Here is a 113,036-nt window from a genome sequence, read left to right as displayed (position 1 = left end):
CCTGGCCGAGGCCGAGGTACCGTTCGAGGCCCTGCAGGATCCCTATGGCATCGCCTTCTGGCCCAATTTCAAGGGCCGCGACGGCTGCCGTACACCCATGCCGTGGACCGATGCGCCGCTGGCCGGCTTCACCACCGGGCAGCCCTGGCTGCCGATCCCGGCCGAGCACCGGGCGGCGGCGGTGGCCGTGCAGGAGCGCGACCCGCACTCGGTATTGGCGGCTTTCCGTGCGTTCCTGGCCTGGCGGCGTAACCAGCCAGCCCTCCTGCATGGCAACATCAGATTCATTGAAAGCGCCGAGCCGGTGCTGCTGTTCGAGCGTATGCTTGCAGATGAAACCCTCCTGCTGGCCTTCAACCTGTCGGCCGAGGCGGTGAGCCATCCGCTGCCGCCTGGCAACTGGCAGCAGGTGGCGGTACCGGGCCCGGATGCGGGCATGGTGCAGGGCAATGAACTCCAGCTGCCGCCACGCGCGGTGTATTGCGCCCGGCGCAGCTGACCGTTTTCTCCGGTGGCGGTACTTGCGGGGACGGGGCCGACGCGCCCCGTCCCTTTTTTGTGGGCGGCATGGCCGGGCGCCGGTCGGTGGCCTGCCGGTGACCGGGCGAAAGAAAACCCGCTGCCTGCGCAGCGGGTTTCCGGTCCTGCTCCCTGGCTTCCGTCGCCGGGCATGGCCCGGCGCTACCGATGGGGTGGTTGCCGGCCAACGGCCGGCACGACCCGGTGGTGGTCAGAACTTGTAGTTGACGCCCAGCATGTAGGTGCGGCCCCACTCGATGTACTCCAGCGGGCGGTCCTTGCTGCCGGCATAGGTGCGGTACGGCTCATTGGTCAGGTTGCTGCCCTGCAGCAGCAGGGTCAGGCCGCGCAGGGCACTGCTGTCGCTGAAGGTGTAGCTGACCTGTGCATCGGTCACGTTCTCGCCCACCACGTAACGCAGGCTGCGGTTGCCGTTGAAATTGCCGATCTCGCCGATGAAGTCCGAACGGCGGCGCTGGCTCACGCGGGCCTCGAAGCCATTGCGCTCGAAGTAGGCGGTGAAGTTGTAGACGCGGTCGGACAGGCCGGGCAGGCTGATCGGATCGGTGCCGACGCTGGAGGCGCTTTCCGGGTCGAGGATCTTGATGTCACTCTTGTTGAACGTCGCGCTGGCCTGCACGCCGAAGCCACGCAGGCTGTCGGTCAGCATGTCCAGCGGGAACGACGCGGTCAGTTCCAGGCCTTTCAGCGTGCCGCCCTTGCCGTTCTGCGGAGCCGAGAAAGTACCGGTGGTGAGCACGGGCGTGGTCATGCCCGGCGGTGGCACGTAGCTGCCCAGCAGTTCGGTGAAGTCGTAGTCGTCTACCGACTGGGTATAGACGTAGCTCTTCAGGTCCTTGTAGAAGATCGCCGCGGCCACATAGGCCTTCTCGCCGAAGTACTTTTCGTAGGACAGGTCCAGTGCGGTCGCGCGCCAGGGATCCAGCAGGGGATTGCCGCCGCTGCCGCCGGGGCGGCCGGTGCTGGTGTCCACGCCGAACTCCAGGCCCGCGCGCATCTGGTCCACGCGCGGGCGCGCGACCTGCTTGGCGGCGGCAAAGCGCAGCGTCTGCTGGTGCGGGAACAGGAAGGCCAGGTTCAGGCTTGGCAGCCAGTCATTGTAGGTCCGGCCGTTCGAATAGGGCTGGATGTTGTTTCCGGCGGCCTGCGAGCTGTCCCAGTAACGCGAGTCCGAGCTCTGGTCGGTGTGCTGCATCTGCACGCCGATGTTGCCGCGCACGCCGACCACGCCGATGTCGGTATTGATGTTCAGGCGCGCCCAGGCCGTGGTGATCTTTTCCTGCACGGTCCACGACTTGGGAATCAGATAGTCCAGGTTGTCGACCGGATTGAAGGTCATGTAGCGCGCCACGGCGGCAGGCACGTTCCAGGCCGGAATGGTGCCGAGCCCGGCGAAGCCGAGGTTGACCGGATCGTACTGCAGGTCCGGGGCGATATTGGCATCGCCCTGTGCACCGAGCAGGATGTTGCCTTCGGACTGGGTTTTCACCTTGCGGCGATCTGCGTAGTTCACGCCGATGTCCAGGTCCGGTGCCCACGATGCCATCGCTTCAGGCAGCGCGATGGTCGCGGCCAGCTTGGCCCCCTTCAGCCGATCCTCCACCTTCGGCACCTTGCCGTAGCCGGAGCCGTAGATGGTGTTGGTCAGGAACAGCGCGTCAGGGTTGGAGTAGTCCAGACCCGGGCTGATCTGCGAGAAGCCGTCCTGCCGGATCGCCACGCCGATCGTATCCAGCTGCGGCATGGGAGTAAGTTGCAGGTTGTTCTCCAGGTTCAGCTCGTCACGCGTGGCCTTGGAGTAGTTCAGGTCGGCGACCAGTTTCACCCCGGCGAAGTTGAACTCGTTGTTCCAGCCGAAGGCGTCGATCTTGTCCTTGCGCTTGTTGTACATGCCGCGCACCAGCGGGTAGACGCCGCTGGCGGTGCCACCGGTGAAGGAGCCGTTGGCATTGATCTGCGGGTTGCTGATCAGCAGGCCAGGCATATAGCCGCCGTTGTAGTTGCTCAGGTTGAGTTCGAACTGGTTGGCGGTGTCGATCTGCTCGGCTTCGGTGTGGAACGCGTCGAAGGTGCTGGTCCAGCTGTTGTTCGGCCGGAACTGGATCGTGGCCATCACGCCGTCGCGCTTGTTGTTGCCGGTACGGCGCAGTGCCTTGATGCCATCGGAGAAGTAGGTGCCGGCACCCACGCCCGGGCGGTCGCCCTTGTCGGTATGCTCGGTGGTCCACGGCTCGTACAGGCCGACCTGGTTTTCCTGGATCGGCATGTCGCTGTGCGCATAGCCGATGGCGATGCCCAGGGTCTTGTCAAGGAACTGGTCGATGTAGCTGGCACTGAAGCGGTTGCCGAACTCATCGACGTTGGCGGCCTCGCCCAGCGAGCTCTTCTGCAGGCGGCCGCTGACCGCGATGACGCGGTCGGGGAAGCTCAACGGGCGCGCAGTCTGCATGTCGATGGTGCCGGAGAGGCCCTGGCCGACCAGTGCCGCATCAGGCGTCTTGTACACGGTCACGCCATTGACCAGCTCGGACGGGTACTGGTCGAACTCGACGCTGCGATTGTCGCCGGTACTGACCACTTCGCGGCCGTTGAGCAGGGTGGTGGCGAAGTCCGGCGACAGGCCGCGCACGCTGATCACCTGCGCACGGCCGGCCACGCGCTGCGCGGCCAGGCCGGGCAGGCGCGAGATCGATTCGGCGATGCTGACGTCGGGCAGCTTGCCGATGTCTTCGGCGGAGATCGCCTCGACCACCGAAGTGGCGTCCTGCTTGACCGCGATCGCGCTCTCGATGCCGCGACGGATGCCGGTGACCTGCACGGTGTCCAGGTTGGTGGCGGCGGTGCCGGCTGGCGGCGTGGTGTTCTGCGTGGATTGAGCCGAGGCCAGCGACGGCGCCAGCACAACGGCCAGCGCCAGACTCAGCGCGCTGCGCTTGTGGTTCAACATTTTCCCCTCCCAGGCAATGTTGCAGATCGATTTGTGAGCGTTCCGGCGGGGCCGTGAACGTGCGACGCGGTGGCCGCTGTCGTCGCCGCTATGGTAGGCAGCGCATACTTCGCGGGAATCACCCTGCATACGTATTCAATGGCGGATGCAGGGATGTAATCGCTTTCAGGTGTCTCGTTCTGTAGAGCCGAGCCCACGCTCGGCTGCGTTCTGGTGCTGCGCACCGCCGCCCGAGCGTGGGCTCGGGCGCTACAGGGACGCGCAGGCCCGAAAACGTTCAGTGAACAGGCGTGAAGCGGATGGCCTGGCCGCCGCCCGGTGCCAGCACCAGCGTCAACGCGTCGGTACTGGTGACCTCGCGGGTTTCGCGGGCGAACGCAAACGGGTTGCTGCGGAAGTCAGCATCCTCGCCATCACGGTAGACCTCGGCGCGATAGCGCACCCCCGGTTCCAGGAAGCCCAGCGAGACCGGCAGCACACGGCCATGCTCGTCGGTGATGCTGCCCAGGAACCAGTCGCGGCTGTGGCGGTCGCGGCGCACGATCGTCACGTAGTCGCCCACTTCGCCATCGAGCACGTGGCTCTGTTCCCAGTCCACCGCCACGTCCTCGATGAAGCGGAACGCTTCGCGGTGCTGCAGGTAGTGCTCGGGCAGGTCGGCGGCCATCTGGATCGGGCTGTACAGCACCACGTACAGCGCCAGCTGCCGCGCCAGCGTGCTGGGGATGGCCTGGCCGTGGCGGCCCTTCAGGCTGAGGATGCCGGGGGTGTAGTCCATCGGCCCGGCCAGCATGCGGGTGAACACCAGGTTGACCTCATGCTCGGGCGGATTCGGCGGCTGGCCCCAGGCGTTGTACTCCATGCCGCGTGCGCCTTCGCGCGAAATCCAGTTGGGGTAGGTACGACGCAGGCCGGTGTCCTTGATCGGCTCATGCGCGTTCACCGACAGCTGCCGGCGCGCGGCTTCCTGCACCACCTTCAGGTGATGGCGGGCCATGAACTGCCCGTCATGCCACTCGCGCCACAGCGGCCCACCGGCCGGGTTGCGACGGTCCACCTGGCCGTCGTCGCAGACGTAGCCGGTCTTGAACTGGTCCACGCCGAGCCGCGCATACAGGTCCAGCGCAGCGCCCAGCTGGTCCTCGTAGTGCTCGATGGCGCAGCCGGTTTCATGATGGCCGATCAGGTGCACGCCCTTCTTCAAGCCATACGCCGACAGCGCTTCGATATCGAAGTCCGGCGTGGCGCGGGTGAAATCGAAGTCGTAGCCGTTGCCCACCCACATGCCGTCCCAGCCCGGGTTCCAGCCTTCCACCAGCACGCCACGGAAGCCGTGTGCGGCGGCGAAGTCGATCACCTTCTTCGTCTGGGCGGTGGTGGCCGCATGCTTCGGCCCGGTCGCCCAGCTTTCATTGTCCAGGTGCATCGACCACCACACGCCCAGGTACTTGGCCGGCTTCACCCAACTCACATCGCCCAGTGCGTTGGGTTCGTTGAGGTTGAGGACCAGGTCCGATTCGACCAGGCCGCCGGCGCGGTCGGCGATCTGCAGCGTGCGCCACGGCGTGGCGAAGGGCAGGGCGCGGCGCACCTTCCACCCTTCGGCCGAGGGCGAGAGCTGCGCACGCAGGCGCTGGCCCTCGGTGCGGCGCAGCCACATGCCGGCGTAGTCCACCAGCGCGGCCTCGTGGATGGCCACGTGCAGGCCATCGCGGCTGCGCAGGGTCATCGGCGTATGCACCAGCGGCACCTCGCGCAGCGGCGTGCGCTGGTACAGGTATTCGTAGTGGATCGGCTCGCCGGCGGGAATCCACCAGGCAGTGGACTCTGGCGCGATGGCGAACTCGGTCAGTTCGTCGTCGATGATCGCCTCGCGCAGGTTCGGCTGTTCGGGGAACACGTAGCGGAAGCCGAGCCCGTCGTCGTAGACCCGGAACACCACATCCAGCCGGCGCTTGCCACCCGTGGTTTCGGCCAGCTGAACGGTCAGTTCGTTGAAATGGTTGCGGGTGACCCGGCGCTCGCCCCAAGGCTGCTCCCAGGTGTCATCGATGCTGCGCCGCTGCTGGCCCAGCAGGGCGAAATCGCGATCCAGGCGGCCGTCGCGCAGTGCGAAGCCGAGCTTCGAATCCTCCACCACGGTGTCGCCGAGGCGCTCGACACGGTAACGCGCGGTGCCGCCGTCCAGCACCAGGCTGACCTTGAGCACCTTGCCCGGTGATTCGACACTGGCGACCTGCGGGGCCGCGTATGCCAGCGAGGCCGCGCCCAGCAGGGCCAGGCCGAACAGGTGCGCGAACACCGTGCGTACAGCAATGGGTGACATCGGCATGGCCCCTCCCAAGGCACCGTTGGCCGATCCGGACCATAAGCCAGCGAGGCAGGCGTGCTGCCGCGCGATGCCATGAATACGTATGCAACTGGACGCAGCCGACAGCCCCGCGTCTACCATGGGACCAAGGCACCTTGAGGGAGGGGCCGCGCCCGCCGACCGGCAACGGTGTTGCGGACCTACAACGCGTGCAGAGAGGGAGGGAGGCCGACGGGCGCAAGCCGGTCCGCCGCTTCGATGCTGAAGATCATTTGCCTGACCGCTGCCCTGGGGGCAGCGCTGGAGTCGACCGCGCAGGCGGCCGACCTGCAATTCGACGGCCGCCATGCGCGTGCCGAAGCCGCTGCCAAGGGCAGCTTCGTGCTGCATGCGCGCACACCGGAAGGGCGCGGCGAGGTGCGCATCGCGCCCATGCCGATGCGCAGCCAGACCGGCAGCGTGATGTTCGATGCGTTGTTCGCGCTGGCCCAGCAGGAGCTGGACCAGGACCGCGTGGATGCGATCCGCGATCCGGCGTTCGACGAGGGCCGGCCGGTGCCGTGCGAATGCTTCCAGACCGGTGCGCGCTGGCCCTATGTCTGGACCCGCGATGTCAGCTTCGCCGCCGATCTGGCGCTGGCGCGGCTGGATCGGCAGCGCACCCGGCAATCGTTGCAGTTCAAGCTGTCGGCGGCCCGCGATGGGCATACCTCCGGCCTGTTCGTCGCACAGGACACCGGTTCCGGCGGCAGCTGGCCGATCAGCAGCGACCGCGTGGTGTGGTTCCTGGCCGCACGCCATCTGCTGGACGATCGCTCATTTGCCGATCAGGTCTGGCAGGCGCTGCAGGGCACGCTGGCACAGGACCGCGCGATGGTATTCGACATGCAGATGGGCCTGTACCGTGGCGAGACCTCGTTCCTGGACTGGCGCGAGCAGACCTATCCGGACTGGACCCGCGAGGATGTGCGCTTCATCGGTGATTCCTACGCGCTGTCCACCAACGTGCTGCACTACCAGGCGCTGCGCCTGGCCGAACGCCTGGCGGACCAGCGCGGGGATGCCCGCGCGGCCGAGTACAAGGCATGGGCCGATGCGTTGGCACGGCAGATCGATGCGCGCTTCTGGCGCGAGGATACCGGCCAGTACATGAGCTACATCGGCGAAGCCGCACACCCGGTGCCGTACGCCAAGATCGATTTGCTCGGCCTGTCGCTGGGCATCCTGGCTGAAGTGCTGCCGCCCGAGCGCGCGCGTCGCGCGCTGGCCGCCTACCCGATGGGGCCGGCCGGCAGCCCGGTGGTCTGGCCACAGGAAGCGCAGCAGCCGATCTACCACAACCGCGCCATCTGGCCGTTTGTCAGCGCCTACTCGCTGCGTGCGGCGCGGCAACTGGATGATGCGCCGCGCATCGCTGCCGAAATCCGCTCGCTGATGCGCGGTGCCGCGCTGGCCGGCTCCAACATGGAGAACTACGAGCTGGTGACCCAGGCGGTGCACGTGGACGAAGGGGCGCTCAGCGGCCCGGTGGTCAATTCCGAACGCCAGTTGTGGTCGGTGGCCGGTTACCTGTCGATGGTGATCGAGGGAGTGTTCGGCGTGCAGGACGATGGTCGCGTGCAGCCCAAGCTGCCGGCCGTGCTGGTGCCCGAATTGTTCGGCAAGCAACGCCGCATCTCCCTGGAGGCCAACGGCAAGCGTTATGTGCTGGAGCGGCCGAAGCAGGTGGGTGATGGCCTGCTGGTGGCGGGCAAGGTCACCACGCGCGGTGCCACCACCACCGTGCAGCTGGTGCCTGCCGCAGCAGCCACGCGCAGTGACACGACCACCGCCGATGCCAACGCGCGTGCACCTGCTGCACCGGCCGCGCCGCAGGCACGCCGCAATGGCAAGGGCTGGACCGTCGCGGTCGCTGCCGGCCAGGTGCTGTGGCAGGACGGTCGGGCGGTCACGGCCGACAACGGACTGGCACGCATCGGCGACGATGGCCTGCAGCATTGCCTCAGCCTGACCGCCCGCGAAGGGTCGCTGGAGTCGCTGCACAGCCCGATGCTCTGCATCGGTCCGCAGCAGCAGCTGAAGGGTGCAAAGCGCTGGCAGTTCACCTCGGCCAAGGCCGGGCAGGTGCGCTTGCGCCTGCAGTACCGCAACCCGAACGGGCCGATCAACACCGGCGTTACCGCTGCGGTGAAGCAGCTCGTGCTGCAGTGCCCGGGCCAGCCGTTGCAGCGGCATACGGTTACCTTGCCGCACAGCGTGGCCGTGCAGGATTCGACCTCGGCCACGTTCGCCGTACCCAGGGGCCGCTGCACGGCCACGCTTGAAGAAGGGTTCAACATGAGCGCGCTGCAGCACTTCGCGCACTACACTGGTGGCAAGGGCGGGCGCGAGGGCGTGCTGAACCAGGCCCAGGTGCAGGCGCTGAAACTGGCACCCGTTGCAGCCGCAGAGGTCGCACGATGAATCGCCCGGCCAAGCCGCAGCTGTCGTTCTGGCAGATCTGGAACATGTGTTTTGGTTTCCTCGGCATCCAGTTCGGCTTCGCCCTGCAGAACGCCAACGCCAGCCGCATCTTCGAGACGCTGGGCGCGGATATGGATGCGGTGCCGGGGCTGTGGATCGCGGCGCCGCTGACCGGCCTGCTGGTGCAGCCGGTGATCGGCTACCTCTCCGATCGCACCTGGACGCGCTGGGGCCGCCGCCGACCGTTCTTCATGATCGGCGCGGTGCTCACCACGCTGGCGCTGCTGGTGATGCCAAATTCGCCGACGCTGTGGATCGCTGCCGGTACGCTGTGGGTGCTGGACGCGTCGATCAACGTGTCGATGGAGCCATTCCGCGCCTTCGTCGGCGACCAGCTGGCGCCACGGCAGCGTCCGGCCGGCTACGCGATGCAGAGCTTCTTCATCGGCGTGGGTGCCATCGTCGCCAGCTTCCTGCCCTTCATCCTGGCCCACTTCGGCGTTGCCAACACCGCAGCCGCCGGGGAAGTGCCCGACACCGTGCGCTATGCGTTCTATTTCGGTGCGGTGGTGCTGCTGGCAGCGATCACCTGGACGGTGGTCAGCACCCGCGAATACTCGCCGGCAGAGCTGGCCGGTTTCGACGACGCCGAGCCTCCGGTACACCATGCAGCGGCTGCGATCAGCGGCCCGGCGCCGTGGACCCAGGTGCTGGCGTGGCTGGGGCTGGGCGTGCTGCTGGCCCTGCTGATCGCCTGGCGGCAGGGCGACAGGATGCTGTACGTGCTGGCGGGCCTGTGTGCCGGCTACGGACTGCTGCTGGCACTCGCACGCGCGTTGCCGGCCACCCACATGCTGGCCGCCATTGTAGGCGACCTGCGCGCGATGCCGGTGACCATGCGTCGCCTGGCCTGGGTGCAGTTCTTCTCGTGGTTCGCGCTGTTCGCCATGTGGATCTACACCACTGCCGCGGTGGCCGGTACCCATTTCGGTTCGACCGATCCGCAGTCGGCGGCCTACAACGAAGGTGCCAACTGGGTAGGCGTGCTGTTTGGTGCCTACAACGGCTTCGCCGCGTTGGCGGCGGTGCTGATCCCGCCGATGGTGCGGGCGATCGGCCTGCGCTGGAGCCACCTGGTCAATCTGTGGCTGGGTGGTGCGGGCCTGGTCTCGCTGATGTTCATCCACGATCCGCACTGGCTGCTGCTGTCGATGGTCGGCGTCGGCTTCGCCTGGGCGTCCATTCTCTCGCTGCCGTATGCGCTGCTGTCCGACAGCGTGCCGGCATCGAAGATGGGCGTGTACATGGGCATCTTCAATTTCTTCATCGTGATCCCGCAGCTGGTGGCGGCCAGTGCGCTCGGCTTTGCCCTGCGCGCCTGGCTGGGCGGCCAGCCGATGCAGGTGCTGGTGCTGGGCGGCTGCAGCCTGCTCGTCGCCGGGCTGTGCGTGCTGCGGGTTCCGTCCCGTCCGGAGGTGGTGTGATGCGTGGTGCGCTGTCTGTTGCTGTTTCCCTGGTGCTGCTGGCCGGCCATGCGGCGGCCGCGCCGCGCCCGGACTATGTCGGTACCACCGAGCCGTTCGCCAGCGATGCGGTGTACTTCGTGGTCACCGACCGTTTCGTCAACGGTGATCCGTCCAATGACCACCGTGACCAGGGCGGGCAGCATCGCACCTTCGATATTCCCGTGCCGTGCCCGGACAAGGTGGACGGCAACATCGGCTACCTCGGTGGCGACTTCCGCGGTGTGCTCGACAATGCGCAGTACATCCGCAGCCTCGGCTTCGGCGCGGTGTGGATCACCCCCATCGTCGACAATCCTGACGAAGCCTTTACCGGCAGCAAGCCGATCAGCTGCACCAGCACGCTGACCGACCGCGGCAAGACCGGCTACCACGGTTACTGGGGCATCAATTTCTACGAGCTCGACGAGCACCTGCCCAGCCGCGACCTGGACTTTGCCGGGCTGACCAAAGGCCTGCACGGCGCCGGCCTGAAGGTGGTGCTGGACATCGTCGGCAACCATGGCTCGCCAGCCTGGACCATGCCGACGCGGCAGCCGCAGTTCGGGCAGCTTTTCGACAAGGACGAAAAGCTGGTTGCCGACCACCAGAACCTGCCGCCGCAGGAACTGGATCCGAAGCACAACCCGCTGCATGCGTTCTACAACAACATCGGCCCGGTCGACGGCAAGGATGGTTCGATCTTCGACGGCAATCTGGCCGAGCTGTCCGACTTCAACCAGGACAATCCGGCGGTGATGGACTACCTGGTCGGCGCCTACCTGCAGTGGACCGCGCAGGGCGTGGACGCGCTGCGCATCGACACCATCGGCTGGCTGCCGCATCCGTGGTGGCATGCCTTCGTCAAGCGCATCCGTGCCGAGCACCCGGGCATGTTCATGTTCGGCGAGGCTTTCGACTACGATGCCGCGCGCATCGCCGAGCACACCTGGCCGGCCAACGCCAACGTCAGCGTGCTCGACTTCCCGTTGCGCGGCGCACTGGAGCAGGCCTTCGGCACCGCCGGCATGGGCTTCGAGACCCTGGCTGAGCCGCTGCACCTGAGTGGTGGTCCGTACGCCAATCCGTATGAGCTGATGAGCTTCTACGACAACCACGACATGCCGCGCCTGCAGGCCAGCGACAACGGCTTCATCGACGCGCACAACTGGCTGTTCACCGCGCGCGGCATTCCGGTGGTCTATTACGGCTCGGAGACCGGCTTCATGCGTGGCCGCGCAGAGCACGCCGGCAACCGGGCCTACTTCGGCCAAGCGCGCGTGGACGCCGCGCCGCAGAGCCCGATCTTCGCACCGCTTCAGCGCGTCGCCCGGCTGCGTGCAGCGACTCCGGCACTGCAGCGTGGCCTGCAGGTGAACGAGCGCCTGCAGGGCGACGAGGCGGTGCTCTTCCGCGTGCTGCAGCACGGTGGCGTGGCCCAGACCGCGCTGGTACTGCTGAACAAGGGCGACCAGGCCCGGACCTTCACGGTGGCGCGTTACGTCCAGGCGGGCCGCTGGCGCGATGCGCTGGACGGCGGTTCGGTGCGGGTGGACGGCGCGCTGAAGGTGGACGTGCCGGCGCACGGGGTGAAGGTCTATGTGCTGGATGCCGCCGTGCAGCAGCCTGCGCTGCAGGCCGAACTGGACAAGGCGATGGCCGACCAGCGGGCGCGGGACCAGCGTCTGGGGCGTTGATGGGCCTGGGCCGGGCGGCTGTAGTGCCGAGCCAATGCTCGGCCGCGCTTCTACGGAACGCAGATAGGGGCAGCCGAGCGTCGGCTCGGCTCTACAATAGGCCCCCTACCTCCCCGCCGTACCGCCATGACCGACCTCGCCCCGCAGACCCCGATCGAAACCCTGCTGAAGGCTGCGATGGACGGCGCGGTACCGATCCGCGGCTTCATGGAGGCCTTCGTTGCCTCCGAGGTGGTGCTGCTGACTGGCAGCCTGGTTACCCCCGACGGCAGCGGCTTCGATCCGCTGCTGTTCGACAAGCAGGGCACCCTCCATGTGTCGGTGTTCACCGATCCGTCGCGGGTGGGCATCTACAGCCAGCAGGCAGCGCACCAGATCCGCTGGCGGATGCTGGACGTGCTGCGCCGCGTGCCGGGCGGCTACGGCGTGGTGATCAACCCGGGCACGCCGCTGGGCTTCGAGATCTCGCCCAGCGGCATCGGCGAGATCCTCAAGGACTTCGCCCAGGGCTGATTGTCCTGTAGAGCCGAGCCCATGCTCGGCTGCCGTTCGCGCAATGCCGGATCGGTCGAGCACGGCTCGAAGCTACAGAACGCTTCCCTTCGGGTGCCGTACGCGATCCCCTTTGGATGACACCAGGATCGAGGCTCTGCCATGGAATTGAGGGAATTACCTGCCGGCTCACCGGCACGATCACGCCATTCCCGCTCCGCACTGATCTTCCTGATCGCAGCCATCGTCGCCGCGCTGGTGTCCGTGCCCCTGCTGCGCGCGGTGGGCATGGTGCAGTGGCCGGCATTCGTCATTGCCTGGCTGATCAACCTGGGCGCGGCTTGGCATCTGGCCCAGTGGGCGCACCAGCAGGGCCGTTCGGCGTGGGCATTCGGGTTGCCGGCGGCGCTCGGTACCGTCGCTTCGATCGTGGTCTATGTGCTGTTGGCGTTGCTGGGGCCGAAGGCCGGGGCACGCTGAACCTGCGCGCCTGTCGCGGGTAGTTTGCCGAGCACGGCTCGGCACTGGCACTAGGGTACGACCAAGCCAAACAACGCGGGCGAGGCCAAGAGCGATGCCGGCCCAGCGGCGCCTACCCGCGCAGCGACGATTCCCGCACCACCAGCTTCACCGGGATGCTCTGGCTGTCCACCGGCTGCCGGCCGATCAGCGCCAGAAGGCGTTCCACCAGCAGCTGTCCGGCCTGCTTGGTGTCCTGCTGCACGGTGGTCAGCGCCGGCGACACCGAGGCCGCCAGCGGGATGTCGTCGAAGCCGGTGACCGCCACGTCCTGCGGCACCCGCAGGCCGGCCTCGCGCAGGGCCCGCATCGCGCCGATGGCGATCAGGTCACTGGCCGCGCAGATCGCATCGACCGGCGTTCCGCGTGCCAGCAGTGCCTGGCAGGCGTCCTGGCCGGAAGCTTCGGTGGTGATCGCGTCGTGCTGCAGCCCCGGCTCGGCGCTCAGGCCGTGTTCCTGCAGGGCGGCGACATGGCCACGGTAGCGTTCCTGGAATTCGGGGTAGTGGCTGGAGGCATGGCCAAGGAAGGCAATGCGGCGGCAGCCCTGCCGCAGCAGGTGGGTGGTGATGTCATGCCCGCCCTGGAAGTTGTCGCTGCCGATCGAGACACCGGGCTGGCCGGGCAGGGCAGCGCCCCAGCGCACGAAGTGCGTGCCCTGTTCGACCAGCCGCTGCAGGCGGTCACGCGACTCATGGTAGTCGCCGTAGCCGAGCAGGATGATGCCGTCGGCCTTGTTGCTGTCTTCGTAATCGGCCTGCCAGTCGGTGGACAACTGCTGGAACGAGACCAGCAGGTCCTGCCCGTGCAGGGCGCAGGCGCGGGTGATCGAGCCCAGCATCGAATGGAAGAACGGGTTGATCAGCGAGTCGTCGTTGGTCGGGTCCTCGAAGAACAGCAGGGCCAGCGTGCCGGCATTGCGCAGGCGCAGGCTGGAGGCGTTCTTGTCGACCTTGTAGTTCAGCTCGCGGGCGATGCGCAGGATGCGCTCGCGGGTCTCGGCGTTGACCATCGGGCTGCCGCGCAGGGCCCGCGACACCGTGGGCTGGGAGACCCCGGCCAGGTGGGCGATGTCCAGGGAGGTGGCTTTGCCTTTGATGGTCATGGGCACGTAAAGGGGAGCAGGGGGCGATGCCGGGGCATGATGCCATGGGCAGAGGCGAATGCCCTCCGGTCCCCCGCGGGAGCGAGGGTAAGTCTTTGCCGGACAAGGAAATCGGTTCAATCCGTCGGTGTGGGCGGGGTCTTCTGACCGGGCAGAAGATGGCGGCAATGCTAAGATGCATCGTTCTTGCATTCCCCCAATTTCAACAGGGGCGGCCCAGCGTACTGCACCCCCGGCCGGGGACGTGCTATCACTGGCGGCCTGCCCCTGGACAACGGACGAAGGTACCTATGGCGCGCGGCATCAACAAAGTCATCCTGGTCGGCAATCTCGGCAACGACCCGGACGTGAAGTACACCCAGAGCGGCATGGCGATCACCCGCATCAGCCTGGCCACCACCAGCGTCCGCAAGGACAAGGATGGCAACCAGCAGGAACGTACCGAATGGCACCGCGTGGTGTTCTTCGGCAAGCTGGGCGAGATTGCTGGCGAGTACCTGCGCAAGGGCAGCTCGGTCTACGTCGAAGGCAGCCTGCGCTACGACAAGTACACCGGCCAGGACGGCGTGGAGAAGTACTCCACCGACATCGTTGCCGATGAAATGCAGATGCTGGGCGGCCGTGGTGAAGGCGGTGGTGGCAACTACGGCGGCGAGCGCCCGCAGCGCCAGCAGGCGCCGCGCCAGGAGTACGGTGGTGGTGGCGGCCAGCGTGGCGGCCAGGGCGGTGGCTATGGCAACCAGGGCGGCAACCAGGGCGGCGGTTACGGCAACCAGGGTGGCAACCAGCGCCCGCAGCCGCAGCAGGCTCCGCCGATGGACGACTTCGCTGACGACGATATTCCGTTCTGATCGAACGCCCGTTCGCAGCAGAAAAAGAAGGCCCCGCTCATGCGGGGCCTTTCTTTTTTCCTCGTCTCCTGCGGCGTTGTGCCGCGCAACATCCGTTTTCGTGCACCGCGACTTGCAAAGGATCAATTTCCTCCTCTATGGTGCAATCGATTGCATTGCAGCGAATCGTTGGCGTTCGACACCGGTTGGGAGGCCGGAAGGTAGATGTCCATCCGCTCGATCAGACCGGCCCCGCCCCCGGGCCTCACGCGGCGCGATGCGCTGCGCATGGCCGTCGCCAGCAGCGTGGCCCTGTGTACTGCGGGGGCGATGCCCGCATTGGCCGCCACTGCGCCGCTCAAGGGCAATCTGAAGCACGCCGTCGCACGCTGGACCTTCCCGCAGCTGCCCGTCGCCCAGCTCTGCGCGACGGTGAAGGACATTGGTTTTGCCGCCATCGATCTGGTCGGCCCCGAAGACTGGTCCACGCTGAAGGCTCACGGCGTCTACAGTTCGATGTGCAACGGCGCGGAGCTGGGCTTGACCAAGGGCTTTGCCGGCCGTGAGTTCCACGATGAGCTGGTGGAGCGCTACACGCGGCACATCGACCTGGTCGCCGACGCCGGCTACCGCAATCTCATCTGTTTCTCCGGCAACCGCAATGGCATGGATCCCAACGAAGGCATGGCCAATGCCGAAGCCGGGCTCAAGCGCATCCTCGGACACGCCGAGAAACGCGGCGTGGTGCTGGTGATGGAACTGCTGAATTCCAGGGTCGACCACCGCGATTACCTGTGCGACCACTCGGCCTGGGGCGTGGAGCTCTGCCAACGGCTCGGCTCGGACAACTTCGGCCTGCTCTACGACATCTACCACATGCAGATCATGGAAGGCGACATCATCGCCACCATCGGGAAACACCATGCCTGCTTCAAGCATTACCACACTGCAGGCGTGCCTGGCCGGCATGAGATCGGAGACCAGCAGGAGCTGAACTATCCAGCCATCTGCCGCGCGATCTGCGACACCGGTTTCGAGGGGTATCTGGCGCAGGAGTTCATGCCTGCAGCGCCCGATCCCGTTGGTTCATTGCGCGAGGCGATCCGCCTCTGCGACGTCTGAAACGATATCCACCCAGGTGAGAAACCCATGGCAGATAATCACTACGACGCCATTGTTGTTGGCTCGGGAATCAGCGGCGGTTGGGCGGCGAAGGAGCTGACCGAAAAGGGCCTGAAGGTCCTGATGCTGGAACGTGGCCGCAACATCGAGCACGTCAAGGACTACGTCAACGCGATGAAGGAGGCGTGGGACTTCCCGCACCGCAACCGTCCGACGCAGGCGATGAAGGCAAGGTTCCCGGTGCTGATGCGCGACTACGGGCTGGCCGAGAACCTGGAAGGGATGTGGGCGAACGAACAGGAGTCGCCCTACATCGAGACCCAGCGCTTCGATTGGTTCCGTGGCTACCACGTCGGTGGCCGCTCGCTGTTGTGGGGCCGGCAGAGCTATCGCTTCTCCGACCTGGACTTCGAAGCGAACCTCAAGGAGGGCCTCGCCACCGACTGGCCAATCCGCTATGCCGACATTGCGCCGTGGTACGACTACGTGGAGAAGTTCGCCGGCATCGCCGGTACGCGCGAAGGGCTGGACGTGCTGCCCGATGGCGAGTTCCTGCCACCGATCCCGCTGAACATCGTCGAGAAGGACGTGGCCGCGCGGATCAAGAAGGCTTTTGGCGGAACGCGGCACATGATCCACTCCCGCACTGCCAACATTACCCAGCCGATGCCCGAGCAGGGCCGTGTCAACTGCCAGTACCGCAACAAGTGCATCCTGGGCTGTCCCTTCGGTGCCTACTTCTCCACGCAGTCGGCGACGCTGCCGGCGGCGATGAAGACCGGAAACCTGACGCTGCGGCCGTTCTCGATCGTCAAGGAAGTGCTCTACGACAAGGACCGCAAGCGTGCGCGTGGTGTGGAGGTCATCGACGCCGAAACCGGCCTGACCTACCAGTACACGGCCAAGGTCATCTTCCTCAATGCATCCTCCTTCAACTCGACCTGGCTGCTGATGAACTCGGCCACCGATGTGTGGGACGGCGGGTTGGGCTCCTCGTCGGGGGAGCTCGGGCACAACGTGATGGACCACCATTTCGGTGCGGGTGCCTCGGGCCGGGTCGAGGGCTACGAAGACAAGTACTACTTCGGCCGTCGTCCCTGCGGTTTCTACATTCCGCGGTTCCGCAACGTCGCCGCCGACAAGCGCAGCTACCTGCGCGGATTCGGCTACCAGGGCGGTGCCAGCCGTACCGGCTGGTCGCGCGAGATCGCCGAACTGAACATCGGTGCCGACCTGAAGGAAGCGCTGACCATGCCGGGTGACTGGCGCATCGGCATGACCGGGTTCGGTGAGATGCTGCCGCACCACGACAACACGATCCGCCTGGACCGCGACCGCAAGGACAAGTGGGGGCTGCCGGTGCTGGCGATGGACGTGTCCATGCGCGCCAACGAACTGGCGATGCGCAAGGACATGGCCGCCGATGCCGCCGAAATGCTGGAGGCCGCCGGCGTCAAGGACGTGAAGATGCACGACAATGACTATGCCCCAGGCAAGGGCATCCATGAAATGGGAACCGCGCGCATGGGACGTGACCGCAAGAGCTCCGTACTGAACGCACACAACCAGGTCTGGGATGCGCCCAACGTCTATGTGACCGATGGAGCCTGCATGACCTCCAGCGCCTGCGTGAATCCCTCGCTGACCTACATGGCATTGACGGCCCGTGCCGCCGACCATGCGGTGCGCGAGCTGAAAGCGGGGAACCTGTGATGGATCGCCGCGAACTGCTGAAGATGATCGTCGCCGCCACCGGCGCGGCCATGGTCGGCCTGCCGGCGCTGGTGCAAGGGCAGGTGCCGGCCGCGGGCGCGATGCCCGCGTTCTCCGATGCCGATATCGGCATGCTGGACGAGATCGCCGAGACCATCCTGCCAAGGACCCGGACGCCAGGCGCGAAGGATGCCGGTGCCGGCCTGTTCATGGCGACGTTCGTCAGCGACTGCTACACCGCCCGCCAGCAGTCGGTATTCCGTGCCGGCCTGGCCGACATCGACAAGCGCGCAGGTGGCCGCTTCGTGTCGCTCACGCCGGAAGCGCGCACCGGGTTGCTGCGTACACTGGATGCCGAAGCCAAGGCGCGCAATGCAGACGTGACCGAAACCGGAACGCCCGAAGAGGGCGAGGCGATGCCGCATTACTTCACGATGATCAAGCAGCTGGCCATCTTCGGCTTCTTCACCTCCAAGGTCGGTGCGACCGGGGTGCTGCAATACGTCGCCGTGCCGGGCCGTTACGACGGCGACCTTGCCTACGTTCCCGGTACGCCTGCGTGGGGGACCAGCTGATGGACGACACCAGGATGCCCCGCGTTCTGCTGGCCACCGCGGGCCTGCTGGCTGCTGCGGCGGCAGTCGCGCAGGACGGTGCTGATGCTGCGCGTGACCCAAAGCAGACCGAAGTGTGGACCCCCGTACCTGCGGTCGTGGCGGCACCAGCGGGCAGGGCGCCGTCCGACGCCATCGTGCTGTTCGACGGCAAGGACGTCTCGGCATGGGAGGGGGAGCAGGGAGGACGTGTGCCCTGGAAGGTCGCCGATGGCGCCATGACCGTCGTACCGGGCAGCAAGGGTATCCGCACCCGGCAACGCTTCTGCGATATCCAGCTGCATGTCGAATGGCGTACCCCCACCGAAACGAAGGGCTTCGACGGCCAGAACCGGGGCAACAGCGGGATCTTCCTGCAGGAGCTGTACGAGCTGCAGGTGCTCGACAGCTACAACAACCCGACCTACGCCAACGGCCAGGCCGGCTCGATCTACAAGCAGGCGATGCCGCGGGTGAACGCCTCGCGCGCACCGGGTGAGTGGCAGGCCTATGACATCGTCTGGAAGGCGCCGCGCTTCTCGCCGGGCGGCGGGCTGACCTCGCCGGCGCGCATCACCGTGCTGCACAACGGTGTGCTGGTGCAGGACGACACGGTGGTGGCGGGCAGGACCGAGTACATCGGTCCCCCCTCCTATTCGCCGCACGGGTGTGCGCCGCTCTACCTGCAGGAGCATGATTCGAAGGTCAGCTACCGCAACATCTGGGTGCGCGAGCTGTAACGCCGTTGCCGGCTATTTCGCCAGGTAACTGGCGAGGTCGTCGATCTCCTGCTGCGACAGCTGGGCAAAGGGGGGCATCAGTCCCCCCCCTTTCCTGATCTTGTCCTTGACCTGGGCGGGCTGCAGCCGCTTGCCGACGTCGGTGAGCGCCGGGAACGTCGGCGGTACGCCGGCGCGTTCCGCGCCGTGGCAGGCAGTGCAGTGCTGGGCGTAGAGTTTCGCGCCGGCGGCGGGATCGTCCTTGGCCCAGGCTGCCGCTGCATGGCTCACGCCGCCCAGGGCTACGGCCACTGCCAGGATCATCTTCATGGGGAACTCCTTCATGCGTCAGTGCCGTGCACGGGCGGGCACGTTGGGCAGGTGTTCACGCAGGTAGTCCGCGCCGGCCTGGATGACCTTGGCCGGGTCGCGTGGCTGGTCGTGCTCGAGGATGTACCACTGCACGTTGGCGGCCGCTGCGGCGGGCAGGATCGCGTTCCAGTCCAGCACGCCCTGGCCGACCGCAGCGAAGCCACCTTCGTCTTCGGCCTGGCCCTTGGGCGCATTGTCCTTGGCGTGTACCGCAAATACGTGGCCGCGGAACTTTCCCAGCATCACGGCCGGGTCCAGGCCCGCGCGCGCGACCCAGGCCAGGTCCAGTTCGGTCTTCAGGTCGGGGCCGGCGGCGGCGAACAGCAGTTCCAGTCCGGTGCGGCCATCGAAGTCGACCAGCTCGAAGTCGTGGTTGTGGTAGGCCAGCTGCATGCCCTTGCCGCGCACCTGCCTGGCAATCCGGCCCAGCTCCCGGCCCAATGCGGTCCAGCCGGCGGCATCGCGCGGGCGGTCCTTCTGGTCCAGGTAGGGCACGACCAGCATGGTGTTGCCGATCGCGCGGTTGAAGGCCACCACGCCATCAAGGTTGTTGCGCAGCTCGGCCAGCTGCACGTGCGACGAAACCGCCCTGATCGAGTACCGGTCCAGCAGCTGCTTCAGTTCCGCGGCGCTGGTGTTCTGCGTGCCGACGGTTTCCACCGCATGCACGCCCGCGCTGCGGACGATCTCCAGCTGCTGCTCGAGCGAGCCGGCATTGCGCAGTGTATACATCTGCACCGCGATGGGTTGCTGCACGCCGGTGGCTTCATGTGCGAAGGCGGGCAGAGCGGCCATCAGCAGCAGCATGAGGGTTGCGGTCCTGCGGACAGGGGTTTTCATCAATGGATCCTCCCGGGGTCAGGCGATGGTGGTCCAGGCACGTGTCCTGGCCGATGCAATGACGCGATCGACGATCCGCGCCGAGCGCGCGCCGTCTTCGAACGTGGGCAGGCCGTCCGGTCGCTCGCCCTCGATGGCGTGATAGGTGTCGGCGACAAACGCCTCGAAGCACTGGCCATAGCCCTGCGCATGCCCCGCTGGCAACACCGACAACCGGCGCTGCTCGGCGCTGCCGGCACCGGGGCCGCGCACGAAGATCTCCTCGCGCTGCTCGGGCCGGCCGATCCACAGCCGTTCTGCATCCTCCTGGTTGAAGGCCACGCTCGCGTTGGCGCCATCGATCTCGAACCAGAGCCGGTTGTGGCGCCCGGCCGAGACCTGGCTGACCGTCAACGACGCCAGCGTGCCTGCGCCGGTCCTGAACATCGCCGTGGCCACGTCCTCGCTTGCGACCGCCTGCATCGCGCCACCCGCCGCCGGGGTGCTGAAACTCTGCGCGCTGACGGCGCCGCGCTCGGCAATCACGGTAGCGAACGCCGCGCTGACCTCGGCCAGGCGCTCGCCGCTGACCCATTCCACCAGGTCGCACCAGTGCGAGCCGATGTCGGCGAACACGCGCGATGTGCCCCCCAGTGTCGGGTCTACCCGCCAGTTGTTGCTGGCCGGGTCCAGCAGCCAGTCCTGCAGGTAGCTGCCATGGATCAGGTGCAGCGGCCCCAGATCGCCCTGCGCGATGCGCGCACGCGCCTCGCGGACCACCGGGTGGTAGCGGTAGACGAAGGGGACGGTGGCGACCAGTCCGGTCGAGGCGGCCAGCGCCGCCAGCGCCTGCGCATCGTCCAGCGTCGTCGCCAGCGGTTTCTCGCAGATCACGTGCTTGCCGGCTTCCAGCGCGGCCTGCGCCATCGCGCGGTGCAGGTGGTTGGGCGTGCAGATGTGCACGACCTGTACCTGCGGATCAGCGACGACGTCCTCGATATCGCGATAGGCGCGCGGGACATTCCACGCGTGCGCCACCTCGCGCGCGCGCTGCGGCGACGAGGCGGCCACGCCGCGCACCTCGGCGCCAGCCAGCAGTGCCGCGCGGCGATGCACCGCGCCGATCATGCCGGTACCAATGATGGCGATTCCAAGCTGGGGCATCGGCCGGTCTCCTCAGGGTGTGGACGACGCGGCCGCAGCCACCGGGCGGTCGCGGAACAGCAGCAGGAAGGCGATCAGCACCACCAGTGCGACGCCGGCCGGGAACAACCAGATCTGCTGCCAGTCCGGGCCCGCTGCAGTGGTGAAGTGCTCCACCACGGCACCGGACAGGAAGGTACCGATCAACATGCCCACGCCATAGGTGGCCAGGGTGATGAAACCCTGCGCACTGCTGCGCGCGGCGGGGCCGGCGTGTGCGTCGGTGTAGATCTGGCCGGTAACGAAGAAGAAGTCGTAGCAGATGCCGTGCAGCACGATGCCGATCACCAGCAGCGGGAAGCCACTGCCCGCATCGCCGAAGGCGAACAGGGCGTAGCGGAGCACCCACGCCGCCATGCCGACCGCCAGCATGGTCTTCACCCCCAGCCGCACGAACAGCAACGGCATGGCCAGCATCAGCAGCACTTCGGACACCTGGCCCAGCGACTGCAGGCCCGCGGCGCCGCGTACGCCCAGATCATTGAGGTAGGGGTTGGTGAAGTTGTAGTAGAACGCCAACGGAATGCAGATGGCGATGGAGGCCAGGAAGAACACCAGGTAGGCGCGTGACTTCAGCAGCCGGAGCGAATCCAGGCCCAGGATCTGCCCAAGCCCGGCATCGCGCTGCTGCGCCAGCGGCGGCGTGTGCGGCAGGGTGAAGGCGTACAGGCCCAGCACCAGCGCCGCCAGCGCTGCCATACGGAAGGTGAGTTCGAGACGATGCGCCTGTTCCCAGCCCAGCCAGCCGATCAGCACGCCTGCGACGATCCAGCCGACGCTGCCGGCCACGCGTACCAGCGGGAACTGCTTTTCAGGCGACTGCATGTGGCGCATGGCCACGCTGTTGGCCAGCGCCAGCGTCGGCATGAACAGCAGCATGTAGCCCATGATGCAGGCAGAGAACAGGTTGAAGCTGGTTGCCGTGGAGGCCAGCCACAACAGCACCGCCCCGGCCAGGTGCAGCACCGCGAGGATGCGCTGCGCCGCGAAGTAGCGGTCTGCGATCAGGCCGACCAGGAACGGCGCCACGATGGCGCCGATGGACTGGCTGAGGAACGCGGTAGCCACCTGGCTCGCGCTGGCCTGCAACGGGCCCTGCACCAGGTAGGTTCCCAGGGTGACGAACCATGCCCCCCAGACGAAGAACTGCAGAAACATCATCGCGCCCAGGCGCGACATTGCGTGCGACATGGCTTGCCCTCCCGGGGCGGTAATGGTTCAGATTCCCAGCATGCGGTGCAGTGATTCCGGATCGGTGCCGCTCCCGGCGAAATCGTCGAAGGCGCGTCCGGTTACATGGATGATGTGGTCGCGGATGAAGGCCGCCCCCTCCCGCGCACCGTCTTCCGGGTGCTTCAGGCAGCACTCCCATTCCAGTACCGCCCACCCCGGGAAGTCGTACTGCGCGAACTTCGAGAAGATCGCCTTGAAGTCGATCTGGCCATCACCAAGGGAACGGAACCGGCCCGGGCGATCGATCCAGTCCTGGTAGCCGCCATACACGCCGCTGCTCGCGCTGGGGCGATACTCCGCGTCCTTGACGTGGAAGACGCCGATGCGGTCGTGATAACGGTCGATGAAGCCGAGGTAGTCCATCTGCTGCAGCAGCAGGTGGCTGGGGTCGTACAGGATCTTCGCGCGCGGGTGGTGATCCACCACGTCGAGGAAGCGCTCGAAGGTCGCACCATCGTGCAGGTCCTCGCCCGGATGGAGCTCGAAGCACAGGTCCACGCCACAGGCGTCGAAAGTGTCCAGGATCGGTCGCCAGCGACGGCCAAGTTCGGCGAAGGCTTCTTCCACCAGGCCGGGCGGGCGCTGTGGCCAGGGGTAGAAGTAAGGCCAGGCCAGCGCGCCGGAGAACGTGGCGTGCGCGGCCAGCCCCAGGCGCTGGCTGGCCTGCGCCGCCAGCCGCAGCTGCTCCATCGCCCAGGCCTGGCGCGCGGCCGGGTTGCCGCGCACGTCTGCGGGTGCGAATCCGTCGAAAAGGCTGTCGTAGGCAGGATGGACCGCGACCAGCTGCCCCTGCAGGTGGGTGGACAGCTCGCTGATCTGCAGGCCGTAACCGGCCAGCATGCCGGCAACATCGTCGCAGTAGGTCTGGCTGCGTGCCGCCTCGGCCAGATCGAACAGGTGGGGCGCGGAGGTGGGCACTTGTACGCCAGAATAGCCGAGACCCGCGGCCCACCCGGCCAGCGTGTCCAGCCGATCAAAAGGAGCCGTGTCGCCGATGAACTGCGCCAGGAACAGCGCTGGACCCTTGAGCGTCTTCAACGTGATTCGCCCTCGATGCAATCGATTGCATTATCCTAGCAGGGGCGCACGCAGGACCTGTTGTGCACTGCACAGCGGACAGGAGAACTAACGCCATGGCCACCATCTACGACATCGCAAGGCACGTCGGGGTCTCCGCCGGCACGGTGTCGCGGGCACTGTCCCGGCCCGACAAAGTCCTGCCGGCCACCCGCGCGCGCATCGAGCAGGCCGCCGCCGCATTGGGCTATGTCCCCAACACCGTGGCCCGCACCCTCAAGACCCACCGCAGCGGCAAGATCCTGGTCACCGTCCCGGACATCGCCAATCCATTCTTCGCCCGGATCCTGCAGGGCGCGGAAGACGCTGCGCAGGCGGTGGGCTATGCCGTTCTGCTGGGCGATACCCAGCATCAACCCGATCGCGAGGAACGCTACGCGCAGATGCTCCGGCGCAACGAGGCCGACGGCATGATCGTACTGGGGCATCGCCTGCCGCCCACGGCGCGCGAAATCGTCGAGCAGCGCGGCGCGGCCGCGCCGGTGGTCAATGGATGCGAGTTCGATCCCGCACTGGGTATCCCCAGTGTCCACATCGACAACGCGGCCGCGGCGCGCACCGTGATGGAACACCTGTACGGACTGGGACATGAGCGGATCGCCGTGGTCGGCGGTCCGACCGACAATCCCCTGCACCAGCAACGACTGGAAGGGGTGCGGGCCGCCGGCAGGGCACGCGGCCGCCTGCGCCAGCTGAGCATCGTGCCCGGCGATTTTTCCGTGGAATCCGGCCATGCGGCCGCGATGGCGCTGTTGACCCGCGCGCCCGCAGTGACCGCGATCTTCTGCTTCAGCGACCAGATGGCGTTGGGTGCCCTGGCCGCCTGCCGCGACCTTGGTATCCGCGTGCCGGAGGACCTGTCCATCGTCGGCTTCGACGACCTGGCGTCCTCCCGGTACCTCACGCCCCCATTGACGACCATCAGGCAACCCATGCGCGAGATCGGTGAGCGCGCAGTAAACCTGCTGCTGGCCATCATCGAGCATGTTGACGTGCCGCTTCAGCAGACGCTGGATTTCAGCTTGATGCTGCGGGGGTCGACAGCGTCGCCCAAGGGCAGGTGATCGGCGATCCAGACCGCCCGCGCCGCCGGTCGCCAGGTGCAGCGATCGGCCGGTTCCCGGGACGGCCCGCAGTGCGGTGCCTCCGCGCTGCGATGGGCGGCAACCGGCCTTGATCCGCCATTGACGCAGGGATGGCAGACTTGCCGCAGGCGTCCGCCTGCGTGGGGGGAATGTGCGATCGCTCAAGGGAGCCGGCCATGCCGTTCTTCACTGACCCGGCGGACGGAGCGGTCGAAGGCGTGGGCGCAGCCCGGCGCATCGGCTGGATGCGTTTCGTCGGCAACGGGCTGGGGGCAATACCCATCGCCTCGATCATTCTCGAGCGCCACGACGGTGCACTGGCCTGGACACTGCTGCTGCTCAACGCCTTGGCGTGGCCAGCGTTGGCGCTGCGCTTGACCCGGCGCGCCGGCCAACCGGCGCGGGTGCAGTTCCGTTGCATGGTGGCCGATTCCTTTTTTGGCGGTGGCTGGATCGCCTTCATGGCGCTGAGTGCGGTGCCCAGCGCGCTGTTCGCGGCGCTGCTGATGGCTGACAAGATCGCCGCCGGCGGCGTGCGGCTGGCGCTGCGGGCGACGCTGGCGCTGGTGGCGGGGTTCACACTCACCTGGTGGGGGTTGGGCTTCCCCTACCAGCCCGTTTCATCTCAGCGCACGATCGTGCTGAGCGTGCCGTTCCTGTTTGTGTATGGCATCGGCCTCAGCATCCTCAGCTGGCAGCTGGCGCGCCGGGTCAAGTCGCAGAACCGCCAGCTGCAACGTCTGAGCCGGATGGACCCGCTGGTCGAACTGGCCAATCGCGGCTTCCTGATCGCGCGTGCACAGCAGGCGCTCGACAGGGCGCAGGCGACGGGGAGTTGTGATTGCCTGCTGATGCTTGATGTCGACGACTTCAAGCACCTCAATGATTCATATGGGCATCGCACCGGCGATGAGGTGTTGCGGCGGATCGCCTCGACCCTGCGTACCATCGCCCGGCCCGGCGACATGCCGGCGCGGCTGGGCGGTGACGAATTCGTGGTGCTGCTGCGTGGCTGCACGGCAGCGGAGGCGATGCTCGTCGCCGAGCGGATCCGGTTGCGCCTGCGCGAGTCGGCGGAGCAGGCGACGCCCGGCGTTGAATTCAGCGTCAGCATCGGCATCGCCGCGACGCCACGCGACGGAAATGTGGAGGACTGGCTGGCACTCGCCGACCGGGCGCTCTATCACGCCAAGCGGCAGGGCAAGAACACGGCCAGCTGCGGCGAATGACGAGCCGCGACCGGTCGTGGCCCGCCTGCAGTGCCGGCCGGAACCGGATCATGGCCAAGAGGTGGAGCGGGCCGGCCGCGCTCGTAGCTCCAGCACGCTGTAGCTGGATCGTCGCTGCCGATCCTCTACCATGGGCCACCCCGTCCGGACGCGCTCCCATGCAAGACACCGTCGTAGCCCAGTCCAAGCCCCCCGTTCCGAGGATCGCGGCCTGGCTGATGATGCTGCTGGGCATGTGGCTGGCGCTGAAGCTGGGCCTGGTGGTGACCCTGCTGTCGGGCCTGCTGGTGTTCCAGCTGACCCATCTGCTGGCCTCTACCGTCGAGGGCCGGTTGCCACCGGGGCGCGCGCGGGCGGTCGCGGTAATCGTGCTGTCGGCGGTCATCATCAGCGCGCTGGTGCTGGCCGGTATCGGCGTGGCTTCATTTTTCCGCAACGAGACCGGTGGACCGGATGCGCTGCTGGCGCGGTTGATGGACATCCTCAACACATCGCGGCACCAGGTGCCCGCCATGCTGCAGCCCTACATCCCCGAGGACATGCCGGCATTGCGCGCAGCGCTCAATGAGTGGGCGGCCGAGCACCAGCGCCAGCTGGGCGTGGCCGGTACGTCGGTGGTGCAGGTGGGCGTGCGCGTGCTGATCGGCATGGTACTGGGCGCGATGATCGCGCTGTATGACGAACTGCCGCTGCCGACGATGGGGCCGCTGGCACAGGAACTGATCGGCCGCACCGGCCGCCTGGCCACCGCGTTCCGCCAGGTAGTGTTCGCGCAGGTGAAGATCTCGCTGCTCAACACCGTGTTCACCGCCATCTTCCTGCTGGGCGTATTGCCGCTGTTCGGCGTGCACCTGCCGTTGTCCAAGACCCTGGTGCTGATCACCTTCGTTGCCGGCCTGCTGCCGGTAGTGGGCAACATCATCTCCAACACCATCATCACCATCGTCGCGCTGTCGGTCTCGTTCTACGTGGCAGTGGCGGCATTGTTGTACCTGATCGTGATCCACAAGCTGGAGTACTTCCTCAATGCGCGCATTGTCGGCGGCGAGATCCAGGCCCGTGCCTGGGAGCTGCTGCTGGCGATGCTGGTGATGGAGGCGGCGTTCGGCCTGCCGGGCCTGGTGGCGGCACCGGTGTTCTATGCCTATGTGAAGCGCGAGCTTGTGGATCAGCGCTGGATCTAGCGTGGTAGACGTTGAAGTCATCCCGGCCGGTCGTGTTCCCTGCGCAGGACCCGTCCGATCATGTGACGTGCCACGGGCCTGGGAATCGGCAGGCCGCGCCAGCGCATCGTGCCGACCCGGAACGTCGCGCTGGCGGTGGCCAGCAGGCGACCGCTGGGCGAGGTCAGCCGTCCACGGGTGAAGATGATGCTGCCCTTGCTGTGCTCGATCTGCCCCTGGCCGAGGATGCGCCCGGGGCGGGCCGGGCTCACGAAGCTGGTCTTCGATTCGACCGTCACCGCCAGCCGGTTGGGCGGCAGCATCGCGTAGATCGCCGGCCCCATGCAGTCGTCCAGCATGGCTGACAGGAACCCACCCTGGATGTTGCCCATCGGGTTGGTCAGGGCACTGCTGGCATCGAACTCGACATTGATCTGGTCCTGTTCGGGATCGTGGCTGATGAAGCGCCATCCGAGCAGCAGGCCGGCCTTGGACGGAGGAAGGTCGCCGTTGATCACGCTGTACAGCAGGGACTGGGGATTCATGCGGGGAAACCTCGATAGGGGGAGGTCAGGCGGGTTGCAGCAGTGACAGCAGGGACAGCAGGAAACCGATGCAGCACAGCGCGACCACCACGGCACCGGCCGATACCGGTGTCCTGGCACCGGTACGCCGGCGCACGCCGGCCGCCACCGCGACCGGCGGCAACGTGGCCAGCAGGCAGAACCCCTGGAAGGCGATCAGCTGCGGCAGCGCGAAATGGCCACCGAGGAAGATCAGCAGGGCCAGCATCACTCCGGCGCCGGCCAGCGCGATCCAGCCTGCGCCGACCACCTTGATCAGTGCCATCAGCAGCACCTGCATGCGTGGCTGGATGCCGGCCCATGCCAGGCCGACCGCTTCACCGTGGTAAGGCATGAATTCCGAGCGTTTCAGATAGGCGGTCGCGAACAGCGCCACGACGAAAAAGGCCAGCAGATAGCTGCTGAACGCGAGCCAGGCGAACAGGTTCATGAGCTGCCATCCATGCGGGTGCGGGGAGGGAACCGACGGCCAGGGGAGATACCCCTGGCGGTCGACCGTGAGGCAATTCTTGAACGGTGCTCTGTTAGCCGTGCGTGGTGTGGACCGTCGCCTTTCCTGCATCAGGCGTTAACGAGCAAGGGGAGTTGCAGGATGCATCACAATGGCGATGTGACTGGTTTCGCGGCTTCTGGCGTGGGGAAGCCTTCCAGCTCCAGTCGCATGTGATCGAAATCGAGCGTCCAGGACGGGAATGCAGCCAGCACGTCCCAGCCGAGAACGCCCTGGTTGCGCACGCTGACGTCGGCCGGGTCCTGCAAGGTCACCGCCAGTGTCGGCAGCACCGCACGCTGCGCGGCGATCTGTACCGCAGCCTGCGGCCACTGCGCGACCGCGCGCTCGCTGCTGCCGCCGGCACCGGCCATCCGCTGGCGCGTGACCGGCAGGTCCTTCACTACCTGCGGGTGGGCGCGAGCGAAATGCGCCGACAGGTTCGAACGGCTGGCGCCGCTGTCCAGATGCAACGGCACCGCGATACCGTCGATGCGTGCAGCGACGTACAGGTCGCTGCCTGCCAGCGCGAGGTTGCGGGGCAGATCGGCTGTACCGGCACCCGGTTGCGGCAGCAGCGTGCCATCGCGGCCGAAACGGATGCGCCCCATCGCGCGCAGCACCGGAAAGCCGATGATTGCGTCGATGCGGTAACCACCGGGCACCGGCATGTCCAGTTGCGCATCGTCCAGAACCAGGAACACCACATTGCGGAGGTCCAGCCCGGCCAGCTGCAGGCGGTCGGCGACGGCGACGCGAGTGGCGACGGCGCGCCGGCTGGAACTGCCGACCGTGGCGGCGCCGCGGATCTCCAGGCCAAGCCGCTGCGCGGCGCTTGCCGACACCACCGACAGGTTGGCGCCGGTATCCAGCACCGACTCCTGCACGTGGCCATTGATGAGGACGGACGTGCGCGGCAGGCCGACCTTGTCGCGCATGAACGCAGCGGATGCGGGCGTGAACTGCTGTACCCGCTGCGACGGTGCGCTTGCCAGCGCCGCGGCCAGTGTCGCCAGGATCTGGTTGCCTTCCACCGCGTCGCGGTCGACGCCGCATTGTGCAGCGGGTTCCAGGGCGGCCTGCGCTGCACGTGCGGCACGTGCGTAGTCGGCCGAAGCAAAGGCGGCATCGGCGATGACCCGCTGCGCCAGCACGGCATCGCACGTGGTCTCGCCACGCTGGGCGATGAAGGCCTCGGCGAGGCTGATCGCCTGCCGCTCGCGCAACTGTGTGGCTGCCAACCGTGCCTGCGCCAGCAGTGGCCACGGCGCGGGCAGCGCGGTCGAGTCTTCAGCCAGTGCCGCAAGGTCGCCGTCAGCTGCATCGCGTAGTCGTTGCCGGGCGTCGTCGGCGGAGAGCGGTCCGGCCCAGGCCGGAAGGGACAACAGCATGCACAGCGCGGGTATCAACACGGCGCGGGTGTGCCGCTGCTTGGAATGTGAGATCATCCGGAGTATCCTGTGAATGAATAAAAACTTTCTGTAAAACAGAAATTACTATGCGTGAAGAAGAAAAATCAAGACGGCTCGTCCGAGCCGCGCGGCGGCTGCGTTGGGTGGCATGGGCGGGCGTCGTGCTGGCGCCGCTGATGACCGTGGCGGCCGTTGCCGATGCCTGGCTGGGCGGCAGTGGACCGTTGCGCGCGGAAATGGATGCCGGTGGCCTGCCCCTGGCCTGGGCCGCTGCGATCGCGGTGCTGCAGGGCGCCCTGGTGGCCGCGGCCTTGTGGCAGCTGGCGCGGCTGCTGGGGCAGGTCAGCGTTGAGCGCCTGTTCCCGCTGCAGGGCAGCCGCCGCTTCGAGCGTTTTGGCGGCTTGCTGTTGTTGGCTGTGCTGGTCAATGGCGTGCTGGCGCCGGGGCTGGCGGCGCTGCTGTCGGCCCGTGCGGACGGCCGTCTGCGTCTGTCCATCGAGGGTGCCGACCTGCTGGCCGTGCTGGTGATGCTGGTGTTGTGGCTGGTGGCCCGCTTCCTCGATGCCGCTGCGCGGTACGAGGACGATCACCATTCGATCATCTGAGGCGCCGATGGGAAGCATCGTCATCCGCCTCGACGTCATGCTGGCGCTGCGCAAGGTGCGCTCGCGCGAGCTGGCGCAGCACGTAGGCATCACCGAGTCGAACCTGTCGCTGCTCAAGTCCGGGCGCGTGCGTGGCGTGCGCTTCGACACCCTGGCGCGGATCTGCGAGTACCTGGACTGCCAGCCGGGTGACCTGCTGGTCTACGATCCGCATGCCGTAGATGCAGACGAATGAGCGTTGCCGGCACCCCGCAGGCACAGGAGCTGGTCCCCGGGGCATCCGGTGCCGCTGGCGGTGGATACCTGCGCAGAGGGGACACCGGCGGTGGGAGCCGCCGGGGACACATCTCGATGCGGGCGAGGCAGGAGGTGCGGCGGGCATGGCCCGGCGCTGCCGGAAGCCGGCCACGGCTCAGAGGACGAAACCTCCGTCGATGGTCAGGCTGCTGCCGGTCATGTAGCCGGCCTCCGGCCCAGCCACCCAAGCGGCCAGTGACGCGATCTCGGCGGGCTGGGCGATGCGGCCCAGCGGTACCCGCGCGGCCAGCACTTCATCCAGCCCGGCGGTGATGTCGGTCGCGGTCGGGCCGGGCTGCAGGTTGTTGATGGTGATGCCACGCGGGGACAGCTCCAGCGCCAGTTCACGCACCAGTGCGGCCACGGCTGCCTTGCTCATCGCGTACAGGCTGCTGCCCGGTGAACCGGTACGCACCGCAGTGTTGCTGCCGATCGTGATGATGCGGCCGCCGGCGGACAGATGCGGCAGGGCGGCCTGGATTGCCAGTACCACGCCGCGGACGTTGACTGCCAGCAACTGGTCGAGCGTGGCCAGGTCCACGCTGGTGATCGGGGTGTGCCGGTACAGGCCGGCGTTGATCACCAGTACATCCAGTCCATCGAAGGCCTGCGCGGCGGCGGCCACGGCCTCCTGCAACGCACTGGCATCACTGCTGTCGGCCTGGAAGGCCACGGCACGGCCACCCTGCGCACGGATGGCATCAAGCTGGGCCTCGGCCCCATCGGGGCGCGAGACATGGGTAAGTGCAACGTCGTGGCCTTCGGCGGCCAAGCGTTGCGCGATGGCCGCGCCGATGCCGCGGGAACCGCCGATGACCAGTGCACGGCGACGGGGAGAGGATGCAGTCATGTGGATACTCCGGTGGGAGGGCGGTCAGGCCGCCGGCAGGGAAGGACGGACGTGGGCGCTGCGGCGCAGCGACTGCGCGCGCTTGGCGATCCAGCGCACCACGAAGGCGGTGAACAGCAGTGCAGAGGGAACCGCATACCAGAAGTTGCCCGGCACGCGCTTGAAGTACGAATAGGTGAATACCGCCGCGATGATCCACATACCGGTCACGTGCAGGCGACGCCATGCCGTCGGCCCCATGCGCCGCGCAATGCCTCGGTGCGAGGTGATCGCCAGTGCCAGGATGGCGATGTAACCGACCGTGCCCGGCGCATTGGCCAACGCGGAGCGCGCCGGCCAGAACGCCGGGTTGAGGATGCCGAAGGTTGTGATCGCGATTGCATGCAGCAGGTGCGAGAACGCGAAGGAAAGGCCGACGATGCGGCGTTCGCGGAGCAGGAATCGAGTGAATGGCCCGGGCAGCAGGCTGGCGAACGACGACGCCGTGAACGCCACCAGGAACAGCAGGAACGATGTGCGTGCGGTGACCCGGATCGCCGCACGGCTGCCTTCGACCACGTCGGGTTGCAGGGCGAAGGCTGCCAGCGCGAACGCCATCAGCATCACGGCGAGGGCAACGAACAAGCGCCACCCGTGCAGGAAGGAAGGAATGGAAGTCGTCATGGTCAGGCCCTCGATGAAGGAGAAGTTCGGGCAGGGCCGGCGTCTGGCCGGCGATCCCACACCGGCACCAGCACACCGGCCGAGCACATCTGCGCGAGCAGCGGTGCGCACGCGGTCCGGAGTTCAACAGCCGCCACGCCATGCGCGTCGGCCAGGGCCTGGAGGGCGTGGTCCACGCGCATGCCGTCATCGCCGAAAGCCGAAAGCAGCGAATAGGCCAGCGGGGCCAATGCGTCGACCTGCAGGCTGAAATCCGGCAGGCGCCGCATCAGCAGCAGCGTGGGCGTAGCGGCGCGGACACCGTCCAGGACGACGTCCTCGTGTACCGGCCACTGGTAGCCCAGCACGCGCACTTGCGCCGACACGGCCAGCAGGTCACCGGCTGCCGGTGCGCGTTGCAGGGGCGGGCAGGTGGCGGGTGCCTGGATGTACAGGGCCTGCTGCGTGCTTTCGTAGTGCGCCAGCTCGGCCGCCCAGCCCGGCAGCGCGATCTGCTCCTGCAGCGCCAGCCAGCCGGCGAACTCACCGGCGATCTGCGGGAACAGCGGCGTATGGCAGGCATGGCACGCGTAGTAGCGCTCGACCACGTCGCGCCAGCGCGGGGCTCCCAGCTGTTCCTGCAGGCGCGGCAGGCTGCCGGCGAGCAGGCTGTCCAGGCTGTCGATGCACAGGCGGCGATAGACCGCCAGGCGCCGCTCATCGATTCCAGCGGGCGCCGGCCGCGACGGATCGCGGACATGGTCGGCCCAGCGCCGTTGCAGTGTGGCCAGTGACTCAACCATGGGCCACCTCGGGCAGCAGCACGTCGGCCTGCGCCTGGCGGATCTGCCCGACCTCGGCCAGCAGTTCGGCCAATGGCGGGAAGTTGAAGTCACGCTCCAGCAGGGTCGGGCGCACACCCACCCGGGCGTAGGCCTCGCGCAGCAGTGCCCAGACCACGCCTTTCACCGGTGCGCCGTGGGTGTCGATCTTGAAGCCGTCGTCCTCGTCGAAATGCCCGGCCACGTGCAGCGAGGCGACGCGCTGGGCCGGGACGCGGGCCAGGAACTCGAAGGCGTCGTAGCCGTTGTTGCAGGCATTGACGAAGACATTGTTGACGTCCAGCAGCAGGTCGCAGTCGGCTTCGTCGAGCACGGCGTTGATGAACTCGATCTCGCTCATCTCCGCGCCGGCAACCGCGTAGTACGAAATGTTCTCCACGGCGATGCGGCGGCCCAGCGCATCCTGCACCTGCGCGATGCGGCCGGCGACATGGCGCACCGCCTCGGCGGTGAACGGCAGCGGCAGCAGGTCGTAGACATGGCCACCGGCGGCGCAGTAGCTCAGGTGCTCGCTGTACAGCTGTACCTGGTGCAGGTCGAGGAAGGCGCGGGTCTGTTCCAGCAGCGTGCGGTCCAGTGGATCCGGGCCGCCCAGCGACAGCGACAGGCCGTGGCAGGTCAGGCGGTGGCGCTCGCTCAGCTGGCGCAGCGCGGCGCCGTGTGCGCCACCGACACCGATCCAGTTGTCCGGCGAACACTCGAGGAAGTCGACGGCCTTCGCCGGCATCGTGAGCAGCTCGTCGATCAGGCCGCGGCGGAGGCCGAGGCCGGCGCTGTCAGGCGGGAGGGGCAGGGACATGGCGGATGCTCCAGGAAGAGGGCGCCGCCGCCAAGGCGGCGCCGGGGGCGGTCGCTCAGTCGGCAACGCGGGAGAACAGGCCCTTCGGCATCGGCTTGCCGTTGGCGGTGTAGACGCTGCGCAGGTAGTCGTGTGCTTCCTGCTCGGTGATGTAGCCGTCATGGTCGGTGTCGATGCGGTCGAATTCGGCGGCACGTGCGGCGGCTACGGCGTTGAATTCGGCACGCGAGACCTTGCCGTCATGGTCGCGGTCGGTGCGGGCGAACGAAGCGTCACCACACTTGCCTTCGCCGCACTGGCCTTCGGCCACCTGGGCCTTGCCGGCGGGCTTGCGGGTAGCGGTCTTGTTGGCCCCGCACTTGCCTTCACCGCACTTGCCTTCGGCGGTGGCGCTCGTGGCTACGGCGCTGATCGCCAGCGGCTGGATCGCTGCGGCCTGTCCGGCCAGCAGCAGGCCACTGGCCAGGGCGATGCCGATGGCACCGATGCGCGGCAGGCGGGAGGAGGGGGGGTTCTTGGTCGAGACGGACATGGTGATGACTCCTTGGAATGGCACGCCAGGCGTGCGGGATGGACGCCGCTTGAAGGCGACGGAAACGAAGGGAAGAAGCGCGGGAAGGGGCGAAGCGGATCAGGTGGTGCGACGACGGCGCAGCGCGTGGCCCAGCAGCAGTGCACCGCCGAGCAGGGCGCCGCCCAAGCCGATGCCAGGCAGCAGCGCGGCAACCGGCAACAGCAGAGCGATCAGGCTCACGCCCCAGCCGAGGCCGTCGTTGCCGGCCTCGGCACGCTGCGGGCCGGCCAGCAGGCGGTCCAGGCTGAGTGCGCCGCCGCCATTGAGGATCAGCGGCAGGAGCATGGCCAGGAACAGCAGCGGCAGCTTGAAGTTGCCGTAGCCCTGGTCGGTGATTGCGTAGCCCTGCCAGAGTTCGCCGAGGCTGTTCCACTGGTCGGGCCAGTGCACGGCGGCGATGGCGACGATGGTGAGGACCCAGAAGATGTAAGCGACCGAGCGCGTGGCCAGGCCCACCAGCAGCATCACCGCCCCCACCAGTTCCAGCCAGGTGGCCAGCTGCCAGTTCAGCGACGCGGGCAGGGCGGAGAATGGGAACGGGAAGCGACCTTCCAGGTCGGCGAACCAGTTCTGGCCGCCCAGCTTCTCGCGGCCGGATTCAAAGAACTCCCAGGCCAGCAGGGTGCGCAATGCCAATGGCGAGAGCCAGCGGCCGACGGCGTCCAGGCGGGGGGTATACATGGAAGAGGCGGTGCTGATCATGGTGGTGTCCTGCGGGCCAGTGGTCGATGGGGGCCATTGCAGGCGATGCAGGTATCGGCAACGTGTGCCGTTGCCCGGGGTTTTGTCAGCGACTGTGGTGCAGGCGGGGTTCGGTACAGTCGGATACAAAGCCGCCGTGGGCAGCGTCCCGTGGGCGATGCCCGGCGGGCGAATGTATCGAACTGTAGGAACCCCGCCGCGCCGTACATTCCGGTACAACTTCGCGTGGCGGAGAAACAGCAGCGATACACCCACAAGCGGAAATGGCCACTCCCAACCCGGAGTGCCACCCATGATCCGTACCTCGTTGCTTGTCGCCGCTCTCGTCGCTGCCGGCGCTGCTTCTCCCGCCTTCGCGGCGCAGGCCGTGGCCGACGCGCCGCCCACGGTGATCCTCGTGCACGGCGCCTTCGCCGACGGCTCCAGCTGGAACAAGGTCATCAGCACCCTGCATGACTGGAAGCTGCCGGCGGTGGCGGTGCAGAATCCGCTCACTTCGCTGGCCGACGACGTAGCCGCCACCCGTCGCGCCATCGCCGCCGCGCCCGGCAAGGTGGTGCTGGTCGGCCATAGCTGGGGTGGCACGGTCATCACCGAGGCGGGCAACGACCCTAAGGTGCAGGCGCTGGTATACGTGGCCGCGTTCGCACCGGATGCCGGCCAGTCGTCGGCGCAGCAGGGCGAAGGTTTTCCGGCCAGCCCGGGCCTGGCCCGCCTGCAGGAGAAGGACGGCTACCTGACATTGCCGGCCGAGTCCATCGCCCGGGACTTCGCGCCGGATGTGATGAAGAAGTCGGCTGCGTTGCTGTACAGCACGCAAGTGCCGTTGAAGGCGTCGGCCCTCGGTGAGAAGGTCACCAGCGCTGCATGGCGCAGCAAGCCGAGCTGGTATGTGCTCAGCCGCGACGATCGCATGTTGTCGCCACAGTTGCAGGCCGCCACGGCGCGCCGCATTGGCGCGCAGCTGCAGTCGATCGGCAGCAGCCACGTGTCGTTGCTTTCGCATCCGGCGCAGGTGGCCGACAGCATCCTGGAGGCGGCGGGCGTGAAGCCGGCGGAGCTGCCGCTGGCCGAGCAGGGGGGCTGAGCAGTGGCCGCGCTTCGTGCTTATGCGCTGCCGCTGCTGCTGGGCCTGCTGGGCGGCGCGGCAGTGTTGCTGGCCTGGCCCAGCGCGAACGCCAGTGCACAGCCGGTCGACGCGCCCGCGATGGGATTCGAAGGCGGGGGGCCCTGGCACAACAGCCCACCGATTGCGTTGCAGCAACTGCGCGGCCAGGTGGTGCTGGTGGAGTTCTGGACCTACAGCTGCAGCAACTGCCTCAACGTGGCGCCTTACGTTCATCGGTGGAACGAGCGCTACGCGGCACGGGGCCTGAAGGTGATCGGCGTGCATACGCCGGAGTTCGCCTATGAAGGGCTGCCCGGCAACGTGCGCAAGGCCATCGCACGATTGGATGTCACCTGGCCGGTGGTGCAGGACAACCAGTACCGGATCTGGAACGCCTGGGGCAACCGCTTCTGGCCGGCGCTGTACCTGCTCGACCGGCACGGACGGGTGGCCTACCGCCATTACGGCGAGGGCGACTATGCACGTACCGAAAGCGAGATCCAGCGCCTGCTGGCCAGCCCCTGAGCCGCGCTACCATGGCCGCGCCGCGCGGCCTTGTCCCTTGCCTCCATCGAGAACGCGATGAACCACGTACCGCACATCCTTGTCGTCGACGATGACAGCGAGATCCGCCAGATGCTGGCCGACTACCTGCAGCGCAACGGCCTGCGCGTGAGCCAGGCCGACGGTGGCCGGGCGATGCGTACGCTGCTGGACACGCATGCGGTGGACCTGGTGGTGCTGGACGTGATGATGCCGGGCGAGGATGGCCTGAGCCTGTGCCGCAACCTGCGTGCCGGCAAGCATCGGGCGGTGCCGGTGGTGCTGCTGACGGCCCGCGATGATGAGACCGATCGCATCATCGGCCTGGAGATGGGGGCGGACGACTACGTGACCAAGCCCTTTTCCTCGCGCGAGCTGCTGGCGCGCATCAACGCGGTGATCCGGCGCACGCAGATGCTGCCGCCGAACCTGCAGGTGAGCGAGGCCGGCCGCCAGCTGGCGTTCGGCGACTGGCGCCTGGACACCACTGCACGCCATCTGCTGGATGCCCAGGACACCGCCCACCCGCTGAGCGGCGCCGAGTTCCGCCTGCTCCGCGTGTTCCTTGACCACGCCAACCGCGTGCTCAGCCGCGACCAGCTGCTCAGCCTCACCCAGGGCCGCGATGCGGAGCTGTTCGACCGCTCGATCGACCTGCTGGTCAGCCGCGTGCGGCAGCGCCTGGGCGACGACGCGCGTGAACCGATCTACATCAAGACCGTACGCAGCGAAGGCTATGTGTTCAGTGTGCCGGTACGCTTGCTGGGGCCGGACGAATGACCGGCGGCGCATGGCTTCCGTGGTGGCCGCGCACGTTGTCGGCGCGCCTGCTGCTGCTGCTGCTGGGGGGATTGGCGCTGGCCCACGCCCTGTCGTTCGGGCTGTTGTTCTTCGAGCGCTACCAGTCCACCCGCAGCATGATGCTGCGCAACCTGGATGAGGACGTCGCCGTCAGTGTCGCGCTGCTCGAGCACCTGCCGGCGGACCAGCGCGAGGCCTGGATTCCGCGGCTGGAGCGGCGTACCTACCGTTATCTGTTGCGCCCGGCGCTGGCCGGTCCTGCGCTGGAGACCGACCGTGCACGCCAGGTCACCGCCATCATCGACGACAGCCTGCAGCATCGCTATCCGCTGCAGGCGCGCCAGCTGGCGCGCCTGCCTGAGCGGTTCGAGGTCGAACTGCGCCTGCATGACGGTACGCCGCTGACCATCGAAGTCACCCCGTCCGGCCTGCCGCTGGCGCGCTGGCTTCCCGTCGTGCTGCTGGTGCAGCTGGCGCTGCTGCTGGGGTGCGCCTGGCTGGCGGTGCGGTTGGCATTGCGCCCCTTGAAGCAGCTGTCGCGCGCGGTGGAGCACCTGCAGCCTGGCAGCGAGGGCCCCGCACTGCCCGAAGATGGTCCGGCGGAGGTGGGGAGGGCGGCGGCCGCGCTCAATGCACTGCAGGCACGCATCCGCGGCCACGTCAGTGAGCGCCTGCAGATCCTGGCCGCGATCTCGCATGACCTGCAGACGCCCATCACGCGCATGAAGCTGCGGGTGGAGAGCCTGCCGGAAGACAACACCCAGCAGCGCCTGCTGGCGGACCTGGACCACCTCGGGCAGCTGGTGCGCGAAGGCGTGGCCTATGCGCGCAGCAGCCATGTGGCCAGTGGCGTGCCGGTATCGATGGACCTGGCGGCGTTCCTGGCCAGTGTGGTCGGTGACTATGAGGACATGGGCAAGCCGGTCAGTGGTGGCGCCGCGCAGGGAATGATCGTGCGGACCTGGCCGCAGCCCCTGCGGCGCGTGGTGGGCAACCTGATCGACAACGCGCTGCGCTATGCCGGTTCGGCCGAGGTCGCTGCCGGGCGCGATCAGGCCGGCAAGGCATGGATCAGCGTTTCCGATCGTGGCCCGGGCATTCCCGAGGACCAGCTGCAGGCCGTGCTGGCTCCGTTCCACAGGCTGGAAGGTTCGCGCAACCGCGATACCGGAGGCACCGGCCTGGGGCTGGCCATCGCCGTCCAGCTGGCGCAGTCGCTGGGAGGCTCGCTGCAGCTGCACAACCGCGAAGGCGGTGGCCTGCGGGCAGTATTGCAGTTGCCGGGGGCGGAACCCCCTGCCGTTGCCAAAGGGGGCTGACTTCCTGCGCGGCGAAGAGGGTGCGACCGGGTTGCAGCGGCCTGCGCGCAGGGCACGTTCCATTCCTGGCGCGGGCTGTGCCGGTGCAGGTGAGCCTGATCGCGTGTTCGGACAAGCACGGTCGGCCGGATGGGGGGGGCCGCCCCGCAGGAGCCGTTGACGCTGCCCGGGTTGATCCCGGGCAGGACCGCAGGCCAGGCAGTCAGACCTTCAGGGTCTGCGCGATGTCGGCCAGTACCGCAGCCGCGTCCACGCCGATGGCGATGGATTGCTGCACGTGGCCATCCCATACGCTGGGGCCGAAGGCCAGGCCTTCCGGCTTGGGAATGGTCATGCCACGGGCGAGGCCGTCAGTGGCCACGCGCACGCTGGCGCGCTCGAACTGGAACAGTTCCGGCCGGGTCAGCGCGATGCAGGCACAGCAGTCATGCACGACCATGCCCTTGTGCCCGGCCTGCAGGTAGAAGTCCACGTAATCCTGCGACAGTGCGCGCACCAGCTCGGCATCGGCACCGCCGATCGCGGCCAGCGTATCCAGGCCATCGCGGTCCATCTCCACGCGGGTGGTCACGTCCAGGCCGATGGCGGTGACCGGCCACTGCGCGGTGAACACCCGATCGGCGGCTTCGGCATCGCCCCAGATGTTGGCCTCGGCGGCCGGGGTGATGTTGCCGTTGACGTGGAAGGCGCCTCCCATGATCACCACGCCACGCACCAGGCCGGCGATGTCCGGAGCCTGCTGCAGGGCCAGCGCCAGGTTGGTCATGCGGCCGACGGCGACCAGGGTCACTTCGCCCGGGTGGGCACGGACCAGATCGATGATCAGCTGGTGGGCCGGACGTGCATCGGCGGCGGCGTCCAGATGCTCCGGCACCGGGTAGTTGCCCAGGCCGTTATGGCCATGGATATGCACCGGCCAGGCTTCGGGGGTGGCTTCCGGCTGCAGCGGGCCGGCGGCGCCGCGCGCGATCGGGGCGGCAAAGCCCCAGGCCTGCTTCAGGAAGAGGGCGTTGTGGGTGGTCGACTCCACCGAGGCATTGCCGAAGGTGGTGGTCACGCCGATCAGGTCGATCTGCGGATGCTTGTGCAGGTACAGCAGCGCCAGGGCGTCGTCGACGCCCGGGTCGGTATCGAAAATGACTTTCAGCATGTTGTTGTTCTTCTTCCGTGTGGTGCGGGGGACACCGGCGGCCTGGGAGCAGGCCGGCGCGCCCTGCATTGTCCCATCTTCATGACAGGCAGGGCCAATGCCGCAACACGGACCCGGGGTGCGGGTGCCCCACCAGCGGCTGGATGCATGCCACGGCCGCCTCTGCCCGCCGGCGCTCCCCGGGAGCAGGCGGGATGGAATCCCGTCCGGCACCCGCCGGAGGCGGATCAATGCCTCAGAACGTCCACCGCAGGCTGGCTGCGACGAAGCGCGGTTCGCCGTAGTTGTTGTAGTCCAGGTTCGCCCAGTAGGTCTTGTCCAGCGCGTTGCGCACGCTCAGGGTTGCGGTCCAGTTGTCGTTGATGCGGTAGTTGGCGTTGAACTGCACCAGCGAATAGGCGGGCTGGTTCACCGTCACGGTGCCGCCGAGGGGGTAGGCGATGTTGTAGCCCTGCACCTTGCTCTGCCACTGCACGCCACCGCCAATGCTCAGTCGCTGCAGCGCGCCGCGCAGCTGCAGCTGGGTGTTGAGCTGCAGCAGGTCCTCGGGCGGGTTGGCGTACAGCAGGTCGGTGGCCGCGCGGGTCACCTTGACGTGGGTGTAGCCGGCATTGACCGTCCAGCCCGGCAGGATCTCGCCGTTGACGTCCATCTCCCAGCCACGCGCCTTGGTGCCGTTGACGCCGATGTAGGCCGACGTGCCGTCGCTGAGCGAACCTTCCGGCACGCCCATGTCACGCACTGCATAGTTGTCCTGCTTGGCCTCGAACACGGCGGCATTGGCGGTCAGGCGGCCGTCGAACCACTGCGTCTTGATGCCCGCCTCCAGGTTCGAACCCTGCACCGGCGCCAGCAGGTTCTCGTTGCGGTCCTTGTAGTTCTGCGGATTGAAGATCTCGGTGTAGCTGGCATAGGCCGACACGTTCGGGGTGATCTCGTAGACCAGGCCCACGTACGGAGTGACTTCATCGCTCACCTTGTACGCACCGCTGGTGCCGGTATAGGCGCCGGCGGCGTTGTAGGAGCGGGTGAGGGTTTCCCAGCGGCTCAGGCGCGCACCGGCGATCAGCGACAACGGATCGGCCAGGCGCAGGCGGGTGGCCAGATAGACGCCGCTTTGCGTGGTCTTGGCTACGCGGCGTGCGCCGGTGCGCTGGTAGGTGACCTCGGAAATGTCGCCGTTCCAGGAGTACACGTTGGGGATGTAGTAGCAGCGTTCACGCCCGCAGGTTGCCCAGTCGCCCGGGAAGTTCAGCGCCACGGTATTCGTGGTGCCTTCCAGGTCCGACCATTGCGCGCCGATGGTGAGGTCGTGGTCGCGGCCGAACAGCGGGAAGCTGCCGGTCAGGTAGGCATCGACATTGCGGCGGGTGTCCTTGGAATCACCCGCGGCGGCGCGCAGGAAAATGCCCGAGCCGGTCACCGGGTCGGGGTTGCCGGTGCCGTACAGGCGCACGTTCTGCACGTTGCCGCGGGTGTAGGCGGTATTGACCTTCAACAGCCAGTGGTCGCCGAATCGCTGTTCCAGGTTGGCGAAGGCGGTGTTGCTCTCGCGCTTCCAGTAGCTCCATTCCGGCGACAGGTTGGTCGAGCGCGGCAGGTGCGCGAAGTTGCCCTGGCTGTCGAAGAACGGCACGGTGCCCCACGTGGAGCCCATCGGGTTGTTGTCCTGGGTCTGGTAGCCGACGGTGACCGTGGTACTGTCGGTGACATCACCTTCCAGCACCGCCATGCCGGCCATCTTGTTCTCGTCGTAGCGGTCGTAGTACAGCCCACGATCGGTGTAGGCGGCGACCACGCGGCTGCGGAAGCGGCCGTCATCGGTCAGCGGTGCGGTCACGTCGGCTTCCATGCGGCGGTAGTCCCAACTGCCGGCGCTCACCGAGAACGACGCGTCGAATTCCTTGCCCGGTCGCTTGCGCAGCAGGTTGACCGTGGCCGACGGCACACCCGCGCCGCTGAGCAGGCCGTTGGCACCGCGGATCACTTCGATGCGGTCGTAGAAGGCGGTGTCGTACTCCTGGTTGGTCGAGCCGCTGTAGGTGGGAATGCCGTCGACCTGGAAGTCGGTGATGACGAAGCCGCGCGCGTAGTACAGCGGGCGCTGCGTGTCATAGAAGGACACGCTGACGCCGGTCACGTTGCGCATCACGTCGTTGATGCTGAACAGCGATTCGTCCTGCAGCCGCTGCAGGCTGATCGCGGTGGCCGACTGCGGGGTCTCCTGCAGGGTGATCGGCAGGCGCGTGGTGCTGGCCGGCGGTGCCGACTGTTCGGCGCGCACGCTGATCCGATCCAGCGTCTTGGCGTCGGCAGCGCCGTCGGCGGCGGCGAACGCGCTGGAGGGGGCCAGCAGGGCCAGCGACGAAAGCAGGGCGGCCGGTAGCAGCGCGCGGCGGGGCAGGCGGTTGTGGAAGTTCGGGGACATGGTGGGCTCGAAGCGTGGAGGCGGGGAAGGGCGGCAACAGTCGTCCGGCACCCGGGCGGCGGCTTCGGGCACGGTCAGGTCCGTCTGCTGAAAAGCGCGGTCACTGCGCGGGGTGCAAATGTAAATAATTCTTAACAACATTACAATTCTTGTCATTGGGCGCAGGGTTTCCGGCACGGGGCATCGCTTTCTGTGGAGCCGAGCCATGCTCGGCTGCTTTTTTGCCGTAGCCGAGCATGGGCTCGGCTCTACAGCAGGGAGTGGCCCAAACGCGAACGGCCACCCGAAGGTGGCCGTCCGCCTGCATCGGAAGGAATGTGCGGGCTTACAGCGCCTGCAGTTCCTCATTGGCGTTGCGCTTTTCCTTGGCCGGTGCCGGAACCACTGCCGGTACCACAGCCGGCGTGGGCGATGCTGCGTTCGCATCCACCGGCACTTCCAGGTAGGGCAGATGCAGCGCCTGGCTGGTCATCGAACGGATCTCGTTGACCAGCGCGGCGCTGTCGTTGAGCTTGCGCCCGTACGACGGCACGATCTCGCGCAGGCGGGCTTCCCAGCCGCCCTTCATCTGCTCCGGGAAGGCCTTGGCCATCAGGTCCAACATGATCGGCGGCGAGGTCGACGCGCCCGGCGAGGCACCGAGCAGGGCGGCAATGGTGTGGTCCCTGTCGGTCACGATCTCGGTGCCGAACTGCAACACCGGGCCCTTCAGGGGGTCACGCTTGATGATCTGCACGCGCTGGCCGGCGGTGATGAGCTTCCAGTCGCCCGGCTTGGCGTTGGGGAAGTACTTCACCAGTTCGGCCTGGCGATCGGCATCGTCCAGGCGCGCCTGGCCCATCAGGTACTGCACCAGGTCGAGGTTGTCCTTGCCCACTTCCAGCATCGGGCCAACGTTGTTGTGGGTGACCGAGGAGTACAGATCCCACCACGAGCCGTGCTTGAGGAACTTGGTGCTGTACAGCGCGAACGGCCCGAACAGCACCACCGGCTTGCCGTCCAGCTTGCGTGCGTCCAGGTGCGGCACGGACATCGGCGGCGAACCGGTCTCGGCCATGCCGTAGGCTTTCACGCCATGGCGAGAGGTCACGTCCTGGCCCTGGAAGGCGAGGAACTGGCCGCCGACCGGGAAGCCGGCGTAGTCCTTCGATTCCGGAATGCCGGACATCTGCAGCAGCTTCAGTGCGGCGCCGCCGGCACCGATGAATACGAAGCGCGTGTGGGTGGTGGTCTCGGTGCCGGCCTTGAGGTCCTTCACCGTCACGTTCCAGCTCTTGTCAGCGTTCTGCCGCAGCGCGGTCACTTCATGGTTCAGGTGCAGGCTGAAGTTCGGGCTGCGCTGCAGGCCGGCGGTCAGCTGGCGGGTGATCACGCCGAAGTTGACGTCGGTGCCCAGGGGCATCCACGTTGCGGCGACCCTCTGCTTCGGGTCACGGCCTTCCATCAGCAGCGGTGCCCACTGCCTGATCTGTGCCGGGTCCTCGGAGTACTGCATGCCGTAGAACAGCGGGTTCTTCACCAGGGCCTGCTGGCGCTTGTGCAGGTAGGCGATGTTGTCATCGCCCCAGACGAAGCTCATGTGCGGCGTCGGGTTGATGAAGTCGCTGGGCTGGCTCAGCCGGCCCTGCTTCACCTGGTGCGACCAGAACTGGCGCGAGACCTCGAACGATTCGGCGATGCCGACCGCACGCTTGGTCTCGATGCTGCCGTCGGGCAGCTCCGGGGTGTAGTTGAGTTCGGCGAACGCCGAGTGGCCGGTGCCGGCGTTGTTCCAGCCGTCGGAGCTTTCACCGGCGACGCCGTCGAGGCGTTCGTAGACCTGGATGTTCCAGTCCGGCTGCAGTTCCTGCAGGTAGGTGGCCAGGGTGATGCTCATGATGCCGGCGCCGACCAGCACCACATCGACGGGCTTGTCGTTGCTGGCGGCGGGCACCGAGCGCTGGGTCAGCGGCCAGTACAGGAACAGCGCGGCGGCCAGCAACAGCAGCACGAGCAGGGCGAGAAGAGCCTTGCCAAATTTCTTCATGGGGGCGGGATCGTTGGCGGAGGGGAAGGGGTCAGGATGCGCGTGGGGCAGGGAAAGGGCGTGAAGAAACAACGCCTTGCAGCATCCCGACGCGATTTTAACCGGATCCGGTCCGGTTTTGGTGCAACGCAGCATCCGGCCGGCGGCCCTCTACCGTAGCGCCAGGCCATGCCCGGCGACGCTGCCGTCCCTGCGGATGCCGATGCCGCCCGGCCGCGTGGCGGCGAAGGCGTTTCCCGGGAGTGCAGGCAGCCGGGTCAGTCACTGCCGACGGTGAAGTACTCCACGGCGAAGTAGCCGATCTGGTAGGCCAGCGTTGCCAGCACCAGGCGCAGCTGTGCGCGGCGGCTGCGCAGCCGCCAGCCGAGCACGGCCACCGCCAGCATCAGCGCGGCATGCAATGGGTACGCGGTTCCCAGCAGCTTCCAGCGGCTGCTGCCCTTGATGGCGGTATCGACCAGGTCAAGCAGGGTCAGCGCAGCAATCACGCTGAAGATCCAGCGCCGCCGTTGCATCAGGTAGTTCCCGTAGCTGCCGTATTCGCGCAGGTCGTCGGGAAACAGCAGCGCGCACAGCAGGAACCAGGTCGCGCAGTAGACGATCACGAACAGGTAGGTTTCAAACGTCCAGCGGTGCACCTCGATGAGGCGGAATTCCCACCACCAGAAGGTCACCAGCGATATCAGCGTCCACGCCACCCAGCCCAGGTGCAGGGCCGAGCAGCCGCGGCGCCGGGGATGCTCGATGATCTGTGCCAGGCCCTTGAGCACGGTGGTGATCGACAGGCCAAGGATGATGCCCATCACCACCCGGATGTGCAGGAACAACGGATCGGTCTGCATCGCGGCGCTCCGTGTCGGATGCTCCGATGCTGGCACAACCGGGCGACCCGGAACGGACCCCGGTCACGCGGAGAAAAAAGGGACGGAGGGGATTAAGTCGTATAAGGCCAATACGACCTGCACGGCAGAAGCGACTTAATCCCCTCCGTCCCCTTTTGGCTGGCCAGCGTCAGCGCCTGCGACGCACCAGCGCCGAGGAGGCATCCAGCACTGCCCGGGTCAGCAGGGCCATGGTCTGCACGTCGCCCTTCCAGTGCTGCCAGTACAGCGGCACGTCTTCCCACGCGCGCTGCCGCACGTAGACCAGGCGGCCCGCGTCCAGGTGGCGCTTGACCAGCGGCAACGGGTTCATGGTCCAGCCCATGCCGCCCAGGTTGGCCTGCACGAACGCACGGGTGGAGGGAATCCACCAGGTCGGCGCGGTGCTGGGCAGGTCGTCCCCGGCCATGCGCCGGGCAAAGCGAGACTGCATTTCGTCCTTGCGGTTGAACACCAGTACCGGCGCCTGGGCCAGCGCCTGCGCGGTCACGCCCTTGGCGAAGTGGCGCTCGCGGAACCCGGGCGTGCAGGTCGCCGCGTAGCGGATGCTGCCCAGCGCATGGATCTGGCAACCCTGGACTGGCTCATCCAGCGTGGTCACCGCGCCCAGCACCGTGCCCTGGCGCAGCAGCTCCACGGTGTGGTCCTGGTCTTCCACGCGCAGGTCCAGGGTGGTGCCGGTGGTCTGTGCGAACTGGTAGGCCGCCTGCGGGAACCAGGTTTCCAGGCTGTCGTGGTTCACCGCCACCGGGATGCTGGCCTGGGGAAGGTCCTCGTCGGCCAGGCCCATCCGGTGCAGCGCATCGTGTTCGAGCAGGGCGGTCTGTTCGGCCAGCTGCACCAGCACCTGGCCTTCGGCGGTGGCGGTGGCCGGCGTGCCGCGCTTGACCAGCAGTCGCCCGACCCGGTCCTCCAGCGCCTTGACCCGCTGCGAGATGGCGGAGGGCGTGACATTCAGCGACTGCGCGGCGCGATCGAAGCTGCCTTCGCGGATCACCGCAGCCAGGGCGCGCAGCTGGGCATGATCGATACGCATCGTATTAAGCTCCGCTAATGTTGGTTTAGGAAGTTTAGCTCGTCTTTTCCATGTTGCGACGCGACAATGGCGCCCGTTCCGGTGCTGTCCGCCTTTGCGAGGCACCGTCCCCCCCAAGCAAGACAAGGCAGTGAATCCCATGTTCTCGGTCATCTCCGCCAGCACCGGCCTCGGTGCCTGGTTCTCTGGTGCAGCTACCGGCATCGGCCTGTTCGCCGTGGTCGGCGCCCAGAGCGCCTTCATCCTGCGCCAGGGCATCCTGCGCAAGCACATCGTGCCGGTGGTGGCCACCTGTGCCGCCATCGACGCGATCTTCATCTTTGCCAGCGTGGCCGGCCTGCGCACGCTCACCTCGGCCCTGCCATGGCTGACCAGCGCCGTGCTTTGGACCGGCGTGGCGTTCCTGGCCTGGTACGCGATGAAGTCGGCGCGCCGGGCGATCGCCGGGGGCGGCGGCATGGGCGACGCCGACAGCGATGACGGCAGCCGTCGTGCGGTGCTGATGGCGGCGGTCGGCTTTTCGCTGATCAATCCGCATTTCTGGCTGGACATGATGGTGATCGGCTCGATCGCCGAGAATTTCGGCAACGCGCGCATGGCCTTCGCGGCCGGTGTGGTCACCGCCAGTTGCCTGTGGCTGACCGCGCAGGGCCTCGGTGCCCGCCTGCTGGCACCCCTGTTCACCAAGCCCAGCACCTGGCGCGTGCTGGACGGCAGCATCGCCGTGATCCTCAGCATCCTGGCCCTGACGTTGGCCGTGCGCGGGGTCCACTGACCCCGGCGCACGCCCCCCCGAACCCACGTCCTGACTCTCTCTCCAAGGTAGTGGTAGCGACGGCACCGGCAACGGTGCCGTCGCTTTTTTCGCCCGCTGGTGTGCGGGCCGCGCGCGCGCCTAGAATCGGCCAACCTGGACAGGGTGTCCGGGCAGAGAGGGGGAAGGATGCGAAGGACACTGTTCGCCGCGCTGTTGTGCGCGGTGGTGGGGGGGGCGTCGGCGGGTACCGGCGAGGTGGATCTGGGCAAGTACCTGAAACCGGAGGCGTTTTCCGATATCAAGATCTCGCCTGACGGCGATTACATCGCCGGTACGGTGCCGCTGGAGGATTCCACCGCGCTGGTCATCCTGCGCACGTCCGATCGCAGGCCGGCGGGAGTACTGCGCCCGCCGTCGAGAAACCACGCAGATTCGTTTCAATGGGTGAGCAACGAGCGGTTGCTGGTCGGCCTGGCCGAAAAGCTGGGCACACTCGATACGCCGCAACCGACCGGTGAACTCTACGGCGTCAATGTCGACGGCAAGGGCGGCGAGCTGCTGGTGGGTTACCGCGTGCAGGGACGCGGGCTGGGCACGCGCATCCAGCCGAAGAAGGTGGAAGCTGTGGCGGCGTTCCTCACCGATGAACTGCCCGCCGATGACCGCAACGTGCTGATCGCGGTATGGCCGTTTGCCGAAGACCCTTACACCCGGGTCGAACGGCTTGATGTGGTCAGCGGGCGCCGTGTGCGCATCTCCGGCTCGCCGGTGCAGCGGGCGGATTTCACCACCGACCTGCAGGGCGAAGTGCGGTTCGCGCACGGTGCAGCCTCGGACAACGTCAACAAGCTGTATTACCGTGCCGGGGCCAATGCGCAGTGGTCGCTGGTCAATGACGAATCGCTCAGCCACAGGGTCGAAAGTGCGCTCGGCTTCTCCGAGGATGGCTCGCTGGCCTACCTGCAGGTCCAGCAGGACAGCGGGCCTGACGCCATCGTCAGCTGGAACCCGCAGACCGGCGAGCGCCGCGAGGTGCTGCGTGACGGCGTGGTCGACCCCTACGCGATCATCTTCCGCCCAGGCACCCGTGTACCGGTGGGCGCGCTCTATGTCGGCGACGTGCCGCGCACGCGGTTCTTCGACGAGAAGGGGGCGGAGGCGCGCCAATACCGCAGCCTTGAAGCGGCGTTCGGCGGTCCGGTGTTCATCACCTCCAGCACCCGCGATGGCGCCAAGGTGGTCGTGCAGGTCTGGTCCGGCAGCAATCCCGGGGATTTCTACCTGTTCGATACCCGGGCCAGGACCGCGGAGCACCTGCTCAGCCGTAGCGAATGGATCGATCCGAAGCTGGCCGCGAGCGTGCGCCCGTTCTCGGTGAAGGCACGTGACGGCCTGCCGCTGCATGGCTTCCTCACCGTGCCCCACGGCAGCGATGGCCGCAACCTGCCGCTGGTGGTGCTGCCGCATGGCGGGCCCATCGGCGTATTCGACGAAGGCAGTTACGACAGCGAAGCGCAGATGCTGGCGGCGGCAGGGTATGCGGTGCTGCAGGTCAACTTCCGGGGATCGGCCAACTACGGGCGCGCCTTCACCCAGGCCGGCGCGAAGCAGTGGGGCGCGGCCATGCAGGACGATGTCACCGATGCCACGCGCTGGGCCATTGCAGATGGCATCGCCGACCGCAACCGCATCTGCATCTATGGCGCCAGTTACGGGGCCTACGCGGCGATGATGGGCGCCATCCGCGAGCCTGGGCTGTACCAGTGTGCGGCCGGTTATGTAGGCGTGTACGACCTGCCGTTGATGTTCAGCGGTGACCTGAGTGATTCGGCCCTGACCTGGCAGCACGAGTGGGTCGGCGATCCGAAGACCCTCGCTGGCCGCTCGCCAGTGAGCCTGGCTGCACAGGTGAAGGTACCGGTCTTCCTTGCTGCCGGCGGCGAAGACACGCGTGCGCCGATCAAGCACACCGAGCGGATGGAGGCCGCATTGAAGAACGCCGGCTCGCCGGTGGAGAGCCTGTATTACCGCACCGAGGGGCACGGCTTCTACCGGCCCGAGCATAAGCAGGAGTACTACAGCAGGCTGCTGGCCTTCCTTTCCCGCAGCCTGGGTGGAAAGACCGCCACCCGCGCAACTCCTGTCATGGACAAGGCGCCCTGACACGGGCGGCGGCGGATGATCGATCCGCCGCCGCCTTCCGGCCCGCGCGGACCTACTTCACCCCGTGCATCATCCGCTTCAGCAGCGGCGCGGCGACGAAGGCCGCCAGGGCACAGCCCAGGCCGATCCACATCAGCAGCCAGAACAGGTGCGCATAGGCACCGGCGGCCGCCACCCTGTCCAGCGATCCGCCTTCCGGCACCTCGATCGCGGCCAGCTTGCCGAACAGTGCCGCCAACGTTTCCGAGAACGCGGTGGCCAGGAACCAGGTGCCCATCATCAGGCTCATCACCCGCGGTACCGCCAACTGGGTGACTGCCGACAGCCCGACCGGTGACAGGCACATCTCGCCGCTGGCCAGCAGGAAATAGGCCAGCACCAGCCACCACACGCTGGCCATCTCGCCGGTGGCAGCAACCTGCTGCGCGGCCAGCGCCAACGGCACGAACGACAGCGCACTGATCACCAGGCCCCAGGCCGACTTCACCGGCTTGCCCGGTTCCCAGCCGCGACGGTCCATCCAGGTCCACAACGCGGCGAAAGCCGGTGCCAGCAGCACCAGGAACAGGCCGCCGAGGTAGGTCAGCGAACCGGCGGTCTGCGGAATCACCAGGCAGTCGCGCACCAGCAGCACCAGCATCAGGGCAATGATCACGGCGAAGAAGGTGCGCGGCGCGGCGGAACCCGGGCGCCGTTCGGACAGGCGTGCGCTGACCACGAAACCCAGCGGTGCCAGCAGCAGCGAGAGGATCGACCACGGCAGCGGAGTGCCGCCAGTGATCACCAGAGATGGCACGATGTCCTTGGTCAGCAGGCGGTCGGTGAAGGTCACCCACGAACCGTAGGACTGCTCATACATCGTGAAGAACACCAGTGCCAGGAAGATCAGCACCATCAGCGCGATCATCTGCTGGCGCTGCACCGGCGTGCACTGCGTACCCGTGAACCAGGCGAACCAGAGCAGCACGCCACCCAGCACCACCAGCATCAGCATCAGTGCCAGGCTGATTTCACCGCCCAGCGCGAACGCGCCATTGCCGGCGGCCCACATCAGCCAGGCGACCGGCAGCACACCGAGCACCGCGCACAGGTAGATCAGCCATTCGCGCGGCAGGCCCAGCACCTTCTGTTTCAGCGCTGCCGGCTGCGGCGGCTCGGCGTGGCCCTGCAGGTATTTCTGGCCCCACAGGAACATCGCCAGGCCGGCCAGCATGCCGATGCCGGCCGCGCCAAAACCGTACTTCCAGCCATAGGCCTCGCCGAGGAAGCCGCAGACCAGCGAAGAGAACAATGCACCGAGGTTGATGCCTGCGTAGAACAGCGAGAAGCCCGAGTCGCGGCGCGGGTCGTCCTTGGCGTACAGCTTGCCGACGATGGTGGAGATGTTCGGCTTCAGGAAGCCGACACCCATGATGATCAGCGCCAGCGACAGGTAGGTCACCGCCAGCGCCGAGGTGTCGCGCACCACTTCGCCGTTGACCCGGTATGCCGCGTGGCCCTCGAAGGCCATGCCGAGGTGTCCGAGCACCAGCAGGATGCCGCCGAACAGCACCGCCCGGCGCATGCCCAGCCAGCGGTCGGCCAGCATGCCGCCGAACACGGGGATGCAGTACACCAGGCCGCCGTAGGCGCCGAGCAGGTCCAGGCCGGCCTTGTCGCCGAACAGGTGGTACTTGGTGAGGTACAGCAGCAGCAGCGCCTTCATGCCGTAGAAGGAGAAGCGCTCCCACATTTCGGTGAAGAAGCAGACGTAGACGCCCTTGGGATGGCCCAGGAAGTCGTCGGAAGCAGGAGCGGCAGCAGTCATCGACGGCGGGGACAGCGGAAAGGGCGCGATTATAGGCCCCTGTGCGGGGGCGGGCAGCCGCTGGTCGATCCACGCCATGCGTGGATGGCGCTCAACCGGCCGCCAGCGATCACAGGTACCGCAACCACGCCAGGTCACGCCGCCGTGCCTTGAACCGCGCGAAGGCCCGCGTCGGCAGGTACAGCGCCACGGCCAGCGCACAGGCCACCAGCACCAGCCCGCTCACCGAATCCAGCGCGTACAGGTCGCCGTGGGTCGGGCCCCAGGCCGCCAGCGCTGCCAGGTACAGGCCCTTCAGCACATACAGATGCAGCAGGTAGAAGAACATCGGTGCCGCACCGATCCCGGCCATCGGCTGCAGCGCACGCGCCAGCGGTGGCCATTCGTACAGGCGCAACAGCAGCAGGCCAAGGCCGAGGGTCAGCAGCAGGAACTGCAGTGACGGCGGGTACTTGGTGACGTTGAAGATGCTCATCCAGGTGCGCAGGATGTCCGCCTGGTGCTGCCATGGCGCGTCCCCGTATCCGTTGGCGAACCGCAGCAGTGCGAACAGCGCCAGCGCGCCGACGCCTGCCCACAGCAGCCAGCGCCGGCGCTGCGCCGGGGCGCGCTCGCGGGCGAACCAGGGCCCCATCAGGTAGCCGAGCACGATCACCCCGACCCATGGCAGCAGCGGATACGAGGTGCGCAGCCGGACAGGCCCGGCCTCGATCCAGTCGCGCTGGTGCAGCACCTTCCACAGCACCGCCAGCAGGCCGCCGCCCTCCACGCGCAGGCTGTCGAACAGGTTGTGCCCGGCCACGACCGCTACTGCCAGCACCAGCAGGGCAGCACGCGGCAGCCACAGCAGGCCGGCCAGCGCGATCATGCTCAGGCCGATGGCCCAGATCACCTGCAGGTAGAGCGTTTCCGGCGGCATCTGGAAGGTCCAGGCGAAGTTCACCAGGGTCAGTTCCAGCACCACCAGGAACAGGCCGCGCTTGAGCAGGAAGGCGGCGGTGGCCCGGCGTGGGTCGGCCTGGCGCTGGCCGTACAGCCAGGCCGAAAGCCCGGTGAGCAGCACGAACACCGGGGCACACAGGTGGGCCAGCAGGCGGCAGGCGAACAGTGCAGGGGAGACCGTGGCCGCATCCATCGGGTCACTCACCTGGTGCTGCAGGAAAAAGGTCTCGCGTACGTGGTCGAGCAGCATCAACAGCATCACGGTGCCGCGCAACTGGTCGATGGAGGCCAGGCGGGGAGAGGGGGAAGGGGGCATGCGGCGGCGCAGGAAACCGGGTAATATTAAGATATAACATATCATTTGCATGGTGCCCAGCCGGACTTTGCCACCTTGGTCGGTTCCCGGTCCGCATGCGCCCCAGTGCACTCCCGCACGCGCCCCCATCCTTTGGCACGCTGGACTTGATCTGCCCTGAACGCTAGCGTGGCAGGGATTTTTTGCCAGCAGGGGCTTCCATGAACCACGACGCTGCGCCCAAGCAGCTCACCTTCCGCGCAGTGGCCCTGGCCATCGTGCTGGCGGTGGTGCTGTCGGCCGCAAACGCCTACCTCGGCCTGTTCGCAGGCCTGACCATCGCCACCGCCATTCCCGCCGCGGTCATCTCCATGGGCGTGCTGCGCCTGCTGGGCGGTGGCTCCATCCTTGAAAACAACATCGTGCAGACTGGCGCCTCGGCCGGTTCGTCGATTGCTGCCGGTGTGATCTTCACCATCCCGGCGCTGGTGATCATGGGCTACTGGCCGGATTTCAAGTACTGGTGGGTGCTGGGCATCGCTGGCCTGGGTGGCCTGCTGGGCGTGTTGTTCTCCGTGCCGCTGCGCCGTTCGATGATCGTCGAAGACCCGTTGCCGTTCCCGGAGGGCAAGGCCGCGGCCGAAGTGCTCAAGGCCGGCGAGAACCCGGGCCCGGGCCTGAAGATCCTCGGCCTGTCGGCGGTGATCGGCGCCTTCGTGAAGCTGGCTGCGGCCAGTGGCATGCGGCTGATCCCCGATGCCTGGGCGACCTCGGCGTATGTCGGCAGTTCGAAGATCACCGCCTTCATCGGCACCAACCTGTCGCCGGCGCTGCTGGGGGTGGGCTACATCGTCGGCCTGAACGTCGGCATCGTGGTGGTGTCCGGCTCGATCCTGTCGTGGCACATCGCCATTCCGCTGTACCAGGCGTTCTTCACCCAGGCCGATCCGGGCCTGGCCAGCGCCATTGCGGGTGCCTCGTCCACCGATGCGGCGTTCGCGATCTGGAGCGCGAAGATCCGCTACCTTGGCGTCGGTGCGATGCTGATCGGCGGCATCTGGACCCTGATCTCGCTGCGCAAGTCGCTGCTCAACGGCGTCAAGAGCGGCTTCGCGGCGGCGCGCAAGAGTGGTGGCCCGGTGCTGGCGCACACCGAGCGCGACCTGCCGATGAAGTGGATGCTGGTCGCCCTGGTCGCCTTCGTGCTGCCGCTGCTGGCCCTGTACCAGGCCATCGTCGGCCAGTGGCACGTGTCGATCCCGATGACGATCATCATGATCGTGGCCGGTTTCCTGTTCGTGTCGGTGTCGGCTTACCTGGCTGGCCTGATCGGTTCGTCCAACAACCCGGTCTCGGGTATCACCATTTCCACCATCCTGTTCGCCTCGGCCGTGCTGGTCGTGCTGCTGGGCAAGGACGGCCTGCAGCCGGTCGGCGCCTTCGGCGCGCCGCTGGGCGCGGTGGCCGCGATCATGATCGGCGCGGTGGTGTGCTGTGCCGCTGCCGTCGGTGGCGACAACCTGCAGGACCTCAAGGCGGGCTACATCGTCGGTGCCACGCCCTGGAAGCAGCAGTTGATGCTGGGCATCGGCGCGTTCTCCTGTGCGCTGATCATGGCGCCGGTGTTGAACCTGCTGGCAACCGCGTATGGCATCGGTGCACCGACGGCCGAGCATCCCAACGCACTGGCTGCCCCGCAGGCCAACCTGATGGCCTCGGTGGCCAAGGGTCTGTTCGGCGGCGAGCTGCCGTGGACCTTCATCGGTATCGGTGCGGTCATCGGCGCGGCCATCATCGCACTGGACAGCTGGCTGAAATCGCGCAATGCCCGTTTCCGCGTACCGGTGCTGGCCGCTGCCATCGGCATCTACCTGCCGTTGGAACTGATGGTGCCGATTTTCCTGGGTGGCCTGATCGCGCACCTGGTCGAGCGCTTCCACAAGGTCCGCGCCGATGACGAGGAAGGCCGCGACCGCGTGCACAAGCCGGGCGTGCTGTTCGCCGCCGGCCTGATCACCGGCGAGGCCCTGATGGGCATCGCCATTGCGATTCCGATCGTGGCCAGCGGCAGTGCCGATGTGCTGGCCGTGCCGTTCTCGCTGCCGGCCGCGCAGTGGATCGGCCTGGTGGTGCTGTTCCTGGTCGGTTGGCTGATCTACCGCACCGGCAAGCGCGCCGTGGCGTAAGGGATGGGGTCCGATCCCTTCCTGCAGGGAAGGGCTCTGACTCCAGGTTTGCCGCCGGTGGCCGGGCTGGGGTCAGAGCCATTCCTGCGCAATCGGATCCGACCCCGGCGCGCCCCCACGAACCGCGCTACGGCGTGGTTTGCATTCTCTGGCGGCGCGGCCGACCCCCACGGGCGGCCATGACCGATGGCCTTGGCAGCCCCGGCCGCGCGGCCCTACCATCGGTTTTTTGCCGTCCTGCGGAGACCCCGATGAAACTGCGTCAAGCCCTGCTGCCACTGAGCCTGCTGGCCGCCCTGCCCAGTGTTGCCGCTGCCCGTGGCCTGGAAGTCCGCGACATGGTGGCGATGGACCGCGTTTCCGCGCCGGTGCTGACCGCAGACGGTGGCACCGTGGTGTTCGCCAAGCGCAGCGTCGATGCCAATCTGAAGGCCAGCACCGCGCTGTTCGCGCGCAACCTGCGCACCCGCGACGCAGCACCGCCGAAGCAGATCACCCCGGCTGGCTGGAGCGTCAACTCCGCCTCGCTGTCGGCCGATGGCCGCACCGTCTATTTCCTCAGCGCGAAGAATGGCAGCCAGCAGCTGTATGCCCAGCCGATCAACGGTGGCACTCCTCGCCAGCTGACCGATTTCCCGGTTGATGTCGACAGTTATCACGTGTCGCCGCAGGACGACCGCGTGCTGTTCAGCGCCGGCGTGTTCCAGGCCTGTGCCTCGGACCTGGCGTGCACCGAGAAGAAGTTGAAGGAGAACAAGGACGCCAAGGCCAGTGGCCAGGTGTGGGATTCGCTGTTCGTGCGCCACTGGGACGCCTGGAACGACGGCCGCCGCAACACGCTGTTCGTGGCTCCGCTGCCGGCGGACAAGGCCACCCCGGTCAAGGGCGCCTCGGCGCTGAGCGCGACCATCGACGGGGATGCGCCGTCCAAGCCGTTCGGTGGCAACGATGACTTCACCTGGTCGCCCGACGGCACCAGCGTCGTCGCCAGCATCCGCGTGGCCGGCAGGCAGGAGCCGTGGTCGACCAACTTCGACCTGTTCCGATTCGACGCCGCCGGCAAGCAGGCACCGGTCAACCTGACAGCCTCGAACCCGGCCTGGGATGCCGGCCCGGTGTTCAGTGCCGACGGCAAGACCCTGTTCTACCGCGCGATGAAGCGCCCGGGCTTCGAGGCCGACCGCTTCGGCCTGATGGCGCTGGACCTGGCCAGCGGCAAGGCCCGCGAAATCGCGCCGGAGTGGGATCGTTCGGCCGGCGGCATCAGCCTTTCCGCCGACGGCGCCAGCATCTACACCACCGCCGATGACCTCGGCGAGCACCCGCTGTTCCAGATCGACGTGGCCAGTGGCAGGGCCACCAAGCTGATCGGCGACGGCAGCGTGACCTCGGTCGACGTGGCGGCCAACAGCATTGCGATCACCCGCAACAGCCTGAAGAGCAACGACCAGGTACTGGTCGGCCTGCTGCCGGCGTCCGGCCAGCCGATGGGTGAGCTGCGCGCGCTGACGCCGTCGGCCGGCGAGGTTCTGAAGGAGGTGTCCTTCGGTGACTACGAGCAGTTCGAGTTCAAGGGCTGGAACAACGACACCGTGCATGGCTATGTGGTCAAGCCGCACAACTACCAGGAAGGCAAGTCGTACCCGGTCGCGTTCCTGATCCACGGCGGCCCGCAAGGCAGCTTCGGCAACGGCTGGAGCTACCGCTGGAACCCGCAGACCTACGCCGGCCAGGGCTACGCCGTGGTGATGATCGACTTCCACGGTTCCACCGGCTATGGCCAGGCGTTCACCGATGCGATCAGCCAGCACTGGGGCGACCGCCCGCTGGAAGACCTGCAGAAGGGCTGGGATGCGGCGCTGAAGAAGTATTCCTTCCTCAACGGTGACAAGGCCTGTGCGCTGGGCGCCAGCTACGGCGGCTTCATGGTCAACTGGATCGCCGGCAACTGGAACAGCCCGTTCAAGTGCCTGGTCAACCATGATGGCGTGTTCGACCAGCGCATGATGGGCTACGCCACCGAAGAACTGTGGTTCACCGAGTGGGAGCAGGGTGGCACGCCGTACCAGAAGGCCGCGAACTACGAGAAGTTCAATCCGGTCAACCACGTGGCGGACTGGAAGAAGCCGATCCTGGTCATCCACGGCCAGCAGGACTTCCGCATTCCGGTCGAGCAGGGCCTGGCCGCGTTCACCGCGGCCCAGCGCCAGGGCATCGAATCGAAGTTCCTGTACTTCCCGGACGAGAACCACTGGGTGCTGAAGCCGCACAACAGCATCCTGTGGCATGACACCGTCAATGCCTGGCTGAAGCAGCACATCGGCAACTGATGGTTGCGGCGCCGCCCTCCGGGGCGGCACTTCTGTTTCACCATCTGCTTTACCGGTGGGTGCCGACCGTTGGTCGGCACACCTTCCTGATCTGCCGCCAACAGCAGCCGGCCAGCGGCCGGCTCTACCAGAGCGCCTGCATGCCTTCGACTGCCCTGATCCAGAACGACATCGTCGTCTTCGGCTTGATCGCCGCCACCCTCGGCGCCGTGTTCTGGACCGCCTCGCGCGAGCAGGGCCTGTGGAAGCGCTTCTATACCTTCGTGCCGGCACTGCTGCTGTGTTACCTGATTCCCGGCATCTACAACACCATCGGCCTGATCGACGGCCAGAACACGAAACTCTACAACCCGATCGCGCGCGACATCCTGCTGCCGGCGGCGCTGATCCTGCTGACCCTGGCCGTGGACATCAAGGGCATCCTGCGGCTCGGCCCGAAGCTGGTGCTGATGTATCTCGGAGCGTCGGCCAGCATCATGCTGGGCGCGGTGGTGGCATTCCTGCTGATGCGCGCCGTGCACCCGGAAACCGTGGCCGGCGACACCTGGGCCGGCATGGCCGCGCTGGCCGGCAGCTGGATCGGGGGCGGCGCGAACATGCTGGCGATGCGCGAAGTGTTCGACGTCAATGCCACGACCTTCGGCCAGTTCGCGGTCGTCGACGTCGGCGTCGGCTACGTGTGGATGGCCGCATTGATCTTCCTTGCCGGCCGTGCAGGGAGGATCGATGCGCGCAGCGGCGCTGACACCTCGGCCATCGACGAACTGAAGCAGCGCATCGCGCGCTTCCAGGCCGAGCACGAGCGCATCGCCAGCCTGACCGACCTGATGCTGATCGTCGCAGTGGCCTTTGGCGGTGTGGGCCTGGCGCATGCGATTGCGGCGCCGGTGGCGGCCTGGTTCAAGGCGCACGTCAGCTGGGCATCACAGTTCAGCCTGGACGCGCCGTTCGTCTGGGTGGTGGTGCTGTCGACCACGCTCGGCCTGGGCCTGAGCTTCACCCGCGCACGCACCCTGGAGGGCGCCGGTGCATCGCGGCTGGGCTCGCTGCTGCTGTACTTCCTGATCGCCTGCATCGGCATGCAGATGGACCTGCTGGCGCTGCTGGACCGCCCATGGCTGTTCCTGCTCGGCCTGGTCTGGATCGCCGTGCACATCGTGCTGCTGTGGTGCCTGGGCAAGCTGCTGAGAGTGCCGTTCTTCTACTTCGCCATCGGTTCGCAGGCGAACATCGGTGGTCCGGCCTCGGCCCCGGTGGTGGCCGCCGCCTTCCATCCGGCGTTGGCCCCGGTTGGCGTGCTGCTGGGCACGATGGGGTATGCCACCGGCACCTACCTCGCCTACATCGTCGGCATCACCCTGCGCGCGCTGGCCGGACAGGGGTGATCGTCCCACGCGGCGATGGGGGCGGATCCTGTAGAGCCGAGCCCGCGCTCGGCTGCATCTGTATCTGTGCAGGTAACAGCGAGGAGCAGCCGAGCATGGGCTCGGCTCTACAGTAGATCCACGCCATGCGTGGATGGTGCGGACCAAGGTCCGCACCCACCAGCGGCGGTTACGCCGCCTGCAGCAATCCGCGTTCGATCAACCACGCTCTCGCGTCCTCGGCATCCTGCTCGAACCACGCCTGGGTGGACCCCAGCCGGTACGTATACCCCCAGGCATCCATGTCGGCCATCAACCGCTGGCTGCCGACGCCGGGCAACTGCCCGGCCAGCACGATCTGCAGGTAGCAGGTGGCATCTTCCTCGGCCACCGAATCGGTGGCGTCCGTGTGTACCTGCGCACGCCGCTCCGGCGGCAGCACGATCAGGTGGCAGGCTTCATGCAGCATCGAGTGCACGGGGGTGTCGTCGCGCACGTAGACATTGCTGGCGATGATGCCGGCCTCGGGCTCGCCCCAGTAGCTGCCGGGAATCGGTTCGCCGGCAGCCACGTGATGCAGCCGCAGGCCATGCGCGGCGAGCAGGCGCTGCGCATCGGCGAAGGCGATGTCGCCCACGCAGGTGATGTCCACGGTGGTTGTCGTATCGCTCATGCGGGTCGGGCAGCCCCGCCCATGCAGGCATGGGCGGGGCAGGGCATCAGGGCTTGTCCGGGCCTTCAGGCAGCGCCACGGAGATGTCCAGCACGTCGTGCTGGCCATCCTTCACCAGGTCGACCTTCACCGCGTCGACATCGATGTTCACGTACTTCTTGATCACTTCCAGCAGCTCGCGCTGCAGCAGCGGCAGGTAGTCCGGGCCACCGCGGTGGCTGCGTTCCTGCGCGATGATGATCTGCAGGCGGTTCTTTGCGGTTTCGGCGGTGGTCTTCTTCGCTTTGAGGAAATCGAACAGGCCCATGCTTACCCTCCGAACAGCTTGCTGAAGAAGCCCTTCTTCTCCACGGTGGTGAAGCGCATCGGCCGCTCCTCGCCAAGGATGCGGCTGACCGCATCCTCATAGGCCTGGCCGGCCATCGATTCGGTATCCAGGATCACCGGCTCGCCCTTGTTGGAGGCGTTGAGCACGTCACCCGACTCCGGGATCACGCCGATCGCCTTCAGGCCCAGCACTTCCTCGACGTCGACGATGCTCAGCATCTCGCCGGTTTCCACGCGGGCCGGGCTGTAGCGGGTCAGCAGCAGGAACGCCGGCACGCTCTGGCCGGACTCGGCCTTGTGGGTCTTGGAATCCAGCAGGCCGATGATGCGGTCGGAGTCGCGCACCGAGGACACTTCCGGGTTCACGACGACCACGGCGCGGTCGGCGAAGTACATCGCCAGGAACGCACCCTTCTCGATGCCGGCCGGCGAATCGCAGATCACGAAGTCGAAGCCGTCGGCGGCCAGGTCCTTGAGCACCTTGCCCACGCCTTCCTGGGTCAGCGCGTCCTTGTCGCGGGTCTGCGAGGCCGCCAGCACGTAAAGGTTCTCGAAGCGCTTGTCCTTGATCAGCGCCTGCTTGAGGGTGGCTTCGCCGTGCACGACGTTGACGAAGTCGTACACCACGCGGCGTTCGCAGCCCATGATGAGGTCGAGGTTGCGCAGGCCGACGTCGAAGTCGATCACCGCCACCTTCTTGCCGCGCCGTGCCAGGCCGCAGGCCAGGCTCGCGCTGGTAGTGGTCTTGCCGACGCCGCCCTTGCCGGAGGTGACTACGATGATTTCAGCCAAAGGACTTCTCCTGGTTCTGCATTGATTTGGGGCTGCGTCAGTCCAGCGCAGCGATCTTGACCTGGTCCTGTTCCAGCCACACCTGCACGGCCTTGCCGCGCAGGTTGTCCGGCACATCGTCCAGTACCTTGTAGTGGCCGGCAATGGCCACCAGTTCCGCATGGAAATCACGGCAGAAAATGCGTGCCGCGGTGTTGCCCTGGGCCCCTGCCAGCGCGCGGCCGCGCAGGGTGCCGTAGATATGGATGCTGCCATCGGCGATGACTTCGGCGCCGGCGCCGACAGTGGCCGTTACGGTCAGGTCGCAGTTCTCCGCGTACAGCTGCTGGCCCGAGCGTACGTTGCCCAGCTGCATGCGGCCGGGTTGCGGAGCCACCGCATCGGCCTGCCTGGCCATCGGTGCGGCCGCGGCAGGCTTCGGTTCGGCACGCGCGGCACGGCGGGGTTCCGGGGCCGGCGGCGGGGCCGGCTCGGCCTCGGCACGCTCATATTGCGCGCGGAACTTGGCCAGCAGCGGCAGGCCGAGCTGCTGCGAAAGCAGGTCGATGGCGCTGGTGCCGTAGGCCAGGGCCACCGGCAGCACGCCGGCATCGCGCAGGCCTTCGACCAGCGCCTGCGCGGTGGCCACGTCCGGCACCTGGCTGAGGCCGCCGAAGTCGAGAATCACAGCGGCGCGGCCGAACAGCTTCGGCGCGCGGGTCACGCGCTCGCGCATTTCCTGCACGAGGCGGTCGACGTCAAGGGTACGGATGCGCAGGTTGGCGATGCCCACCTGGCCGATTTTCAGTTCACCGGCCTGTTCGTAATCGAAATTCACCGCCACGCTCAGGTCCCCGTCGACCGCTGTGCCTGCGCCGGCAGCTGCCGGTCGCGTGTCCACGCCACATCCGGCAGCTTGCCGCCGTAGGTCTCCTGGACCCAGGGATAGCTGCACAGTTCCTTGGCCAGCATGCTGGCGCGCACATCGACCTGCGGCATGGTGTTCTGGCCCAGCTCGCGGAAGCCGAAGCTGCCGTGGAAGAGCAGGGCGGCATCAGCACCATGGTCGAGGAAGACCTCGCAGGTCATCTGCGGGTAGCGCAGCTCGGCAAAGCTCTGCGCGTCGGCATAGAACGCACGGCCGACGCCGCCGCCGCGACGGCGGCTGGCGACCACGATGCGGTCGATATAGAAGAACGGGGTGTCCAGGTGCTGCTTGAACCAGGCGAAGTTGCTGCTGTCGTGCTGGCTGTCGCTGCCGAAGCCGATCAGGAAACCGGCGAGGTTGCCGTCGCGCTCGGCGACGCGGAAATATTCGGCGGTTTCATAGAACAGGCGCAGCCGGGCCGCATCCAGGGGGAGGATGGCCAGGCCGGCGTTGTTGTTCAAAGCCAGGACGGAATCGAGCTCGTGCTCGCGCACGTCGCGGATGACAATCGACATTGTGACTCCGTGGGGTAACGCGGTCGGTCCATCGAGGGACCCTGCGCACGATTATTGCATGCCCGGGGTGGGCTGCGGCATGAACAGGCGACCGGGCAGGCATGACTTCCGTGGGAGTGCAGGACCCAGGCCAGGCCCGTAGAGTGCTGGCATGTTGGGAGCCCTCAGCCATACACGCGTCCTCCGCCTGGCCGGCCTGTTCACCTGGGTCATGGTCGGCCTGCCGCTGGCGTACTCGCAGTTCGAAAACCTGCACAGCCGCAACGACATCGGCGGCTGGGCGGTGCTGCTGTTCGTGGCCTACCTCTCCTTCGGCACGGCCTATTACTGGCTGACCCGGATCCTGCGCAGCGACAGCCACACCAGCTGGCTGGACCGCGGGCTGCTGTTGCTGCTGACGGTCTCGGCGCTGGGGGTCAGCTTCCTCAGTGGTTCGGGCCTGGGCAGCATCCTGATGATGGTGGCTGCGGGCGTCATTCCCTGGATGCTGTCGGTGCGGCTGGGCGTGCTGTGGCTGCTGGTCAGCCAGCTGGCGGTGGCACCGGTCTACTACCTGCTGCTGCGCTTCCCGCTCTTCGAGGCCGTGATGCAGTCGCTGCTGTATGGCGGCTTTTCAATGTTCATCTTCGTGACCAGCCTGGTCGCGCGCCAGCAGACGGAGGCCCGCGATGAACAGCGGCGGTTGAACTCCGAACTGCGCGCGACCCGGGCCCTGCTGGCCGAGAGTGCGCGTGTCAACGAACGCACCCGCATCTCGCGCGAGCTGCATGACCTGCTGGGCCACCAGCTGACCGCGTTGACCCTGAACCTGGAAGTGGCCGGCCATCTGGCCGAGGGCCAGGCGCTGGACCACGTGAAACGTTCGCACACCCTCGCCAAGCTGTTGCTGGGCAACGTGCGCGAGGTGGTCAGCCAACTGCGCGAGACCGGCGCCATCGACCTGGCCGCTGCCCTGCGCCCGCTGACCGAGAACGTGCCATCGCTGGACATCCAGCTGCAGATCGAGGACCCGCTGAACGTGGAAGATCCGCAGCGTGCCCACGTGTTGCTGCGCTGCACCCAGGAGATCATCACCAACACGGTGCGCCACGCCGATGCGCGCCACCTGTGGATCCAGGTGTACCGCGAAGCACCCGACCGGGTAGTGGTGGAGGCCCGTGACGACGGTGTCGGTGCGGAAATGGTCAATGTGGGCAATGGCTTGCGCGGCATGCGCGAGCGACTGCAACAATGTGGCGGCCAGCTGCAGATCGAGACCCGCCCCGGCGAAGGCTTCCGGCTGCGGGCGACGGTGCCGGCAACGGTGCTGGTGGCTGCCCTTACCAAGGTTCCTGAAGGAGTGCGTTGATGATTCGCGTCTGCCTGGTTGACGACCAAACCCTGGTGCGGCAGGGAATCCGCTCCCTGCTGGCGCTTGATGACGGCATCGAGGTGGTGGCCGAGGCCGGCGACGGTCGCCAGGCGGTCGAGCTGATACCGCAGGTGCATCCCGACGTGGTGCTGATGGACATGCGCATGCCGGTGATGTCCGGGCTGGAGGCGCTGCAGGTGCTGTCGCGCCAGGAGCAACTGCCGCCGACCATCATCCTCACCACCTTCGACGATGACCAGCTGGTGCTGGCCGGGCTCAAGGCCGGTGCCAAAGGCTACCTGCTCAAGGACGTGACCCTGGAGCAGCTGGTCGGTGCCATCCGCACCGTGGCCGACGGTGGCTCGCTGGTGCAGCCGGCCGTGACCCAGCGCCTGCTGTCCGGGCTGGAACACATGCGCAACGAGTTCGTCAGCCTGGACCGCCCGGATCCGCTGACCGACCGCGAGACCGAGATCCTGCGGTTGATGGCCAGCGGCTTCTCCAACAAGGAGATCGCCAATTCGCTGGGCGTGGCCGAGGGCACCATCAAGAACCACGTCTCCAACATCCTCTCCAAGCTGGGCGTGCGCGACCGCACGCGGGCGGTCCTGAAGGCATTTGAACTCCAGCTCGTGTGAGGAAAATCTTTCATATACAGTGGGTTACAGTGCCGCTTCAGGCTTGCGGCGGGGGCGGCCCCTACATGGAGGGGGGCGTATGCGGTACCCTTCGAATTCTTTGTCCATACAAATACGCAGCCGGCACGGAAACCGGTGCGCCAATCCCGATAAACAATGCCCGCGAAGCCTGCTAGGATTGGCGCTTCGCTTCAATCAACCCGGCCGTGGGATCGGCCCCGGAGACTCTCTGAATGACCCGTATTATCGAGTTCCTGATCGCCTTGGGGATCGTGGCTGGCCTGTTCGTCATCATTGGCGTGTGTCTGCCGGGCGAGCGTCACATCACCGAAAGCATCGAGACCAACCGCAAGATGACGATCGTGTACGACACGGTCAGCAGCCTGCGCCGCTTCAAGGACTGGAACCCGCTGGTACTGCGCGATCCCGCCGTTGATCTGAAGCTGTCCGGCCCGGCCTCCGGCGCTGGCGCCACCCTCGACTTCACCTCCAAGGAACTGGGCAGCGGTTCGTGGAAGATCACCGAGGCCGAAGAGAACAAGCGTGTCGTGATCGCCATCGAGGACCCGACCAAGGGCCACGACAAGGTCACCACCTTCAACCTGGAGCCGACCGGCAAGGGCGGCCGCAACGTCAAGATCACCCAGGACTACTCGGTGAAGTACGGCTTTGACCTGTTCGGCCGTTACGCCGGCCTGTATGTCAGCCGCCAGGTGGGTGACGACATCAAGCTGGGCCTGTCGCGCATCGCGAACATGCTCGCCACCGTTCCGAACGTTGATTACCGTACCCCGGAAGCACCGCTGACCGACCTGGCCATCGTCGATGTGCCGGCCGAGGACCTGCTGGTGGTCAATGCCGGCAACGTCGACCGCGGCCAGGACACCATCACCAAGTCGATCAAGGACAACCAGGAGTGGATCAAGCGCGTTATGGAGGCCAATGGCCTTGAAGCTGCCGGTCCGTTCCGCATCATCACCACCGATTTCGGCCAGGAGAAGTACGCCTTCGACATCGCCCAGCCGGTGAAGAAGAAGGGTACCGAAGGTGCGACCGCCGAGCAGCTGACCGTCAAGATCGACGGCGGCGCTCCGGTCAAGTATGTGCACGTCGCTCCGCACCGTTCGGCGCACGCAGCGTACACCGGCCACATGGCGGGCCTGGACGTGGCCCGTAATGGCCTGCGCGCCTGGGCGGTGACCTCCGGCAACGAAGTCATCGACCGTCCGTACGAAACCTGGAAGGACGGCATCGACAAGTCGTTCACCCCGGAAGGTACCTACGACATCTACTGGGCCGTCAAGTAACCCCGGCTGGCCCATGTAGTGCTGGACACGAAAACGCGCCGCTTCCTGCGGCGCGTTTTTTTTCATCCCGCGCCCGCTGCCGGGTGCCGCGCAAGGAGCCGTCATGTTCAATCCTGAACGCCGCGCACGTAAACCCTCCCTGTTGGCCTGCCTGGGCGCGCTGCTGGCCGCCACGGCGATAGCCCTGTCCGCCTATGCATCGCATGGGGCTGCCGATCCGCTGGCGCAGCAGCACCTGAACATCGCGGCGCTGTACGCGTTCGCGCATGGTGCGGTGCTGGTGGCGCTGGGGCCGCGTGCACAGGGGGCGATCGCGCACCTGGCGTTGTATGTGCTGCTGCTGGGGGTGCTGCTGTTTTCCGGCAGCCTGGCGGGCGGGGCGTTGTGGCAGTGGCCGACACGGCTGGCACCGATCGGTGGCACCAGCATGATGGCCGGATGGGTGTTGCTGGCGATCAATGCATTGAGGCGGTGACGGTAATCCGGGGTGCAGCCGAGCATGGCTCGGCCCTACATGGAGTCGTTGCGCGGCAGCTTCTGTAGAGCCGAGCCATGCTCGGCTTCGAGCGAAGCGACCCGCTTTTGTCTTTGCTCTCTTGTTCCATCCCGCGGCCATGCGCTGACCGCTTCAGGCTTTCGCCACGAGGGGCTCAGCCGTTGGCTGGCTTCCAGCACCAGTGCCACGGTTCGTAGACGATCCCGTGCGGGTTGTCGCGCGGGTAGCTCAGCCGGAAGCCATGGCCGCCGGCATGGGCCTGCAACCAGGCAAACGCATCGGTGGCGTCGAAGGATTCTTCGGCGGGCGGATCCCCCGGCGTGCCGATATCCAGCGCCTGTCCGCTGTGATGTTCGCTGAAGCCTGGCGCGGCGTTGACTCTCAGTATCTCCGCCACGTTGAGCCCGCGTGCCAGCTTCCGTTCGAAGATGCCCAGCTGGTAGGCATGGCTGCGGAAACCGGAGATCGCGTCCAGCGCAATACCGTCCCGTGCTGCATGCAGGCGCATCCGTCGCCAGCCCTGCGCGGCACCCCGGCGCAACCAGAGTGGACGGGCAAATCGATCCCGGCCGGCGTAATGCAGCAGGCGGGGTTCGGGCTCGAGCGGCAGGCCGCTGCCCTCGGCATAGCCGTGCGCATCCAGGCCCAGCTGCTGCAGGCGATGCTGCAGGCCCGCCAGTGGCAACCACTGATCTTCCAGGGTCGCACCGAAGGGACGCGTGGCCGGTGCCTCCAGCAGTGCCAACGCTTCTTCCACCCCGGGCTCATGCGGCAGGCGTGGCACCAGCGAGTGCACGCCATGCGCGAGCACCGCCGCCAGGTAACGCCCATCGCGCTTGCGCCGCAGCACCCAGCGCGCGTGCGACAGCAGGCGCGCATCCAGGTTGCTGCGCGCACGCAGCAGGTCGGCCGGCCACAGTTCGATGGCCTCGGTATTGATCAGCAGGATCGGGCGACGTTGCATCGACGCAGCTTACTGCCGGGGCGCCGCAGCGGCCACCTTGCGCAGCGCATCCAGCAGTGCCTGCGGCCGATCCACGCTGAGCAGCAGCGCGCTGCCATCGTTGACCGGCAGGACCAGCACGCGCGCTCGATCCGTGACCAGCGCGAAGCCCTTGCAGCCCCCCAGCAGGCGGAAGTGGCCCGAGTAGAAGCCAGGCATTGAATAGCCGTTGGTCTTCACGCGGATACCGTAGCGTCGGTCGCGACCGAGGTCGACCACCTCGGCCTGGTCCAGACGCAGCTGCGCGACCGGTACGCGCCGCCGGTACATCGTCGAGCGCACGTCCAGCACGTCACCGGCCAGTTCCACCCGGCGGCGGAAGAAGGCTGCGGCCAGCCCGACGCCCAGCACAGCGATCACCAGCAGGCTCCAGGCGGCATCGCCGCCCATCCGCAACCACGGCGGCGAGAGGGTCAGCTCGATCCAGGGGACGGTGGCCGGTGCCTCACGCAACTGCGCGTACACGCAGATCACGAGGCCGGCGATCAGTGGCAGCACGATCCACAGCACGCGCAGTGGCGAGCTGTCGGCCAGTTCGAACGGTTTCGGGTCGCCGATGGCCATGGTTCAGGCCTCCTTCCTGGACAGCCGCATCGCCGGGTATCCCGGCGCCGGGAGGGTGATGGAGACCGGCTCCGCGCCCAGCGGTCGCATGCGGCCGAGTCCGGCCCCGACATCTTCGGCACGGCGCAGGTCCATCCTGGGCAGCGGGGCTTCGAGTGGCTGGCAACTCCAGCGCTTGCTCATTCCATGTCCTCCGGCGATGGCTTGGGTTTCGGCAGGCGTCCTGCCCTGCGCAAGGCGTCGCGCAGTACGTATTCGATCTGCGCATTGAGGCTGCGCAGCTCGTCGTCAGCCCAGCGCTGTGCCGCGGCCAGGACCTCGGCGTTGATGCGCAGCGGATAGGCTTTCTTCTCACTCATGGGGGCTCCTGGCGGGGCGCAGTGGCGCGCCCCGTTGCGAGAGGAATCAGTACAGCGATCCGGCATTGACGATCGGCTGGGTACCGCGGTCCGAGCACAGTACCGTCAGCAGGTTGCCGACCATGTGCGCCTTGCGCTCCTCATCCAGCTGCACCACGCCGTTCTTCTGCAGTTCGGCCAGGGCCATTTCGACCATGCCGACCGCACCGGCAACGATCCGCGTGCGCGCAGCGATCACCGCGTTGGCCTGCTGGCGCTGCAGCATGGCCTGGGCGATTTCGGCGGCGTAGGCGAGGTGGCTGATGCGCGCGTCGAGCACCTGCACGCCGGCGTCGGCCAGGCGCTCGGCCAGTTCGTTCTTCAGGTGCTGGGAGATCTCGCTGGCGTGGCTGCGCAGGGCCAGCTGGCCGTCCTCGTGCTGGTCATAGGGATAGCTGGTGGCCATCGCGCGCAGTGCCGATTCGGACTGGATGTGCACGAAGCTCTCGTAGTCGTCCACGTTGTAGACCGCTTCGGACGCATCGACCACCTGCCAGACGATCACTGCGGCGATCTCGATCGGGCTGCCGTCCAGCTCGTTGACCTTCAGCTTGCCGCTCTCGAAGTTGCGCACGCGCTGGCTGACCCGGCGCTTGGCGTAGAAGGGGTTGTTCCAGCGCAGGCCGTTGTCCTTCACGGTGCCTACGTACTTGCCGAACAGGCTCAGCACCGCCGCCTGGTTGGGCTGGATCGTGTACAGGCCGGCCAGGACGAAGATGCTCACGGCCACCAGCACCGCGCCCAGCAGCATCAGCAGCAGGTTGGGGGAGCCGGTGCTGGCCTTGGCGGCCGCGCCCAGCACGAACTGGGCGGTGCCGGCGAGGGCGACGAGCAGGGCGCCGGCCAACGTGCCGAGGCCATTGAGGGAAGACAGCGACTTCTCTTTCATGACGGTACGTCCTTGAGGAATTGAATTTAAGATATCAAATTGATATCAGATAATGGATGCCGTTCGTCGGACGCCATGGCCGGGGCATCCAGGCAGCTAGAATGCCCTCCCGCCTTCACATCGCTGCTGGAACTGCCATGGCTACGCTTGGAACCCCGTTGTCTCCCTCCGCCACCCGGGTGCTGTTGCTGGGCTCGGGCGAACTCGGCAAGGAGGTGGCCATCGAACTGCAGCGGCTGGGCGTGGAGGTGATCGCCGCCGACCGCTACGCCGATGCGCCGGCCATGCAGGTCGCGCACCGCTCGCACGTGATCGACATGCTGGATGCGATGGCCCTGCGTGCCCTGATCGCCCAGGAGCGGCCGCACCTGGTGGTGCCGGAGATCGAGGCCATCCACACCGAGACCCTGGTCCAGCTGGAACAGGAGCAGGGCCTGCGGGTGATCCCGACCGCGCGTGCCGCGCGCCTGACCATGGATCGCGAGGGCATCCGCCGCCTGGCCGCCGAAACCCTGGGACTGCCGACCTCGCCTTACCGCTTCGTCGATACCGAGGCCGAGTACCGTGCCGCCGTGGCCGCCATCGGCCTGCCGTGCGTGGTCAAGCCGGTGATGTCGTCCTCGGGCAAGGGCCAGAGCACCCTGCGCAGCGAGGCGGACATCGCCCCAGCCTGGGAGTACGCGCAGACCGGTGGCCGCGCCGGTGCCGGCCGCTGCATCGTCGAGGGCTTCATTGATTTCGATTACGAGATCACCCTGCTGACCGTGCGTCATGCCGGTGGCACCTCGTTCTGTGCGCCGATCGGGCATCTGCAGAAGGATGGTGATTACCGCGAAAGCTGGCAGCCGCAGCCGATGTCGAGCGCGGCACTGGCGCGTGCCGAAGAGATCTCGCGTGCAATCACCGACGACCTTGGTGGCTGGGGCCTGTTCGGCGTCGAGCTGTTCGTGAAGGGGGACGAGGTGTGGTTCAGCGAAGTATCGCCGCGCCCGCACGACACCGGCCTGGTGACCCTGGTTTCGCAGGAACTGAGCGAGTTCGCCCTGCATGCGCGCGCCATCCTCGGCCTGCCGATCCCGCTGATCCGCCAGAGCGGTCCGTCGGCGTCGTGTGCACTGCTGGCGCACGGCGAGGGCGTGCCGTATTTCAACAACGTTGCAGCCGCGCTGCAGGTGCCAGACACCGCCGTGCGCCTGTTCGGCAAGCCCAGCGTGCACGGCCATCGCCGCGTCGGTGTGACCCTGGCGCGCGCGGAAACCATCGACGAAGCACGTGCCATCGCGCGTGATGCCGCCGAAGCCATCGGCGTCGAACTGCGCCCGTAAAAAAAGGAGCGACGACCAACGGTCGTCGCCCACCGAATTGCGGTGGGTACCGACCGTTGGTCGGTACAGATTTCTGTGCAGTCGACTGACAGTCGACTCTACCGCACGTCCACCCACACCAGGTGGTGGTCGCTGCCATCGGCGATCCTGGCTTCGGGGCTCTCATTGGCCGGCCAGAAGACGCCGCTGCCCACGTACTCGAAACCGGTCGAGGGCAGCACGTAGTCCAGGCGCATGGTGCCGGACTTCGGGCCGAAATCGCCGGTGGCGTGGAACGGTGCGCCCCTGCGCTCGATGCCCTTGGCCGCATAGGCCAGGCTGGTCTGCTCGCCGCCGACGCTGCGCGGGGTGGGGTAGCGCAGCACGCGGGCGTTCTCGATCAGTTCGACGATGGCTTCGTGGCGGCCATCGCCATCCGCCGGATCGTTGTTGAGGTCGCCGAGGATCACGAAGCGAGCGTCCTGGGCCAGGCCGCCACACTGGCCCTTGTCATCGCACAGCCACGGCTTGTCGCCGGCCGACAGGTATTCCTGCCACAGGCGCAGTTCGTCGTGGTTGCGCGCGGCATTGCGCTTCTCAGGGCCATCGAACACCGGCGGGGTCGGGTGCGAGACCAGCGCGTGTACCACGCCGGCCGGAGTCTTCACCGGCACGTCCCAATGCGACTTCGACGACAGGCGCAGCTGCGACCACACGGCGTCGTTGTAGAAGCTCTTGCCGGTGCGCGGATCGACCGGGCGGATCGCACCGGGCATCGCGCTCCACTTCAGCAGCTGGAAGCTGCGTACCTTGGCTTCGTCGATCGGGTAGCGCGACAGTACCAGCATGCCGTACTGGCCCGGGTGCAGGCCGTAGCCCCAGGCATCGTTGCCACGGCTGCGGCCCTCGCCACCGACCACGCCGTTGTTGTCCAGGTCCAGGCCGCTGGGTACACCGGTGTTGACCGGGGCCAGGTAGCGGTAGGCGAAGTGCAGCGGCTCACCGCCGCCGGGTTGGGCCACTTCCAGGTAGCGCTTCTGGAACAGGTCGGCGGCGCGGTGGGCATCGTCGAAATCGAACTCGTTCAGCAGCACCAGGTCCGGGCGCACCTGCTGCAGCACGGCGGCGATCTTGCGTGCGTGCTCGCTGTCGCCTTCCAGCTCCCTGATCAGGCCACCGGCATCGTCGGAGTACAGCGAGGTGTTGTAGGTGGCCAGGCGCAGCGCAGTGGACGGCTTCTCAGTCATCGCGGGGGACGTGGCAAAGGCGGGGGCGGTGGCGCCGCAGAGCAGGGCCAGGGCGAGGATCAGGGGTTTGGCGTTCATTGCCCTATTCTGCACCCGGCCCGGTGTCAGCGGTTTGTCAGCGCCCGTCCAGTTCGTTGTCGAAATCGTGCCAGCGGCGGCCGTCGTAGGCCTCCAGCGGATGGAAACGGCGCTTGTAGTCCATCTTCTGGTGGCCGCGGATCCAGTAGCCCAGGTACACGTGCGGCAGGCCCTCGCGGCGCGCCCATTCGATCTGCTGCAGGATCGCGAAGGTGCCCAGCCCGCGCGCGGCGTGCTCCGGGTCGAAGAAGGTGTAGACCGCCGACAGGCCGTGTTCGGTGACGTCGGTCACCGCCACCCCCAGCAGCTGGCTGGGCTGGCCGTCGTGGCCGGGCAGGCGCACTTCCATGAAGCGGGTATGCGACCAGCTGCCGATCAGGAACTGCTCGAACTCGTGCGGACCGTGGTCGTCCATGCCGCCGTTGGCGTGCCGGTGGGTGAGGTAGCGACGGTACAACGCGAACAGGTCGTCGCGGGCGGTGGCGGCGGTGATCCGCACTTCCAGGTCGGTATTGCGGGCCGCACAGCGGCGCTGGCTGCGATCCGGGGCAAAGCGTGCCACCGGGATGCGCACCGCCACGCAGGCCTGGCAATGCGCGCAGTGCGGCCGGTAGACCAGGTCGCCGCTGCGGCGGAAGCCCCAGCTCAGTGCCAGCGGGTACAGGCCACCGAGGCGGCGGTCATGCGGATCCAGCACCAGGTCGCGCGCCACCCGGTCCGACCAGTACCCGCAGGGGTGCTCGCCGGTCTGGAAAAGTCGCAGTTCGTCGTCTCTGTCGCCATGAATCGCCATGCACACAGCATAGCCCCAGCCTGTCGCAGTGGCGGCGACTGTCCGCCGGATGAACGGAACCGGCAGTGGCGTCAACCGATGCCGTCCCCGGGCGTTGTTGTCCCCCGAGGGTGAAGTGATCACCCCGACGCAATCCCCAACCCAGGAGTGACCCCATGATCCGTACCCCCCTGCTGCTGGCCCTGTTGCTGGGCACCTCCGCTTCCGGTGTCGCGCTGGCGGCCGATACCCCGAACGCACCGGTGCAGCGCCCGGCTCCGCTGGACACCAACGGCGACGGTGCCATCGACCGCAGCGAGGCGGCAACCCATCCGCGACTGGCCGCCAAGTTCGACGAACTGGACAGGAACAAGGACGGCAAGCTCTCGCGCGATGAGATGCCGCGCTGGCAGCATGGCCGTCGCGGCCACGGCGGTGAGCGCTGGGCCAAGCTGGACCTCAACAAGGACGGCCGCGTCAGCCGCGAGGAGGCCAAGGCCGATCCGCGCCTGGTCGCGCGCTTCGACGCGCTCGACCTCAACAAGGACGGTTACCTGGACAAGGCCGACCGCGAACTGCGCATGAAGCAGCATCGCGATGCCTGGTTCGCTGCCGCCGATACCAACAGGGACGGCCAGCTCAGCAAGGCCGAGTTCGACGCGGCCAAAGGGCCGATGCACGGTGGTCCGCGCCACGACGGGCCGCGGGGCAATCCCGTGCCGCCGGCGCAGCGCTGAATGCCGGTTCGGTGATCGATGACAACGCCGGCGCACTGCCGGCGTTGTCCGTTACAGGCGGCCGGTGCGCATCAGCGTATAGGCCACGGCAGCGATGACAAGAAGGTTCACTGCGATCATGCCGGTCAGGCCGTACATCGCTTCATACTTCCAGTTGATGCCGGTATGCCCGCGCCGGGTCGCATCACGCATGAGCATCGGCGCCATGATCCGCCGCAATGTCACCAGGCACTGGTAATTGATTATCGCCAGCCCGCCTGCCAGTACCAGCACATGCGCCCAGAGCGGCGACTGCAGCAGCACGGTCATCAGGATGGCCAGGCACCAGGCCAGGCTGGTGCCGGTGCTGAGGTGGACGAAGCGGCGGATCCGGGCGCATTCGGCCCCGGTTTCGGCATACGACAGCAGGAAGCGCCCGCCGAGGTAACTGCCGACCGCGCCACCGGCAACACCCCCGATGATCGCCGCCCAGCTTGCTGCTGGCAGCAGCTGCAGTTGGCCCAGGGTGGCCGCCAGCGACCCCATCGCGGTACCGCCGGCAACGCTGGCGCCGCCGAGGCCGAGCTTGCTGCCGCCGAGGCCCGCGCCGGTGCCGAGCAGAATGGCAGCACTGGCCGTGCCGGGTGCTGCCACCAGCAGCATCGACACCACGGTGGTGGCAAACGCCGCACTCGGCATGCTGTGGCGGGAAAACTCGCCGAAGCGCTGCAGCAGGCCGTCGCGCACCAAGGCGCGGGCGCGCGATACGCGCTTGCGCACCGCCGCATCGCTGAGGCCAAGCAGATGCGCCACCTGTTGCGAGCGCTGGCCTTCGCGGTAGTAGAGCAGAAGCACTTCGCGGCTGCCGGCGGGCAGCGCGGAGATGATGTCCTCGGCGGCCATTTCTTCCTCCAGCCGCTGCAGGCGGTCCACCACGCCGGGGGCCGGATCGGCGGCCATGCCCATCGCGAGCTCGGCCGCTTCGCCGGTCAATGGCCGGCCCCGCTGCGCGCGCAGCCAATCGCGGGCCAGGTTGCGGGTGATCTGCCGCAGCCAGGGCAGGAAGCTGGTCGCACTGCGCAGCTGGTGCAACTGCTGCCAGCCCCGCACGAAGGCTTCCTGGGCGATGTCCTCGCTGGCCTGGCGGTCGCGGGTGATGGCCAGCGCGATGGCCGTGATCGTGTTCTGGCAGGCGAGCACGATCCGGCCATAGGCATGCTGGCAACCGCCGGCGGCGGCGGCCAGTTCGCGTTCCAGGGTCCGGTCGATCGATGCGGCGAAGGTCGTCATGGCGGCGGCTCTCCTGCTGGGATTGTGTCCCATGACGGAGCCGCGAGCGAACTGTGACCGGCTTTTGCACGGTAGTGCCGGGCACAGGCCGGCAGCCGCAGCCCGCCGGACGGGCTCATGAGGTTTGCCGGCCAGCGGCCGGCACTACCCATGCGTCATTTCGAAGGCTGGATGCGGACCCGCACTTCTTCCTCTTCCGGCGCTGCCTGTGGTGCTGGCTGTGCCTGCTGCGGCTGGGCCTGCGGGGCCGGCGGGCCGCGATGGCGCAGGCCGATCACCAGCGCCACGCCGGCGATCACCACCAGCAGTGCGATGCGGATGCGCCAGGCCCAGCTGCGGCTGCTCCCCTCCTGCTGCGGCGCGTCGCGGAAGGCGAACTCGGCGGTCGGATGGTCGCGCCGGGTGGTGTCGAGCAGGCGTGCGTCGCGCAGGATCTCGCGCGCACGGGTCTGGTCATCGGCGCGCACCACCCAGACTGCCGGGTAGGCCTGGGCATTGCCCAGGTCGGTATAGCTGAACTGGCCGCGGCGCCGGGTCTTGTACGAGCGCCCGTTGGTCACCTTGACCTCGATGCCATGCCCGCGCAGGAGTTCGGCCACGCCTTCGACGGTTTCCACGCGCTGGCTGCTGAAGATCTGGCGCATCGGGTCACTCCTTGGCCGGCACGGCGGCGGCCGCTGCCTGGTCGGGAACCACGCGGATCAGGCCCTCCTGCGCGGTGCTGGCCACCAGCACTCCGTTGCGGGTGAAGAACTGGCCGCGCGCCAGGCCGCGCGAATCCTGTGCGCTGGGGCTGTCCAGCGAATACAGCAGCCAGTCGTCGGCGCGGAACGGGCGATGGAACCAGATCGCATGGTCGAGCGAGGCCATCTGCACGTGCGGGTGGTAGTAGCTGATGCCGTGCGGGAAGGTCGCCGTGCCCAGCAGGTGGAAGTCCGACGCGTACGCCAGCAGCGCCTGGTGCAGCTCCGGGGCATCGCCGACCGGCTCGCTCAGGCGCAGCCAGACCTGGTGATACGGCGGGCGCTTGGGCGGATTCAGTTCGTCGCGCGGGTAGACGTGGCGGAACTCGAACGGGCCGCCGCGCGACAGCCAGCGCTGCACCTTGATCGGCAGGCGTTCCAGCACTTCGGCCGGCAGCGGCCGGTTCGGTTCGATGTCTTCGGGCTGCGGCACTTCAGGCATCTTGTGCTGGTGCTCGGCGCCGGTCTCGGCCTGCTGGAACGAAGCGGCGCAGAAGAAGATCACCTTGCCGTGCTGGATCGCAGTGACCCGCCGCACCGAGAAGCTGCCGCCATCGCGGGTACGGTCCACGTCGTAGACGATCGGGTGGTCGATGTTGCCGGCGCGCAGGAAGTAGGCATGCAGGGAGTGCACGTGGCGGCCGTTGTCGACCGTGGCCTGTGCCGCGGCCAGCGCCTGGCCCAGCACCTGGCCGCCGAACACGTACTTGGTGCCGATGTCGCGGCTCTGCCCGCGGAACAGGTTGTCCTCCAGCCGCTCCAGCGTGAGCAGGTCGATCAGCTCGGAGACGACGGGTTCGGGCGTGTCGTTCAAGGGGGCGGCCGCGGCAATGGAGAGGCCTCGATTATACCGGTCCGGGGTCAGATCCCTTTCGCGTTGCGAAAGGGATCTGACCCCGGGCGGGGCGACCACTACTTGCCCAGCCGGGCGACCAGCGCCTGCAGGGCATTCTGCGCATCCGGGGCGAACCAGGCCTCGACGAAGCGGTCGAGCTGGATCAGGTCCGGGTGCAGGGCCTCGTGCAGGTCGGCGCGGGCAATGGCGCGAGTCAGCAGCATCGGCTGGCGCGGCTGCTTGAGCAGGTTCTGCAGCCAGGCCACCGCGTGCGCCACCACGCGATCACCCTCGGCCAGTTCATCGACCAGGCCGATCTGCAGGGCCTGTTCGGCCGGCACCAGCGAACCGGTGGCCAGCAGCACGCCGGCGCGGTGCACACCCACCACCCGGCGCAGCAGGCGCTGGATGCCTTCCGGTGCGATCAGGCCCACCTGTACTTCGTTCAGGCCGATGGCATACGGGCGCGACGGATCGGCGCTGCGCGCCATCACCCGGTAGTCGCAGCACAGGGCCAGCACGCAGCCGCCGGCCGGGGCGTGACCGGTGATCGCCGCGACCACCGGGATGCGGCTTTCGGCCAGGGTGCGTACCGCGCCGAAGAAGGCGTTCCAGGTGTCCAGCAGCTTGTGCTTGTCATCGCCATGCGAGAGCAGGTGCGGCACGTCCATGCCGCCGGTGAAGACACGCTCGCTGCCGGACAGCACGATGCCGTGCGCGTCCTCGGCCATGGCCAGCTCGATGGCATGGATCAGCTGCCGGCACAGGTCGGTATCCAGCGCGTTCACCGGTGGCCGCGCCAGGCGCAGCTCGCGGATGGGGCCGTGGTTGATCACCTCGATCAGCGTCGTCATGCTGCGGTCTCGTTGCGGAGAAGGAACCTGGGCGATGATAACCAAACCATTCGTCGGCGTACTGTTGGCGTTGTGTGCGGCCGCAGCATCGGCCTCGGCGGCGGAGCCGGACTGCGTCACGGTGGAGCGGGGCTGGGCGCGGCTGCCGCCGGGCCCGGGAATGCCGATGACTGCCGGCTACGGCGTGATCCACAACGGCTGCCGCACCCCGGTGGCGATCATCGGGGTGACCAGCAGCCGCTTCAGCGATGTGTCGCTGCACGAGACCACGAACGTCGACGGTGTCAGCCGGATGCGTGCGATCGAGCGCCTGCCGCTGGCAGCGGGCGCGCGGGCCGAACTCAAGCCGGGTGGCCTGCACCTGATGCTCATGCGCGGCACCAGTGCGTTGAAGGAGGGGCAGGTGGTGCCGCTGCGGCTGCAGCTGGAAGGCGGTGGCGAGGCGAGCGCGACGTTGGCGGTGCGGAGAGCTGCCCCGTGATGCACCGCCGGTTGCGCCGGGCGATGCCCGGCGAGGGCGCAGCGCGGCGGGTTCACGACCAGTCGTACGAGAACAGCACCGTGCGGCTTTCCGGCTCGTACAGCATCACGATCGCGTCGGCACCGGTGGCGCACCAGTTGTAGCCGGCCACTTCGGCCACCGCGAAGAACGTGTTGCCATCGCGGGTGATCACCACCCGCTCGGCGTCATCCGGTGCATGCCGGTCGTTGGCCGCGTCGGTGAATTCCAGTGCAAAGGCGGCGGGGATCTCCGCCGTTTCGACCCAGTTGCCGCAGGAAATCTGGCCACCGAGCGAATCGAGGTAGTCGCGCTCGCTGGCCTCGCCCTTGCCATAGCGCGAGTAGCAGGCGAGCCGCCCGTGGGCGGCATGGTAGTCACGGGCCCTGGCGTAGCTCTCGCGCATCTGCGCGATGTGCGCCTTCGCGTCCTCGTCCAGCGCCGGGTCGCCGATGAAATAGCCCTGGTTGCCGAGGAAACGCATCCGGTTGCCGGCGGTCAGTTCGAAGGCGATCCAGTTGGTGCCGGTGAAATCGTTGTGGTGTTCTTCGGTGGCCTCGCCGATGCAGCCCTCGTATGGCTCGATCGGGCACAGCATCGTGGCCAGCTGGCCGGCCAGTTCCGGGCGCAGCACCCCGAGGTCGATCTTCAGCAGCGGCAGCAGGTGCTGCTCGAGCCACGCCTGGTCGTCAGGGAAGACATCGGTGGGGAAGGCGACCATGCCCGGCAGCAGGTCGCGCAGTCCGGTCTGGTGGATCATGTCAATCCTTTGAACAGTGTCGGCAGTGCCGGCCGCTGGCCGGCAACCTGATTACAGCCGAAGCGTACCGACCAAGGTCGGCACCCGCCAGGGCATTTCAGCTGGAGGCGTTGCGGATCGCTTCCGGCAGCGGCGCGCTCTTTCCGGTCTGGGTATCCATCCAGACCGCCACCACGTTGCCGTCGGAATACAGCTTTGATTCGTCCTGCTGGTCGATGATGCGATGGCCGATGGTCACGCTGCTGTTGCCCAGGCGCTCGACGAACAACTCGACCAGGATGTCGTTGGGCCATACGATCGGCAGCCGGTAATTGACGTTGGTCGCGGCCACCACCGGTGCGATGCGGTCGGTCATCGACACGCCCTCCACGCCCAGCATCCAGCGCACGCGCGCTTCCTCCAGGTAGGAAATGTACTTGGCGTTGTTGACGTGGCCCATGCTGTCCATGTCACGCCAGCGCACGCTGATCGGGATGCGGGCCAGGATCTTGTGTTCAGTGCTCATCAGGCGTCCTTCTTCTTGGTCGTGCTCTTGCTGGCCTGGCCCGCGCTCCTGGCGGCCACGGCCTTCTTCGCCGGCCCGGCGGCCTTTTCCGGCTTCACCTTGCGCGGCGGGCGTGCGTCGGGTTTGTTGGCCACCGCGGCCGGCTGCTCCGGGCGCGCGTGGGTGGACGGCAGCATGCGCGCCAGGAACTGGCCCGTATGCGATTGCGCGCAGGCCGCCACGTCTTCCGGGGTACCGGTGACCAGGATGGTGCCGCCTCGGTGGCCGCCCTCCGGCCCCAGGTCGACGATCCAGTCGGCGGTCTTGATCACGTCCAGGTTGTGCTCGATCACCACCACCGTGTTGCCTTCGTCGCGCAGCTTGTGCAGCACGCCCAGCAGCGCTTCGATGTCGTGGAAGTGCAGGCCGGTGGTCGGTTCGTCGAGGATGTACAGGGTGCGGCCGGTATCGCGGCGCGACAGTTCCTTGGACAGCTTCACGCGCTGCGCTTCACCACCGGACAGCGTGGTCGCGCTCTGGCCCAGCTTGATGTAGCTCAGGCCGACATCGACCAGGGTTTCCAGCTTGCGCGCGATCGATGGCACCGGCTCGAACAGCTTCAGCGCATCCTCGACGGTCATTTCCAGCACGTCGTTGATGTTGAAGCCCTTGTAGAGGATCTCCAGCGTTTCGCGGTTGTAGCGCTTGCCGTGGCACACATCACACGGAACGTATACGTCCGGCAGGAAGTGCATTTCGACCTTGATCAGGCCGTCGCCCTGGCAGGCCTCGCAGCGGCCGCCGCGCACGTTGAAGCTGAAACGGCCCGGCGAATAGCCGCGCGCACGCGCCTCCGGCACCTGTGCGAACAACTCGCGCAGCGGCGTGAACAGGCCGGTGTAGGTGGCCGGGTTCGATCGCGGGGTGCGGCCGATCGGCGACTGGTCGATGTCCACCACCTTGTCGAACAGATCCAGGCCATCAATCTCCCTGTACGGCGCCACCTGGTGCGAGGCACCGTTGATCTCGTTGGCAGCCAGCGAGAACAGGGTGTCGTTGATCAGGGTCGACTTGCCCGAGCCGGACACGCCGGTCACGCAGGTCAGCAGGCCCGCCGGAATCGCCAGGTCCACGCCCTTGAGGTTGTTGCCGCTGGCACCGCGCAGGTGCAGCGTCATCTTCGGGTTCGGCTTGTGCCGGCGAGCAGGAATCTCGATCGCGCGCTTGCCGGACAGGTACTGGCCGGTCAGCGAGCGCGGCGCTTCCAGGATGTCCTGCAGCGTGCCCTGGCCGACGATCTCGCCGCCATGCACGCCGGCGCCCGGGCCGATATCGAGGATGTAGTCCGCCAGGCGGATCGCATCCTCGTCATGTTCGACCACGATCACCGTGTTGCCGAGGTCACGCAGCCGGGTCAGCGTGCCGAGCAGGCGCTCGTTGTCGCGCTGGTGCAGGCCGATCGAGGGCTCGTCGAGCACGTACATCACGCCGACCAGGCCGGCGCCGATCTGGCTGGCCAGGCGGATGCGCTGCGCCTCACCGCCGGACAGGGTGTCGGCCTTGCGCTCCAGGGTCAGGTAATCCAGGCCGACATCGACCAGGAAGCCGAGGCGTTCGCCGATTTCCTTGACGATCTTCGCGGCGATCTCGCCGCGCCAGCCCGGCAGGCTCAGCTCGCTGAAGAACTTCAGCGCTTCGTCGATCGGCAGCACCACCAGCTCCGGCAGCGGGCGGTCGGCCACGAACACGTTGCGTGCGGCCCGGTTCAGGCGCGCGCCGTTGCACTCAGGGCAGGCATGCTCGCTGATGTACTTGCCCAGCTCTTCCTGCACGGCCGCCGATTCGGTTTCCTTATAGCGGCGCTCGAGGTTGGGAATGATGCCCTCGAAACGGTGCTTGCGCTGGGTGCGGCCACCGGCCTCGGTGAAGTAGGTGAAGGTGATCGCCTCGTCACCGCTGCCGTACAGCACCGCCTGCTGTACCTTGGCCGGCAGCGAGTTCCACGCTGCATCGACGTCGAACCTGTAGTGCTTGGCCAACGAGGCGATCAGCTGGAAGTAGTAGGCGTTGCGGCGGTCCCAACCGCGCACCGCGCCGGCGGCCAGCGACAGCTCGGGATGCACCACCACGCGCGAGGGATCGAAGAATTCGGCCATGCCCAGGCCATCGCAGCCGGGGCAGGCGCCCATCGGTGCGTTGAACGAGAACAGGCGCGGTTCCAGCTCCGGCAGCGAGTAGTCGCACACCGGGCAGGAGTACTTGGAGGAGAACAGCGTCGGCGAGGCATCGGCATTGTCCAGGCTCTGCACCGAGGCCATGCCGTCACCCAGCTTCAGTGCGGTCTCGAAGCTCTCCGCCAGGCGCTGCTTGATGTCTTCGCGCGGGCGGAAGCGGTCGATCACCGCTTCGATGGTGTGCTTCTGGCGCAGCGCCAGCGGCGGCACCGCGTCGATTTCATGCAGCTCGCCATCCACGCGCACGCGCACGAAGCCCTGCGCGCGCAGCTGGTCGAACACCTGGGCGTGCTCACCCTTGCGGTCGCGGATGACCGGTGCCAGCAGCATGTAGCGCTGCTCCGGATCCAGGGCCAGGACCTGGTCGACCATCTGGCTGACCGTCTGTGCCTCCAGCGGGTAGCCGTGGTCCGGGCAGCGCGGGGTGCCGACGCGGGCGTACAGCAGGCGCAGGTAGTCGTAGATCTCGGTGATGGTGCCGACCGTCGAACGCGGGTTGTGCGAGGTCGACTTCTGCTCGATCGAGATCGCCGGGGACAGGCCCTCGATGTGGTCCAGGTCCGGCTTTTCCATCACGCTCAGGAACTGGCGCGCATAGGCCGACAGCGATTCGACGTAGCGGCGCTGGCCTTCTGCATAGATGGTGTCGAACGCCAGCGAGGACTTGCCCGAGCCGGACAGGCCGGTGATCACGATCAGCTTGTCGCGGGGCAGGTCGAGGTCGAGGTTCTTCAGGTTGTGCGTCCGCGCGCCGCGGATGCGGATGAAATCCATCGCCATGGGGGATCCGGTTGTGGGGGCGTTGGCTGGGTGCCGGGCCAGCAGGGAACGGCAATCGGTCAGCCTACCGAGGTGACCAGATGGGGGCAATGGGCGACAATGCCAGCCGGTTGTCTCACCTTGTGAGACAGGCCGTCAGGCAGGGGTCAGATCCCTTTTCACGGGGTGAAAAGGGATCTGACCCCGCTCCGCCGGGGTCTCCCGCAGCGTTCAGGGGTTGACTTGACCGGGGCTCATTGATCTGCGTACAATTCCGCTCCTGTCCGCCCTCGATGGCGGCAGCTCAGACCACAATAACTACAGAGGAAGGCCTGGTCATGTACGCAGTACTGGTCACCGGCGGTAAGCAATACCGCGTGGCGCAGGGCGAAAAGCTCCGCATTGAAAAGCTCGAAGTCGAAGTCGGCAGCGAGATCAAGTTCGACAACATCCTGATGCTGGGTGACAGCGACGGCGTGAAGCTGGGCGATGCGCTGAAGGGCGCAGCCGTCACCGCCAAGGTCCTGTCCCAGGGTCGTGCTGACAAGGTCCGGATCATCAAGTTCCGTCGCCGCAAGCACCACATGAAGCGCCAGGGTCACCGTCAGTACTACACCGAAATCGAGATCACCGGCATCGCCGGCTAAGCATCAGGAGAAGCAGTCATGGCACATAAAAAGGGCGTAGGCTCCTCGCGCAACGGTCGCGACTCCAACCCGAAGTACCTGGGCGTCAAGATCTTCGGCGGCCAGGCCATCGAAGCCGGCAACATCATCGTTCGCCAGCGTGGCACCCAGTTCCACCCGGGTACCGGCGTCGGCCTGGGCCGTGATCACACCCTGTTCGCCCTGGTGGACGGCAAGGTGGAGTTCTCGGTCAAGGGTCCGAAGAAGCGCCGCACCGTCAGCATCGTCTCGGCCGACGCCTGATCCAGGCGTCGCCGGCACCCGTGCAACGGCATGGGAGTGCTGCATGAAGAGCCCCGCTTCGGCGGGGCTTTTCGTTAGAGTTGAAACAAGACCGGCTGCGCCGGGTTGCCGGCCAGCGGCCGGCGTGACATTACAAGGCGGTGGCAGGCAGGCCACGCCCATCGCAGGCATCGAAACAATGAAACTGGTAGACGAAGCAGAAATCGAAGTGTTCGCCGGCAACGGCGGCAACGGCTGCGTTGGCTTCCGTCGCGAGAAGTTCATTCCGCTTGGCGGCCCGGACGGCGGCGACGGCGGTGCCGGCGGCAGCGTGTGGATCCGCGCCGACGAGAACCTGAACACCCTGGTCGATTTCCGTCATGAGCGCATCTTCAAGGCGCAGCGGGGCGAGAACGGCATGGGCCGGCAGATGTACGGCAAGGCGGGCGAGGACCTGACCATCACCGTGCCGGTCGGCACCGTGGTCATCAATGTCGCCACCGATGAGGTGATCGGCGACCTGACCCGCCATGGCGATCGCCTGCTGGTGGCCAAGGGGGGCAAGGGCGGCCTGGGCAACATGCACTTCAAGAGTTCGACCAACCGCTCGCCGCGCCAGGCGCTGCCGGGCGAACCCGGCGAGGAGCGGACGCTGAAGCTGGAGTTGAAGCTGCTGGCCGACGTCGGCCTGCTGGGCTTCCCCAATGCCGGCAAGAGCACCCTGATCCGCGCCGTTTCGGCGGCGACGCCGAAAGTGGCCGACTATCCTTTCACTACGCTGTACCCGAACCTGGGCGTGGTGAAGGTGGAGAACCACCGCAGCTTCGTGATCGCCGACATCCCCGGCCTGATTGAAGGGGCGGCCGACGGCGCCGGCCTCGGTGCGCAGTTCCTGCGCCACCTGCAGCGCACCCGCCTGCTGCTGCACCTGGTGGATATCTCGCCGATGGAAGGGGGCGTGGAGGGGATTTCGCCGGTGGAGCAGGTGCGTGCGATCGAGCGCGAGCTGGAGAAGCATGATCCCGAACTGCTGGCCAAGCCGCGCTGGCTGGTGCTGAACAAGGCCGACCTGATGTTCGAGGACGAGGCGAAGGCCGCGGCCGAGCAGATCGTCGCCGAACTGGGCTGGAAGGAACCGTGGTTCCTGGTGTCCGCCCTGGGCCGCGAAGGTACCTTCCCGATCATGAGCCGGATCATGGCCTTCTTCGACCGCCAGAAGGAAGAAGAGGAGGAGGCCCGCAACGCGCAGTAATGCCGTTGTGGTTCCGCGAAAAGCCCGGCTTCGGCCGGGTTTTTTGTTGCCGGGGCCAGATCCCTTTTCCTGCAGAAAAGGGATCTGACCCCGGGGATCGCCCGGTCGACGCCGCAATCCCGGATCGCGGGCAACAAAAAACCCGGCCGGGGCCGGGTCCTTGTCTGCTGCCCAGCCCCTGGGGGGCGGGGCGGCAACGCCGGATCAGGCGGCCTTGAGGGCCTTGATGCGGTCGTTCAGGCGGCTCTTGTGGCGAGCAGCCTTGTTCTTGTGGATCAGGCCACGCGCGCTGAAGCGATCCAGGATCGGCTGGGCAACGGCGAAGGCGGCTTCGGCGCCGGCGGCATCGTTGGCGTCCAGCGCCTTGATCACTTTCTTGACAGCGGTGCGCAGCATCGAGCGCTGAGCCACGTTGCGCGCGTTGCGCACGACGGTCTGCTTGGCGCGCTTCTTGGCGGACTTGATATTGGCCACGGTGGTGGTTTCCTGAAAAAATCGGTGTTATGGGAACAGCAAGCTGGCTAGTATGATGGCGCGGGAAATGTACGTCAAGTCGATTGTCAAGAGGGACGTTGAGTGAGTTCACCGAAGATGTTGCGGGGCCTGCTGTCGTTCAGCAGCATGACCATGGTCTCGCGGGTTCTCGGACTTGTCCGGGACCAGGTGATCACCACCACGTTCGGCACCAATGCCGTTACCGACGCGTTCTGGGTGGCGTTCAGGGTACCCAATTTCCTGCGCCGCCTGTTCGCCGAGGGCTCCTTCGCCACCGCCTTCGTGCCGGTGTTCACCGAGGTGAAGGAGACCCGCAGCCACGCCGAGCTGCGCGAACTGATGTCGCGCGTCGCGGGTACGCTGGGTGGAGCGCTGCTGGTGGTCACCGCGCTGGCGTTGATCTTTGCGCCCCAGCTGGCGGTGGCGTTCTCAAGCGGTGCTGATACCGATCCGATCAAGCAGACCCTGCTGGTCGATCTGTTCCGCCTGACCTTCCCGTTCCTGCTGTTCGTCTCGCTCACCGCCCTCGCCGGCGGGGCGTTGAACAGCTTCCAGCGCTTTGCGATGCCGGCGCTGACCCCGGTCATCCTCAACCTGTGCATGATCGCCGGCGCGCTGTGGTTGGCGCCGCAGCTTGGCGGTACCCCGGAAAAGCAGATCCTGGCGCTGGGCTGGGCAGTGCTGGCCGCCGGCATCCTGCAACTGCTGTTCCAGCTGCCCTCGCTCAAGGGCATCAATCTGCTGACCCTGCCGCGCTGGGGCTGGAACCACCCGGGTGTGCGCAAGGTGCTGACCCTGATGGTGCCGACCCTGTTCGGTTCCTCGGTGGCGCAGATCAACCTGCTGCTGGACACCCTGATCGCCGCCAAGCTGACGGATGGCTCGCAGTCGTGGCTGTCCTTGGCCGACCGCTTCCTGGAACTGCCGCTGGGCGTGTTCGGCGTGGCCCTGGGCACGGTGATCCTGCCGGCATTGGCCCGCCACCACGTCAGCACCGACCGCGAGGGTTTCTCGCGCTCGCTCGACTGGGGCCTGCGCATGACCCTGCTGATCTCGGTGCCGGCCATGCTGGGCCTGGTGCTGCTGGCTGAACCATTGATCGCCACGCTGTTCCAGTACCGGCAGTTCACCGCCTTCGACACCCGCATGACCGCGCTGTCGGTGTATGGCCTGAGCTTCGGCCTGCCGGCGTTCGCCCTGCTGAAGGTGGTGCTGCCGGCGTTCTATGCCCGCCAGGACACCAAGACCCCGGTGCGTGCCGGCGTGACCGCGCTGGTGGCCAACATGGTGTTCAACTTCGTCCTGCTGGCCGTGCTGTACCAGGTGTTGGTGCCGGCCGAACTGAAGGCGCAGGGGATGATGACGGCCATCGGCAAGCAGCCCGGCCTGCATCTGGCGCTGGGCATCGCCAGCGCGTTGTCCAGTTACCTGAACCTCGGCCTGTTGTGGTACTGGCTGGGCAGGACCAATGTCTACCAGCGCCTGCCAGGCTGGGGCAGCTACCTGGTGCGGCTGCTGGTGGCCTGCGCGTGCATGGTCGGCGTGCTGCTGGCCCTGCTGTACTGGATGCCTGCCTTCACTGGGATGGACAAATGGCACCGGATCGGCGGCCTGATCCTGCTGGTGGGGAGCGGTGGCCTGACCTATCTGCTGGCGATGCTGGCCATGGGCTTCCGCCCGCGGGACCTGCGCGGGCATTGATCGGCGCCTGCGGCGGCTATACTTCAGGGTTACACCATTGCAGCGACGGCCCCGACCGGGCCGGAACGAGAGTTGATGAGCAGGCTGTTCAGAAGCGTCGAAGGCGGGGAGCTGTTCCCCAACGGAAGCGTGGTCTGTATCGGCGCATTCGACGGCCTCCACCTGGGCCACCGTGCGCTGGTACGCCACGCGGTTGCCCGCGCCCGTGCGCTGGGCGTGGCCGCAGTGGCCGTGGCATTCGAACCGTTGCCGCGTGAATTCTTTGCCCAGGGCACGCCGCCGCCGCGGCTGACCCTGGCACGCAGCAAGGTCGAGAGCCTGCGCGAACTCGGTGTCGATGCGATCGGCCTGCTGCGCTTCGACGCGGCAATGGCGGCGATGCCAGCCGAGACCTTCGTGCGCCAGCTGCTGGTGCACCGGCTTGCTGCCCGCGAAGTGTGGATCGGGCCGGAGTTCTGCTTCGGCAACCGTCGCCGCGGTGATCTGGCCCTGCTGCAGACGCTGGGTGGCGAGCTGGGCTTCAGTGCGGGCGAGATCGAGGCGGTCGACCTGCATGGCGAGCGCATTTCCAGCACCCGCATCCGCCAGCTGCTGCAGGCGGGTGATTTCGCCCGTGCCGGCGACCTGCTGGGCCGGCCCTACGCGATCAGCGGCCGGGTGGTGCGTGGGCGCCAGCTGGGCCGTACGCTGGGCTTCCCCACCGCCAACCTGCGATTCCCGAAGACCCCGGCGCTGTCGGGCATCTACGCGACCTGGGTGCACGGTGTGTTCGACCAGCCGTGGCCATCAGTGTCCAGCTTCGGCACGCGGCCGACGGTGGAGGGCGTGGAGCCGCTGCTGGAAGCCCACCTGTTCGATTTCCAGGGCGACCTGTACGGTCGACACATCGAAGTCGAATTCGTCGCCAAGCTGCGCGACGAAGAGAAATTCAATGATCTGGCGGCCCTGACCGACCAGATGCACCGCGACGCCGAGCAGGCGCGCGCCCTCCTTTCCGAACATAGATTGCGAGCCACTGCGTGAGCCAGGACTACAAGACCACCCTGAACCTGCCAGCCACCGAATTCCCGATGCGCGGCGACCTGCCCAAGCGCGAGCCGGGCATTCTGGCGCGGTGGGAAGAGCAGGGGCTCTACCAGCAGCTGCGCGACAACGCTGCCGGCCGCCCGCTGTTCGTGCTGCACGACGGCCCGCCGTACGCCAACGGCCGCATCCACCTGGGCCACGCAGTCAACAAGATCCTGAAGGACATCATCGTCAAGTCGCGCTACCTGGCCGGCTTTGATGCGCCCTACGTGCCGGGCTGGGACTGCCACGGCCTGCCGATCGAGATCGCGGTCGAGAAGAAATGGGGCAAGGTCGGTACCAAGCTTGACGCCGTGGCGTTCAGGCAGAAGTGCCGCGAGTTCGCCGAGGAGCAGATCGACATCCAGCGCGTGGACTTCAAGCGCTTGGGCGTGACCGGTGACTGGGACAACCCGTACAAGACGCTGAGCTTCGACTTCGAGGCCAACGAGATCCGCGCGCTGGCCAAGGTCGTGGCCAATGGCCACCTGGTGCGTGGCGCCAAGCCGGTGTACTGGTGCTTCGACTGTGGATCGGCGCTGGCCGAGGCCGAGATCGAATACCAGGAGAAGGAATCGCCGGCGATCGACGTGGCCTACGCCGCGCGTGATGCGCAGGCCATCGGCCAGGCGTTCGGCGTGAGCGTGCCGGCCGACGTCGAAGTGGCCGTGCCGATCTGGACCACCACCCCGTGGACGCTGCCGGCCTCGCTGGCGGTGTCGCTGGGTGCGGAGATCCAGTACGTGCTGGCCGAAGGCCCGGCGCACAACGGCAAGCGCCGTTGGCTGGTGCTGGCCGCCGCGCTGGCCGAGCGCGCGCTGCAGCGCTACGGCGTCGAGAGCGTGGTGCTGCACGGTGAAACCACCGGTGCGGCGCTGGAGAACCAGCTGCTGGCGCACCCGTTCTATCCAGAGCGCGACATCCCGCTGCTCAATGGCGACCACGTCTCCGACGAGGACGGTACCGGTGCCGTGCACACCGCCCCCGGCCATGGCCAGGAAGACTTCGTGGTCAGCCAGAAGTACGGCCTGCTGGACAAGTACAACGCCGGCCAGGTGACCCCGATCGACGGCCGTGGCGTGTACCTGGAATCGACCCCGCCAGCCGGTGACGTGGTGCTGGCCGGCCAGCACCTGTGGAAGGCACAGGAAGCCATCGTCGGCGTGCTGCGCGACAACGGCGCCCTGCTGGCGTTCCACCCGATCCGCCACAGCTACCCGCACTGCTGGCGACACAAGACGCCGGTGGTGTTCCGCGCCACCCCGCAGTGGTTCATCTCGATGGACAAGGCCAACCTGCGCAACGATGCGCTGGCCGCGATCGACACCGTCGGCTGGTTCCCGGCCTGGGGCAAGGCGCGCATCCAGAGCATGGTTGACGGTCGCCCGGACTGGACCATCTCGCGCCAGCGCACCTGGGGCGTGCCGATCGCACTGTTCACCCACCGCCAGACCGGCGAGATCCATCCGCGCTCGGTGGAGTTGATGCAGCAGGTTGCCGACCGCGTCGAAGCCGAGGGCATCGACGTGTGGTACTCGCTGGATGCCGCCGAACTGCTGGGCGCGGAAGCGGCCGACTACGAGAAGGTCACCGACATCCTCGACGTCTGGTTCGATTCGGGCGTGACCCATGAAGGCGTGCTCGCCGCGCGAGGCTTCGGCAAGCCGGCCGACCTGTACCTGGAAGGTTCCGACCAGCACCGCGGCTGGTTCCAGTCCTCGCTGCTGACCGGTGTGGCGATCGACAAGCGCGCCCCGTACAAGCAGTGCCTGACCCATGGTTTCACCGTGGACGAGCACGGCCGCAAGATGTCCAAGTCGCTGGGCAACGGCATCGAGCCGCAGGACATCATGAACAAGCTGGGCGCGGATATCCTGCGCCTGTGGATCGCCTCGGCCGACTACAGCAACGAAATGTCGCTGTCGCAGGAAATCCTCAAGCGCAACGCCGACGCCTACCGTCGCCTGCGCAATACCGCGCGCTTCCTGCTCGGCAACCTGGACGGCTTCGATCCGTCCCGGCACCTGCGTCCGCTCGACCAGATGGTCGCGCTGGACCGCTGGATCGTGCATCGTGCGTGGGAGCTGCAGGAGAAGATCAAGGCCGCCTATGACAGCTACAACATGGCCGAGATCGTGCAACTGCTGCTGAACTTCTGCAGCGTGGACCTGGGCTCTTTGTACCTGGACGTGACCAAGGACCGCCTGTACACGATGCCGACCGATTCGCACGGTCGCCGTTCGGCGCAGAGTGCGATGTACCACATCGCCGAAGCGTTCACCCGCTGGGTGGCGCCGATCCTGACCTTCACCGCCGACGAGCTGTGGGGCTACCTGCCGGGCGAGCATGCCGGCCACGTGCTATTCACCACCTGGTACGACGGCCTGGCGCCGCTGCCGGCCGATGCCCAGCTCAACGCCGCCGACTTTGACCAGCTGCTGGCCGTGCGCGAGCAGGTGGCAAAGGTGCTCGAGCCGATGCGGGCCAACGGCGCGATCGGTGCCGCGCTGGAAGCAGAAATCACCATTGCCGCCAGCGAGGAGCAGGCCGCGCGCTGGCAGCCGCTGGCCGATGAACTGCGTTTCCTGTTCATCAGCGGCGACGTGCAGGTGCGCCCGGCAACCACCGACGAGGTGTTCGTCAGCGCGCAGCCGACCACCAAGGCCAAGTGCGTGCGTTGCTGGCACCACCGCGCTGATGTCGGCAGCAATGCCGACCACCCGGAGCTGTGCGGTCGCTGCGTGAGCAACATCACCGGCGCCGGTGAAGTGCGGAGCTGGTTCTGATGGCCGCGCCGCGCCCGCATCCGAACGCCCTGGCCTGGCTGCTGCTGTCGGCGGCCATCATCGGCCTGGACCAGTGGTCCAAGGCCTGGGTCTTGTCGAGCCTGCCGGAATTCCAGCCGGTGGTGGTCATCGACGGCTTCTGGAACTGGTACCGCACCTACAATACCGGCGCCGCGTTCAGTTTCCTGAGCGACGCCGGTGGCTGGCAGAAGCATTTCTTCACCGCGCTGGCGATCGCCATCAGCGGCCTCATGGCCTGGTGGCTGCGCGGTACCGCCCGCGGCAACTGGAAGGCGGCGGTGCCGTATGCGCTGATCATCGGCGGCGCCATCGGCAACGTGATCGATCGCCAGGTGCACGGTCACGTGGTCGATTTCATCCAGTGGTACGTGGGCAGCTACACCTGGCCCTCGTTCAACATCGCTGATTCGGCCATCGTGGTCGGTGCCATCGGCATCGCCCTGTTTGGCCTGTTCGACGGCAAGTCCGCCAAAAAGGCGGATAATGCCAATCCGAAGCCGTAAGCCGGTCGCTGCCGGGAGATTGAACTGATGGATGTGCTGCTCGCCAACCCGCGTGGTTTCTGTGCCGGTGTCGATCGTGCGATCGAGATCGTCAAGCGCGCGATCGAAACGCTGGGCGCCCCCATCTATGTCCGCCATGAAGTGGTGCATAACCGCTTCGTGGTCGACGACCTGAAGCAGCGTGGCGCCATCTTCGTCGAAGAACTCGACGAAGTTCCCGACAACAACACAGTGATCTTCAGCGCGCATGGCGTGCCGCAAGCCGTGCGCCAGGAAGCCGAGCGCCGTGGCCTGAAGGTGTTCGACGCCACCTGCCCGCTGGTGACCAAGGTCCACTTCGAAGTCGCCCGCCACTGCCGTGCCGGCCGTGACGTAGTGCTGATCGGCCATGCCGGTCATCCGGAGGTGGAGGGCACCATGGGCCAGTGGAACCGCGAAGCCGGGACCGGCCAGATCTACCTGGTGGAGGATGTAGAGCAGGTCGCCACGCTGCAGATCAACCAGCCGGACAACGTCGCCTACACCACCCAGACCACGCTGTCGGTCGACGACACGCGCGGCATCATCGATGCGCTGCGCGAGCGCTTCCCGGCGATGCAGGGCCCGAAGAACGACGACATCTGCTACGCCACGCAGAACCGCCAGGATGCCGTGCGCGACCTGGCCAGGCGCTGCGACCTTGTGCTGGTGGTCGGCTCGCCGAACAGCTCCAACTCCAATCGCCTGAGCGAGCTGGCCCGCCGTGAAGGTGTCGAGTCATACCTGATCGACGGCGCGCACGAGATCAATCCGGCCTGGGTGGAAGGCAAGCAGCACATCGGCGTGACTGCCGGCGCCTCGGCACCGCAGGTGCTGGTCGATGGCGTGCTGGCGCGCCTGGCCGAGCTGGGTGCCACCGGCGTGGGTGAGCTGGATGGCGAACCGGAATCGATGGTGTTCGCGTTGCCGAAGGAATTGCGCCTGCGCCTGGTCGACTGACCCGGCCTGACTCTGGCGGGTGCGAACCTTGGTTCGCACGCTTTCTGGCATGCACGGATGGGCGCTCGCCCCATGACCTTTGGCCATGGGGCCCGGCACGCCACAGGCCTAGCATCGGAATATTCTCCGCTGTTGGAACCTGCCCGATGAAGACCCGTGCCTTGGCGATGTCGTTGCTGTTCGCGCTGGCAACCACGCCCGCGCTCGCACAGATTTCGCCGCCGGCCAACGCCACGGCGCCCGGCCTGCTGCGCATCGATGTGGATGCGCGCGATCTCGCTCGCCGCATCTTCAAGGTGACCGCCACCGTACCGGTCAAACCCGGTCCGATGACCCTGCTGTACCCGCAGTGGATTCCAGGCAACCATTCACCCACTGGCCCGATCGACAAACTGGCCGGCCTGCGTGTCACCGCCAACGGCAAGCCGCTGGCCTGGCAGCGCGACCAGTACAACGTCTATGCGTTCAAGGTGGACGTGCCCGAGGGCGTCAGCGAGATCGTCGCCCACTTCGATTTCCTGTCTTCGCAGGGTGGCAGCCAGGGTCGGGTGGTGATGACCCCCGAGATGCTCAACCTGCAATGGAATGCCAATTCGCTGTACCCGGCCGGCTTCGATGCGCGCCAGCTGCAGGCGCAGGCCCGCGTGACCCTGCCCAAGGGCTGGGCGTTCGCGACCGCACTGGAGACCGATCGCCGCGAGGGCGACACGGTGGTGTTCAAGCCGATCTCCTACGACCACCTGGTCGATTCACCGCTGTTTGCCGGCGAACATTACCAGCGCATCGACCTCGATCCGGGGGCGAAGGTGCCGGTCCACCTGAACGTCTTCGCCGACGATGCCAAGTCGCTGAAGCCCACCGAGGCGCAGATCAAGGCACATCGCGCGCTGGTGAAGCAGGCCGACAAGCTTTACGGCGCGCGTCACTACAACCACTATGAATTCCTGCTGGCCTTGACCGATCGTCTTGGTGGCATCGGCCTGGAGCATCACCGTTCCAGCGAGAACAGCGCCGACCCGGATTACTTCACCGAGTGGGACGACAACGCCTGGATGCGCGACCTGCTGCCGCACGAGTACACCCACTCCTGGAACGGCAAGTACCGTCGTGGCGCTGACCTGGCCACGGCCAACTTCAACGTGCCGATGGGCGACAGCCTGCTGTGGGTGTACGAAGGCCAGACCCAGTTCTGGGGCCAGGTGCTCGCCACGCGCTCAGGATTGTGGTCGGCCGATCAGGCGCGCGACATGCTGGCTAATGTGGCTGCCACCTACGATCGCGGCCGCCCGGGGCTGGCCTGGCGGCCGTTGCAGGACACCACCAACGACCCGACCATCGCCCAGCGCCGCACGTTGCCGTACCGCAACTACCAGATGAGCGAAGACTACTACTCCGGCGGCCAGATGCTGTGGCTGGAAGTGGAAGGCAAGCTGCGCGAACTGAGCGGCAACCGGCGCAGCCTGGATGACTTCGCGCGTGCGTTCTTCGGCACCGGCAACGGTGACTGGGACGTCAATCCCTATACCTTCGATGACGTGGTGGCGACGTTGAACGGTATCGCGCCGTACGACTGGGCGACGTTCCTGCGCGAGCGCCTGGACGGCCACGGCTCGTTGACCGGCGGCCTGGAACTGGCGGGCTGGAAGCTGGTCTACCGCGATACGCCGAACGACGCCTACAAGGCGCAGGAAAAGCGCGCCAAGGCGGCGTTGCTGGCGTACTCGCTGGGCGCGACCGTGCTCGACAGCGGCGTGGTCGGCGACGTGATCTGGGACAGCCCGGCGTTCAATGCCGGCTTGGCGCCAGGCATGAAGGTCATTGCCGTCGGTGGCCGCGAGTACAGCAGCCAGCGCTTGAAGGATGCGGTGGCTGTGGCGGCGAAGGACAAGGCGCCGATCGTGCTGCTGGTGAAGCAGTTCGACCGCATCGAAACCATGAACATCGACTACCACGGTGGCCTGCAGTACCCGGTGCTGGAGCGTATCGCCGGCAAGCCTGATCGCCTTGCGGAGCTGTGGAAAGCGCGATGAAACCGCGCGTGCTTGATGGCGTGATCCTGTTGATGGCGATCCTCGCCATCATCGGTGCGTTCCTGCACGGCGACGGGCGCTGGTTGCATTGGCTGGCCAAGCCCGCGACCACGCTGCTGATCGCGGCCATCGCCTGGCGGGTGCGTGATCCCGCGCAGCCGTTCTACCGGCGCGCGATACTGGCCGGCATGCTGCTGTCGTGCGTGGGCGATATCGCGCTGATGCTGCCGGTGGATGCGTTCCTGCCGGGGCTGGTTGCCTTCCTGCTGGCCCATGTCTGCTACATCGTGGCCTTCCGCGACGGCCTGCACGCGGGCCGTGGGCTGCTCGCTGCCGCCGCGCTGCCGGGCGCATTCGCCGTGCTCAACGTGATGGGGCTGTGGCCACATCTGCCGGCGCCGATGCGCGTGCCGGTGCTGGCATACGTGGTGGTGCTGGCATCGATGGCGGTGCTGGCCCTGGCACGTCACTGGCGCAGCCCGAAGCCGATGCCGTGGAAGCCAGCGGCGCCCGCTGGGCTGCCGCAGGTGCAGTGCTGTTCGTCGCCAGCGATTCGCTGCTGGCCTGGGACCGCTTCGCCGGAGGCCTGCCGCTGGCCAGCCTGCTGGTGTTGTCCACCTACTACGGCGCGCAGTACGCCATCGCCCGCTCGGTGCATAGCAAAATGGGGACGGAGGGGATTAAGTCGTAGACGGCACCACGGCATAAACGACTTAATTCCCTCCGTCCCCTTTTTGCGCCGACTATTGGAGGCTCGCCTCGCCGGAACGGCCCTGTGCGTCGAAAGAGAGTCGGACGGACTGGCGATCGCCGGCGACTTCGTCCGGCAGCCACACCAGGGTGCCACCCTTGCGCACGATCACATAGACGTGGCCGACTTCACCCGGTGTGCCCATCAATGCGTTGCGCTGTGCCTGCAGCGCCTGGGCAACGCGTGGCACCGCCTCGAAATCGATGTTGGCCAGCGCCGTGCTGCTGCGGCGCAATGTGATGCTGGGGGCGAAGCGCTGCGGATTGACCGGATCACCCTTGCGCCACTGGCCGTGCTCGAAGTGGTAGCTGTCGACGTGGGTTGGCTGCCGCGGATCGACCAGGTCCAGGTTGATGCGGCCATCGTCGTAGAAGTGGATGCTGTGGAACACCGTCAACCGATGCCCGGCCAGCGCCGGCAACTGCTCCAGTGCCTGGCGGGCGGCCAGCAGATAGGCGGCATCGAACAGGTGGTTGCGGCGTTCGGGAATCTCGGCCGGCTGCGGCTCGGCCTCTGTGGTGGAACCCACCGGATGGGACACCGGCTGGTCGCGCGGAGCCTGCTGCGAAACGAAGGGCGGCTGCCGGTCGGGCTCCACCGAATGGCCCAGGGTTTCGCCGATGGTCCGCAGCGCACCGCCGGACAAAGCTGCACCGGCCAGCACCAGCAGTACCAACGTGAACACTCCACGGGTGGACGGCGGCCGCTTCATATCCCCTCCAGGCGTACGTTGCCACGATCATCCGGGTCATACAGCAGTGTCACCTGTTCGCGCGGAATGCTGGCCAGATCGATCATCGGGATGAAGCGACGCACGCTGGCCTGCTGCACGCCCCCCTCGCGGTCGATGTACTCCAGCTGGAACTCCACCTGGGGTTGTTCATTGAGATAGGTGCCGGTCTGGCGCACCTTCAGCACCTTGGCCTCCACGCCGATGCCGCGGTACTTCAGCGCTTCGCCGCGGGCATCGGCCTGCAACACGCGGCCGAGCAGGCGCAGGCCCAGCGCGTAGCCGCACAGGACCAGCGGGCATACCAGCAGAGGGTGGGAGAAGGACAGGAAGGTCCAGCCCAGGCCCTCGCTCTGCAGCCGGTAGGCGAACACGTACGCGCTGGCAACCAAGATGGTGGCAATGACGCCGCCGATGCCCCGTCGCCACAGGCTGGCGATATCCAGCTCGGGTTGGGCGCCGTCGAGCACCACGTTGGGGTAGGCGCCAGGTGCGCGGCTGAGGCGGGCATCGATGTGGCGGCCGGTGCCGAAGCGCTGCAGCTGTGGCTTGCTGTCGATCACCAGCAACTGCTCGTTGATCGGCGTGCCGGACAGGTTCCGGAAGGACAGCTGCAGCTTCCATTGCGCGAAACCGCGGACATGCACGCCGGTCTGCTCGGCCTGCGTGATCAGTGCGTTGCGCGGTTCACCCTCGGTGAGGATCGAACGTACCCGGTGCAGGGCGCGCACCGGGCCCAGCAGCAGGTAGTGCAGGAAGGCGAGCAGCAGCGCCAGCCACAGGATCAACGACAGCGCGAGCAGCAGCAGTGCCAGCCATGGCGCGCTGCGGTCGGCCAGTTGCACCGGCCACGACGTGCCGAAGTAGAGGATGCAGGGGAAGGGCAACGCGAAGAACAGCAGGAACGCGCCCCAGAACCAGAGATAGGCCTTCATGGGGTGGTGGGGGACCGATGGAACAGGGGGCGTAGGGTACTACGCTCAGCGGACCTGCAGGGTCAGCAGGAAGTAGCGGCCGAGCGGATCGTCCAGCCCTGGCATCTGGCCACCGTTGCCGACCAGATAGTTCACCGGCTGCGTGTCGAGCACGTTGTGCACGTCCAGCGCGGCGACCACGCGCGGCCCCAGCCGCCGTGCGAGATGCAGGTTCCAACGCAGCTGGCGGGGATTCATGCAATGGTTCTGCTCACGCTGGTCCTCCGGGCATTCCGCGCCGGGCAGCCAGGCGCGTGTGTGTCCCACCTGGTTGCCGCGCAGGGCGATGTCCCAGTTGCTGTTCTGCCACTGTACGTTGAGCACGGCGGCCATCGCCGGGGTGGCATGGCCGCGCAGGTCCACCGATGCATCATGTCCACGCTCGCGGCGCAGTTCCTGCTGCTTCAGTGCATCAAGCGAGAACAGCCACTGGCCGCTGCTGCCGGCGTCGACGCGGTACTCACCACGCAACACCCAGTTGCGCGACGTGGTGCGGCCGATGTTGTCGAAGGACAGGCGCAGGTTGTACAGGCGGCCGTCCTCGTCCAGCTCCCAGGTGCTGCGGTTCCACACCGCGTCAGCCGGTTGCAGGGCCAGGATCTCGTTGCGCAGTTCGACGACATTGTGGGTCAGTGACAGCGAGAACGCATCGGTCGGCGTCCAGGTCGCGGCCAGTGAATGGCTGCTCGATCGCTCGGCCTTCAATGCTCCGTTCTCCACCACGTCCACGGTGACGCTGCAGCGTCCATCGCCGGTGCTCTGCGCGCACTCGGGCAGCGCACTGGAAGTGGGCAGCTCGATCGCCCCGAAATAGCCCGGTGGCCGCCGCTGCTCGAACAGGCTGGGTGCACGGTAGCCACGCCCACTGGCAAGCAGGAATGACCATTGCGGCGCAGGACTCCACCGCACGCCAATCCGGGGCGAGAAGGCCTGGTAATCGCCATCGTGATCCCAGCGTGCTGCCAGGTCCATGCGCAGCGTGTGCGCCAGTGGCAGGCCGAGTTCGGCGTAGGCCCCGCCACTTCGGCGCGACAGGTGGCGCTGTTCCTGTGGCAGGCCCAGCGCCAGGTCACCTTGGCTCAGCAGTGCGTCGGGATGCGACGTCCAGCGTTCCTGGCGCAGGTCGACGCCGGTGGCCAGCTGCGCGGCACCGCCGGCCAACGGCATCAACTCGCGTTGCATGCCCCACCAGCCCTGCCACTGCTCGGTACGCCCGCGGTTGCGGATCGACGGGAACAGCTGCCCGGCCGCGTCTGCGGGCAGCGAGGTGAAGCCAGGCAGGAAATCCAGCGTCTCCGCCGCGCGCAGCAGGGGTTCGGCACGCACCGTGCCCGACGTGGTGAGGGTGACATCGCTGCGCTGTGCGCTGATCCCGGCCTCCCAGCTGCGCCGTCCCTGGTCGCGGCCGATGCCGAAGGTGACGTCGGCATCGGTGGCACGCACATGCGGACGCACGTTGCCGGCTTCGCGCAGCACGGTGTTGAACGTGAATCCATAAAGGCCGATGGCAACGGCGGTCGGGCCGAGGTCGAAGCGTTGCCGGTTGTGGCTGGCCCGCGCCTCGGCGTAGGCATAGCGACCTTCGCCGCGCTCATGCCGATAGCGCAGGTACGCCGCGCCGGTGTCCGAGGCCGGTTGCAGCGAGCGCGGGCGCGCGCTGTCGAACCAGCAGGCACCGTCGCGCCGTTGCAATGGCCCTTCGCAGCGCTTTGCCGGCCAGTAGCGTCCATCGCGGAAGGCACCGATCAGGTACTGCGAGGTCTCCGCGTGCCATTCGCGGCGATCACCGGCCACGTGGTCGATACGGTGCAGGTCGATGCCGGCGAACCAGCGGTCTCCACCATCGCGCAGGCCGCCGGCGGCCGCCTGCAGGCGATACTGGCCGGCGTCGCCGCGCCCGCTCAGGCCGGTCTGCAGCATGGCTTCAGGGCCGTCAGCCTGGTCACGCAGGATGATGTTGACCACGCCGGACATCGCGTCGGCACCATAGATGGCCGAGGCGCCGCCGCGCACCAGTTCGATGCGGTCGACGAAGCTGAGCGGGATCCCGCCCAGGTCGGTGAGCCCACCCTGTTCCAGCGACACCATGGGATAGCGTGGCAGGCGCCGGCCATTGACCAGGAACAAGGTCGCGCGCGGGCCCATGCCGTCCAGGCTGGTGGTGGTCGCCGCACCCACCGGCAGATACTGCGAATCGCCACTGCGAGAGGTACTCATCGCCGGATGGCCGTTCATGCCCGGCAAGTGCCGCAGCAGGTCGAACAGGCTGCCGTAGCCGCTGCGCAGGATGTCATCGCGGTCGATGATGGTCACCGGCAGCGTCGTCTGCACGGAGCTGCGCGGCAGCCGGCTGCCGGTAACGTGGATCGGCGCCAGTTCCACCTGCGGAGGCGTCTCGGCCGCCCTGGGGGGCGACGGCGCTGCGGGCAGGGTACGCGCCGCGACCGGCGGCGATGGCGGCAGGGGGCGGGTGCGGCGGACGACGAATCCGCCGGAGGGGGTGCGCAGGATGTTCACCGGCATGCCGGCGACCAGTTCCTTCAGGGCTGCGGCCGCGTCGCTGTGGCCCCGGGTGCCGGAGGTGCGAAGGCCATCCAGTTCGCGCGCGTCGAACACCAGGGCAATGCCACTCTGTCGCGCCCACTGCTGCAGGGCCGGAGCCAGTGGGCCTGCACCCACATGGAAAGTGAGGGTGCCGGCCTGTTCGGCTGCAACTGCGGACGGCAGTGCGGCGATGCTCAGCACGCAGCAGAACAGGGTGCTGAGCAGCCCCGCCTGCAGCGCGCCCGGTACTGCCATCGCCGCAGGCCTCGTCAGTACGTGCGGCGCAGTTCCAGCGCGCCATCCGGTCGCGTCTGGCCAGCCACCGACCAGCCCAGTTCCAGTGCCGACAGCAGTTCCTGTGCGTCGCCGGCACGGAAGGTGCCACTCACCGCCAGGCTGGCGATCTCGGGATCGGCGATCACCATCGGCGTGCGGCCGTAGCGGTTCATGCGTTCGACCACGATCGACAGCGGCGTGGCATCGAACACCAGCTGCCCCTGCAACCAGCCTTCGGCAGCGGCATTGGACGATAGTGCCGGGCCGGGCTGGATGCGGCCCGATGGCAGCACCTGCAACTGCTGGCCGGGTGACAGGGTGTGCTGGGCACCGCCATTGCTGACTTCCACCGCACCTTCCAGCAGTGCGACTTCGACCAGGCCGTCGTGCAGCCGTTCCACCTGGAAGGTGGTCCCGATGTCGCGGATGATGCTGTCGCCGGCACGCAGCTGCAGCGCCTTGCTGGAGGGCGCGACCTGCAGCTGCAGGCGGCCACGTTCCAGCGCCAGGTTGCGGTGGCGCCAGCCGAAACGCACGTGCAGGGTGGTGCCGGCATCGAGTGTGGCCACGCTGCCATCGGCCAGCGTCTGTTGCCGGGGCTGGTGGGAATCATTGGCATAGCGCAGCGGCGTGGGGTTGCCGTCGACGGCGACCATCCAGCCGATCCCGATGGCCAGGCAGACACCGGCGGCGACGGCCAGCGCCGGCAGCCAGCGGCGCCGTACCGGCGGCCGCGCCACGCGCGCCGCGGCGGTGCGCAGCCACGGGTCGGTGGCCAATCCTTCGCCCTGCTGGAACAGGGTTTCGGCCTGGATCCAGGCGCTGACATGGGCCGGGTCTTCAGCCAGCCAGTCCTCGAACTGCTCGCGCTCGCCCGGCGTACAGTCGGGGGCTTCCAGCCGCGCCACCCAGGCGCTGGCGCGTTCAAACAACAGGGTGTCTTCCCTGGGCCTGGCGTGACTCATCCGTTGTCCCTGTCGTTGTGCAGCGGATCCGATCCGAGTTCCTGGCGCAGGCCCTGCAGGGCACGGGCGATATGTTTTTCCACGGTCTTGGCGGTAATGCCACAGTGCCGCGCGATCTGCGTGTAGCTCATGCCGGTGATCCGGTTGAGCAGGTACACCTCGCGCGCGCGCTCGGGCAGCTTGAACAGGGCCTGCCGCAGCAGGGACAGCATCTGCCCGGACTCGGCCTGGCGCAATGGATCGGGCGACGTGCTTGAAGGCTCGTTGCCACCATCGTGTTCGGCCAGGGGCAGATGCGGCCGCGACTGCGACGAACGGCCACGGTCTGCCAGGCGGTTGCGGGCGATACGATACAGCAGCAACCGCAGCTCGTCGGCACTGTGCGCGCGATAGCGGATCAGCCGTTCCATGCAGTCCTGCGCGATGTCCTCGGCATCCTCCGGCCCAACACCGCGCGTGCGCAGGAAGGCGCACAACGGCGCACGTTCTTCCCGTACGAACGCAATGAACGCGTCCGCCGGCACGGACAGGTCCGGCGCGCGATGGATCAGAGGAGAGGGGGCGGACAGGGCTGGCCTCGGGCGTCGGTGGCGGGTGCGCCTTCGAGTTTTACGCGACGATGACCGGATGGGGAAGAGTGTGCGTTGCCCATGATTACATTGTGAATGCATTCATGTTTTGCGGGCCGATGTGCTGGGGGAGATCGCGTCGCCCCGACGTTGAACTCCTGACCCGTGTGTTGCGGGCGGAGAGAGAACACATGAAGCATTCGAAGTTGAGCGTGGCCCTCGCGGGCCTGATGGGCATCACCGCCATGGCGGCGATTGATGACGTCATGGCAATGAATTATCACGTGCAGGACGATCGCGTTTTCCTCAGCGGCGGGGTCACCGTCGCCGACGTGGTGGCGCTGCCTGCGCTGCTGGCCAAGGCGCAGGCCGAAGGGCGCCCGATCCGCGAAGTGGTGCTGCGCACGTCCAACGGTGGCGCGCTGATCGCCGGCGAGTGGCTGCAGGCGGTGATCCGTACCCAGGGCCTGGACACCATTGTGTCCGGCCACTGCATCTCGTCCTGCTCGATCATGCAGTCCGGCGGTGTCAATCGCTACCTAGGCGGTGATCTGCCGCTGGTCGACTCGGTGCAGATCCATGCCGCCAGCAGCGGCGGCAGGATCACCTATGCGCCGTCGGCACGCATGGCCCGGATCTATACCGGCAACTACGGTGGTGGCATGGACGCGGGCCTGCTGCACAAAGCCATGTATGAGGTGGTGCAGCCCAATGGCCTGCTGGTTCCGCGATCCGGCGCGCACCACGGGTACGTCGGTCACGTTCGACCCGGATGGCAGCGGCAGCAAGCTGGAGTCGTTCCAGGGCCAGGACATCCGCGGCAACAACATCATCACCGCCGCCGGTTACCACGATCCGGGCGACACACTTCGTGTCACCAGCAACGTCAGTGGTGACATCAACCCGGGCTACCTGCGCACCGCGCGCCAGCTGCAGGCCTTCGTCGATGACGATTTCGCGCGCTGGAACACCGATTGGGCCAGCACCTACATCAACTACGCGGTGAGCCTGTACAACGTCTCCACACGGGGGCCGAATGGCATCGGCGCGCAGTCGTTGCAGCAGCTGCTCGCCGATCCGGAGATCCAGGATGAGCTGCGCGGCCAGCTGCGGCTTGCCGATCTGGATGCCTCGGCCCTGGCCAGTTCGGCCGGCGTGATCCGCGTCAGCAATGGCGCCACCTGGCGCACCGCGGAAACCACCGGCGCCGATTTCATGCTGGTCGATGACGCCACCATCGCACTGGAGGGTGGCGCGCTGCGCACCCCCGAGCTGCGGGTGATGCCGGGCGGCATCGTGGTTGGGCACGGCGATATTGCATCGGTCGGCACCGACAGCGATGCGCTGCTGGAGGGCACCGGCCCGTCCTATCGCGAAGACGGCTTCAACCGACTGCGGGTGTTCGGCACGCTGATGCCGCGCGGCGGTGATCTGGTGACCCACGGTTACGTCAACATCATGCCCGGCGGGCAGGTGCTGTTCGATGTTACCGAAGCCGGTGGTGCCGGCAGTGGCCGCCTGCGCGTCGGCAGCTTCTACGATGGCGGCGCGGAGGAGGGCGCGCTGGTGATCGCGCAGGGCGCACACCTCGCGTTGAACGTAGCCCAGGGCTTCTATCCCGGTGCCTACCGCCGCGAGCTGGTGGAAGGGCCGATCTACCAGGGCGGTTTCCAGGATGTCGTGCGGCTGGGTGATGCCGGCTACAGCGCCAGCATCACGGCAGGCGAAGTGTTCCGCCCACGGCACAACTCGCTGCTCAGCTTCAACGTCAGCCAGACCGCCGATGGCCTGTGGCTGACCGCCAACCCGGGCTTCGACCAGATGGGCCTGTTCGCCAACGGCATCTCCGGCGACGGCCTGGGGCGTGCGCTGGCTGCCGCATCCGACCGCCAGGACAGCGGCCTGAAGCCGCTGCTCGGCGCGCTGCAGTTCGCCGACCGTGATGTCATTGCGCAGCAGGCCGGCGCCCTGCGTGGTGATGCACATGCCAGCCTGCGCCTGGCCGACAACGCACTGCTGGGCAGCATCGGCAACGTGGTGCAGCAGCACCAGACCGCGATGCGCAGTGGCGGTGACGCCGATGGCCTGGCCGCGCAGGCGGCACAGTCGGTGTCGGCGCAGCCGGGCATGCGCCACGGCAGTCTGTTCAACCAGCTGGCCATGCATCTGGTCGAACCGGCGGGCGAGGCTGCCGGCGGCAGCCCTGGGGGGGATCGTGGTCATGGCCTGTGGGCACGCGGCTTCGCCAGCCATGGCCGCATCGACGCCGACGGCGGCGTAGCCGGCCTGAGCCACACCATCGGTGGCATCGTGGTCGGTGCCGACACCCGCGTGGCCGATGACCGCGTGACCCTCGGCGTCAGCGTGGCCGCGGCCGACATGTCGACCAAGGCCAGCGACGGCTCCGGCTTCAGTGGCGACGTGCGCGCGCTGGATGTGGGCGGCTACGTGGATGCGACCTATTCGCGGGGCTACCTGTCGGCGGCGGTGCGCTACACCGACCTGCGCCACGACACCCGCCGCAGCCTGTCGGCCATCGAGGGCCTGCAGCAGCCGCTGCGCGCCCGATACAGCAACGATGCGATCTCGGCACGAGTGGAGCATGCATTCTCGTTCGCCACTGGAAAGGGCCTGGTGATCCAGCCGCTGCTGCCGGTGGTGGACTACGCACGGACCTCGGCCGCCCGTTTCAACGAAGGGCAGGGCGCCGGTGCGCTGGTGGGACGCAGCGGCAGCCTGGAGAGCATCCGTGCCGGTGCCGGGCTGCAGGTGTTCAAGACGTTCGAGGGCAACAACGGCGAGCGCATCACCCCGCGCGCGCGCGTGGTCTGGCAGAAGGAGCTGGGCGATGCGCAGGCGCGCTACAGCACCGGCTTCGCCGCGGCCCCGGACCTGGTGTTTGGTGTCAGCAGCCAGGCCGTGGGCGAGCAGCTGTTGGCCTGGAACGTGGGCGTGACCAGCCGCGCCAGCGAGCGCCTGTCGATCATGGCCGACTACGTCGGTGAGCGCCGCAGCGGGCAGATCCAGAATGGCGTGATGCTGGGCCTGGGCTATCGGTTCTAAGCGGTACTTGGCCCCGGCGATATCGATATCGCCGGGGTCATCCCATCAGGACAGGAGCTGCGGTATGGTCGGCAGGAACTCCCGCCAGGCGCCTCCATGCAGATCGCCGTTTTCAGTGCCCGCCCCTATGATCGTCGCTTCCTCGACGAGGCCAACCAGCGCGATGCGGCCGGGCAGGGCTTTGTGTTCGTGTACTTCGATGCCGCGCTGGACGTGCACACCGCAGCGCTTGCGCAGGATTGCGTTGCTGCCTGCGTGTTCGTCAACGACCGTCTCGATGCGCCGGTACTGCACGCCCTGCATGCGCTGGGCGTGCGCGCCATACTGCTGCGCTGCGCCGGCTTCAACAATGTGGACCTGGCAGCTGCCAAAGCGCTGGGCCTGTTCGTCGCACGGGTGCCGGCTTATTCCCCCGAAGCCGTGGCCGAGCACGCGCTGGCGTTGGTGATGACGCTCAACCGGCAGACCCATCGCGCCTACAACCGCGTGCGCGAGGGCAACTTCATGCTCGATGGCCTGCTCGGGCGTACCCTGCATGGCCGCACGGTCGGCCTCGTCGGCACCGGCAAGATCGGCCTGGCCACCGCGCGCATCTTCAGGGGCATGGGCTGCATTGTGCTGGGGCACGATCCCTATCCGTCGCCGGCCTTCGCCGAGATCGGCATGATGGTGGAACTGGACGAGCTGCTCTCGCGTTCGGACATCGTCTCCCTGCATTGCCCGTTGACCCCGGATACCCAGCACCTGATCGACGACGCCTCGCTGGCGCGGATGAAGCCCGGCGCGATGCTGGTCAACACCTCGCGCGGCGGCCTGGTCGATACCCACGCTGTGATCCGCGCGCTGAAGTCGCGCCGGCTGGGCCACTTGGCCATCGACGTCTACGAGCAGGAAAGCGCGCTGTTCTTCCAGGACCTGTCCGGCGAGATCATTGACGACGAGGCCTTCCAGCGCCTGATGACCTTCCCCAACGTGCTGGTGACCGGCCACCAGGGCTTCTTCACTGTGGAGGCGCTGCGGGAGATCTCGGCGATCACGCTGGGGAATCTCGCCGATTTCGCGGCGGGGCGGGCGTGTGCGAACCGGGTGGAAGCGGGCTGAGCCGGGTGGATTGACCGCCGGGGCACCCAGCCCGTAAAATCGCGGGCTCCGCCGGAATAGCTCAGTTGGTAGAGCGGCGCATTCGTAATGCGTAGGTCGCAGGTTCGACTCCTGTTTCCGGCACCAGTTGTAGAAAAGCCCCGGCCTTTGGTCGGGGCTTTTTTTGTTGGGGGGGGGCTGGAACCCTTTGATTGGCCAAGGATTCGTTGCGAGCTGGTCATTGGAGCGGGCATCCATGTCGCTCGTTGCAGGTGGTTCGTGTCCGCGCGAATAGGGCGCGTTGGTCCTGATCACTTGGCTTCAGAGGACCTTCCGCTCAGTCAAACGCCATCACGCGGGGAAAGCTCGAGATCCCGACCAGCACGCGACGCTTTGGGGCGAGTCTCCTGGGAGCATTCGCTTGACGCTGGTATGCCGAGACTCGTTACTCTGAGGCTCGGCAAGTGCCGATTCAGGGACTAGAAATGGGGTCCGCTGTTGCGCCGCATCGCGCAGCCAGGTAGGTGGTAAACATGAGTTCTTTATCGCTGCTGTAGGCTCCACTCAGTTGTTCCAGCCACATCAGGTTGAGCCGGGCATCGTACAGACTTGCAAAGAGGAAATCGTCGGACGTATCGAGGCGATACGCCTTCACCAGATTGTTAAAGAACTGATTGTTGCTGGAGCCGCCTTTTCCCACTTTGGCCGCTTCGTTCAAGACCGTGGATAGTTCCCCTGCGGCATGTGCGCTAATTGCTGCAATCGCAGTCTTCGTGCATGCGCGAGCAATCATATCTCGGTCGGATACGCCGGAAGTGAGGAGAGTCGGATCAATGTGGGCGCGGCGCTTGTGTGCTTCTTGCGACAGGGCCTGTGTGCTCATCAGTGCTGTTATCGCAAAGGAGAGCAGGCCGATCTTGAAGGGTCGATCAAGCTGCAGGTAGCCAGGCGTCATGTTCTTCGCACCAGTCAAAAAATAGAATCAAGTGTTCAAGTTCGTAGAGGGCTTTGCTCAGCTCTCCTTGGATCTTGCGATCGCTGAAACTAGCTATGGATCTTGATATGGCCATGTTGGCCAAGAACTCGTGGGCCATGCTATTGCGATGGCTGACGACGCTTTTGAGGAAATGTATGAAGTCCGGGCGAAGCCCCTTCCTTTCAAGCTCGCTCTTGGTTTGCCCTAGCGTCCAGCGCTCCATGCTGTCGAATTGGATATCGGAAATGCGAGCCAGTAAGCCCTTGAGTGCTAGCTCAAGGAGCTGAGATTTACCCATGAAAATTGCATACTGTTCGAAGACCGAACGCTCTTCGTACTCGGTCATCTTGTCTAGTACCCTTCGTTGGACCTCGTCCTTGGACACACTTATAGCGTCTGTCATCCCTTAACTCCCAATGCCAAGCTTTCTAGTCTCGAGACGGATCAAGATTAAGCGTCCCGTCGGATCTCTAAGTTGTTCTCAACCGCAAAACGGACCTTCGGGTCCCGGATCTCGTAAAGGGTAGAGCCATTGGGGCCCTTCTCCTCACACCGGCGGACCAGACCAATCGACTCCATGCTTACGATGTAGTTCTGGGTTGAACTTCCGGTGCCTGCTGCGGCATTCAAGCTGTTGGTAGTAAATCTGATATCAACTAGCTTGTTCAGATGTGCGATGTAGGAGTAGACGTCCAAACTATTCGCGCGCGCATCTTTTTTTCGAGGGTAGTACTCGAAGAAGGTGAATTCTTTGACGAAACGACGAATACCGCTTTCCATCGCTGCAGTTGTGATCACATGCGAGGTGCTGTCTTGGGCATATTGCTCCCGGATGATTCGATTCATTAGCTGCCACAGGTCCCTCGGATTGGCGTTTGCCAGCGGAAGAACCTTTTCGCGGAAGATAGCGGCGTCATCGACAACCTGTGCATATGCGACTATCTTGCCGTCAGAGTGAAGCTCCAGGCGTTTGTCCAGGATGTTGAGAAGTTCGTCAGGCTCCCATCGGACTTGCTCTACACAGAATTTATTGGATCGAAAGTCGGGCTTGACCTTTTGGAATGGAACACTCCAGATCGAGAAGATGAAGTGCAAGTCCTGTTGATAGAAAATGTCGTTCTCGGTAAGGAATGGCCTCAAGAAGTCCGCAATTAGTTCGGAGTCGTTGCGAAGCCTTGAGTCCTCATCAATACGGTCGACCACCAAGGTGAGGCTTTCCATTCCCACCTTCTTGCAAAGCGCTACGGTCTGTTGAAGTACCACGAGATTGGCTCTTGCTTCGTCCAATGTGCTGTCCACGCTCAGATCAATAGCTTGCAGGTACTCTTTTGCACCTCCAAGCGTCGGCTGTGGAAGCCCTAGCGACTTGCTTACTGTCTCAGACAGCATGTCGACTGCTGCTCCCGCAGCAGAGTTGAGAAGGCTTCTGAAGAAATTGAATGTACTAGCGGCCCATCTCTTCATTCGGTGGTGCTGTACGCTCCGGAGATCGTCCATCAACGCGTTGCGCGAGAGGGTTGACGTATGGTGCTGCAGCAGATATGAGATAAGCACCTTGTCATGCTTCGTCAGCTTGTAGGGCCGGCGAAAATTGGCCATCGTCGGTAGCAGGCGCTTCAGGAGCGCGTTTGCGAGGGTCGATATGTAGAGGCTGTAAATGTCGGATTGACTTGGTGTGATCGGAATTGCAGAGAAGTCCGTGATCTGAGCGACGATCGATCCTGGCCCGCTTGCCTTCACCAACTCAAAAAGGAGGGCGGTCTTCCCTGTCCCCCTGTCGCCATATAGGAATATATTCTTCCGGCTCGTTGCTGCTTGCACAGCTGGAGAGTAGGCGAGAGGTCGAACAAAGGCGTCGCTTAAGAACTCCTTCTCTTCCTCGGCGGTGAAAACCGAAAATGGATACTTGGTAAGACCAAGTCCCTGCGTAAACGCATCGAAATCGACTGACACCATGCTGCTCCTTTGCTTTCCTCTAGATCACATTATTGCTGGTTCGATGGCCAAAGTCTGCCATTGATTTTTGACTCGGAATTTCGGGGAAAAAGTACCAGACGCTTCCGGTCAATAAGCTGCGGCTACGTGAAAGGCTAGGTCTCATCCTTGACCAAAGTGCCAATTCAATGGTCGGGATGCGGCAACGTCCACCCCTGTGGGTAAGTCATCGAGCGCGAACGAAGCGCCTACATCCAGCCGTAGATGCTATCTGCGAATGGCCTGAGAGGCAGGTGGCTTGGCCTCGATGACCTGACAGCGAAGTATGGGGTGTGATGGTTGCCAGGTGCTAGGTGCCAGGTGCCAGGTGCCAGGTGCCAGGTGCCGTGGGGAGGGGGGAGGGGGCGCGACCTGGCACTGACGAGAGGGTGGGCTTTGGTTGGGCGCTGCAACCTCAGTGCGGACAATCCGCATCCAAACACCGCCTCGCATCCTGTCCTAAGTTGGTCTTATCGCCACTTACGAGACACCGATCAATGTCATCCGCGCTCACCAAACGCATAGTTCTCACGGCGGAGCCCCGAGATCGCCCCTACGAGATCAGGGACGCTCAGGTTCGTGGCCTGATCTTACGAGTGCAGCCATCAGGTCACAAAGCTTGGATCGTGACCTGGGCGCACGGTAAGCGGCGTACCTTGGGGTCGGTCGAGCACCTGACGCTTGATCAAGCCCGCGACCAAGCCCGGCAAGCGGTCGCTGAATACGTTCAGTCGGGATTGCCTGCGCTCGCAAAGCCCAAGCCCACTAGTTGCACGCTGGAAACACTGCTCAACGAGCATTTCGAGCCGTGGGCGATAGCTGAGCTCAAGGGCGGTCGTCAGTACCCGGACCGCATCCGATCAGTGTTCCCGTGGCTGCTGCGCCGTCAGATCATCGACATTGATGTGACCACGATGGAACGTTGGTGGCGTGGGCGTATCACTGGCCCTGATGCCGTCACCAAGGCTACCGCAGCGCGCGACTTTGCTTGCCTGCGGTCTGCCTTGTCGCGGGCCGTTGAGTGGAAGCTGATCGAGACTAATCCCCTCATGGGCATGCGTCAGCGATCAGCAGCTAGCCGCAAGGTGGTTCGGTTCCTGTCCTCGGACGAAGAAGCGATGCTCCGGGCCGCGCTGGCAGCGCGCGATCTAGCTGGGGTTGAGGGGAGGGCGAACGCGAATGCGGCCCGACGTAAGTACCGGCAAGCGGTTCTGCCTGATTTGCCGATGGACGGGTACGTCGATCACCTGACCCCGGTGGTTCTTACAGCCATTAATACTGGTATGAGACGTGGTGAGCTGTTGTCGATGAGCTGGGCTGACATCAACTGGGAAGCAAAGATGCTGACCATTCGAGCCGAGAACGCCAAGTCCGGTAGGCAGCGCCACATCCCGTTGAATGCCGAAGCCATGGAAGTTCTGCAGCGTTGGGCTAGGCAAGCGGGCGAGCGCCGCGCAGGCAAGGTCTTCGATGTGACCGACATCAAGAAGGGGTGGGGAAAACTCATAGCCGATGCCCGCATTGAAGTGTTCCGCTTCCATGATCTGCGCCATCATTTCGCATCCCGCTTGGTGCGGGCAGGCGTGGACCTGAACACCGTCCGGGAGCTCTTGGGTCATGCAGACATCACCATGACTCTTCGTTACGCCCACTTGGCCCCGGACACACTGGCGGCGGCTGTCGCCAAGTTGGCGGCGTGAGAGGGCTAGTCCCTCTGCTCCCCAGCCAAACGCTCGAGCTCTTCCCGCATCCTTTGGCGCTCCCCAGAGGGAAGCTTGGCGAAAGCCAAGATCGCCGCAGCCAGGTCATCGTCCTCAGCGAACAGGTAGGCGACCGGGACATCCAATGCCTTGGCCAACTCCGCAGCCTTGGTCATGTCGGCTTGGTTTCGTTCGCGCTCGTACCTGTTGATCAGCACGGCACCCCGGTTCTTGTCCTGGTCCTTATCCACCAGCGCCCCCAGCGCGCGCTGGGAGAGCCCGCGCAGTGCTCGAGCTTCGGAGAGCCGCTTGGAAAACGTTGCAGTAATGACAGTGGGCGAGGGCACGCGGAGGTAACGGTCTGTGAACCTGCAGCAGTATGGGCCATATACCTGATCAGTAGAAGTCATTACCATAGCAGTATATGACGCTGTGCGAGGTGTGACTGGCTGCAAGGGGTGGCCGGGCCCGTCAGCGCTCAGTCGGGGACGTTGGGATGAAGAACCGGATTACGCGTGTTGCCGTCATGTCGTTGGTGCTGACGGCTGTTGTTCCCGGGGAGGTAGTGGCTCAACAACAGCGGTCATACGACCGTTTCAAGGATCGAACCTCCTACGAGGCCAAAGTGGAGCTATCGGAACTGTCCAAGACCAGCAGGGGCATTTCTGTGAGCCTACAGAGCGTGGTAGACGGAGACCGCGCTGTAACGAAGTCGGACTCTTTCACCGTTTCGGCCATCGTCACCTTCAACATGTCCTATGACGTTCGCTGTGCGGGTACAGGCTTTGACATGCTTGTGGACGGAAGGGCTGTTTCGCTTCCCAGCGACATGCCGGCGTTCAATCGATATGAGTACGCCATCCTTTCCTTCGGCAAGAAGATGACCTTGGCAGAAGCAGGGGCCTTCGCCCGTGCCAATAGGATCGAGGTCCGGGTCTGCGATACCGAATACAGCCTAGATGACGAGCAGCGCGCTGCGCTGCGTGATCTGGTCAAGGACGCTCAGATTAGTAGTTCAACCGGTGGCTGATGTCGGAAACGTCGCACATCCAATCATGGAGGAGAGAACATGCAAACCAGCGATTCAGCAACTAACCTTTATCAATGCCCTGCTTGCCGTGCTGCCATCCCCTCGGGTAGATCATCCGCGAAGTGTCCTAAGTGCTATGCGAACCTGCCCAAGGCAATTGTTGAATCGAATCGTGCGAGCGCGAATGCCAGGGAAGAGTGTGGCTCGACAGCGGCGTGTGTGGCATTGGGGCTAGTTTCACTCGCCATTGGGCTCTACTTCCTGATCAACCCCTCAGCAAGCGGCTACCGCAACATTGCCAACATGCATGCGCTCGCAGTGGGGCAAGCCCTGACCATCGCTGGGGCTGTGTTCCTGGGGCTTGGTATCCGCCCTCGTTGAGGGACTAAATGCATCCCAACCGGGCCTGCTGATGGCAACGTCAGCGGGCCTTTCTATGTCAGTTGATGCACCATCTGGCTGCTGTCTCAGTCGCCGGGTTAGCAGCATCGAGTAGGCGCTATAGGATCGCGCTACCGATCAATGTTGGGCTGTCCGAGGACTGTCGATGCAGGGGTGTAGCTGCTTCACCAGGCGAGCCTTGTGCAGCGATTGGTGCGCGTTGGCAGACATTGGGCTTTTAGTGCGGATGCGGATGAGTTGCGTCCAAAACACGAAGTCCTAGGTGGTTCGCAAAAGTCGCAGTGCATAAGCGGCGAAGTGGCGTCGTCGGCAGAATTACTCCATACATAGCATGACGCACCGTGCTCGCTGCCGTGTGATCGCCTGCTACGTGTATGCCTGTGACATCAGGGAGCCCGCATGTACTTTGCCCTCTCCTCAATCCGCCTTTTCTCCCGTGCATTGTTGAGCTTTTTGATCATCTCGAACATTTGTTGCCACTCTAGTGGCGACAGATCGCATTTGGACCTTTGAAAGCAAGTCTTCCAGTCAGCAGCTGCCTGGGCAAGCAGGACTCGCCCCTCCTGCCTGATTTGAAGTCCACGAGACCGGTCATCCAACGGCCTGTCCTCTAGAAGTTCTTCTCTGATCAATCGGGCGACGAGAGACGACATCGACGAAGGCGCAACTTTCATGAGCCGGGCCAAGCTGGCTCGGGTCAGTGGTCTTGCCTTGGAGGAATCGGCCCGAGCGACCGCATCTAGCACCATTAACGCGGCGGTGGAGAGCTTGATGGGCTTGTATAGCAATAGCTCTGCATCCAACTCCCCGGTCAAGTCATTAGCAAGGATCAGGAGTTCCTTGAATTCAGCATGCGATAGGGGGGTGTAGGGTGCGGTTGCCATACCGCATTTTAGGTTGGCGGACTGTTCGACTTCAATGAGTCCCCCAAATTATTCGCCCTCAATATTGCTTTTGACGGAGGCCGCCGGCAACCGCGACAAAAGAAGGGAAAATTCAATGAAGAAGAATAGCTGCATCGAGCGCTTCACCCGCCTGTTTGCTGCGCAGCGCGAAGGTAACGAGGCATCTCGCGTCGCCCAGTACAGCATTGCCGAGGAAATCATGGGCCCGGAATCGCTTTCTGCGGAAGATTGCTGCAAGGCGCGACGGGATTCTGCCTGTCGCGACATGACTGCTTTTGAGGCAACGATGGAGTTCGCCAAGGTGGTCCAGCTGAACACGGGTGTCTCTGGCCGTCGCTTCGACCTGCGCGTATGCGATGCCTCGATGTTCCGTGCGATCTGGAAAGCTCGCCAGATGGTTGACATGACCGGTATCAACTACCGCGACTACGTTCAGCGTGCTGTGACCTACTTGCGCCACTGCGGCAAGAAACGCATCACTCCTGCAATGCTTGTCTCTGCTGAAGTACAGCTGCACGTGATGGAACTCGACGCCGTCAGTCGCTGAGGCCCGAGCCGGTAGCGGCCCTTGGCGACCATGTTGGGTGCGGAGGGGCCCCTCTGCGCCTAACGGCACTAAGGAGCGTGATGGCTAGGAATGGCCTGGGACCAGGTGAAGTTCAGGCTGTCACATTTGGCGATAGCGCCATCCAACCGCTTGGGGGCCGTTCCCTCATCCAATCCATTGCGCGCCCGCAGCGAAAGCGTCCGGGCGCGCCGTGCGCTAGTGAACATCAGAAGACCGGCGATTTCATCGGCCCGGTCGGTATAACACTGTCTTTATCGAGGAGGGCAGGAGAATGGCTAGGAACAAAGAGTCAGGCGCGACGGGCGGGAAGGCAAAGGTAAAACGGCCTAATCCGGCCCGAAAGAAGGCGTCTGCGAAGAACATGATGGAGGCGCAGAGCAGGGATGCCTCGTATCAGCGCGCGCTGAAGTCGGCTGATCCCGTGGAGCGACAGGTGGGAGAGCTGGTCTTCCAGCGCACGTACATCGATAAAGGCTTGCTTGCTAAAGAGGCATTGTTGCTGCGCAACCGTTGGATCGGGAACCGCTACATGTCCCCGGTGCAGGCCACGCAGGCCTTCACGGAGGCATACACCGCCGCGTACCGTGCTGCTTGGGCGCGCCACTTTGACCTTTCCGAAGCGCCGCATAAGCAGCCCTGTGCGCCAAGTCTCGCATTGAACGACAGGGCGGTTATTACCAGCTTGTGGCGGGCCCGTCAGAAGGCTGACGAACTGGGAATGCCGTACGATCTGTTCTGCGAGGTCGTCATGGAACGATGGATCGTGGGCCGGAAGGCGAAGCGCCCACCATTGCCAAACCAGCTGATTTCCGGGAAGTTGTTCGGTGCATGGATGCGAGGACATCCGACCTGGGCTGAAGCTAGTGAACGGTTGTTCTTGCCCGCTTGGGATCGGCGCTTCTTTATGGAGCCGTCTGGAGAAGATCCCGTGCATGCTGCGGCAATGCGAGCATTGCGTGCCGATGTGTTGCATGCAAAGGACCGTTCCGCCCAATTGGCGCGATATCTTGGGGCTGGTGGACCGCTGACAGAGGCGCGTGCCAAGGCGATGTTTGAAGCAGATATGGTCCGGGATGCGCTAGCGATGGTCGCCGTGCCTGCTGAGGTCAACGACGCGCCTGAAGGATACGTTCCGGCGTGCATCGGCAATCGTAACGACGTGCGGGATATGCCGTGTCACAACTGCCCATTCGCCGTGCAGTGCTCGAGCGTAAAGCGGAAGGTGACACGCGCGCTGAACGCGGCAGGCGCCTCTGGCGATCCCCGTGCGGACAGGAGGCGTGAGCAGAACCGGAACAGCCAGCGCAAGCATCGCGAGGAGCAACGGCGAAAACTGGCTGCATAGCGAGCGCCAATAAGGTCTTATGAGCGCAAACGAGCTTGCTTGTCAGCGGCCCCATAAGAGCTATAAATCAAGAGCAACTACCTTCTCTTTGAGAAGGTAGATATTTATTGGGATGCCAACGTTGATGTCCCGTGACTGGTCCCATCGGTACTCGGGCCTTCGGCCCTCGCACCTCGGGTCCAGATGCGCGCCCCTTCGGGGACGCGCAGAAAATTATAGCCGGGGTTGTGTGGAGAGCGCGCCTCGGAGTCATCGAGGATGATCTGTAAGCCTCTGTGCTGAATCCCACCGGTGTTTGCGTAGGGGTGTCGCTGGCCGGTCCTGCGGCGCGCTCAGCGAGCTTCTGGTGAGCCCTGGCGAGCATCCTGCAGGCCGCTTATGAGCGCAACCTCCCGGCAATCACTGTGATGTATAGATTGCTCGCCCATGTATGCAGTGTTTATGACGATCCACATGACACATGGTCGATTCGATGGCTACCCGGATAATCATGTCGATTGTTGTGAACCGCAGTTGTCATTGATCCACGGCGAAATTGGCCGCGAGGTTGCACGGGGACTTGGCCGTGAAAGCGCGCTTTGGAGGTCCCGCATGCGGATGTAAAGCGCATACGAAGCGCTATCAAAGTCCATGTGCCCTAAGCCTAACGTGCAACGTGTGGGCGGCGGTGTACGAGCTCGTGCCTGCAACCGCAAGATGTGGTGGCCATGTATGAAGCGTGCGGTGGTGTTCGATCTTGTACGGGCGGTAAGGAATGTGTTCCTTTCAAGTCTCATCCCCTGCGACCGATATGCTCAAGGATGCATAAAACAATCAGCGGGACGGCTACATGGATCGTTGGACGTGGATGATGGTAAGGATGTATGCGCCCGCACTTGGGGCTTTGGCGCTGGGGTTGCTGCTGATGCTGCCGTTGGGAATGCTCCGGGAGAGTCCGGTGCTTGCAGGGGTGTATGCGATGGCGCGATGGCTCCCTGCGTTGGCTATCGCGGTATCGGTCACCCTTGCACTTGTCGCTACTGTGCGGCTATGGCGCTGGGATCAAGGGCGCAGCCAGCTGGTGTGCGAATGCGGTGGCTTGCTTGGCCGGGAGCGTACTGGGCGCTTTGGTGCATATCGGAAGTGTCTCGCCTGCAACCGTAACGTCAATGAGAGGTACTACACGTAGGTTCGGTCTCGAGGCGCGTACACCGCGAGCCGCTGTCCGCCTTGAAAGTAGGTGTGAGTCCAACCTGGCTTTCCATGGGGCTTCACGGGCCCGAATCGGCTCAAAGTGACGGCTACTTGGCTTACAAGGCACTTATCGGCACCCTGGTTGCCAGTTGGGGTTGGCTAAGTCATTG

101 protein-coding genes, 1 tRNA gene and 2 pseudogenes (1 of these 104 cut by a window edge) are annotated in these 113,036 nt (G+C 66.3%); 50 read left to right on the top strand and 54 right to left on the bottom strand.

Features of this window, described 5'->3' with window-relative positions:
• Positions 1-499, top strand: partial view of an alpha-glucosidase gene (locus A9K58_RS03855; RefSeq protein ID WP_065198072.1) — the 3' portion only. Its footprint begins 1,115 nt before the window's first position; the window shows 499 of its 1,614 coding nt (coding positions 1,116-1,614); its start codon lies off the left edge, out of view; it ends in the stop codon at positions 497-499.
• A 231-nt stretch (positions 500-730) separates the two neighbouring features.
• Here A9K58_RS03855 and A9K58_RS03850 read toward each other — a convergent pair whose 3' ends face one another.
• Positions 731-3,487: a TonB-dependent receptor gene (locus A9K58_RS03850; RefSeq protein ID WP_065198147.1), complete on the bottom strand. Its 2,757-nt coding sequence runs from the start codon at positions 3,485-3,487 to the stop codon at positions 731-733.
• A gap of 277 nt (positions 3,488-3,764) precedes the next feature.
• Positions 3,765-5,813, bottom strand: a complete 2,049-nt coding sequence (locus tag A9K58_RS03845; protein ID WP_155760425.1) for a glycoside hydrolase family 97 protein — start codon at positions 5,811-5,813, stop codon at positions 3,765-3,767.
• Between the two features lie 243 nt (positions 5,814-6,056).
• On the opposite strand from A9K58_RS03845, the gene A9K58_RS03840 reads away from it, so the two are divergent.
• From A9K58_RS03840 to A9K58_RS03820, 5 genes are all read left to right on the top strand, one after another.
• The gene (locus A9K58_RS03840) at positions 6,057-8,261 is read left to right on the top strand and encodes a glucosidase family protein (protein ID WP_065198070.1); all 2,205 of its coding nucleotides are present in this window, start codon (positions 6,057-6,059) and stop codon (positions 8,259-8,261) included.
• Entirely contained in the window at positions 8,258-9,745 is a 1,488-nt protein-coding gene (locus A9K58_RS03835) for an MFS transporter (protein ID WP_065198069.1), read from the top strand. The genes A9K58_RS03840 and A9K58_RS03835 overlap by 4 nt, the downstream gene beginning before the upstream one ends.
• Positions 9,745-11,460, top strand: a complete 1,716-nt coding sequence (locus tag A9K58_RS03830) for an alpha-amylase family glycosyl hydrolase (protein ID WP_065198068.1) — start codon at positions 9,745-9,747, stop codon at positions 11,458-11,460. Before A9K58_RS03835 ends, A9K58_RS03830 begins: the two co-directional genes overlap by 1 nt.
• A 126-nt stretch (positions 11,461-11,586) precedes the next feature.
• Positions 11,587-11,973 carry an SseB family protein gene (locus A9K58_RS03825; protein WP_065198067.1) on the top strand — a complete coding sequence of 129 codons (387 nt, stop codon included), beginning with the start codon at positions 11,587-11,589 and terminating at the stop codon, positions 11,971-11,973.
• A 141-nt stretch (positions 11,974-12,114) separates the two neighbouring features.
• Positions 12,115-12,432 (top strand): hypothetical protein, encoded by a 318-nt coding sequence (locus A9K58_RS03820; protein WP_065198066.1) that lies wholly within the window; start codon positions 12,115-12,117, stop codon positions 12,430-12,432.
• A gap of 112 nt (positions 12,433-12,544) precedes the next feature.
• On the opposite strand, the gene A9K58_RS03815 is transcribed toward A9K58_RS03820, so the two are convergent.
• A complete protein-coding gene (locus A9K58_RS03815) occupies positions 12,545-13,576 on the bottom strand; it encodes a LacI family DNA-binding transcriptional regulator (RefSeq protein WP_065198065.1) in 1,032 nt (343 codons plus the stop codon).
• A gap of 290 nt (positions 13,577-13,866) precedes the next feature.
• Here A9K58_RS03815 and A9K58_RS03810 point away from each other — a divergent pair, with 290 nt between their 5' ends.
• The 5 genes from A9K58_RS03810 (at position 13,867) to A9K58_RS03790 (ending at position 18,574) form a co-directional block, all read left to right on the top strand.
• Positions 13,867-14,427 carry a single-stranded DNA-binding protein gene (locus tag A9K58_RS03810; protein WP_065198064.1) on the top strand — a complete coding sequence of 187 codons (561 nt, stop codon included), beginning with the start codon at positions 13,867-13,869 and terminating at the stop codon, positions 14,425-14,427.
• A 204-nt stretch (positions 14,428-14,631) separates the two neighbouring features.
• Positions 14,632-15,528, top strand: a complete 897-nt coding sequence (locus A9K58_RS03805) for a hydroxypyruvate isomerase family protein (protein WP_065198063.1) — start codon at positions 14,632-14,634, stop codon at positions 15,526-15,528.
• A 27-nt stretch (positions 15,529-15,555) separates the two neighbouring features.
• Positions 15,556-17,241: a GMC oxidoreductase gene (locus A9K58_RS03800; protein ID WP_065198062.1), complete on the top strand. Its 1,686-nt coding sequence runs from the start codon at positions 15,556-15,558 to the stop codon at positions 17,239-17,241.
• Positions 17,241-17,816 carry a gluconate 2-dehydrogenase subunit 3 family protein gene (locus A9K58_RS03795; protein ID WP_065198061.1) on the top strand — a complete coding sequence of 192 codons (576 nt, stop codon included), beginning with the start codon at positions 17,241-17,243 and terminating at the stop codon, positions 17,814-17,816. The genes A9K58_RS03800 and A9K58_RS03795 overlap by 1 nt, the downstream gene beginning before the upstream one ends.
• Positions 17,816-18,574 (top strand): 3-keto-disaccharide hydrolase, encoded by a 759-nt coding sequence (locus tag A9K58_RS03790; RefSeq protein WP_065198146.1) that lies wholly within the window; start codon positions 17,816-17,818, stop codon positions 18,572-18,574. The genes A9K58_RS03795 and A9K58_RS03790 overlap by 1 nt, the downstream gene beginning before the upstream one ends.
• A gap of 12 nt (positions 18,575-18,586) precedes the next feature.
• On the opposite strand, the gene A9K58_RS03785 is transcribed toward A9K58_RS03790, so the two are convergent.
• The 5 genes from A9K58_RS03785 to A9K58_RS03765 are packed head-to-tail and all read right to left on the bottom strand — an operon-like array spanning position 18,587 to position 23,218.
• Entirely contained in the window at positions 18,587-18,883 is a 297-nt protein-coding gene (locus A9K58_RS03785; protein ID WP_065198060.1) for a c-type cytochrome, read from the bottom strand.
• An 18-nt stretch (positions 18,884-18,901) separates the two neighbouring features.
• The gene (locus tag A9K58_RS03780) at positions 18,902-19,765 is read right to left on the bottom strand and encodes a sugar phosphate isomerase/epimerase family protein (RefSeq protein WP_065198059.1); all 864 of its coding nucleotides are present in this window, start codon (positions 19,763-19,765) and stop codon (positions 18,902-18,904) included.
• Between the two features lie 18 nt (positions 19,766-19,783).
• Entirely contained in the window at positions 19,784-20,908 is a 1,125-nt protein-coding gene (locus A9K58_RS03775) for a Gfo/Idh/MocA family protein (protein WP_065198058.1), read from the bottom strand.
• 12 nt (positions 20,909-20,920) lie between these two features.
• Positions 20,921-22,138 carry a nucleoside permease gene (locus A9K58_RS03770; protein WP_065198057.1) on the bottom strand — a complete coding sequence of 406 codons (1,218 nt, stop codon included), beginning with the start codon at positions 22,136-22,138 and terminating at the stop codon, positions 20,921-20,923.
• A gap of 27 nt (positions 22,139-22,165) precedes the next feature.
• Positions 22,166-23,218, bottom strand: coding sequence for a sugar phosphate isomerase/epimerase family protein (locus tag A9K58_RS03765; protein ID WP_065198056.1), 1,053 nt, complete (start codon positions 23,216-23,218; stop codon positions 22,166-22,168).
• Between the two features lie 95 nt (positions 23,219-23,313).
• Here A9K58_RS03765 and A9K58_RS03760 point away from each other — a divergent pair, with 95 nt between their 5' ends.
• From A9K58_RS03760 to A9K58_RS03750, 3 genes are all read left to right on the top strand, one after another.
• Complete coding sequence (locus A9K58_RS03760) at positions 23,314-24,321, top strand: LacI family DNA-binding transcriptional regulator (RefSeq protein WP_065198055.1); 1,008 nt, start codon at positions 23,314-23,316, stop codon at positions 24,319-24,321.
• Positions 24,322-24,518: 197 nt separating this feature from the next.
• Positions 24,519-25,571 (top strand): sensor domain-containing diguanylate cyclase, encoded by a 1,053-nt coding sequence (locus tag A9K58_RS03755; RefSeq protein WP_065198054.1) that lies wholly within the window; start codon positions 24,519-24,521, stop codon positions 25,569-25,571.
• A gap of 158 nt (positions 25,572-25,729) precedes the next feature.
• Entirely contained in the window at positions 25,730-26,755 is a 1,026-nt protein-coding gene (locus tag A9K58_RS03750; RefSeq protein WP_065198053.1) for an AI-2E family transporter, read from the top strand.
• 17 nt (positions 26,756-26,772) lie between these two features.
• Here the strand turns inward: A9K58_RS03750 and A9K58_RS03745 are convergent, their stop codons facing one another.
• The 3 genes from A9K58_RS03745 to A9K58_RS03735 all read right to left on the bottom strand — a co-directional run bounded on the left by A9K58_RS03745 (position 26,773) and on the right by A9K58_RS03735 (position 29,256).
• Positions 26,773-27,279 (bottom strand): PaaI family thioesterase, encoded by a 507-nt coding sequence (locus tag A9K58_RS03745; RefSeq protein ID WP_065198052.1) that lies wholly within the window; start codon positions 27,277-27,279, stop codon positions 26,773-26,775.
• 25 nt (positions 27,280-27,304) lie between these two features.
• On the bottom strand, positions 27,305-27,748 hold the full coding sequence (locus tag A9K58_RS03740) for a hypothetical protein (protein WP_065198051.1): 444 nt from the start codon (positions 27,746-27,748) through the stop codon (positions 27,305-27,307).
• Positions 27,749-27,915: 167 nt separating this feature from the next.
• Complete coding sequence (locus tag A9K58_RS03735) at positions 27,916-29,256, bottom strand: retroviral-like aspartic protease family protein (RefSeq protein ID WP_065198050.1); 1,341 nt, start codon at positions 29,254-29,256, stop codon at positions 27,916-27,918.
• Positions 29,257-29,306: 50 nt separating this feature from the next.
• Here A9K58_RS03735 and A9K58_RS03730 point away from each other — a divergent pair, with 50 nt between their 5' ends.
• Positions 29,307-29,825, top strand: a complete 519-nt coding sequence (locus tag A9K58_RS03730) for a hypothetical protein (protein ID WP_155760421.1) — start codon at positions 29,307-29,309, stop codon at positions 29,823-29,825.
• A 7-nt stretch (positions 29,826-29,832) separates the two neighbouring features.
• A complete protein-coding gene (locus tag A9K58_RS03725; protein ID WP_065198048.1) occupies positions 29,833-30,060 on the top strand; it encodes a helix-turn-helix domain-containing protein in 228 nt (75 codons plus the stop codon).
• 177 nt (positions 30,061-30,237) lie between these two features.
• On the opposite strand, the gene A9K58_RS03720 is transcribed toward A9K58_RS03725, so the two are convergent.
• The 6 genes from A9K58_RS03720 to A9K58_RS03695 all read right to left on the bottom strand — a co-directional run bounded on the left by A9K58_RS03720 (position 30,238) and on the right by A9K58_RS03695 (position 34,531).
• Positions 30,238-30,972 (bottom strand): SDR family oxidoreductase, encoded by a 735-nt coding sequence (locus A9K58_RS03720; RefSeq protein ID WP_065198047.1) that lies wholly within the window; start codon positions 30,970-30,972, stop codon positions 30,238-30,240.
• Between the two features lie 24 nt (positions 30,973-30,996).
• A complete protein-coding gene (locus A9K58_RS03715; RefSeq protein ID WP_065198046.1) occupies positions 30,997-31,635 on the bottom strand; it encodes a ferric reductase-like transmembrane domain-containing protein in 639 nt (212 codons plus the stop codon).
• Between the two features lie 2 nt (positions 31,636-31,637).
• A complete protein-coding gene (locus A9K58_RS03710; RefSeq protein ID WP_065198045.1) occupies positions 31,638-32,417 on the bottom strand; it encodes an HvfC family RiPP maturation protein in 780 nt (259 codons plus the stop codon).
• On the bottom strand, positions 32,410-33,255 hold the full coding sequence (locus tag A9K58_RS03705; protein ID WP_065198044.1) for an HvfB family MNIO-type RiPP peptide maturase: 846 nt from the start codon (positions 33,253-33,255) through the stop codon (positions 32,410-32,412). Before A9K58_RS03705 ends, A9K58_RS03710 begins: the two co-directional genes overlap by 8 nt.
• Positions 33,256-33,310: 55 nt before the next feature.
• Positions 33,311-33,787, bottom strand: a complete 477-nt coding sequence (locus tag A9K58_RS03700; protein WP_065198043.1) for an HvfA family oxazolone/thioamide-modified RiPP metallophore — start codon at positions 33,785-33,787, stop codon at positions 33,311-33,313.
• Between the two features lie 99 nt (positions 33,788-33,886).
• Positions 33,887-34,531 carry an HvfX family Cu-binding RiPP maturation protein gene (locus A9K58_RS03695; RefSeq protein ID WP_065198042.1) on the bottom strand — a complete coding sequence of 215 codons (645 nt, stop codon included), beginning with the start codon at positions 34,529-34,531 and terminating at the stop codon, positions 33,887-33,889.
• Positions 34,532-34,823: 292 nt separating this feature from the next.
• On the opposite strand from A9K58_RS03695, the gene A9K58_RS03690 reads away from it, so the two are divergent.
• The 4 genes from A9K58_RS03690 to A9K58_RS03675 are packed head-to-tail and all read left to right on the top strand — an operon-like array spanning position 34,824 to position 38,302.
• The gene (locus A9K58_RS03690; RefSeq protein ID WP_065198041.1) at positions 34,824-35,618 is read left to right on the top strand and encodes an alpha/beta fold hydrolase; all 795 of its coding nucleotides are present in this window, start codon (positions 34,824-34,826) and stop codon (positions 35,616-35,618) included.
• Positions 35,619-35,621: 3 nt separating this feature from the next.
• Positions 35,622-36,164, top strand: a complete 543-nt coding sequence (locus A9K58_RS03685) for a redoxin family protein (protein WP_065198040.1) — start codon at positions 35,622-35,624, stop codon at positions 36,162-36,164.
• 57 nt (positions 36,165-36,221) lie between these two features.
• Positions 36,222-36,962: a response regulator gene (locus A9K58_RS03680; protein WP_065198039.1), complete on the top strand. Its 741-nt coding sequence runs from the start codon at positions 36,222-36,224 to the stop codon at positions 36,960-36,962.
• Positions 36,959-38,302 carry a sensor histidine kinase gene (locus A9K58_RS03675; protein ID WP_065198038.1) on the top strand — a complete coding sequence of 448 codons (1,344 nt, stop codon included), beginning with the start codon at positions 36,959-36,961 and terminating at the stop codon, positions 38,300-38,302. Before A9K58_RS03680 ends, A9K58_RS03675 begins: the two co-directional genes overlap by 4 nt.
• A 202-nt stretch (positions 38,303-38,504) precedes the next feature.
• On the opposite strand, the gene A9K58_RS03670 is transcribed toward A9K58_RS03675, so the two are convergent.
• The 5 genes from A9K58_RS03670 to A9K58_RS03650 form a co-directional block, all read right to left on the bottom strand.
• Positions 38,505-39,452: a nucleoside hydrolase gene (locus tag A9K58_RS03670; RefSeq protein WP_065198145.1), complete on the bottom strand. Its 948-nt coding sequence runs from the start codon at positions 39,450-39,452 to the stop codon at positions 38,505-38,507.
• A gap of 235 nt (positions 39,453-39,687) precedes the next feature.
• On the bottom strand, positions 39,688-41,880 hold the full coding sequence (locus tag A9K58_RS03665; RefSeq protein ID WP_065198037.1) for a TonB-dependent siderophore receptor: 2,193 nt from the start codon (positions 41,878-41,880) through the stop codon (positions 39,688-39,690).
• A gap of 325 nt (positions 41,881-42,205) precedes the next feature.
• The gene (gene mqo, locus A9K58_RS03660; RefSeq protein ID WP_065198036.1) at positions 42,206-43,906 is read right to left on the bottom strand and encodes a malate dehydrogenase (quinone); all 1,701 of its coding nucleotides are present in this window, start codon (positions 43,904-43,906) and stop codon (positions 42,206-42,208) included.
• 257 nt (positions 43,907-44,163) lie between these two features.
• Entirely contained in the window at positions 44,164-44,748 is a 585-nt protein-coding gene (locus tag A9K58_RS03655) for a hypothetical protein (RefSeq protein WP_065198035.1), read from the bottom strand.
• Positions 44,749-44,917: 169 nt separating this feature from the next.
• Complete coding sequence (locus A9K58_RS03650; RefSeq protein ID WP_065198034.1) at positions 44,918-45,823, bottom strand: LysR family transcriptional regulator ArgP; 906 nt, start codon at positions 45,821-45,823, stop codon at positions 44,918-44,920.
• A gap of 139 nt (positions 45,824-45,962) precedes the next feature.
• Between A9K58_RS03650 and A9K58_RS03645 the strand changes: the two genes are divergently transcribed.
• Positions 45,963-46,598 (top strand): LysE/ArgO family amino acid transporter, encoded by a 636-nt coding sequence (locus tag A9K58_RS03645; RefSeq protein WP_065198033.1) that lies wholly within the window; start codon positions 45,963-45,965, stop codon positions 46,596-46,598.
• 168 nt (positions 46,599-46,766) lie between these two features.
• The gene (locus A9K58_RS03640; protein WP_065198032.1) at positions 46,767-48,743 is read left to right on the top strand and encodes an alpha/beta hydrolase family protein; all 1,977 of its coding nucleotides are present in this window, start codon (positions 46,767-46,769) and stop codon (positions 48,741-48,743) included.
• Between the two features lie 52 nt (positions 48,744-48,795).
• Here A9K58_RS03640 and A9K58_RS03635 read toward each other — a convergent pair whose 3' ends face one another.
• Complete coding sequence (locus A9K58_RS03635; RefSeq protein ID WP_065198031.1) at positions 48,796-50,550, bottom strand: peptide MFS transporter; 1,755 nt, start codon at positions 50,548-50,550, stop codon at positions 48,796-48,798.
• A gap of 109 nt (positions 50,551-50,659) precedes the next feature.
• Positions 50,660-51,808 carry an acetyltransferase domain-containing protein gene (locus tag A9K58_RS03630; RefSeq protein ID WP_065198030.1) on the bottom strand — a complete coding sequence of 383 codons (1,149 nt, stop codon included), beginning with the start codon at positions 51,806-51,808 and terminating at the stop codon, positions 50,660-50,662.
• A gap of 200 nt (positions 51,809-52,008) precedes the next feature.
• Between A9K58_RS03630 and A9K58_RS03625 the strand changes: the two genes are divergently transcribed.
• The 3 genes from A9K58_RS03625 (at position 52,009) to A9K58_RS03615 (ending at position 57,688) form a co-directional block, all read left to right on the top strand.
• On the top strand, positions 52,009-53,973 hold the full coding sequence (locus A9K58_RS03625; RefSeq protein ID WP_065198029.1) for an OPT family oligopeptide transporter: 1,965 nt from the start codon (positions 52,009-52,011) through the stop codon (positions 53,971-53,973).
• A gap of 251 nt (positions 53,974-54,224) precedes the next feature.
• Positions 54,225-56,303, top strand: a complete 2,079-nt coding sequence (locus A9K58_RS03620; RefSeq protein ID WP_065198028.1) for an alpha/beta hydrolase family protein — start codon at positions 54,225-54,227, stop codon at positions 56,301-56,303.
• A gap of 140 nt (positions 56,304-56,443) precedes the next feature.
• Positions 56,444-57,688 carry a DUF819 family protein gene (locus tag A9K58_RS03615; RefSeq protein ID WP_065198144.1) on the top strand — a complete coding sequence of 415 codons (1,245 nt, stop codon included), beginning with the start codon at positions 56,444-56,446 and terminating at the stop codon, positions 57,686-57,688.
• A gap of 169 nt (positions 57,689-57,857) precedes the next feature.
• Here A9K58_RS03615 and A9K58_RS03610 read toward each other — a convergent pair whose 3' ends face one another.
• From A9K58_RS03610 to A9K58_RS03590, 5 genes are read right to left on the bottom strand one after another with little or no spacing between them, the layout of a single operon-like run.
• The gene (locus A9K58_RS03610; protein WP_065198027.1) at positions 57,858-58,340 is read right to left on the bottom strand and encodes a hypothetical protein; all 483 of its coding nucleotides are present in this window, start codon (positions 58,338-58,340) and stop codon (positions 57,858-57,860) included.
• 46 nt (positions 58,341-58,386) lie between these two features.
• Positions 58,387-58,647: a cell division topological specificity factor MinE gene (minE, locus tag A9K58_RS03605; protein ID WP_005408532.1), complete on the bottom strand. Its 261-nt coding sequence runs from the start codon at positions 58,645-58,647 to the stop codon at positions 58,387-58,389.
• 2 nt (positions 58,648-58,649) lie between these two features.
• Positions 58,650-59,459 carry a septum site-determining protein MinD gene (gene minD / locus A9K58_RS03600; protein ID WP_065198026.1) on the bottom strand — a complete coding sequence of 270 codons (810 nt, stop codon included), beginning with the start codon at positions 59,457-59,459 and terminating at the stop codon, positions 58,650-58,652.
• 37 nt (positions 59,460-59,496) lie between these two features.
• A complete protein-coding gene (gene minC, locus A9K58_RS03595) occupies positions 59,497-60,339 on the bottom strand; it encodes a septum site-determining protein MinC (RefSeq protein WP_065198025.1) in 843 nt (280 codons plus the stop codon).
• Positions 60,285-60,881 (bottom strand): GNAT family N-acetyltransferase, encoded by a 597-nt coding sequence (locus tag A9K58_RS03590; protein WP_065198024.1) that lies wholly within the window; start codon positions 60,879-60,881, stop codon positions 60,285-60,287. Before A9K58_RS03590 ends, minC begins: the two co-directional genes overlap by 55 nt.
• A 151-nt stretch (positions 60,882-61,032) precedes the next feature.
• Here A9K58_RS03590 and A9K58_RS03585 point away from each other — a divergent pair, with 151 nt between their 5' ends.
• The 4 genes from A9K58_RS03585 to A9K58_RS03570 all read left to right on the top strand — a co-directional run bounded on the left by A9K58_RS03585 (position 61,033) and on the right by A9K58_RS03570 (position 64,652).
• A complete protein-coding gene (locus tag A9K58_RS03585; RefSeq protein ID WP_065198023.1) occupies positions 61,033-62,229 on the top strand; it encodes a sensor histidine kinase in 1,197 nt (398 codons plus the stop codon).
• Positions 62,229-62,870: a response regulator gene (locus A9K58_RS03580; protein WP_065198022.1), complete on the top strand. Its 642-nt coding sequence runs from the start codon at positions 62,229-62,231 to the stop codon at positions 62,868-62,870. Before A9K58_RS03585 ends, A9K58_RS03580 begins: the two co-directional genes overlap by 1 nt.
• 233 nt (positions 62,871-63,103) lie before the next feature.
• Positions 63,104-64,177, top strand: coding sequence for a polyketide cyclase (locus A9K58_RS03575; protein ID WP_065198021.1), 1,074 nt, complete (start codon positions 63,104-63,106; stop codon positions 64,175-64,177).
• Positions 64,178-64,280: 103 nt separating this feature from the next.
• Positions 64,281-64,652: a DUF423 domain-containing protein gene (locus tag A9K58_RS03570; protein WP_065198020.1), complete on the top strand. Its 372-nt coding sequence runs from the start codon at positions 64,281-64,283 to the stop codon at positions 64,650-64,652.
• 175 nt (positions 64,653-64,827) lie between these two features.
• Here A9K58_RS03570 and A9K58_RS03565 read toward each other — a convergent pair whose 3' ends face one another.
• From A9K58_RS03565 to A9K58_RS03545, 5 genes are read right to left on the bottom strand one after another with little or no spacing between them, the layout of a single operon-like run.
• Positions 64,828-65,637, bottom strand: a complete 810-nt coding sequence (locus tag A9K58_RS03565; protein ID WP_065198019.1) for a M15 family metallopeptidase — start codon at positions 65,635-65,637, stop codon at positions 64,828-64,830.
• Between the two features lie 9 nt (positions 65,638-65,646).
• On the bottom strand, positions 65,647-66,240 hold the full coding sequence (locus A9K58_RS03560) for a PH domain-containing protein (RefSeq protein WP_065198018.1): 594 nt from the start codon (positions 66,238-66,240) through the stop codon (positions 65,647-65,649).
• Between the two features lie 3 nt (positions 66,241-66,243).
• Complete coding sequence (locus A9K58_RS03555; RefSeq protein WP_065198017.1) at positions 66,244-66,423, bottom strand: hypothetical protein; 180 nt, start codon at positions 66,421-66,423, stop codon at positions 66,244-66,246.
• Positions 66,420-66,599, bottom strand: a complete 180-nt coding sequence (locus tag A9K58_RS03550) for a type II toxin-antitoxin system antitoxin (RefSeq protein WP_065198016.1) — start codon at positions 66,597-66,599, stop codon at positions 66,420-66,422. Before A9K58_RS03550 ends, A9K58_RS03555 begins: the two co-directional genes overlap by 4 nt.
• A gap of 46 nt (positions 66,600-66,645) precedes the next feature.
• Positions 66,646-67,527, bottom strand: coding sequence for an SPFH domain-containing protein (locus A9K58_RS03545; protein ID WP_065198015.1), 882 nt, complete (start codon positions 67,525-67,527; stop codon positions 66,646-66,648).
• A 137-nt stretch (positions 67,528-67,664) separates the two neighbouring features.
• On the opposite strand from A9K58_RS03545, the gene purT reads away from it, so the two are divergent.
• Positions 67,665-68,852, top strand: a complete 1,188-nt coding sequence (purT, locus tag A9K58_RS03540) for a formate-dependent phosphoribosylglycinamide formyltransferase (RefSeq protein WP_065198014.1) — start codon at positions 67,665-67,667, stop codon at positions 68,850-68,852.
• 98 nt (positions 68,853-68,950) lie between these two features.
• Here purT and A9K58_RS03535 read toward each other — a convergent pair whose 3' ends face one another.
• Together A9K58_RS03535 and A9K58_RS03530 are read right to left on the bottom strand one after the other, a co-directional pair.
• On the bottom strand, positions 68,951-70,156 hold the full coding sequence (locus tag A9K58_RS03535; RefSeq protein WP_065198013.1) for an endonuclease/exonuclease/phosphatase family protein: 1,206 nt from the start codon (positions 70,154-70,156) through the stop codon (positions 68,951-68,953).
• Positions 70,157-70,193: 37 nt separating this feature from the next.
• Positions 70,194-70,949, bottom strand: coding sequence for an arginyltransferase (locus A9K58_RS03530; protein WP_065198012.1), 756 nt, complete (start codon positions 70,947-70,949; stop codon positions 70,194-70,196).
• Positions 70,950-71,104: 155 nt separating this feature from the next.
• Between A9K58_RS03530 and A9K58_RS03525 the strand changes: the two genes are divergently transcribed.
• Positions 71,105-71,665: an EF-hand domain-containing protein gene (locus A9K58_RS03525; protein ID WP_065198011.1), complete on the top strand. Its 561-nt coding sequence runs from the start codon at positions 71,105-71,107 to the stop codon at positions 71,663-71,665.
• Between the two features lie 51 nt (positions 71,666-71,716).
• Here the strand turns inward: A9K58_RS03525 and A9K58_RS03520 are convergent, their stop codons facing one another.
• The 4 genes from A9K58_RS03520 to A9K58_RS03505 all read right to left on the bottom strand — a co-directional run bounded on the left by A9K58_RS03520 (position 71,717) and on the right by A9K58_RS03505 (position 75,366).
• Positions 71,717-72,934, bottom strand: a complete 1,218-nt coding sequence (locus A9K58_RS03520) for an RNA polymerase sigma factor (RefSeq protein WP_065198010.1) — start codon at positions 72,932-72,934, stop codon at positions 71,717-71,719.
• Between the two features lie 155 nt (positions 72,935-73,089).
• On the bottom strand, positions 73,090-73,578 hold the full coding sequence (locus A9K58_RS03515; RefSeq protein ID WP_065198009.1) for a pathogenicity-like protein: 489 nt from the start codon (positions 73,576-73,578) through the stop codon (positions 73,090-73,092).
• A gap of 4 nt (positions 73,579-73,582) precedes the next feature.
• The gene (tesB, locus tag A9K58_RS03510) at positions 73,583-74,491 is read right to left on the bottom strand and encodes an acyl-CoA thioesterase II (protein ID WP_005412623.1); all 909 of its coding nucleotides are present in this window, start codon (positions 74,489-74,491) and stop codon (positions 73,583-73,585) included.
• A 98-nt stretch (positions 74,492-74,589) separates the two neighbouring features.
• Entirely contained in the window at positions 74,590-75,366 is a 777-nt protein-coding gene (locus A9K58_RS03505; RefSeq protein WP_065198008.1) for an enoyl-CoA hydratase/isomerase family protein, read from the bottom strand.
• Positions 75,367-75,400: 34 nt separating this feature from the next.
• Here A9K58_RS03505 and A9K58_RS03500 point away from each other — a divergent pair, with 34 nt between their 5' ends.
• Entirely contained in the window at positions 75,401-75,847 is a 447-nt protein-coding gene (locus A9K58_RS03500) for a copper chaperone PCu(A)C (RefSeq protein WP_065198007.1), read from the top strand.
• Between the two features lie 52 nt (positions 75,848-75,899).
• Here A9K58_RS03500 and A9K58_RS03495 read toward each other — a convergent pair whose 3' ends face one another.
• The 3 genes from A9K58_RS03495 to uvrA form a co-directional block, all read right to left on the bottom strand.
• The gene (locus A9K58_RS03495; protein WP_065198006.1) at positions 75,900-76,625 is read right to left on the bottom strand and encodes an enolase; all 726 of its coding nucleotides are present in this window, start codon (positions 76,623-76,625) and stop codon (positions 75,900-75,902) included.
• A gap of 97 nt (positions 76,626-76,722) precedes the next feature.
• A complete protein-coding gene (locus A9K58_RS03490; RefSeq protein ID WP_065198005.1) occupies positions 76,723-77,130 on the bottom strand; it encodes an acyl-CoA thioesterase in 408 nt (135 codons plus the stop codon).
• Positions 77,130-80,123, bottom strand: a complete 2,994-nt coding sequence (gene uvrA, locus A9K58_RS03485; protein WP_065198004.1) for an excinuclease ABC subunit UvrA — start codon at positions 80,121-80,123, stop codon at positions 77,130-77,132. The genes A9K58_RS03490 and uvrA overlap by 1 nt, the downstream gene beginning before the upstream one ends.
• Before the next feature lie 317 nt (positions 80,124-80,440).
• Between uvrA and rplU the strand changes: the two genes are divergently transcribed.
• The 3 genes from rplU to cgtA all read left to right on the top strand — a co-directional run bounded on the left by rplU (position 80,441) and on the right by cgtA (position 82,262).
• The gene (rplU, locus tag A9K58_RS03480; RefSeq protein ID WP_005408557.1) at positions 80,441-80,749 is read left to right on the top strand and encodes a 50S ribosomal protein L21; all 309 of its coding nucleotides are present in this window, start codon (positions 80,441-80,443) and stop codon (positions 80,747-80,749) included.
• Positions 80,750-80,767: 18 nt separating this feature from the next.
• Entirely contained in the window at positions 80,768-81,031 is a 264-nt protein-coding gene (rpmA, locus tag A9K58_RS03475) for a 50S ribosomal protein L27 (RefSeq protein WP_065198003.1), read from the top strand.
• A 178-nt stretch (positions 81,032-81,209) separates the two neighbouring features.
• Positions 81,210-82,262 carry an Obg family GTPase CgtA gene (gene cgtA / locus A9K58_RS03470; RefSeq protein ID WP_065198002.1) on the top strand — a complete coding sequence of 351 codons (1,053 nt, stop codon included), beginning with the start codon at positions 81,210-81,212 and terminating at the stop codon, positions 82,260-82,262.
• A gap of 204 nt (positions 82,263-82,466) precedes the next feature.
• Here cgtA and rpsT read toward each other — a convergent pair whose 3' ends face one another.
• A complete protein-coding gene (rpsT, locus tag A9K58_RS03465; protein ID WP_005408560.1) occupies positions 82,467-82,736 on the bottom strand; it encodes a 30S ribosomal protein S20 in 270 nt (89 codons plus the stop codon).
• 117 nt (positions 82,737-82,853) lie between these two features.
• Between rpsT and murJ the strand changes: the two genes are divergently transcribed.
• The 7 genes and pseudogenes from murJ to A9K58_RS03430 all read left to right on the top strand — a co-directional run bounded on the left by murJ (position 82,854) and on the right by A9K58_RS03430 (position 92,532).
• Positions 82,854-84,458: a murein biosynthesis integral membrane protein MurJ gene (gene murJ / locus A9K58_RS03460; RefSeq protein ID WP_065198001.1), complete on the top strand. Its 1,605-nt coding sequence runs from the start codon at positions 82,854-82,856 to the stop codon at positions 84,456-84,458.
• A 75-nt stretch (positions 84,459-84,533) separates the two neighbouring features.
• Positions 84,534-85,481 carry a bifunctional riboflavin kinase/FAD synthetase gene (locus A9K58_RS03455; protein ID WP_065198000.1) on the top strand — a complete coding sequence of 316 codons (948 nt, stop codon included), beginning with the start codon at positions 84,534-84,536 and terminating at the stop codon, positions 85,479-85,481.
• Positions 85,478-88,309, top strand: a complete 2,832-nt coding sequence (gene ileS / locus A9K58_RS03450) for an isoleucine--tRNA ligase (RefSeq protein ID WP_065197999.1) — start codon at positions 85,478-85,480, stop codon at positions 88,307-88,309. The genes A9K58_RS03455 and ileS overlap by 4 nt, the downstream gene beginning before the upstream one ends.
• Complete coding sequence (gene lspA, locus A9K58_RS03445; RefSeq protein WP_065197998.1) at positions 88,309-88,833, top strand: signal peptidase II; 525 nt, start codon at positions 88,309-88,311, stop codon at positions 88,831-88,833. The genes ileS and lspA overlap by 1 nt, the downstream gene beginning before the upstream one ends.
• Before the next feature lie 27 nt (positions 88,834-88,860).
• Positions 88,861-89,811 carry a 4-hydroxy-3-methylbut-2-enyl diphosphate reductase gene (gene ispH / locus A9K58_RS03440; RefSeq protein WP_065197997.1) on the top strand — a complete coding sequence of 317 codons (951 nt, stop codon included), beginning with the start codon at positions 88,861-88,863 and terminating at the stop codon, positions 89,809-89,811.
• Positions 89,812-89,957: 146 nt separating this feature from the next.
• Entirely contained in the window at positions 89,958-91,841 is a 1,884-nt protein-coding gene (locus tag A9K58_RS03435; RefSeq protein WP_065197996.1) for a M61 family metallopeptidase, read from the top strand.
• A pseudogene (locus A9K58_RS03430) lies at positions 91,838-92,532 on the top strand (lysoplasmalogenase). Before A9K58_RS03435 ends, A9K58_RS03430 begins: the two are co-directional and overlap by 4 nt.
• Positions 92,533-92,584: 52 nt before the next feature.
• On the opposite strand, the gene A9K58_RS03425 reads toward A9K58_RS03430, so the two are convergent.
• From A9K58_RS03425 to A9K58_RS03405, 5 genes are read right to left on the bottom strand one after another with little or no spacing between them, the layout of a single operon-like run.
• Positions 92,585-93,304, bottom strand: a complete 720-nt coding sequence (locus A9K58_RS03425; RefSeq protein ID WP_065197995.1) for a hypothetical protein — start codon at positions 93,302-93,304, stop codon at positions 92,585-92,587.
• A complete protein-coding gene (locus tag A9K58_RS03420; RefSeq protein ID WP_065197994.1) occupies positions 93,301-94,257 on the bottom strand; it encodes a hypothetical protein in 957 nt (318 codons plus the stop codon). Before A9K58_RS03420 ends, A9K58_RS03425 begins: the two co-directional genes overlap by 4 nt.
• Before the next feature lie 45 nt (positions 94,258-94,302).
• Complete coding sequence (locus A9K58_RS03415; protein WP_065197993.1) at positions 94,303-97,095, bottom strand: TonB-dependent receptor plug domain-containing protein; 2,793 nt, start codon at positions 97,093-97,095, stop codon at positions 94,303-94,305.
• Between the two features lie 14 nt (positions 97,096-97,109).
• Positions 97,110-98,081, bottom strand: a complete 972-nt coding sequence (locus A9K58_RS03410; protein WP_065197992.1) for a FecR family protein — start codon at positions 98,079-98,081, stop codon at positions 97,110-97,112.
• Positions 98,078-98,605 (bottom strand): RNA polymerase sigma factor, encoded by a 528-nt coding sequence (locus A9K58_RS03405; RefSeq protein ID WP_081283964.1) that lies wholly within the window; start codon positions 98,603-98,605, stop codon positions 98,078-98,080. The genes A9K58_RS03410 and A9K58_RS03405 overlap by 4 nt, the downstream gene beginning before the upstream one ends.
• 236 nt (positions 98,606-98,841) lie before the next feature.
• Here A9K58_RS03405 and A9K58_RS03400 point away from each other — a divergent pair.
• The 3 genes and pseudogenes from A9K58_RS03400 to A9K58_RS03390 all read left to right on the top strand — a co-directional run bounded on the left by A9K58_RS03400 (position 98,842) and on the right by A9K58_RS03390 (position 102,940).
• Positions 98,842-101,713: pseudogene (locus A9K58_RS03400) on the top strand (autotransporter domain-containing protein).
• A gap of 96 nt (positions 101,714-101,809) precedes the next feature.
• Positions 101,810-102,814, top strand: coding sequence for a 2-hydroxyacid dehydrogenase (locus A9K58_RS03395; RefSeq protein WP_065197991.1), 1,005 nt, complete (start codon positions 101,810-101,812; stop codon positions 102,812-102,814).
• Between the two features lie 50 nt (positions 102,815-102,864).
• Positions 102,865-102,940: transfer RNA gene (locus tag A9K58_RS03390), tRNA-Thr, on the top strand.
• A gap of 325 nt (positions 102,941-103,265) precedes the next feature.
• On the opposite strand, the gene A9K58_RS03385 is transcribed toward A9K58_RS03390, so the two are convergent.
• The 3 genes from A9K58_RS03385 to A9K58_RS03375 all read right to left on the bottom strand — a co-directional run bounded on the left by A9K58_RS03385 (position 103,266) and on the right by A9K58_RS03375 (position 105,722).
• Positions 103,266-103,748 (bottom strand): hypothetical protein, encoded by a 483-nt coding sequence (locus A9K58_RS03385; RefSeq protein WP_065197990.1) that lies wholly within the window; start codon positions 103,746-103,748, stop codon positions 103,266-103,268.
• Positions 103,723-104,115: a hypothetical protein gene (locus A9K58_RS03380; protein WP_196769149.1), complete on the bottom strand. Its 393-nt coding sequence runs from the start codon at positions 104,113-104,115 to the stop codon at positions 103,723-103,725. The genes A9K58_RS03385 and A9K58_RS03380 overlap by 26 nt, the downstream gene beginning before the upstream one ends.
• A gap of 104 nt (positions 104,116-104,219) precedes the next feature.
• Complete coding sequence (locus tag A9K58_RS03375) at positions 104,220-105,722, bottom strand: P-loop ATPase, Sll1717 family (RefSeq protein WP_155760420.1); 1,503 nt, start codon at positions 105,720-105,722, stop codon at positions 104,220-104,222.
• A gap of 518 nt (positions 105,723-106,240) precedes the next feature.
• Here A9K58_RS03375 and A9K58_RS03370 point away from each other — a divergent pair.
• Positions 106,241-107,443 (top strand): site-specific integrase, encoded by a 1,203-nt coding sequence (locus A9K58_RS03370; protein WP_065197987.1) that lies wholly within the window; start codon positions 106,241-106,243, stop codon positions 107,441-107,443.
• Positions 107,444-107,448: 5 nt separating this feature from the next.
• Here the strand turns inward: A9K58_RS03370 and A9K58_RS03365 are convergent, their stop codons facing one another.
• Entirely contained in the window at positions 107,449-107,790 is a 342-nt protein-coding gene (locus tag A9K58_RS03365) for a helix-turn-helix domain-containing protein (protein WP_065198142.1), read from the bottom strand.
• 149 nt (positions 107,791-107,939) lie between these two features.
• Between A9K58_RS03365 and A9K58_RS03360 the strand changes: the two genes are divergently transcribed.
• Complete coding sequence (locus A9K58_RS03360) at positions 107,940-108,473, top strand: hypothetical protein (RefSeq protein ID WP_065197986.1); 534 nt, start codon at positions 107,940-107,942, stop codon at positions 108,471-108,473.
• Positions 108,474-108,512: 39 nt separating this feature from the next.
• Entirely contained in the window at positions 108,513-108,854 is a 342-nt protein-coding gene (locus A9K58_RS19395; RefSeq protein ID WP_155760419.1) for a hypothetical protein, read from the top strand.
• 407 nt (positions 108,855-109,261) lie between these two features.
• Here A9K58_RS19395 and A9K58_RS03355 read toward each other — a convergent pair whose 3' ends face one another.
• Positions 109,262-109,759, bottom strand: a complete 498-nt coding sequence (locus A9K58_RS03355; protein WP_065197985.1) for a MarR family winged helix-turn-helix transcriptional regulator — start codon at positions 109,757-109,759, stop codon at positions 109,262-109,264.
• 115 nt (positions 109,760-109,874) lie between these two features.
• Here A9K58_RS03355 and A9K58_RS03350 point away from each other — a divergent pair, with 115 nt between their 5' ends.
• Positions 109,875-110,327, top strand: coding sequence for a hypothetical protein (locus A9K58_RS03350; RefSeq protein WP_065197984.1), 453 nt, complete (start codon positions 109,875-109,877; stop codon positions 110,325-110,327).
• A 292-nt stretch (positions 110,328-110,619) separates the two neighbouring features.
• Positions 110,620-111,693 carry a bZIP transcription factor gene (locus tag A9K58_RS03345; protein ID WP_155760418.1) on the top strand — a complete coding sequence of 358 codons (1,074 nt, stop codon included), beginning with the start codon at positions 110,620-110,622 and terminating at the stop codon, positions 111,691-111,693.
• Positions 111,694-113,036: the final 1,343 nt, after the last annotated feature.

This window comes from Stenotrophomonas maltophilia, assembly GCF_001676385.1.
GTDB classification, from domain to species: Bacteria; Pseudomonadota; Gammaproteobacteria; order Xanthomonadales; family Xanthomonadaceae; genus Stenotrophomonas; species Stenotrophomonas maltophilia_J.
This window is presented reverse-complemented; position numbering and strand designations above follow the sequence as displayed.

Excerpts from the sequence above, each read along its gene's own strand:
- A9K58_RS03720 (WP_065198047.1), bottom strand. The coding sequence starts at position 30,972 with ATGACTGCATCCTCTCCCCGTCGCCGTGCACTGGTCATCGGCGGTTCC.
- A9K58_RS03780 (WP_065198059.1), bottom strand. The coding sequence starts at position 19,765 with ATGAAAACCCCTGTCCGCAGGACCGCAACCCTCATGCTGCTGCTGATG.
- rpmA (WP_065198003.1), top strand. The coding sequence starts at position 80,768 with ATGGCACATAAAAAGGGCGTAGGCTCCTCGCGCAACGGTCGCGACTCC.
- A9K58_RS03705 (WP_065198044.1), bottom strand. The coding sequence starts at position 33,255 with ATGTCCCTGCCCCTCCCGCCTGACAGCGCCGGCCTCGGCCTCCGCCGC.
- A9K58_RS03350 (WP_065197984.1), top strand. The coding sequence starts at position 109,875 with ATGAAGAAGAATAGCTGCATCGAGCGCTTCACCCGCCTGTTTGCTGCG.
- A9K58_RS03640 (WP_065198032.1), top strand. The coding sequence starts at position 46,767 with ATGCGAAGGACACTGTTCGCCGCGCTGTTGTGCGCGGTGGTGGGGGGG.
- A9K58_RS03690 (WP_065198041.1), top strand. The coding sequence starts at position 34,824 with ATGATCCGTACCTCGTTGCTTGTCGCCGCTCTCGTCGCTGCCGGCGCT.
- A9K58_RS03495 (WP_065198006.1), bottom strand. The coding sequence starts at position 76,625 with ATGATCCACCAGACCGGACTGCGCGACCTGCTGCCGGGCATGGTCGCC.
- rplU (WP_005408557.1), top strand. The coding sequence starts at position 80,441 with ATGTACGCAGTACTGGTCACCGGCGGTAAGCAATACCGCGTGGCGCAG.
- A9K58_RS03815 (WP_065198065.1), bottom strand. The coding sequence starts at position 13,576 with ATGACCATCAAAGGCAAAGCCACCTCCCTGGACATCGCCCACCTGGCC.
- A9K58_RS03490 (WP_065198005.1), bottom strand. The coding sequence starts at position 77,130 with ATGAGCACTGAACACAAGATCCTGGCCCGCATCCCGATCAGCGTGCGC.
- A9K58_RS03530 (WP_065198012.1), bottom strand. The coding sequence starts at position 70,949 with ATGGCGATTCATGGCGACAGAGACGACGAACTGCGACTTTTCCAGACC.
- A9K58_RS03535 (WP_065198013.1), bottom strand. The coding sequence starts at position 70,156 with ATGAACGCCAAACCCCTGATCCTCGCCCTGGCCCTGCTCTGCGGCGCC.
- uvrA (WP_065198004.1), bottom strand. The coding sequence starts at position 80,123 with ATGGCGATGGATTTCATCCGCATCCGCGGCGCGCGGACGCACAACCTG.
- A9K58_RS03360 (WP_065197986.1), top strand. The coding sequence starts at position 107,940 with ATGAAGAACCGGATTACGCGTGTTGCCGTCATGTCGTTGGTGCTGACG.
- A9K58_RS03570 (WP_065198020.1), top strand. The coding sequence starts at position 64,281 with ATGTTCAATCCTGAACGCCGCGCACGTAAACCCTCCCTGTTGGCCTGC.
- A9K58_RS03695 (WP_065198042.1), bottom strand. The coding sequence starts at position 34,531 with ATGATCAGCACCGCCTCTTCCATGTATACCCCCCGCCTGGACGCCGTC.
- A9K58_RS03775 (WP_065198058.1), bottom strand. The coding sequence starts at position 20,908 with ATGCCCCAGCTTGGAATCGCCATCATTGGTACCGGCATGATCGGCGCG.
- A9K58_RS03725 (WP_065198048.1), top strand. The coding sequence starts at position 29,833 with ATGGGAAGCATCGTCATCCGCCTCGACGTCATGCTGGCGCTGCGCAAG.
- A9K58_RS03625 (WP_065198029.1), top strand. The coding sequence starts at position 52,009 with ATGAACCACGACGCTGCGCCCAAGCAGCTCACCTTCCGCGCAGTGGCC.
- A9K58_RS03760 (WP_065198055.1), top strand. The coding sequence starts at position 23,314 with ATGGCCACCATCTACGACATCGCAAGGCACGTCGGGGTCTCCGCCGGC.
- ispH (WP_065197997.1), top strand. The coding sequence starts at position 88,861 with ATGGATGTGCTGCTCGCCAACCCGCGTGGTTTCTGTGCCGGTGTCGAT.
- A9K58_RS03680 (WP_065198039.1), top strand. The coding sequence starts at position 36,222 with ATGAACCACGTACCGCACATCCTTGTCGTCGACGATGACAGCGAGATC.
- A9K58_RS03455 (WP_065198000.1), top strand. The coding sequence starts at position 84,534 with ATGAGCAGGCTGTTCAGAAGCGTCGAAGGCGGGGAGCTGTTCCCCAAC.
- A9K58_RS03675 (WP_065198038.1), top strand. The coding sequence starts at position 36,959 with ATGACCGGCGGCGCATGGCTTCCGTGGTGGCCGCGCACGTTGTCGGCG.
- A9K58_RS19395 (WP_155760419.1), top strand. The coding sequence starts at position 108,513 with ATGCAAACCAGCGATTCAGCAACTAACCTTTATCAATGCCCTGCTTGC.
- A9K58_RS03820 (WP_065198066.1), top strand. The coding sequence starts at position 12,115 with ATGGAATTGAGGGAATTACCTGCCGGCTCACCGGCACGATCACGCCAT.
- A9K58_RS03750 (WP_065198053.1), top strand. The coding sequence starts at position 25,730 with ATGCAAGACACCGTCGTAGCCCAGTCCAAGCCCCCCGTTCCGAGGATC.
- A9K58_RS03425 (WP_065197995.1), bottom strand. The coding sequence starts at position 93,304 with ATGAAGCGGCCGCCGTCCACCCGTGGAGTGTTCACGTTGGTACTGCTG.
- A9K58_RS03845 (WP_155760425.1), bottom strand. The coding sequence starts at position 5,813 with ATGTCACCCATTGCTGTACGCACGGTGTTCGCGCACCTGTTCGGCCTG.
- A9K58_RS03800 (WP_065198062.1), top strand. The coding sequence starts at position 15,556 with ATGGCAGATAATCACTACGACGCCATTGTTGTTGGCTCGGGAATCAGC.
- A9K58_RS03630 (WP_065198030.1), bottom strand. The coding sequence starts at position 51,808 with ATGCCCCCTTCCCCCTCTCCCCGCCTGGCCTCCATCGACCAGTTGCGC.
- A9K58_RS03825 (WP_065198067.1), top strand. The coding sequence starts at position 11,587 with ATGACCGACCTCGCCCCGCAGACCCCGATCGAAACCCTGCTGAAGGCT.
- mqo (WP_065198036.1), bottom strand. The coding sequence starts at position 43,906 with ATGAAGAAATTTGGCAAGGCTCTTCTCGCCCTGCTCGTGCTGCTGTTG.
- A9K58_RS03560 (WP_065198018.1), bottom strand. The coding sequence starts at position 66,240 with ATGGCCATCGGCGACCCGAAACCGTTCGAACTGGCCGACAGCTCGCCA.
- A9K58_RS03790 (WP_065198146.1), top strand. The coding sequence starts at position 17,816 with ATGGACGACACCAGGATGCCCCGCGTTCTGCTGGCCACCGCGGGCCTG.
- A9K58_RS03550 (WP_065198016.1), bottom strand. The coding sequence starts at position 66,599 with ATGAGTGAGAAGAAAGCCTATCCGCTGCGCATCAACGCCGAGGTCCTG.
- A9K58_RS03385 (WP_065197990.1), bottom strand. The coding sequence starts at position 103,748 with ATGACGCCTGGCTACCTGCAGCTTGATCGACCCTTCAAGATCGGCCTG.
- A9K58_RS03370 (WP_065197987.1), top strand. The coding sequence starts at position 106,241 with ATGTCATCCGCGCTCACCAAACGCATAGTTCTCACGGCGGAGCCCCGA.
- murJ (WP_065198001.1), top strand. The coding sequence starts at position 82,854 with ATGTTGCGGGGCCTGCTGTCGTTCAGCAGCATGACCATGGTCTCGCGG.
- A9K58_RS03795 (WP_065198061.1), top strand. The coding sequence starts at position 17,241 with ATGGATCGCCGCGAACTGCTGAAGATGATCGTCGCCGCCACCGGCGCG.
- A9K58_RS03610 (WP_065198027.1), bottom strand. The coding sequence starts at position 58,340 with ATGAGCGATACGACAACCACCGTGGACATCACCTGCGTGGGCGACATC.
- lspA (WP_065197998.1), top strand. The coding sequence starts at position 88,309 with ATGGCCGCGCCGCGCCCGCATCCGAACGCCCTGGCCTGGCTGCTGCTG.
- A9K58_RS03620 (WP_065198028.1), top strand. The coding sequence starts at position 54,225 with ATGAAACTGCGTCAAGCCCTGCTGCCACTGAGCCTGCTGGCCGCCCTG.
- A9K58_RS03515 (WP_065198009.1), bottom strand. The coding sequence starts at position 73,578 with ATGCGCCAGATCTTCAGCAGCCAGCGCGTGGAAACCGTCGAAGGCGTG.
- A9K58_RS03505 (WP_065198008.1), bottom strand. The coding sequence starts at position 75,366 with ATGACGACGCTGATCGAGGTGATCAACCACGGCCCCATCCGCGAGCTG.
- A9K58_RS03415 (WP_065197993.1), bottom strand. The coding sequence starts at position 97,095 with ATGGCAGTACCGGGCGCGCTGCAGGCGGGGCTGCTCAGCACCCTGTTC.
- A9K58_RS03650 (WP_065198034.1), bottom strand. The coding sequence starts at position 45,823 with ATGCGTATCGATCATGCCCAGCTGCGCGCCCTGGCTGCGGTGATCCGC.
- A9K58_RS03420 (WP_065197994.1), bottom strand. The coding sequence starts at position 94,257 with ATGAAGGCCTATCTCTGGTTCTGGGGCGCGTTCCTGCTGTTCTTCGCG.
- A9K58_RS03755 (WP_065198054.1), top strand. The coding sequence starts at position 24,519 with ATGCCGTTCTTCACTGACCCGGCGGACGGAGCGGTCGAAGGCGTGGGC.
- A9K58_RS03645 (WP_065198033.1), top strand. The coding sequence starts at position 45,963 with ATGTTCTCGGTCATCTCCGCCAGCACCGGCCTCGGTGCCTGGTTCTCT.
- A9K58_RS03580 (WP_065198022.1), top strand. The coding sequence starts at position 62,229 with ATGATTCGCGTCTGCCTGGTTGACGACCAAACCCTGGTGCGGCAGGGA.
- A9K58_RS03840 (WP_065198070.1), top strand. The coding sequence starts at position 6,057 with ATGCTGAAGATCATTTGCCTGACCGCTGCCCTGGGGGCAGCGCTGGAG.
- A9K58_RS03835 (WP_065198069.1), top strand. The coding sequence starts at position 8,258 with ATGAATCGCCCGGCCAAGCCGCAGCTGTCGTTCTGGCAGATCTGGAAC.
- A9K58_RS03735 (WP_065198050.1), bottom strand. The coding sequence starts at position 29,256 with ATGATCTCACATTCCAAGCAGCGGCACACCCGCGCCGTGTTGATACCC.
- A9K58_RS03850 (WP_065198147.1), bottom strand. The coding sequence starts at position 3,487 with ATGTTGAACCACAAGCGCAGCGCGCTGAGTCTGGCGCTGGCCGTTGTG.
- A9K58_RS03355 (WP_065197985.1), bottom strand. The coding sequence starts at position 109,759 with ATGGCAACCGCACCCTACACCCCCCTATCGCATGCTGAATTCAAGGAA.
- A9K58_RS03575 (WP_065198021.1), top strand. The coding sequence starts at position 63,104 with ATGACCCGTATTATCGAGTTCCTGATCGCCTTGGGGATCGTGGCTGGC.
- A9K58_RS03810 (WP_065198064.1), top strand. The coding sequence starts at position 13,867 with ATGGCGCGCGGCATCAACAAAGTCATCCTGGTCGGCAATCTCGGCAAC.
- A9K58_RS03785 (WP_065198060.1), bottom strand. The coding sequence starts at position 18,883 with ATGAAGATGATCCTGGCAGTGGCCGTAGCCCTGGGCGGCGTGAGCCAT.
- A9K58_RS03545 (WP_065198015.1), bottom strand. The coding sequence starts at position 67,527 with ATGAAAGAGAAGTCGCTGTCTTCCCTCAATGGCCTCGGCACGTTGGCC.
- A9K58_RS03585 (WP_065198023.1), top strand. The coding sequence starts at position 61,033 with ATGTTGGGAGCCCTCAGCCATACACGCGTCCTCCGCCTGGCCGGCCTG.
- A9K58_RS03555 (WP_065198017.1), bottom strand. The coding sequence starts at position 66,423 with ATGAGCAAGCGCTGGAGTTGCCAGCCACTCGAAGCCCCGCTGCCCAGG.
- minE (WP_005408532.1), bottom strand. The coding sequence starts at position 58,647 with ATGGGCCTGTTCGATTTCCTCAAAGCGAAGAAGACCACCGCCGAAACC.
- A9K58_RS03655 (WP_065198035.1), bottom strand. The coding sequence starts at position 44,748 with ATGCAGACCGATCCGTTGTTCCTGCACATCCGGGTGGTGATGGGCATC.
- A9K58_RS03345 (WP_155760418.1), top strand. The coding sequence starts at position 110,620 with ATGGCTAGGAACAAAGAGTCAGGCGCGACGGGCGGGAAGGCAAAGGTA.
- A9K58_RS03520 (WP_065198010.1), bottom strand. The coding sequence starts at position 72,934 with ATGACGACCTTCGCCGCATCGATCGACCGGACCCTGGAACGCGAACTG.
- A9K58_RS03435 (WP_065197996.1), top strand. The coding sequence starts at position 89,958 with ATGAAGACCCGTGCCTTGGCGATGTCGTTGCTGTTCGCGCTGGCAACC.
- A9K58_RS03740 (WP_065198051.1), bottom strand. The coding sequence starts at position 27,748 with ATGAACCTGTTCGCCTGGCTCGCGTTCAGCAGCTATCTGCTGGCCTTT.
- A9K58_RS03770 (WP_065198057.1), bottom strand. The coding sequence starts at position 22,138 with ATGTCGCACGCAATGTCGCGCCTGGGCGCGATGATGTTTCTGCAGTTC.
- A9K58_RS03635 (WP_065198031.1), bottom strand. The coding sequence starts at position 50,550 with ATGACTGCTGCCGCTCCTGCTTCCGACGACTTCCTGGGCCATCCCAAG.
- A9K58_RS03525 (WP_065198011.1), top strand. The coding sequence starts at position 71,105 with ATGATCCGTACCCCCCTGCTGCTGGCCCTGTTGCTGGGCACCTCCGCT.
- A9K58_RS03380 (WP_196769149.1), bottom strand. The coding sequence starts at position 104,115 with ATGACCGAGTACGAAGAGCGTTCGGTCTTCGAACAGTATGCAATTTTC.
- A9K58_RS03590 (WP_065198024.1), bottom strand. The coding sequence starts at position 60,881 with ATGTCGATTGTCATCCGCGACGTGCGCGAGCACGAGCTCGATTCCGTC.
- A9K58_RS03395 (WP_065197991.1), top strand. The coding sequence starts at position 101,810 with ATGCAGATCGCCGTTTTCAGTGCCCGCCCCTATGATCGTCGCTTCCTC.
- A9K58_RS03500 (WP_065198007.1), top strand. The coding sequence starts at position 75,401 with ATGATAACCAAACCATTCGTCGGCGTACTGTTGGCGTTGTGTGCGGCC.
- A9K58_RS03700 (WP_065198043.1), bottom strand. The coding sequence starts at position 33,787 with ATGTCCGTCTCGACCAAGAACCCCCCCTCCTCCCGCCTGCCGCGCATC.
- A9K58_RS03665 (WP_065198037.1), bottom strand. The coding sequence starts at position 41,880 with ATGTCCCCGAACTTCCACAACCGCCTGCCCCGCCGCGCGCTGCTACCG.
- A9K58_RS03830 (WP_065198068.1), top strand. The coding sequence starts at position 9,745 with ATGCGTGGTGCGCTGTCTGTTGCTGTTTCCCTGGTGCTGCTGGCCGGC.
- A9K58_RS03565 (WP_065198019.1), bottom strand. The coding sequence starts at position 65,637 with ATGCAACGTCGCCCGATCCTGCTGATCAATACCGAGGCCATCGAACTG.
- A9K58_RS03745 (WP_065198052.1), bottom strand. The coding sequence starts at position 27,279 with ATGAATCCCCAGTCCCTGCTGTACAGCGTGATCAACGGCGACCTTCCT.
- cgtA (WP_065198002.1), top strand. The coding sequence starts at position 81,210 with ATGAAACTGGTAGACGAAGCAGAAATCGAAGTGTTCGCCGGCAACGGC.
- A9K58_RS03615 (WP_065198144.1), top strand. The coding sequence starts at position 56,444 with ATGCCTTCGACTGCCCTGATCCAGAACGACATCGTCGTCTTCGGCTTG.
- A9K58_RS03805 (WP_065198063.1), top strand. The coding sequence starts at position 14,632 with ATGTCCATCCGCTCGATCAGACCGGCCCCGCCCCCGGGCCTCACGCGG.
- A9K58_RS03730 (WP_155760421.1), top strand. The coding sequence starts at position 29,307 with ATGCGTGAAGAAGAAAAATCAAGACGGCTCGTCCGAGCCGCGCGGCGG.
- A9K58_RS03710 (WP_065198045.1), bottom strand. The coding sequence starts at position 32,417 with ATGGTTGAGTCACTGGCCACACTGCAACGGCGCTGGGCCGACCATGTC.
- A9K58_RS03715 (WP_065198046.1), bottom strand. The coding sequence starts at position 31,635 with ATGACGACTTCCATTCCTTCCTTCCTGCACGGGTGGCGCTTGTTCGTT.
- A9K58_RS03410 (WP_065197992.1), bottom strand. The coding sequence starts at position 98,081 with ATGAGTCACGCCAGGCCCAGGGAAGACACCCTGTTGTTTGAACGCGCC.
- purT (WP_065198014.1), top strand. The coding sequence starts at position 67,665 with ATGGCTACGCTTGGAACCCCGTTGTCTCCCTCCGCCACCCGGGTGCTG.
- A9K58_RS03670 (WP_065198145.1), bottom strand. The coding sequence starts at position 39,452 with ATGCTGAAAGTCATTTTCGATACCGACCCGGGCGTCGACGACGCCCTG.